A 114,034-nucleotide genomic window follows, 5' to 3' on the forward strand; every position below is an offset into this window, starting at 1 on the left:
TTGCCATCGCGTTCGCTACCAGCCCAGGGGGTGAAGCCTCCTCGCGCCAACCCGCCATTGAACCAATAAAAATCTAAAGGAAGGACAAAAAACTTCATGTTCGCAGTCGAAGTCAGAGACCACATCATGATAGCCCACAGCCTGAAGCGAGAGGTTTTCGGACCCGCGCAGGGCATGCATGGTGCAACCTTCGTGGTGGATGCCGCCTTCTTCACGAGGGATGTCGACGAGGACGGGCTGGCGGTCGATATCGGCCTTGCAACGCAGGTTCTGTCTGAAGTGCTGAAGCCGCTCAACTACCAGAACCTCGATGAACTCGAGGTGTTCAAGGGCCGGATCTCGACGACAGAAGTGATTGCAAAATACATTTTCGACCAGCTGAAACAGGCGGTGGCCGACAAGAAGCTCGGGCCCGGCAGCGCCCGCATCTGCCGGCTTCGTGTGCTGCTCAACGAAAGCCATATGGCACGCGGCTGGTATGAGGCCGATCTTTGAGCGAGCCCCTGGTTTTTGCCTATCCCGGCCGGCTGGAAACCAGCACGGGCGGTTATGCCTATGATCGCCGCCTGATCGAGTGCCTGACGGCGCTCGGGCGGCCTGTCGTGCCGCTTGGCCTTGGCGATGGCTTTCCGACACCTTCAGCCGCACAGCTGGAGGCCGCGGAGGCAAAGCTGGATGCACTTCCGGACAACAGCCTTGTCATGATCGATGGCCTTGCCTTTGGCGTGATGGACCGCTGGGCGGCCCGTTCTGCCGATCGCCTGCGTCTGGTGGCGCTGGTGCATCATCCGCTGGCGCTGGAAACGGGCCTGTCGGAAACGGAGCAGGTGCGGTTCCAACAGGTGGAGCGGAAGGCGCTTTCCCATGTGCGCCACATCGTGGTTACCTCGCCTGCCACGGCCCGCGGCCTTATTGCCCATTATGGCGTGGATGAGGAGAAGATCACGATTGCCGTTCCCGGCACGGAGCGGGCAACTGTCGCCAAGGGCAACAACACGCCGCCGCACATCATCTGCGTGGGCACGCTGACCCGGCGCAAGGGGCATGATGTTCTCCTGCGCGCGCTGGAGCGCATTCGGGATCTCCCCTGGCGCGCCACCATCATCGGCAGCCGGGATCTTGATCCGGTCACCACATCCGAGCTTGAAATGCTGCGCCATCAGCTGAAACTCACCGACCGCGTAACCCTTACCGGCGAGCGGGCAGATGTTCGCCAGGCCATGGCCGGAGCCGATATTTTTGCGCTCGCCAGCCGTTACGAGGGCTACGGCATGGTGTTTGCCGAGGCGCTGTCGCAAGGCCTGCCGATTGTTGCCTGCCATGCGGGCGCCATTCCCGATGTTGTGCCCCCGTCCGCGGGGCTTCTGGTGGCGGTGGATGATGTGGAGGCTTTTGCGGCAGCCTTGCGCCGGCTTCTGGCCTTTCCTCTCGAGCGACGAAAATTTGCCGACGCCGCCTTCGTTGCGGGCTTAAATTTGCCGGGCTGGCCAGATACCGCCGCAATTGTCTCTTCTGCCCTGAACCGCGTTTCCTGAAAGGAACCCCATGAGTGGCTTCGATGCCAAATGGCTTCGCCTGCGCGAGCCTGTTGATGTTTTGGCGCGCGACCCGGTGCTGGTCGACAATTTTGCCCGCTTCGTCGCCAGCCAGTCCTTGCCGGCCACTGTGCTCGACATCGGCTGCGGCACCGGCTCCACCTATCGCAGCCTGTCGGGGCGGCTTCCCGAGGGCACCGCATGGCGGCTGCTGGACTATGATCCCGCGCTGCTGGCGGCGGCGGAAAAACTTCTGGGCTCTGAGGGCATCGGCTTTTTCAGGCACGATCTGAACCAGCCAGCCGGCATGCCGCTGGAGGGCGTGTCCATCGTCACTGCCTCTGCCTTCTTCGATCTCGGCTCGGCCGCCTTCTGCGACCGGCTTCTCGGTGTGCTGGCAGAGCATCGCATCGGGCTTTATGCGGCGCTGAATTATGACGGACGCGTGGAGTGGCAGCGCCCGCATCCGCTGGACGCGCGCGTGGTTGCCGATTTCAACCGCCACCAGCGCACCGACAAAGGGCTGGGGCCGGCCCTTGGGCCGACAGCCACCGACCACCTGAAAGGCGTGCTGGAAGGGCTTGCATACGATGTCGTCGTGGCCCCCAGCGTCTGGCGGATCAGCGCGCAAGAGGCGGATCTGCATATCGCTTTCCTGCGCGGCATGGTCGATCCCGTCCTGGAAGTGGGCGCCCTGCAGCCGGAGGAAATCGGCGAATGGCTGGCCTTCCGGCTAGCCTATGTCAGGGGAGATCGGGGCGGATGCGAGGTCGGCCATAACGACCTTCTGGCGCTGCCGCGAGATTGAGGCATTGAGCGATTGCGGCTTCAGGTCGCAATCGAAGAGGATATCACTGCCAAGGCTGAACACCCGTGCTGCCGGTCGTTGCGCTTGCGAGAGCGCATCGATGGGCGGCAGCGAAATGCCCGTCGGACCCGAGCCGATGATCAGCGGCGCGATGGAGACATGCAGCCGGTCCACCAGCCCCTGATCGATAAATCGCGAGATTGTGCGCGCACCGCCTTCGACCAGAATTCGGTCAAGCCCGCGGGCAGACAGCGCATCGAGGATCGCGTGCGGACAAAGCCCCGACTGTGATTGCGACAGACGGATCACCTGCGCCTTGTAACGCCGCTCCGGTGCCTCCTTCGACTGAATAAGAATGACCGGCGCGCCGCCATCGTGAAACAGGCCTTCCTCGCCGGACAGTTCGGCGCGGCAATCGATTACGACGCGTGCCGGATCTGGACCTTTGACTTCGCGCACGGAGAGGCGGGGATTATCCGCCCTGACGGTGCCGACGCCAACGATCACCGCCTCCACCAGGGCACGACAGCGGTGCAGGTGAGCAAGTCCATCCGGCCCGGAAATATCGCGTGCGTCGCCCGACACGGTGGCCACGCGCCCATCCAGCGACTGACCAACCTGCGCCAGCACGAAGCGGCGGCGTGCGCCGGCAATCGGTCCGTAGAGTTGCAATGCCGGCTCCTCGAACGGGGTTACCCGCAGGTGGCTGCCACTCATGCCGAGCAATCGCGTCCACAGGGTTTCGGTCATCTTGATGCTGCGCATGATCGATCTGTCCGCCGGAATTAAAAGGTCAAAGGATACGGGTGAGCGTATCGTCGCGGCGGATCACGTGATGGAATAAAACCGCCCCGATATGCAACGCAAAGAGGCTTAAAAGGATCCATGCGCTCCAGGTGTGGATGGCGGAAAACCAGGGCGCGATCTCAGGAGATTTGCCCACCGGGCTCCAGATCCGCACGAGGTTGAACCAGTGGAGAGGAAAGCCGTGGGCATTGGTGGCCAGAAAGCCGCTGACCGGCATGACCACCAGAAACAGATAAAGAAGACCATGCACGGTGCGGCTGGCCAGCCCCTCTATGCCGGCTGCGGGCCGGGGCAGGGGGGATGCGGTCAGCCGCTCCCCGGTTCGCACCAGCATCAGCCACAACACGATGAAGCCGAGGCTTTCGTGCAGCATATAGAAATCGAGTTTCACCTCCTCGCGGGTGAACTTGATCATCATGCCGAGCGGCCAGACGGATACAACAAGAACGGCGACCAGCCAGTGCAGCACGCGCATGCGTCCAGGATAGCGGATGTCCCGCTTGGTCACTGTCATCGCTGCCTCCCTTTTATGTCGCCTTGTCGGCTATTGGTCAGGCAGGATACGCCATTTCGAAAGAAACGGTTTGCAAATATGCGATCAACTCACCGCGAGGGGCAGTCGTCAAGGCTGCAAGCCTAGCCATCCACCGGGCGCGGCCGGCCGGCATGATCAAGTGCCACCATCACAAAACTTGCCTCCGTCACCTTCTGGCGCGTTTCGGAAAACTGTCGCCGCACCCAGCATTCCACCGCAAGCGTCATGGACGTGCGCCCGACATGGGTGACGGTCGTATAGATACACAGCGTATCGCCGACCTTTACCGGCTGGCGAAAGATCATCTCGCGAACGGCGGCCGTGACCGTGCGGCCCTTGGCGCGTTCCGATGAGGCGATGCCGGCGGCCGCATCCATCTGCGCCATCACCCAGCCGCCAAAGATATCGCCGGCGGGATTGGCATCGGCGGGCATGGCCAGCGTGCGCAGGGTCAGGTCGCCTTTGGGCAGATCGCTCAAGTCTTCAACATGGTCGCTCATGATCGTCATTCATCTCCATTGTGCAATGCACAACAGATGTACGGCGGATCATTCAGGCTTCAAGCGATGTTCCTGCATGGCCGTATTGCAGGATGTCATAACCTCGTCAGATCCGTCGGGCGGTTCTGCAGGAGCGCTTCCATGGAAAAGAAGCCTGTCACGGTGGAGAAATCGAAATCCGTGATCAGCTTCTGGTAGAAGGCGTCATAACCGCGCATGCCATGGGTGACGACCTTCAGGAGATAGTCCCAGTCACCGCCGATGCGGTAGAAATCCACCACTTCGGGCAGTTTTTCCACATGGCGGCGAAAGCTTTCGGCCCATTCCTTCGAATGGTGGCGGGTGCGGATCATCACGAACACGGTGAGATCAAGCCCGAGCGCCGGCAGGTCCACCGCCGCCTGCGCGCCTTTCAGCACGCCCGCTTCCTCAAGCCGTTGCAGGCGCCGCCAGCACGCATTCTGCGAAAGCCCCACCTTTTCGGCAAGCTCGCGTTGAGACAGGGAGCCATCGCGTTGCAGGAAGGTGAGGATACGACGATCAATCGCGTCGAATTTCAGGGTTTCATCGTTCATTTGACACACAAAATCGTTGTTTGACGCAAAGATAGGGGATGAAACCACACCGGCGCAATGGCTATCCTTCTCCCACATCATAAAGGGGATCAAAAACGATGGCGCAGGCGACGGGACAGATGACGGATATGCTGCAGAAGTTTTGCAACGGACTTCAAGCGGGCGACATCCTGAAGACTCTCGCCGATGGTCTGATCGGTCGCGATGCAGTGATCGACGGACCCTTTGGGCCAAAACCTCTGGTGTACGCCGATTATGTCGCCTCGGGTCGCGCGCTGATGCCGGTGGAGCGCTTCATCCTCGAAGACGTGCTGCCGTTTTACGCCAACAGCCACACGGAAGCCTCCTATTGCGGGGGCATGATGACAAGGCTGCGGCGCGAAGCACGTTCGGTGATTGCCGGTGCCTGCGGTGCAACGGATGCCCATGCGGTGATCTTTGCTGGTTCCGGCGCTACGGCCGGCCTTAACCGGCTGGTCTGCCTATTCGGTGCGACAGCACCCGGCACACGCGTCATCATCGGCCCCTATGAACACCATTCCAACATCCTGCCCTGGCGCGAAAGCGGCGCCGACATCGTGGAACTTGACGAGGCGGCAGAAGGCGGCCCCGATCTTCAGCAACTCGACACGGTGCTTGCAGCCTCCGGCGGCTTCAGCCAGGTGATCTGCTCGTTTTCTGCCGCCTCCAATGTCACCGGCATCGTCACCGATGTCGCCGACGTGACCCGGCGCGTCAAACAGGCAGGCGCAAAGATCATCTGGGATTATGCCGGCGGTGGGCCGTACCTGCCGATTTCCATGACGCCGCAAGAAGGCGCCGAGATCGATGCGATCGTCGTATCGCCGCACAAGTTCATCGGCGGCCCCGGCGCATCCGGCGTGCTGATCGTCATGCGTGATGCCGTCGTGATCGATAAGCCAAGCTGGAGCGGCGGCGGCACGGTGAAATTCGTCTCCTCCACCGCCCATGATTATGCCGATAGCTTGGAGGCGCGCGAGGAGGCCGGCACGCCAAACGTGGTCGGCGATATCCGCGCAGCCCTTGCCTTCCTGGTCAAGGATGCCATCGGCAGCCACCAGATGGCAGCGCGCAACCGCGAACTGACCACCCGCGCGCTCGCCGCCTGGACAGATCATCCGCACATCCAGCTTCTGGGAAATCTCTTGAGTGACCGGCTGCCGATCTTCTCGTTTCGCATCCGTGACGGCAAGGGCGGCTATCTCCACCAGCAGCTCGTCACCCGAATGCTGTCGGACCGTTTCGGCATCCAGGCCCGCGGCGGCTGCGCCTGCGCCGGCCCTTATGTCCATCGCCTGCTCGAGATCGACGACCATGAATCCGCCCGCCTGCGCAGTGCAATCCTTGCCGGCGAAGAAATGGAAAAACCCGGCTTCACACGGCTTAATTTTTCCGTGCTGCTCAGTGAGGACAAGGTCAACTACATCTTGCAGAGCGTCAGCCAGCTGGCAGAAGACGCCGCCGATTTCCGGCAAGGTTACGCCTTCGATCCCGCCCGTGCGATATTCTTCCCGCAAGCGGCGTGAGGGGGCGCGTCCCGATCACACGCCGGATCTGGAAAACGTAAAATGTTTGTGCAGAAAATAGCTCGTGGCGATGGGACTTAAGACACCGATGACATGGGCGATCGTCTCATCGTGAGAATGAACGCCAATCGCGGGCAGCACAAACTGCGCAAGGACCATGCTGACCGCCCATACTTGGACAAACGCAACGGCGTTGACGAGGCAGAAGCGCAGATATTCATGGTGAACGCGCTGACCGCTCTTCTCAAACACGAGCAATTTCATCAGCGTGAAGGCGGTCACCATGCCGAAGAGGAAGGCGATGGCGATGGCAACCGAGTAGGGCAGGATCTGCGAAAGCGCCAGTCGCGACAGGATGTTTACGCCGGCGGCAAAGCCGCCGGAAAACGCAAACCGGATGAACGGGTTCGACAGCAACCTCTTCAGAGCAGCTTTCATGGTGCGACGGCTTCCGCCATCATGCGCCCATAACGGACACTTTCCGATATTCCCCGGTCCTCCGGATAATAATAGCAGGTATCTGCAATCTGAAGGCCGGTGATCGGCGTCTGGATCGGCGGCAGCGTGTCGAGAAAGCCCGGCTCGCAGACCGGCTGCGCGTATTTCAACCGCCCGACCTTTGCGTCGATGAGATCGCTTTCGGTGATCTGCGGATTAACCTTTCGGATGTAGGAAAATGCCTCTTCCACAAATTGGTCGTCGCTCCACTGCCATTTTGCCTGTGTCGTCGGCATGTAATAGGGCACGTAGACGACTGTATCATCGACCGGACGCAGGTTCGAAAACTGGATCAGGCCGGGAATGTCGATCTTATCATCGACGATATTGATCCAGAAATGCTTGCTGATCGATTTCTTGAGACGGAAGATAAGGCAGACGACGCCGATGTTCTGGATGGCATCGTATTGCGCCTTCGACGCTGCCGGCAGGTCTGGTATCATCTTGGAAATAAGGGGCGTGGGCACGGTGGAAATCACCGCGTCCCCCGCATGGAAGCGCCCGCCGGCGATCACGCCAGTGACCTTGCCGCCTTCGGTTTCGACCTTCTCCACCGATGTCGCCAGATGCATGCGCCCTCCCTTTGCGGTATAGGCACAGACGAGGGCATCAACAAGCGTCTGGCTGCCCCCTTCGATATAGCCCAGCTCTTCCTGAAAGATCGACCGGCGCGAATTGCCGATCCGGCGCACGCGTGTTGCAATCCATGAGGCGGAGACATTGTCGGCCAGTTCGTAGAATTTCAGCTCCATCAGGCGCTTCCAGAGCGTCTGGTAGACCTCGCGCCCAGACCCCTTTTCAAGCCACTGGCGGGCGGTCTTGTTCTCAATTGACGCAAAGCTCGACGCTTTTGTGGTGAGGAACATCTGCAGGCCGGTCCGGATCTTTGCGATCAGGCTCAGATGGGGAAAGCGCAGGAGCGAAATCGGGTCGCCCCACGGATGGATCTTGCCCTTCATGAAGTAGCCCATGGAGGTCGGCCGCCAGCGCACCTTGTCGCCAATGCCCAGTTCGCGCATCAGCGCAAAAGTGGGATCGTCGGATCGGCAGACGAAATGGTAGAACCGCTCAATGGAAAGACCGCCGAAATCGAAATGCGCGGCCATGCCGCCTGCAACGCTATCAACTTCGATGAGGTCGACCTCGTGGCCCAATTGCGCGGCACGATGTGCTGCCGCCAGTCCCATCGCACCGGCGCCGATGACAATCACACGACTCATCGTTTTCTCCTAAAAGTCCAGTACGATCTTGCTATAGCGCGGGTCGAGATAACTCTCCGCAATGGCATCTTTCAACGGCGTTGCCTGAACGTTGAAGATGGTCGGCCAGTCGATCACCGGGAAGGTTTCCGGGATCACCAGCGCCTCGAGCTGGCTGGTGGTGAATGGCGGCTTGCTGCTGACTTTTGCATAACAAAACAGCAGCCACCAGAACATCTGGTAGGGAATGTGAACGATGCGGGCCTTCGGCTTGACCGTCTGGTGGATCAGCCGAATGATATCGCCGTAATAGGTTTGCTCAAGGCCTGAAATGTCATAGGCGCCCACCGGCTTCGTGTGCAGCGAGGAGATGATGACATTGGCGAAATCACCAACATAAAGCGGCTGGCGCACGAACCGGCCATCGCCGGGGATGGGGAAGACAGGCACGCGGTCCATGAACCGGCGAAGCCAGCCGAGATGTTTGCGATCAAACCAGCCGAACATCAGTGTCGGGCGCAGGATGACATGCGCAATGTCGTCGACGGTATCGATAAAGCGCTCCTGCGCGGTTTTGGAACGCGTGTAGAAGTCGTCTGCCTTCGAATTGACGACGGACGATGAAATGTGGACGAAATACGGGACGGCGTGGCGGCGCATCGCCTCCACGATTTTTTCGGTTGCCACGACATTGTTATCGGTAAATTCCTGCTCGATCAGCCCGCCGATCTGCGCCTGGTTCAACAGCACGGCGTCAGCGCCTGCAAATACATCCATCCAAGGCCCCTCGGTCGCAAGGTCGGCTTCGATGACCTCGATTTCCGGATGCAACTGGCGCAGCAATGCCGTATTGGTTGGATGCTTGTCGATGCCAACGATTTGCAAGTCAGGCTTGCCCTTCAGCCGGGCAATGACGTTCTGGCCGACAAGTCCTGCGGCTCCGGTAATGACGATCTTCTGCATCAGATGTCCATTCGATTGAATATCACGCCGGGAAGGTTGCGGATAATCAGCATGATGTAGCGCCAGAAGCCGGGTGCATAGACGGTGGAGCCGCCGCGATAGGCACGGGCATGGGTGATGGCGGCGATTTTTTCCGGCGTCGCCCAGAGAAGGCCCTTGCGGTTCATTCCGTCCGTCATCGGTGTGATGGTCGGGCCGGGCTTGATCAGCACGGCGCGCGGCCCCTTGTCGGCGAAGCGGTGGGCAATGCCCTCAATGAGGGTTTCAAGACCGGCCTTGGCCGCGCCGTAGATAAAGTTGGCGCGCCGGCCGCGATCTCCCGCAACCGATCCGATGACCACGAGGCTGCCTCGGCCCTGATGTTCCAGAACAGAGGCGGCGGCAAGGCTCCAGACGGCCGCCGAATTGAAGTTTACCCGCAAGATTTCCTCAGCGCTCGCCAGATCGCGCTCTGCAGCACTCTGGTCGCCGAGAATGCCATAGGCGAGCAGCACATGATCGACGCCGCCCAACTGATCGACGAATGCCGAGAGCCGCGCGATGACATCGGTTTCCGACGCTAAATCGTTGATGGCGGTCTCGACGCGTTCCGCGCCACGCGCCTTCAGGTCGGCGGCCATCTGCGACAACCGGTTCTCATCCCGGCCCACAAGAAGGAGGCTTGCCCCTTCCTTGGCATAGAGCCGGGCCGTGCATGCCGCAATCGCCGAAGTCGCACCCAGGATAATGACGCGCAATTTGTATTCCTTCACATCTGTGACACGCGTTGCCAGAAGAGGGAGCTGAACCCGCTGTCTACGTGTTTCGAAAACGCCTGCCAAGCGGGATAACCCGCCTGAAACATCTGCGCCGGCATGCGACCGTCCTTGGCGGGGTAAAGCCGACCCCCGGCCGCCAGAACGATTGCGTCCAGTCGCGCCATTAATCGCAACGTGTCCTTGCCCCGGTTCGGGAAATCGAGCGCAAGCGTAGTCCCCTCAATAGGAAAAGACAGAAGGCCCGGCGAAACGGCAGCGCCAAACGTCTTGAGGACTGCCAGAAACGATCCCTGGCCGCTTGCGGAGATGGCTGCCAGCATCTCCTTCGTGGCGTCGTGCTGAACGGCCGGCGGCACGACAGACTGATACTGATACATGCCCTTTTTGCCGTAGAGCCTGTTCCAGCGCCCGATTGAATCAAGCGGGTAAAAGAACGGATGCAACCCCACGCGCGCCCCACCGCTCTTGCGCTTTCCATTCCAGAAATAGAGCGCATTAAACGCGTTGATGGCGTGACGGTTCATTGCGATCTGCGGCACGTTTATGGGCATGTTAAAACGTGTATTGCCCCGATCAGGCAGGGGAGAGCCGCTGGCGCAATGGTTGCCGCGCGAAAAGATCCCGCGCCCCAGCGAGGGGCCTGCTGCCAGGCAGTCGATCCAAGACACGGTATAGTCGAAGTTTTCTTCGCTCTTTTTTGCCAGATCGAAAAACGCATCGAGACCTTCGAAGGGGATGTTCTCGACGTCCATCATCGCGCTTTTGATGGGGATCAGTTCGATTTCCACCCAGGTGATCAGGCCGGTCAGCCCAAGGCCGCCGATGGTCGCTGCAAAAAGATCAGGATGTTCAGTCGGCGACAGTTCCAGTTCTTCGCCGGTGGAGCGCAACAGCCCAAGGCGTCGCACCCATCGACCGAAGGTCCCGTTCACATGGTGGTTCTTGCCATGCACGTCATTGGCAACTGCGCCGCCAAGGGTGACATAGCGTGTGCCCGGGGTGACTGGCGGGAAAAAGCCCTGGCGCACGAAGAGGTTCAATAGACCGTCAAGGGGCAGGCCCGCCTCGGCGCGCAGCAGGCGTCGATCCGGATCGAAATGGATGATCCTGTCGAGGCCCGCCATATCGATCATTCCGCCCGCCGGATTGAGAACGCTATCACCGTAGGAGCGTCTCAAGCCTGTTGCCAGGAGAGGCAATCCCTGCTGCCGACCCGTCAAAATGGTATTGGCTAGCTGGTCACGCCAGCTCGGCCGCGCTACCGCATGTGGAACCTGCAGCACGTTGCCCCAGGACCGAAAATCATCGTGGGGGACAAAATGCGTCATAGCGCGGCCAGAAACAGCGCGACGATCGCCATGCCGAGTCCGATGCTGGAGCGGTCGCGAATGGCAAAGCTGACGGGGTCATCGTTCATCTTTCCCCGATGCGATAGGAACCAGATCCTCCCAAGCCAGATGGACAGAAATACAGGGATGCCGTGGAGAAACTCCGGGTGCGCATATGTTCTGCCCAGCATCATCTCCTGAAGAATGAAGATCATCAGGACCACCAGCGATGCAAGTGCTGCTGCAATGCCGAGCGCCAGCGTCAAGTTTGCATCTTCCACTTCGTAACCGCGGCTCTTGATGCTGAAATCACCGCTGGAGGCTGCCCGCACGATCTCCGTATGGCGCTTGGCGGTTGCCAGTGAAAAGAAGAAAAACACGGCGAAGGTCAGCAACCAGGCAGGACGCGAATCGTCGAGCAAAACGGTTCCCATCGTAAGACGGGTGGTAAACAGCACGCCGATGATCAATGTATCCAGAAGCGGGATCCGTTTCAGCCCCAGCGAATAGGCTCCGGTGATGACGAGATAGGCGGCCAAGGCTGCGGTAAAATGGAAGGAGAGCATGAGCGCGGTGAAAAAGCCCCCTGCAAGCAGGCACCCGGCCAGCAGGAATGCTGCGCGGATGGACAGGCGACCGCTTGCGATTGCGCGGTTTCGCTTCGACCAATGCTGCCGATCGGAATTGAGATCGGCGATATCGTTCAGCAGGTAAGTGGCAGAGGTGACCGCCAGAAGGCAGGCGAAGGCAATCAGTGTCTGCAAAACGGCGCCAAGGTTCAGCAATTCATGTGCGAGCGTAATGGGCACGAAAAGCAGCAGGTTCTTTGTCCAGTGATGGACGCGGATAACCTTCATGAATTCCTTCGGCGTCAAGGGAGCTTTGTGAAATTCGACCAGGATGGGTTTACCAAGCGCTCCCGCGCGCTGGCGTACGCTATTGGACACACCAACCAGGACAATGCCTTGCGACGCCTGCCAGACGGGAAGATCCACCTCATGGTCCCCCGCATAGATGAAGCCATCGGGGAACCGTTCTTTGAGGTAGACAGCCTTGGCTGTTCCCTTCAGGTTCGCTTTTGCCGAGCCGGTCGCCGAACAAAAGATGCCGACCCGTTGCGCCACCTTATCGACAATTGTCTGGTCGGCCGCCGAGCACAGATGAAGCTCATGCCCGTCATCGGCCTTCTCACGCAGCCACTGGACAAGATCTTCGCGTAACGGAAGAACTTCGTCCGTGAGGTCGACTTCCTTGGCCAATGCAGCCTTGAGCATGTGGCGGCCTTTGCGGAGCGCAGGCAGCGCGCGGGCAAGGCCGAGAGGATTGCGAAACAGGGCAATCGCTGCTGTTTCATGCAGGGTGTCGGAAAGAACCAGCGTTCCATCCAGATCGACGACAATGGGCAGCTTCGGTTGCAAAGCCATGTCTTCATTGTCGTTTGGAAGCACTGTCTGCATGGAAACCCTGATGTTTGTTTTATGCTGGAGACGTCGTATGAAAGAAATCTTCTATAAGTGGATTGTTATGAATATGCCACTAGGTCGCTGCTTGAAGTCGCATTGTGCTAGTCGTTTCCCAGCCCGTCGACCATGCCAGACACCGCAATTCTCTTCCCCCAACGATGGTCGAACAGTCCCAACTGTTTGAACCGAGCGACCCCGCCGCGGTCGACTGCAGCTTATCCGAATGAGCACGACACCGCATTCTTCATCGCGGGATCGGCAAATATGATCGAGGGAGTAGTGTCCAGTCCCACTGACGTCGGAATGAGAACAGAGTAGCCGGTTACGTCGCTCTCGGACAGTTTCAATGCATCGTTGACATCGGTGCGGGGGACGCGCACCGCAGAGACATAGCGCGATCCATCGACGCTGACGAACAGGACGTAGTCTTTGTTGTCTGGGGCTGCCCGGTTGTAGAGCCAGCCCTTGATGTTGATGTAACGGATGCCGTTTTCCGTAACTTCGGTTTTTTCGTCGATGTTACCTTCGCAACGCTGCGTGGTAGGAACGACATTCTTGAGCTGAACCGGGGCGACAGCCATGAGGCAACCGGCCACTTCCGCTGCGTTCCAATCTCGCTGTTGCGCAAATGTCAGGATCGCTTGTTTGGTCAAACCCTGGGGTGGGCAGGACACGACAGCGCCAAAACGTTCGGCATCCAGATATCTGTCGGGGTTTGACAGAGGCGCGGTCGGGTCCGACATCCAGTGCGGCGCGGTGAGGGATTTCCTCTGCGCCATATAGGCGAATGTTGAACTCCAGTCGTTTCCGTAGGCTATGAACTGATCGCCCTCAGGCATGGTTGTCCGAAGCGCAAGGCCAATCGCATAGTCGCGATCAGAGCTGGTGAAACGCTGCGCCATTGCCGGGTAATACGTAGCCGAAAACATGACATAGTTCGAGATGACCACAGCCGTGGTGAACGCACACATGATCAGAGATCCGCGTGCAGAAGACGAGAAATGCCCCACAGCCACCGAGAGCGCAAATATCAGGAACAGGACGTTGGCGGATTGATAGTAGGTGTGGACGATATGCAGATTGGTAAACATGAAAAACGGCAGCAGACCCATTGCGGTGCTGCTTAAGGCCACGAGAAGCACTGTTTTTCTTTTGGTGTTGAAGGCATGGACAAGGAAAAAGGCCAGCAGCGACAGACCAAGGATGCCACCGAGATTGCCGAGCACGACGCGTTTCCAGATTACCTCCGTGTACAGCTTGGAATCGAACCGCTGGGCGAGTGTTCCCCAGTTCCATGCACTGAGGTTGGCTGAGGTTAGGCGATTTCCGATCTCATTGAGGGCCTTCAGTTGGTCAGTGTAGGAGACCCAGGCAAAGCCGACGGCAATGGGAAACGTCAGCAGAGCGAAAAACAGACAGAAATTTCGCCTGGAGAATATGTCCTCACGGATTTTCCCCTGCAAGACGGTCTGAACCAGAAAGATGCATGCGGTAATCATGAAGATCGGTAGCGTCGTCGTGGACTTCTGGAGCATCCCGAGCGTTGCAAACAGAATGGCATATCCAATCGTGCGCAGGGTGCGGTCACCCTTGGATATCTTCAGGAAATAAACGAGATAGCAGAGCGTGAAGAAGAGAGCCGCGGTCTCTATCATGAACGATCTTCCCCAGTAGAGGTAGATCGGAGACGAAAGGAGCAACGAACAAAAGACGAAAAACGTCGATCCGTTCAACTTGAGTGCATCAATGCTGTACTTTGCCGGAATGACACAGGCGACAAGAAACAGATAGCTCGTGATGCGGCCGCTGACATCCAGGGGAACACCCAGATATTTGGTAAGGAGCGCCACCACGATCTGGTAGACGGGGAATTCAAACGGGATAGACCAGGGCGTACCCAGCACGGGTGTCTGGTAGCCCAACTGAAAGCCATCCTTTAAAAACCAATAGGCTGAAATAGCCGTCTGCGTCTGTCTGAACGCGTACATATCCAGCGGCGGCTGCGCTGCATACCACACTGCAAAAAACACAGTTGCGACGAAAACCACGAAGGCCAGGGCAGCTTGATAGCGGTTTGCAAATGTCATTGTTTTACCGGCATTGTTCGACAGGAATGCTGTTCCTTTCCGCTGTGCCGATTTATGTCAAGTGTCGCTCAGATATATGGGCGACCTCCACGGTAGAATGATGTGTAAACTTCAACATCTCATGGCTGTGTGCCCCCGGTGCAACGCCCGGGGGCACGTTTTGATGTGAACCTCGGCCGATCAGGCAGCCAGATCGAACCGGTCGGCGTTCATCACCTTTACCCACGCGGCGACGAAGTCGCGGACGAATTTTTCGCCGCTGTCGCTCTGGGCGTAGACTTCAGACAGCGCGCGCAGCTGAGAGTTGGAGCCGAAGACGAGATCGACGCGGGTGGCGGTCCATTTCATCTGGCCGGTCTTGCGGTCGCGGGCCTCAAACGCCGTCTCGGCCGGCGAAGTCGGGGTCCAGACGGTGCCCATGTCGAGGAGGTTGACGAAGAAGTCGTTCGTCAGCTGGCCCGGACGGGTGGTGAACACGCCATGCTGCGCGCCTCCATGGTTGGCGCCGAGAACGCGCAAGCCGCCGACGAGAACCGTCATTTCCGGTGCGGTCAGCGTCAGAAGCTGCGCCTTGTCGATCAGCAGTTCCTCGGGCGAGATGGTGAACTCCACCTTCTGGTAGTTGCGGAAGCCATCGGCGACCGGTTCCAGAACCTCGAAGGATTCGATGTCAGTCTGTTCGGCGCTGGCATCGGTGCGGCCCGGTGTGAACGGTACTTCGATGGCATGACCGCCGGCGCGGGCTGCTTCTTCCACGGCGGCTGTGCCGCCGAGCACGATGAGGTCGGCCAGCGAAACCTTCTTGCCGCCATCCTGTGCGGCGTTGAAGGCCGACTGGATGCCTTCGAGCGTGGAAAGAACCCGGGCCAGCTGTTCCGGCTGGTTAACGGCCCAATCCTTCTGCGGGGCAAGGCGGATGCGGGCGCCATTGGCCCCGCCGCGCTTGTCGGAGACGCGGAAGGTGGAGGTGGAGGCCCAGGCGGTCTGGATCAGTTCCTGGTTGGTGAGGCCCGACGACAGGATTTCGGCCTTCAAGGCTGCGATATCGGCCTGATCGACCAGGGCATGGTCAACAGACGGCACCGGATCCTGCCAGAGCAGCTCTTCCGAGGGCACTTCCGGGCCGAGATAAAGGACTTTCGGTCCCATGTCGCGGTGGGTCAGCTTGAACCAGGCGCGGGCGAAGGCGTCGGCAAACTCATCCGGGTTCTGGTGGTAGCGGCGCGAGATCGCCTCATAGGCCGGGTCCATGCGCATCGCCATGTCGGCGGTGGACATCATGATCGGCACTTTCTTCGACGGATTTTCCGCGTCCGGCGCCATGTCCTTTTCGGCAAGGTTGATGGCGTGCCACTGGTGCGCGCCGGCAGGGCTCTTTACCAGCTGCCATTCGTAGCCGAAGAGAACGTCGAAATAACCCATGTCCCATTGCGTCGGGTTGGCGGTCCAGGCGCCTTCGAGGCCGGATGTGATCGTATCTGATCCCTTGCCGCTCTTGTAGGTGCTCATCCAGCCAAGGCCCTGTTCGGCCATGGCAGCGCCTTCAGGCTCGGGGCCGACATGGGCGGCGTCGCCTGCACCATGGGTCTTGCCGAACGTGTGGCCGCCGGCCACCAGTGCCACGGTTTCCTCGTCGTTCATCGCCATGCGGCCAAACGTGTCGCGGATGTCACGGGCGGAGGCCAGCGGATCGGGACGGCCGTCGGGGCCTTCCGGGTTGACGTAGATGAGGCCCATCTGCACGGCGGCCAGCGGGTTTTCCAGCACGCGGTCGCCGGTGTAACGGCTGTGATCCTTGTCGCTGGTCGTCATCCACTCCACTTCGGGACCCCAGTAGATGTCTTCTTCCGGTTCCCAGATATCGACGCGGCCGCCACCGAAACCAAAGGTCTTGAAGCCCATGGATTCCAGCGCGCAATTGCCGGTGAGGATCATCAGGTCGGCCCAGGAGATGGCATTGCCATACTTCTGCTTGATCGGCCACAGCAGGCGGCGGGCCTTGTCGAGGTTGGCGTTATCGGGAAAGCTGTTGAGCGGTGCAAAACGCTGCGTGCCCGAGGTGGAGCCCCCGCGGCCATCGCCCGTGCGGTAGGTGCCAGCGCTGTGCCAGGCCATGCGGATGAAGAATGGGCCATAATGGCCATAATCTGCCGGCCACCAATCCTGGCTGTCGGTCATCAGGGCGTAGAGGTCCTGCTTCAGGGCAGCAAGATCCAGCGCCTTGAACTTTTCGGCATAATTGAAGGCCGGGCCCATCGGGTTCGACAGAGCCGTGTTCTGATGCAGCATCTTCAGGTTCAGCTGGTTCGGCCACCAGTCGCGATTGCTGCGCATGCTCTGGCTGGTCGCGCCATGCGCGACGGGACATTTGCCGCCGGTGCCTGTCTTGGTAACGTCCATTTTCCATCCCTCCGAGAGTGGTTGTTCTGGTCTGTGCGATGATCGATGTCCTGTGCGACACCTTCAAGAAGGCGCGAGCAAAGGGGTCCGTCCCGACCGCTTCATCATCTTCATCAACAACCTTATCAAGGTGGATCGATTAATGTAATTAGGAATAAATGATGGTTTCGATAGGTTAAGGTTATGATCAGCCCAACGCTCCGGCAACTGCGCTATTTTGAGGCTCTGGCCCGTTTTGGCCATTTTGGCCGGGCGGCGGAAGCCTGCGCCATTTCGCAGCCGGCGCTTTCGGTGCAGGTGAAGGAACTGGAGGAAATGTTGGGGGTGACGCTGCTGGAGCGCAGCGCCCGCCAGATCCGGCTCACCAGTTTTGGCGAGGAGTTCGTGCTGAGGGTGCGTGAAATCCTGCGGGCGGTGGATGAACTGGGGGATCTCGCGCGGGCTTCGAAAAGCCAGCTGGCCGGGCGGCTTCGCATCGGCATCATCCCGACAATCGCGCCTTATCTGCTTCCGGCGATGATTTCACGCCTGACGCGCGACAATGCCGGCCTTGATATTCACCTGCGCGAAACCGTCACGCCAAAGCTTCTCCAGGAACTGTCGGAAGGCAGACTCGACACGGCCATCGTGGCGCTGCCGGTCTCTGAACCGTCGCTCACCGAAATTGCGCTGTTTGATGAAAATTTTCTGCTGGTGCGCCCGGCCGAAGATGCCGGAAAGCCGGTGCCGAACCGTGAAAAGCTGCGCGAAATGCGACTTCTGCTGCTGGAGGAGGGGCATTGCTTTCGCGAGCAGGCGCTGTCCTTCTGCAATATCGGCGCCGGATCCCCAAAACCGCGTGAGCTTCTCGACGGCAGTGCGCTCTCGACGCTGGTGCAGATGGTGGGGGCCGGCATCGGCGTGACGCTGATCCCGGAAATTGCCGTGTCGGTCGAAACTCGCTCCGCCTCGGTCTCCATTGCCCGTTTCGAGGACCCGCAGCCATCCCGCACCATCGGCATGGTGTGGCGAAAGACCAGCCCCATCGCCCGCCAGCTGATGCAGGTGGCAGACGTGGTGCGGGATGCAGCCGCGAACCTTCGCGCCCAAACCTCCGACACGTGAGACGTGCAGCGGAGAGGCTTTGCCCCTCACTCGCGGTGCCTTGCATAAATGCGGTCGAGAATATCGGCGACATCCACCAGCCGGTCGGCCTCGGGGTCATAACCTTCGCCGGCGTGAAGGCGTCTTGCCCAGTCGGCGGCGGCCCGTCCGCCCCAGTCTTCCGGCGGCGACGACAGGACCTCGCGCGTCGTGCCGCGAAAACGTTCGGTGCGGAAATCGTAAAAGGAACCATCGACGTTGGAGAGGCTTGCACCGCCGCCGCTGCCATAGAAGCTGGCGGAAATAACGGCGTCCTGTCCCGCCGGCAGCCGCCATGAGCAGGCAAGCCGCACCGTGGCGCCACTTTCCAGATCGAGCGTTGCAATGGCGTAATCCTCGATGCGGTCGCTATCGCCTGATATCAGCTGACCGCCGCTCATGAGCCGGCTCGCGACGCGCGACACCGCCGGAAATCCGAGCGACCAGAGAGCGGCATCAACGAGATGCACGCCGAGATCGATCACGCAGCCGCCGCCGGACAGCGCCTTGTCATAGAACCACGGCTTGTCCGGCCCATAGGCATTGTGAAACACAAGGTCTGCGGCAAACACTGTACCGAGTTCGCCACCCCGGATGAGATCGCGGATCTGGCGCATGCCCTGCGTGAAGCGGTAGGAAAAATCGACCGACAGCAGCCGGTCGGCCGCGCGCGCCGCATCCACAACCGCCTGAACTTCGCTGGCCGTTCGCCCGAGCGGCTTCTGGCAGAACACCGCCTTGCCGGCCTTCAGCGCGTGGATCGATTGCTCCGCATGCTGGGCGCTTGGCGTTGCAATCACCACGCCATCGAGATCATCCATCGCCAGCATGTCGTCCAGCCGGCCCACGCGCTTTGCATCCGGAGCAAGGGCCAGCGCTTCGCCGGCCATCTCGTCCGAGGGATCGGACACGGCTACAGCGTGCGCAAGGCCGGTTTCAAGAACCTTCTGCATGCGGTGGCGGCCAATCCAGCCGGTGCCGAGAAAGCCGAGGCGCAACGGCCGGTTGGCCGCGGCCGGGGCGGCGTCGATGTCTGTGGCTATGGGGTGGGAACGTTCTGCGTCTGTCATCATGTGGTTCATAGATAGGTCACCATGGCCTTCAGGAAACCCTCGGGGCGGTCGCGCGTGGCATCGAGCGCTTCGCCGAGACGGTCCAGCGGATAGCTGTGGGTATAAAGCGGGGAGGGATCGAGCCGTCCCTCGGCGACGGCTGCCACTGCCTCGCGTATCCCCTCGATGTAGATCTTCGGATCGCGCTCATGGGCGTTGATCACGTCGAGGCCGCGCCAGTTCCAGAGCTGCATATTGACCTGACGGGCGCCGTCCTGGTGATAACCGGCAATGATCAGGCGGCCGCGCTCGCGGGTCAGTTCGCCGGCGAGATCGAGCGGCCACTGCTTGCCGACGGCTTCGATTACCTTGTCGCAGAACACGCCATCGGTCAGACGACGCACCTCCTCGATGATCTCCCAGTGGTCGCGCATCTCGATCACCTCGTCCGCGCCCATGCTTGTGGCAAGTTCGAGCGAGAAGGGGCGGCGGGAAATGGCAATCACCCGCGCTCCGGCCTGTTTCGCCAACTGCGTCAGGAGAGCGCCGAGAAACCCGATGCCGATAATGGCAACGGTTTCTCCGGCGCGGATGTCGCTGCGCTTGAAAATATTCATGGCGCAACCGAGCGGCTCGCCGGGAAACGGCTTGCCGGCAAGCGCTGCCGGAAGTTTTACGACCGCATCTGCCTCGGCGACATCATGGGTGGCATAGGCGTGATAGGAGAGGGCAGCGACCCGGTCTCCGACGGCAAGTCCCGTGACCCCGTCGCCCAGCTTGTCGATCACGCCCCAACCCTCGTGGCCAAGGCCGCCCGGCTCGGTCGGAAACTCCATCCAGTCCGGTCCGGCCCAGGGTGTCAGGTTTGACGCGCAGACGCCGCAACCTTCCAGCCGGATGCGGACCTCGCCTTTTTGGGGCTGCGGCAGCGGTGCCGTCTCAACGGTCATTTCGCCGGCTCCGGTCACCACGGCGGCTTTCATCTGCGTTTCGTCGGCGTGCATTTTCGCGGTCAGATTGTCCATCCCGGTCCCTTCTTTTTGTCGTCCCGCACGATCACGAGACCTTCACGCAAGGGCTAACAAGGAAGCGGCATGAGGGTTCCTGAAGAAGATGACATTGATGAAGTCATTGAAGTGACAGCTGAAGATGATGCTGGCTAGCGCCTTCGTACAAAAGGGAAATTGCGGTTGGAACATTCGCAGGTGCTGCTTGTTCAACCCTCGAAAGCCCCATCTTCAACCCCCTAACGATCAGGTGAAAACTCCGTGTCTCAGAAGGTCCTCATCACCGGCGGCTGCGGCTTCATCGGCCGCTACGTTACTCAGGAATTGCTGGCATCCGGCTACCGTGTCCGCATTCTCGATGCCCTCATCGATCAGGTGCATGGCGATGCAACCGTTGCTGTTCCAGATGGCGTAGAGTTCATCGAGGCCAATATCTGCGACAAGGACCGCGTGGTCCAGGCGCTGGATGGTGTCGATGCGGTTCTGCATCTGGCCGCGGAAGTGGGTGTCGGCCAGTCGATGTACGAGATTGCCCGTTATGTCGGCGGCAACGATCTGGGAACGGCCGTGCTTCTGGAGGCAATGATCGGCGGACCCGTGCGCCGCATCGTGGTGGCGTCCTCGATGAGCGTTTATGGCGAGGGGCTTTATCGTACGCCGGATGGGGCAAGACTTGCCCAGGTGCGCCGCAAGGCCGCCCGCATCAAGGCCGGGCAGTGGGAGCCGCAGGGGCCGAACGGCGAAACCCTGACGCCGGCGCCGACCGACGAGGAAAAGCCTGTCGATCTCGCCTCGATCTATGCGCTGACCAAATATTTTCAGGAGCGCGCCGTGCTGATCTGGGGTGAAGCGTATGGTGTGGATGCCGTGGCGCTTCGCCTGTTCAACGTGTTCGGCCCCGGCCAGGCGCTTTCCAATCCCTATACGGGCGTGCTTGCCAATTTTGCCTCGCGTATCGCCAATGGCCAGCCACCGATGATCTTTGAGGATGGGCAGCAAAGGCGCGATTTCGTCCAAGTGCGCGATGTCGCCCGCGCCTTCCGGCTTGCGCTCGAAAAACAGCCTGCCGCCGGCCACGCCATCAATGTCGGCAGCGGTCAGTCCTATTCGGTCGCCGAAGTCGCCTCCATGCTGGCAGACGCCATGGATGCGCCGGAACTTCAGCCCGACATCATGAATAAGGCCCGCTCCGGCGATATCCGCAACTGCTTCTCCGATATCTCCAAGGCTCGCGAACTTCTGGGCTTCGAGCCAGAACACCGGCTGGAAAACACGCTGGGTGAACTGGCTGAATGGGTACGTGCCACCGGCGCCATCGATCGCGGCGCAGAGATGAAGCGTCAGCTCGAACAGCGGGGGCTGGTATCATGACGCCAATAGCAGGCACGTCTGCCAAGGGGCAGTTCGGCTTTGTCGAATGGTTCCGCCCGGGTGAGTTCGAGCGGACCGAACGCCTGCTGCCCGATATCCTGAAAAGTGGTGCCAGCTATCTGCGCACCCATCTGTCCTGGGCTGAATATCTGGCGCCGGGCGGCGAGGAGTGGTTCGATTGGCTGATCCCGAAGCTCGGCCGCGAGATCGATCTTCTCCCGTGCCTCCACTATACGCCGCCGTCTCTGTCGCGCACCGGTCGTGCCAATGGCGCGCCTGTCGTGCTGAAGGATTATGCCGATTTCGTCGATCATGTGCTGACGCGCTACGGCCAGCATTTCCGCCATATCGAGCTGTGGAACGAGCCCAACAACCTGCTCGATTGGGATTGGCGTGAAGATGCCGATTTCAACCTGTTCTGCGAAATGGTCGGTGGTGCCGCCTATTGGGCGAAACAGCGCGGCTGGAAGCCGGTGCTCGGCGGCCCGTGCCCCTTCGATCCGATGTGGCTGAACCTGATGGGCGAGCGCGGTGTGCTTTCCGTGGTCGATGCCGTTGGCTTCCATGGTTTTCCCGGCACCTGGGATAGCGAGGAAGGCAGCTGGGGCGGCTGGGATATGCATCTTGGCGAAATGCGGGGTATCCTCGATCGCCATAACCGGGATGCCGAAATCTGGATCACCGAGACGGGTTATTCCACCTGGCGCAATGACGAGATGGAGCAGGCGCACCGCTTCATGAAAGCGCTGCAGGTGCCCGCAGACCGGCTCTACTGGTATTCCTTCGCCGACGTTCCCCCAGATGTCGCGGTGCAGGAAGGCCTGTGGTTTGATCCGCGCCACTATCATCTGGGCGCTGTTACCCACGAGAACCAGCCAAAGCTTCTCGCCCGCCTGCTGATGGAAGGTGGTGTGGAGCGGTTGGCGGATGTGGCGCGCCTTGCGGCCCCCAATCTTGCCTCTGGTGCCGCCCCCATCGTCATCACCGGCGGCAGCGGCTTCATCGGCTCCAATCTGGCCGAGAGTTTTCTGGCTGACGGCGAGGATGTCATCGTTCTCGACAATCTCGGCCGTCCCGGCGTCGACCAGAACCTGGAATGGCTGAAGGAACGCCATGGCGCACGGGTTCATCCGGTGCTGGCCGACGTGCGCGATCTGCGGGGCATCGAGGCAGCCTTTGCCGATGCCAAATCGGTGTTTCATTTGGCCGCCCAGACGGCGGTAACGACGAGCCTTGTCTCGCCGCTCGATGATTTCGAGGCCAATGCCCGCGGCACGATCAATGTGCTGGAGGCGGTGCGCAAGGCCGGCCACAAGGCGCCTGTCATCTTTGCCAGCACCAACAAGGTCTATGGCGCGCTGGAAGATCTTGGCATGCTGCCGATGGACGACCGATACGTGCCGGAAGACGTTAGCGTGCGCGATTTCGGCATTGGCGAAGACCGACCGCTGTCGTTTTGCACGCCCTACGGTTGCTCCAAGGGCGTGGCCGACCAGTATGTGCTCGATTACGCCAAATCCTTCGATATCCCCACATCGGTTCTGCGCATGAGCTGCATCTATGGCCCGCGCCAGTTCGGCACGGAAGATCAGGGCTGGGTGGCGCATTTCCTCATTCGTGCCCTGAAGGGCGAGGGCATCTCGATCTATGGCGATGGCCGCCAGGTGCGCGATATCCTGCATGTGGACGATGCCGTCGCCGCCTACCGGGCGGTGCATGCGGCCATCGCGGATGTCAGGGGCGAGGTGTTCAACCTCGGCGGCGGGCCGCAGAACTCGGTCAGCATCCTCTCGGTACTGCGCGAGATCGAAAAGCTCACCGGCCGTCCGCTCGATACCGAGTTTGGCGAATGGCGCGCCGGCGACCAGCTGTTTTTCGTCGCCGATACGCGAAAGCTGTCGGATCGGCTGGGCTGGCAGGCGCGGGTGCGCTGGAGAAGCGGACTTCAGCATCTGTCGGACTGGCTGACGCAGCACCGTTTTGGCGGCGCGGCACCGGTTCTTGAGCGGCGGAGAGTGACCGCATGAGCAAAAGCCTGCATCCGAAAAAGATCCTGATGACCGTCGATGCCGTTGGCGGTGTCTGGCGTTATGCCATGGACCTCGCCAAGGGCCTTGCGGGGGAGGGAGCCGCGGTGGTGTTTGCCGGCTTCGGCCCGCGCCCTGGGCCTGACAAGCTGCGGGAAGCCGCTGCCATCGGCGATCTCGTCTGGCTTGATGCGCCGCTCGACTGGATGGCGAAGGACGAGGCGGAGCTTCTGCCCGTGCCGCATCTGATCGGGGAATTGGCAAGCCGCCATGCGGTTGATCTCGTCCACCTCAACCTGCCCTCCCAGGCGGCGGGACTATCGCTTGGCGTGCCCGCGGTTGCCGTGTCGCATTCCTGCGTCACCACCTGGTTTGCCGCCGTGCGCGGCACGGATGTGCCGGACGGATGGGGCTTTCACCGGCGCCTCAACGCCCAAGGTTTTGGCGCTGCCGATGCCGTTGTGGTGCCGAGCCGCGCCCATGGCCACATGCTGGACAAGGCTTATGGCGTGATGGCGAAGCTGTCGGTGGTCTACAATGCCAGCCGCCTTACGCCACAGTCTCCCCCCAAGAACAACATCGTGTTTGCCGCCGGCCGCTGGTGGGATGAGGGCAAGAACGGCCGTGTGCTGGATCAGGCAGCCCAAAGCGTTCAATGGCCGGTGGAGATGGCCGGGCCGACGCAAGCGCCGAACGGCGATGGTATGTCGCTTGTCCACGTCCACCACCTCGGCGAACTCGGCCATGCCGCCACCATGGACCGGATGCGGGCGGCCTCCATCGTCGTGTCCCCCTCGCTGTACGAGCCCTTTGGTCTCGCCGCACTTGAGGCGGCGCGTTTCGGGGCGGCTCTGGTTCTGTCGGATATTCCGACCTATCGCGAGCTGTGGGATGGGGCAGCACTTTTTGCCGATCCGCGCGATCCCAAAAGTTTTGTCGATGCCATCAACCGGCTGATTGCGGAACCGGATCTGCGCGCTGCGCTTTCCCGTCACGCCCGCGATGTGTCGCGTCTTTTCACCCTTGAACGGCAGGTGGAAGCCATGGGCCGCATCTATGGCGATGTGCTCTTGCGATCTTCTGTCCCTGTCGCTGCGGAGTAGACATGAAGTTTCTGTTTTATACCCATTCCCTCCTGTCCGATTGGAACCATGGCAATGCGCATTTTCTGCGCGGCGTGATGCGCGACCTGAAGCGGCGCGGCCATGAGACGCTGGCGCTGGAGCCGGACAATTCGTGGAGCCGCGAAAACCTGCTGAAGGATCAGGGCGAGGCACCGATCGCCGCCTTCCACGAGACGTTCCCGGACCTCGTATCTGAGATCTACAGCGCCGATTTTGACCATGAGGCGGCGCTCGACAATGCCGATGTGGTGGTGGTTCACGAATGGACCGAGCCGGCGCTGGTCGAGCGGATCGGCAAGGCGCGTCGCAATGGCGGCCGTTTCACGCTCATCTTCCACGACACGCATCACCGCGCCGTTTCGGCGACCGGTGATATCGCGGGTTTAAGCCTTGCCGATTACGATCTGGTGCTGGCTTTCGGCGAGACGCTGCGCGAACACTATCTTCAGGCCGGCTGGGGCGAACAGGTGTTCACCTGGCACGAGGCTGCCGACGACACGATCTTTTGCCCCATGCCTGACGTGGAAAAGACCGGCGACCTGATCTGGGTCGGTAACTGGGGCGATGACGAGCGGTCAGCGGAAATCTCGGAATTTCTGATCGCGCCGGCGCGGGACCTGAAACTGTCCGCCACCGTGCGCGGCGTGCGTTACCCCGATCATGCGCTGGCCGAATTAAAGGCGGCCGGCATTGCCTATGGCGGCTGGATTGCCAATGCGGATGCGCCGCAAGCCTTCGCCCGCCACCGCATGACCGTGCATATCCCCCGCCGTCCGTATGTCGAAAACCTGCCGGGCATCCCGACCATCCGGGTGTTCGAGGCGCTTTCCTGCGGCATTCCGCTGATTTCCGCTCCTTGGGATGACGCCGAGAACCTGTTTCGCCCGGGCCGTGATTTCCTCACCGTCAGCAATGGTGAAGAGATGAAAAAGGCGATGCGGGAAGTGCTGTCGGATGCCTCTCTTGTGGAGGAACTGGTTGCTGCCGGATTGGAGACGATTACGGCACGTCACACCTGCCGCCACCGCGTCGATGAACTCCTCACCATCCTTGCCGACCACGGCACGAAGGATATCCGCGCCGCGCTGAAGACCCCGGAGGCTGCCGCATGAAAATCGCCTTTTACGGATCAAGCCTTGTGTCCGCCTACTGGAACGGTGCCGCCACCTATTATCGCGGCCTGCTGCGGGCCCTGGCGCTCAAGGGCTACGACATCACCTTTTACGAACCCGACGTCTACGATCGCCAGAAGAACCGCGACATCGACCCGCCGGACTGGGCCCGCGTCGTCGTCTACGAAGGCACCGTTGAGGCCATGAAGCGGGTGACCGAGGAAGCCGCACGCGCTGATATCGTCGTGAAGGCGAGCGGCGTCGGTTTCGAGGATAACCTTCTGCTGGCCGAAATCCTGCGCCACGCCCGCCCGGATGCGCTCAAAATCTTCTGGGACGTGGATGCGCCGGCAACACTTGGCGAGCTGAGGGCCGATCCCGGACATCCGCTGCATCAGGCGCTGTCACAACTCGACATGGTTTTGACCTATGGCGGCGGCGATCCGGTCGTTTCTGCCTATCGCGGGCTTGGCGCCAAGGACTGCGTCCCGATCTACAATGCACTCGATCCCGTGACCCATCATCCCGTCGCGCCCAATCCGCGTTTTTCCGCCGATCTCGGCTTTCTCGGCAACCGGTTGCCGGACCGTGAGGCGCGCGTGGAACATTTCTTCCTGGAGCCTGCCGCAGGCCTGCCGCAAGAGCGTTTTCTGCTCGGCGGGTCCGGCTGGGAGGGCAAACCGATGGCCGGCAATATTCGCCCCATCGGCCATGTGCCGACCCGCGACCACAACGCTTTCAACGTCACGCCGAAGGCAGTCTTGAACATCTCGCGCGAAAGCATGGCTGAGAACGGCTTTTCGCCGGCCACCCGTGTCTTCGAGGCCGCCGGCGCCGGCGCCTGCCTGATCACCGATCACTGGGAGGGCATTGATCTCTTTCTGAAGCCGGAGGTCGAAATTCTGGTGGCCCGCGACGGCAAGGATGTTGCCGACATCATGGCGGGGCTGACACCCGAACGGGCTGAAGCGATCGGCCGTGCGGCGCTGTCGCGCGTTCTCGCGGAACACACCTATAGCCACCGCGCCGAAGATGCCGACCGCATTTTCAAGCGCCATGCCGCACGACTGGAGGCCGCCGAATGAGCCAGAAACCCCTCGATATCGTCATCCTCGGCCTCTCGCTCTCCTCCTCCTGGGGGAATGGCCACGCAACCACCTACCGGGCGCTGCTGCGCGGGCTTTCGGCTGAAGGGCACAAGGTGCTGTTTCTGGAGCGCGACGTGCCCTGGTATGCAGAGCATCGCGACCTGCCGCAGCCGGATTTCTGCGAACTTCAGTATTACGGCGATATCGATGCCATGCTGGGCCAATACGGCGCGCGCATCCAGAAGGCCGATGCCGTCATCATCGGTTCCTATGTGCCCTCCGGCCGCGAACTGATCGACAAGGTCGCGGCGCTTCAGCCGAAGACGCTCTGCTTCTATGATATCGATACGCCGGTGACACTTGCCATGCTGGAGCGGGACGAGGAGGAGTTTCTGGCAAAACGCCAGATCCCGCTGTTCGACGGCTATTTCTCCTTCACCGGCGGCCCGATCCTCACCCATCTCGAACGACGGTTTGGCGCGCCAAAGGCGCTTGCGCTTTATTGCTCCGTCGATGCGGACAGGTATGCGCCAACCGGCGAGGCGCCCGTCTGGGATCTCGGCTATCTCGGCACCTACAGCCCCGACCGCCAACCGACGCTTGAAAAGCTGCTGATCGAGCCGGCGCGCCGCCTGCCGCAGATGCGGTTTGTCGTCGCCGGCCCGCAATATCCAGACACGATCGATTGGCCGGAAAATGTCGAGCGCATCGACCATCTGCCGCCGACCGAACATGCCTCGTTCTACAGCCGACAGCGGTTCACGCTGAATGTCACCCGCGCCGACATGATTGCGGCCGGATGGTCGCCGAGCGTGCGCCTGTTCGAGGCGGCGGCCTGCGCATCGCCGATCATCAGCGACGAATGGCCGGGACTTTCAGAATTGTTATCGGATGGCGAAGCACTGCTGATTGCCCATGACAGCGAGGATGTGGTGGCAGCCCTTTCCGGCCTGGACGAGGGCCGGCGCCTTGGGATTGCAGAGGCGGCGCGCGCCCGGGTTCTGGAACATCACACCGGTGCAGCGCGCGGTCGCGAACTTGCCGAGGCGCTTCGGGCGCTCCCCGCACGCACCGCATCCGGCGCAGATTTGGCGCGCCAGAAGATTTCGGCTTGAAGCCACAAAAGTTCGGCATGAGGAGAGAGGAAACCAGATGCTGCAAAGAACAGAACGCGGACAATCCAAAACGGTCCCGGTGGCCAAAACGGTCCTGGTGGCTGGAGGTGCCGGCTTTGTCGGCTCCCACCTCTGCGATGCGCTGCTGGCTAGGGGATGCCGGGTAATCGCCGTCGATTGTTATCTGACGGGCTCGGAAGCCAATATCCTGCCGCTGAAAAACCATCCGAATTTCCGCATGGTCGAAAAGGATATCTGCGACCTCAAGACCATGGATGAGCCAGTGGACGAGATCTACAATCTCGCCTGCGCCGCGTCTCCGCCCGCCTACCAGGCCGATCCGGTCCACACGATGATGACCTGCGTGGTCGGCACCGGCAATCTTCTGGCCTTGGCCGAGGCAAACGGCGCCTCCTTCCTGCAGGCCTCGACCAGTGAGGTTTATGGCGATCCGGAAGAACATCCGCAGCGCGAGGATTACCGCGGCAATGTCAGCTGCACCGGCCCGCGCGCCTGTTATGACGAGGGCAAGCGCGCCGCCGAAGCCCTGAGCTTCGACATGCTGCGCGCCGAGCGGGTCGATGCCCGTGTCGTGCGCATCTTCAACACCTACGGCCCACGCATGGCGCCGGACGATGGCCGCATCGTCTCCAATCTCATCGTGCAGGCGCTTTCGGGCGAGCCGCTGACCATCTATGGCACCGGCGAGCAGACGCGGTCCTTCTGCTTCGTGAGCGACCTCGTTGCCGGCCTCATCAAGCTGATGGAGGTCGACCCCAATCCGGGCCAGCCGGTCAATATCGGCAATCCCGGAGAGTTCACCATCAATGAACTGGCCGACATGGTGCTGGCCATGGTGCCGACGCGTTCGCGCATCGTCCACCATCCGCTGCCCATGGACGATCCGCAGCGCCGGCGTCCCGACATCAGCCGCGCAAAAGATCTGCTCGGCTGGGAGCCGCGTGTGGCGCTGGCCGAAGGTCTGCGCCAGACGGTGGACTGGTTTTCATCCACCATGCCGCCAGAAATGCGCCGCCGCGCCGGCCTGCCGCCGGTCGTCAAGCCACGGCCGCTGACGGATGTGCCGCTAAGCCTTGGAGCCTGATCGATGGATGCAAGACGAACACCGTCGGCGGAGATCCGCCGACGCATTGAGCAACTGGGGCCGTGGTTTCACAATATGGACATCGGCGGCATCCAGACTGCCCCTGACCATTTTCTGGGCGATTATCCCGCCTTCAAGTGGAAGGGCTTTTCGCATGTTCTGCCGGAGGACCTGCAGGGCCGAAGCGTGCTTGATGTCGGCTGCAATGCCGGCTTCTACACGCTGGAAATGAAGCGCCGCAATGCCGGCCGCGTCGTCGGCATCGATAGCGATCCGCGTTATCTGGCGCAGGCCCGCTTTGCCGCCGAACAGGCCGGTCTCGATATCGAATTCCGCCAGATGTCCGTCTATGACGTGCCGTTGCTTGGCGAGCGCTTCGATCTGGTGATCTTTATGGGCGTGCTTTATCACCTGCGCCACCCGCTTCTGGCGCTCGATCTGTTGTGGGAGCATGTTGTGGGCAACGAGATGCTGTTCCAGTGCCTGCAGCGCGGCGACGAGCGTATTCCTGACATTGCAGAGAACTACGATTTTTCCGAATGGAGCCTGTTTGACCGACCGGATTATCCAAAGTTGTTCTTCGTTGAGGAACGGTATGCGTCCGATCCGACCAACTGGTTCGTTCCCAACACCGCCGCGATGGAGGCGATGCTGCGCTCGTCGGGATTTGCGATCGTCGAACATCCCGAGCGCGAAGTGTATCTTTTGACGCGTACCGACCGCCATTATGCCGTTGAGCCGGCGCCACGTCTCGGCGGCGGGAGCAGATAAGCCATGCAGGCTGTGCAGGCGGGGCACCCGACGCGGAAATTCACGCTGGGCCTTTTGCGGGGTGCCGCCGGCGCGCTGATATTCGGCATCCCTATGCTGATGACCATGGAACTGTGGTTCCTGGGTTTCAGCATGCCGCGCGAGCGCCTGCTGCTTCTGCTTCTGGTCAACATTCCCCTTCTCGTGCTTCTGGCGCACCGCATCGGGTTCGAGCGCACCTTTACGTTGCGCGAAGCGATCCGGGATGCGGTTATTGCCTACGGCCTCGGCATCGTCACAAGTGGCCTTGTGCTCCTGCTTCTCGGCATCCTCAAGCTGGACATGACGCCGAGCGAGTGGCTTGGCAAAGTGGCGCTGCAATCGGTTCCTGCCAGCATCGGTGCCATGCTCGGCCGCTCACAACTCGGCGGCAAAAGCGACGATGAAGAAGAAGAGGGGGAGCCTCGCGATACGGGTGATGAACTGGCCACCGGCTATTTTGGCGAGTTGTTCATGATGGGTGTCGGCGCGCTGTTCTTAAGCCTCAACGTCGCGCCCACCGAAGAAATCATCCTGATTTCCTACAAGATGACGCCATGGCACAGCCTTGCAGCCATTCTCGTGTCCATCGCGCTCATGCATGGCTTTGTTTATGCGGTGGCCTTTCGAGGCACCCACCAGCTGGATGAGCGCACGCCCAACTGGCATGCGCTGGTGCGCTTCACGCTGCCCGGTTATGTGGTGACCTCGTTGATCAGCCTTTACGTGCTCTGGACCTTCGGCCGTCTTGACGACACGGGCTGGACGCAAGCGATGATGTCGATGGTCGTGCTCAATTTCCCAGGTGCGGTGGGTGCTGCCTCCGCCCGGCTGGTTTTATGAAGGAAGCCAACGCGTGACGATTACCAGTCGCAAGGATCACAGCCACATGGAACAGCAGACGCCGGGTCCGGTCGAATGGTTGTCCGGCCTCATCTCGGCCGTGCTGATCATTTTCCTGATTGCCTGGATGGCGCGCGAAGCGTTTTTGGAGGATACGCCGCCGCCGCAGCTGGAGATTGAAATCAAGGGGATCGAGAAGGCCGGCCGCTATTTCCGCGTGGATTTCGACCTTGAAAACCGCTCGGCCTCCACTGCCGCCGCGGTCCATGTGCAAGGTATGTTGAGGCGTGAAGGAGCCGAGCCGGAAATATCGGAAGTGACGTTCGACTATGCGCCTGCCCAATCGCGCACCGCTGGCGGTCTGCTGTTTGAGGCCGATCCGGCGGCCGGATCACTCACTATCCGGCCGACCGGTTTTACCGAACCCTGATCAGTCGGCCATCTGGCCGAGTTCCGGGAATTTCTGGCGCGCATCATCGATCGACGGGCAGATCGTGTCGCTGGCGTCGAGCGAGACGGAAATGCTGTCATCCACATCCAGCTTGCCGTCGAAGATGATGGGCAGGCGTGCGCCACCCTGGCGCACCAGGGTCGCATCATGCTCAAAACCCTGTTTGAGAAGCCAATCGCGCGGCGCCATCACGGAAATTTTCACCCGCACCGCGTTGTCGTGTTCGCGGGTGGCCGTCAGCTTATAGCCGACATTCGACTGGCCGCCGCCAACCTCGAGCGTTCCGTTGCTGGCAGCTTCCTGGAGGTGTTCGGTCATTGGTGCATTCTCCGTTTCGGTGAAAGGATCTGCAGCTTAAACCGAAGTGTCGTCGTCTTTGTTCCGCAGCCGCAGCCGTTCTTCGTCGCGAAAGCCGCGCGGCGTCTGCCCGGTGCAGCGGCGAAAGCAGCGGGAAAAATAGGCGGGGTCGGAAAAACCCAGGTTTTCGGCGATATGCTGGATGCTGTGGCCGGTAAAGACCAGTGCCCGCCTGGCCTCCTCGATCGAGCGTTCCATCACAAGGTCATGCGCCGTCTTGCCTGTGACCTGGCGTACCGCACGGTTGAGATGGGTCGGGGAAAGGCCGAGCATGCGCGCATAGGCTTGCACCGTCAGCTGCTCGCGGTGATGCCGAAGGATGAGGTCCTTCAGCGCCCGCACGCGCAGGTGAGACAGATCCGGCACCGTGCCGTGGGGGGAGGGCATGATCAGCCGGCCGAGCAGCAGCACCACCGTTGCGACATGCGCCTCCAGAAGTTCATCACGTGCCGGCCGTTGCGCCTCGTATTCGGCGGCGATGCGAAAGAAGGTGGCTTCCAGATAGGCCGTGTCGGGGGTGTCCGCCGCAAGCGCAATCACCAGGGCATCCGACAGCGGCGTCTGCGGACCGCCGAGATTGCCCCCCATCCGCTCCGGCACCAGCGTCAGCACAAGGCCGTCGATGTCAGGCGAAAAGCGAAAGCCATGCACCGGCCCCGGCGGCACCGCAATCACGCAAGGGGGGCGCAGGACAACGGTACCCGAAGGCAAGAGCGCATCGCCGGAGCCGCTTCGAATGTACAGAAACTGCAGAAAGCTCTCATGCCGGTGCAGGCCGATTTCGAAGCGGTATCCGCTGCTGCGCGAGACAATCGTTTCGCAATGCACCCAAAATTCCCTGTCATCGGCGGGTTGTTCGCCATACAATTTGTAAGTCGGTATCGTAGACACGGCATGCACCTCCTCGAGCATGTGCGTTTTGTCCCAGAACTGGCCTGGAATGTCCATTGTTTGACGGCCCTGTGGCGGGCAATTCTCCTGACAAATGTAAATTCGGGAGGATTTGAAATGCGCACACAGGTACTGATCATCGGCTCCGGTCCGTCCGGCCTTCTGCTGGGCCAGCTTCTCACCAAGGCCGGCATCGACAACATCATCGTCGACCGCGTGGGCAAGGATTACATTCTGGGTCGCGTGCGCGCCGGCGTGCTGGAATGGGGCACGGTCGGGCTGCTGGACGAGGCAGGGGCGGGCAAGCGCATGCATGCCGAAGGCCTGCCGCATGACGGTTATTCGCTGGCTTTCGACGGGCGCGACCATCGCATCGATCTCTTTGGCCTCACCGGCAAGAAGGTCATGGTCTACGGCCAGACCGAGGTGACGCGCGATCTCATGGAGGCGCGCGAAGGCTCGGGCGCCATGACCATTTATGATGCCCAGAACGTCGAACCGCACGGCTTTGACGGCAGCGCCCCCTACGTGACCTTCGACAAGAACGGCGTCAAACAGCGGATCGACTGCGATTTCATCGCCGGTTGCGACGGTTTTCATGGCGTCAGCCGCAAATCGGTGCCGGAAAAGGCCATCCAGAATTTCGAGAAAGTTTATCCCTTCGGCTGGCTCGGCGTCCTCGCCGATATTCCGCCGGTCAGCCACGAGCTGATCTATGCCAACCATCCGCGCGGCTTTGCGCTGTGTTCCATGCGCTCGGAAACCCGAAGCCGGTATTATGTGCAATGTGACCTCGATGACAAGGTCGAGAACTGGTCGGACGAACGCTTCTTCGACGAGTTGCGTCGCAGGCTTCCGGCAGAACATGCCGAAGCGATGGTGACGGGTCCGTCGTTTGAAAAGTCCATTGCGCCGCTGCGGTCGTTCGTTGCCGAGCCGATGCGCTTCGGGCGGATGTTCCTCGTTGGCGATGCCGCCCACATCGTGCCGCCGACCGGCGCCAAGGGCCTCAACCTTGCCGCGAGCGACGTGTTCTACCTGTTCGAAGGCTTGCGCGAGCATTATGGTGAAAAATCCAATGCCGGTATCGATGTTTATTCCGAACGCGCGCTGAAGCGGGTGTGGAAATCGGTACGCTTCTCCTGGTCGATGACCACGCTGATGCATCGTTTTCCCGACACCGGCGAATTCGGCCAGAAGATCCAGGAGGCGGAACTGGATTATCTCACCCATTCCAAGGCTGCCTCCACCGCCATGGCCGAAAATTACGTCGGCCTTCCCTACTGACAAGCGGGATTTGCAGCGACTGCCGGAGGATCGTGCAAGAATTCCGGCAGATCGAACAAACCGATTCAGACGCCCCCGCGCTATGAGAAGGAACGGCTCCCGTCTGCGGAGCCGTTTCCAGTTTGAAGTCTGTCACTCCCTGATCAGTCTACTGGTCCACCCCATTGAAAGGTTATCATCATGGCTATTGCACGAGGCTATGCGGCAACCGATGCGTCCAAGCCGCTCGAACCGTTCACCTTTGAGCGCCGCGAGCCGCGCGAGGACGATGTTGTCATTTCCATCAAATATTGCGGCGTCTGCCACTCGGATATCCACCAGGCCCGCAACGAATGGGGCGGTTCGATCTATCCGATGGTACCCGGTCATGAAGTCGCCGGCATCGTCACGGCCGTCGGCCCCAATGTGACGAAATTCAAGGTCGGCGATCACGTCGGTGTTGGCTGCTTCGTGGATTCCTGCGTTCATTGCGCAAGCCGCGACCTCGACACCGAACAGTATCAGCCGGGCCTTGTCGGCACCTACAATGCCTACGAAGCCGATGGCACCACGCCGACCTATGGCGGTTATTCCGACAGCATGGTGGTGAAGGAAGGGTATGTCCTCTCCATCCCGGAAAACCTGCCGCTTGACCGCGCAGCCCCGCTGCTCTGCGCCGGCATCACGCTTTACTCGCCGCTCGCCCACTGGAAGGCCGGTCCCGGCAAGAAGGTCGCCGTCATCGGCATGGGCGGCCTCGGCCACATGGGCGTCAAGATCGGCGCGGCCATGGGTGCTGATGTGACCGTGCTTTCGCAGAGCCTGTCGAAAAAAGACGATGGCCTCGCCTTCGGCGCCACCGCCTATTACGCGACATCGGACGCGGAAACATTCAAGACGCTCGCCGGCACATTCGATCTTATCCTCTGCACCGTCAGCGCCGAGATCGACTGGAACGCCTATCTGTCGCTCCTGAAGGTCGATGGCACGATGGTTCTGCTCGGCGTTCCGGAAAATCCGGTGCCGGTGCATGCTTTCTCGCTGATCGGCGGGCGCCGCACGCTGGCCGGCTCGATGATCGGTTCTATCAAGGAAACGCAGGAGATGCTGGACTTCTGCGGCAAGCACGACATCTTGCCGGAAATCGAACTGCTCGACATCAAGGATATCAACGAAGCCTATGAGCGCGTCATCAAGAGCGACGTGCGCTACCGCTTCGTGATCGACATGGCAACGCTGCCGAAGGCCTGAAACACATGATGGACCAACGCTCCGAAGGTTTGAACGCTCCGCCTCGTTCCGAAACGGTGGAGGCAGAGCCGGAAGCCCCTTCGGCGGCGTTGATCTCCATCATCGGATTGGCGGCGGGTTCGCTCGTCGCCAATATCTATTATGCCCAGCCGCTGGTGAGCGAGATTGCCGCCGACCTCGGCATTAACGCCGATTTTGCCGGTGCGCTCACCTCCGTCACGCAGATCGGCTACGGCATCGGCCTGTTCTTCCTGGTGTCGCTCGCCGATCTCGTGGAAAACAAGCGCCTGGTGCTGATCACGCTCACCATCACCATGCTTGGCCTTGTCGGCATGGGGCTCTCCAGCGCCGTTCTCCCCTTCGTGCTCGCCTCCTTCCTCATCGGCGTCTGCTCCACCGGCGCGCAGGTGCTGATCCCCTTCATCGCCCACCGGGTTCCGATTGCAAAACGCGGTCGCGTCGTCGGCAATGTCATGGCCGCCGTCTTGACCGGCATCATGCTGGCGCGGCCCGTTTCGTTGTTTGTGGCGGCAAGTTTTGGCTGGCGGGCGATCTTTTTCGTGTCTGCGGGGCTGATGGCGGTGATCGGACTTTCACTTGCGAAGATGATGCCGCGTCAGCAGCCGCAGAGCGGCATGACCTATCCGCAGATCCTGGGATCCATGGGCACGCTCATCCGGGAGACGCCGGTGCTGCGCTGGCGCTCGCTTTATCAGGCCATCGTGTTCTGCGCCTTCAACCTGTTCTGGACGGCCATCCCCTTTGCGCTGTCGGAACGTTTTGACCTTGGTCAGCACCAGATCGGCCTTTTTGCGCTGGCCGGTGCCGGCGGCGCGCTTGCCGCACCCATTGTCGGGCGGCTTGCCGATCGCGGGTTTGGGCGACTGCTGTCGGTCACGGCCATGGTGGGGCTTGCGGTGTTTTTTGCAGCGAGCGGTTATGCGGTGGCAGCCGGTGCTCTTGTTCTTCTTGGCCTCTGCGCTGTCCTCATCGATGCGGGCGTGCAGGCAAACCAGATCGTCAGCCAGCGCATCATCTTTGCCATCGCGCCGGAAAAGCGCGGCCGCCTCAACGCCATCTACATGACCTCAGCCTTCATCGGCGGCGCCATCGGCTCGACGCTCGGCACGCTCACCTATCACTATGGCGGCTGGACCGGCACCGCCGCCTTCGGCAGCCTGCTCGGCATTTTGGGCGTGGTGCTGTTCATGATCGAGCAGGCGGGACACCGGCGCGCGGCAGGCTGAGCGGCGCAAGAGGCGCCGTTTCATTCCCTGATCCCGAGGGCGCGCTTGATTTCGGTCAAGGCGCAGCCATGATCGGCCACTAGGTTTGGCGTCGGGAGGACTTTTGATGAAACGCCAGGACGCAAGGCCATGCTTGAAGACCGTATCAGACGCCCCTCCCTTATGGACCGGATCGTAAGCCCTGAAGTGGCTGCAAGCCTCATCCGCGATGGCATGATCATCGGTATGAGCGGGTTTACCCGCGCCGGCGATGCCAAGGCCGTGCCGCTTGCCATGGCGGCGCGGGCAAAGACCGATCCCTTCCAGATCACGCTTCTGACCGGCGCGTCGCTCGGCCATGATATCGACCGGATGCTGACGGAAGCGCATGTGCTGGCGCGTCGCATGCCGTTTCAGACGGATGCGACGCTGCGCGCGGCCATCAATCGCGGCGAGGTGATGTTCATTGACCAGCATCTTTCCGAAACCGTGGAACACCTGCGTTCCAACCAGCTTGGACCCATCGACTACGCGATCATCGAGGCCGCCGCGATCCGCGAAGACGGTGGTATCATTCCCTCCACCTCCATCGGCAATTCCGCAAGCTTTGCGATCCTTGCCAAGAAGATCATCATCGAGATCAACCTGTCGCAGTCGCTCGACCTCGAAGGCCTGCACGACATCTATATCCCGACGAAACGCCCGACGCGCGAGGCCATTCCGGTGGTGGCCTGCGATACGCGCGCCGGCTTGCCCTATATCCCTGTTGATCCCGACAAGATCGCCGCGATCGTCATCACCCACGAGCATGACAGCTTTTCCACCATCGAGGCGCCGGATGCCGAAACGCAGGTGATTGCCGATCACCTGATTGCCTTCTTCGAGGATGAAGTGAGGCTCGGCCGGCTGGACCTGACGCTCAATCCCTTGCAGGCCGGCATCGGCACGATTGCGAATTCCGTTCTGGCGGGGCTGTCGGACGGGCCGTTCCACCACTTACGCCTTTACAGCGAAGTGCTGCAGGACAGCACGTTTGATCTTTTCGATGCCGGCAAGCTCTCCTTCGCGTCGGGCTCGTCCATCACGCTGTCGTCGGCCTGCAGCGCCCGCGTCTACGGCAATTTCGAGCGCTATAAAGACCGGCTGGTGCTGCGCCCGCAGGAGATCAGCAACCATCCGGAAGTCATCCGCCGTCTCGGCGTTATCGGCATCAACACGGCGCTGGAGGTGGATATCTACGGCAATGTGAACTCTACCCATGTCAACGGCACGCAGATGATGAACGGCATCGGCGGCTCCGGCGATTTTGCCCGCAATGCCTACATTTCCATTTTCGTCACGAAGTCGCTCGCCAAGGGCGGACGCATTTCCTCGGTGGTGCCGATGGTCGCCCATGTCGATCATACCGAGCATGACGTCGATATCATCGTGACGGAAAACGGTTTGGCGGATCTGCGCGAACTTGCTCCACGCGAACGGGCTCAAAAGATCATCGCCCATTGCGTGCATCCGAGCTACCGCGCCGAGCTGCAGGATTATTTCGACCGCGCCGTCGCCCGCGGTGGCCATACGCCGCATCTTCTGGAAGAGGCATTTTCCTGGCACCTGCGCAGCCGCGACAGCGGCGACATGCGGAAGCCCATCGCCCGCGCCGCCGCCGAATAGATAAGGCAACGCCCGCGCAAGGCGCCACCGGCACCTGCACGGGCGTTACATCGGTCTGAAGATCAGCCGTGCGACGTGCCGCCCTTGGCGGCCGGATCATGGCTGTGGTGATGGTCACGCTCGCCACCACCGCCGGAGACCTTGGCAGTTGCGCCGTTGTCCGAATCCGCCGGCGGCTTGCGCAGATCGAGTGGCGCCTTGGCGTTCTGGTCGGAGGAACCCGGTCCGCCTTGGCGGATGGTGTTCGGATGTTTGGTGGATGTGCTCATCATCGCGCTCCTATCGGTCCTGCTGATAGCCCTGATGGGTGGTGTTGACCTTTGAATTGCCCTGCTGGCCCTGCTTGTCGAAATTGTTGGCCTTGGGGTCCGCGGCCGCGGCTTCGTTGAGGTCGGCCTGTGCCGGTTCGCCCGGCCCCTTCGGGCTGCGGTTGTCGCCGGGCACGGGGGGAAGCTTGCTGTTCATGGTGAACCTCCTCGGATCGTTCGTCGATAGGGATCGAACAGCCGCCCGGGGGGTGATGTTCCCGAAAACCTCCCTACATGCTGGAGAGGATCAAAGAGGAGACATCCATGCCTGAGGTGACGCATCATCTGCCGCAAGCCGGCGTTCTGCCGCGCAAATGGTGGCACTCCGCCACCGTCTACCAGATCTATCCGCGCAGCTTTGCCGACAGTAACGGCGATGGCATCGGTGATATCCCCGGTATCATTTCGAAGCTGGATTATCTGGAAAAGCTCGGCATCGACGTCATCTGGCTCTCGCCGATCTTCAAGTCACCCATGGATGACAATGGCTACGATATCTCCGACTATCAGGATATCGCACCGGAATTCGGCACGCTTGAGGATTTCGACCGTCTTCTGGCGGCCGCAAAAGAGCGTGGCATCGGCATCCTGCTCGACCTCGTCGTCAATCACACCTCGGATGAACATGCATGGTTTGTTGACGCCCGCAAATCTCGCGACAATCCGTTTCGCGATTTCTACATCTGGCGTGATCCGGCAGAGGATGGCGGCGTGCCGAACCCGCTACAGTCTAATTTCGGTGGTCCTGCCTGGACGCTGGACGAGGCGACGGGCCAATATTACCTGCACCTGTTTTCCCGCCGCCAGCCGGATCTCAACTGGGAGAACCCGAAGGTGCGGGCAGAAGTCTACCGCATGATGAACTGGTGGCTCGATCGCGGCATTGCCGGTTTTCGCATGGATGTGATCGACCTCATCGGCAAGCAAGTGGATGCCGGCATCACCAGCGATGGTGCCCATCTGCACGACTATCTCCAGGAGATGAACCGGGAAACCTTTGGCCATCGCGATGTTCTGACGGTGGGCGAAACCTGGAGCGTGACGCCAGGCTCTGCGCTGCTTTATTCCGGGCGGGATCGCGGCGAGCTTTCCATGGTCTTCCAGTTCGAGCATGTGACGCAGCGCTGGGACGAAACCTTTGGCAAATGGCGCTCGAAACCCTTCGATCTCGTCGGCTTGAAGGCCGCCTTTACAAAATGGCAGCATGCGCTTTCGCAGGATGGTTGGAATTCGCTGTTCTGGGGCAATCACGATCTGCCGCGCGCCGTGTCCCGCTACGGCGACGACCGCAATTTCCCGCTTCACTCGGCAAAGACGCTGGCAACCGTGCTGCACCTGATGAAGGGCACGCCCTATATCTATCAGGGCGAGGAAATCGGCATGACGAATGTGCCGTTCGAGAGTATTTCGCAATACCGGGATATCGAGACGCTGAACATGCATCGGCTGAACATCGAGGCCGGGCTTTCGGAAGAAAACTTCATCAAGGGCGCCAACGAAAACAGCCGCGACAATGCCCGCACGCCCATGCAGTGGAGCGACGGACCGCAGGCGGGCTTTACCAGCGGCACGCCGTGGATTGCGGTAAACGCCAATTACCGGCAGATCAACGCGCACGCCGCGCTTGCCGATGAGAACTCCGTTTTCCATCACCACGCAAAGCTGATTGCGCTTCGCAAGAGCCATGACGTCATCGTCTATGGCAGCTACCAGTCCTTCCTTGACCGGCATCCGGACGTCTTCGTTTATACGCGAACGCTGGAAGGCGAGCGGGTGACGGTGATTGCAAGCTTCAGCGGCAAACCGCTTGAACTTGAAGTCCCCACTGAGCTGGAAACCCGGGGCGAGGCGCTCGTCTGGAACTATGGTCCGGTCTCCGAGGTGAAGGGCAGCATGACGCTGCAGCCTTATGAATCCTTTGCGGTGCTGACGCGCGGTTGAGTGTTTTCGAGCTTTTGAAGGAGAGGGGGAAGCGCACGGCTGCCCGCTCTCCCGGTTCCAGGCACATGCGTCAGTGGCGGCTTTCGTTGTATGCAATCGGATCAAGTATGATTATTATTTAATCAAGTTATAAATAATGATGAATATATAATCAAGACAAAGCAGATGGTGCATTTGCCGCCACACAAATGATTTCAAGTGCTTGGCCGGCATAAAGCGCATGGCATGCCCTTTGCATTGTTCTTTGCGAAGACCCGGACGGGGTTGAAGCAAAAACAAGGGGAGTGCCAATGTCTCGATACGAACTGTCTCGCCGCGCGCTGATCAAGGCTGGCCTTGCCGGTGCTGCTGCAACAACCCTGCCGATGCGCATGGCGAGCGCCGAAGCCGCCGTTACCGTCGGCATCGTTTATGTCGGCCCGCGCGATGATTTCGGCTGGAACCAGGCGCATGCGGTGGCTGCTGCCGCGCTGAAGGGTGTCTCCGGCGTCACCGTCATCGAAGAGGAAAACGTGCCGGAAACGGATGCCGTTTCCAAGTCGATCGAGTCCATGATCAATCTGGATGGCGCAAACCTGATCCTTGCGACGTCCTTCGGGTATTATAATCCCTTCGTCGTCGACATGGCCAAGAAATATCCGGCCGTCGAGTTCCGCCATGCGGCGCCGCTCTGGTCGAAGGACAAGGATCCGAAAAATGCCGGCTCCTATTTCCCCTATCTCAACCAGGCGCATTATGTGAACGGCGTGGCGGCAGGCCTGTCGTCGGCATCAGGCAAGATCGGCTTCGTCGCGGCAAAGCCCATTCCTTCCGTTCTCTCCAACATCAATTCGGTTCTGCTCGGCGCCCGTTCGGTCAATCCGGCCGCCACCGTGCGCGTCATCTTCACCGGCGACTGGTCGCTGCCGGTGCGCGAGGCGGAAGCCACCAACGCGCTGGTTGATGCCGGCTGCGATGTCATCACCTGCCATGTCGATAGCCCGAAGGTGGTGATCGAGACGGCGGAAGCCCGTGGTGTCAAGTCGCTCGGCCACAACGCTTCGCAGGCGCCGCTTGCGCCAAAAGGCTTCATCACCGGCGCCGAATACAAGTGGGAAACGATCTACAAGTCGTTTGCCGCCGATATCGCCGCCAAGAAGACCCTGCCGAACTTTCTGGTTGGCGGTTACGACAAGGACATGCTGCGCTCCACGCCTTACGGCGCCGGTGCCACGGACGCGGCCAAGAAGGCTGCCGATGCCGCCATCGCAGCACTGAAGGGCGGCGCCCCGATCTACAAGGGCACGCTGAAGGACAACCAGGGCAAGGTCGTCGTCGACAAGACCTATGACAATTACGACCCCTATCTCGACGGCATGAACTGGCTGCTGGACGGCGTGCAGGGTTCGATCACCTGATACTCTCAGCGCGTGGACGCAATGGCGATTGGATATAGGTGAAGGCCCTCTCTGGCCTGCCGGCCATCTCCCCCACAAGGGGGGAGAAGACAAGCGGAGCCGCCATGCCCCAATTTTGGGCCGGCGGCGGTGCGGCAGGTTAGCCCCTCCCCCTTGCGGGGAGGGGTTGGGGAGGGGCCTTCCGCCTTGTGCCATCACCGCCAACGTCCGGGAGAAGGGCGCAAAGTCGATCCCTTCTTGACGCAGCGCAAACGGGGTCCCCCTGCGGCAGGGTGGCCCCAGCAGGACCGGCCCTTAAAAGTCGGTTTCACCCATCCTCCGGGCAGATTTCCGGTGAGAGGAGCGTGCAAGTGGCAGACATGACGGTTCAACCTCTTTCGGGGGCGTTCATGAAGCGCCGACCCAGCGTCGGCACGCTGAAATTTGCCGAATCCATCTTTATCCCGGTTGCAGCGCTGCTGGTGTCTGCGGCGCTGTTTTCGCTGTTTCTTCTCAGCCTCGGAAAATCGCCGGCGCTGTTCTTCCAGCTGATCTGGGTCGGCGGTTTCGGCTCCAGCTTTTCCTTCCAGAACTCGCTGCAACGGGCAGCACCATTGATCCTCACCGGCCTTGCCTTTGCCATTCCCGCCCGTATCGGGCTCACCATGATCGGTGGCGAGGGGGCACTGGTGCTGGGCGGGCTTGGGGCGGCAGCGATTGCCATTCCGCTGGTGACAGCCGGCGTGCCGCCGTTCCTCACGCTTCCCGTGATGGCGCTTGCCGCGATGCTCGCCGGCGGCGTCTGGATCGGTCTTGCGGGCTGGCTGCGCTATTATCGGGGCGTCAACGAAACCATCTCGTCGCTGCTTCTGTCTTATATCGCCATTGCCACGATGAATTTTTTCGTGGAGGGCGCGCTGCGGGATCCGGCCTCTGCCAACAAGCCCTCGACCATGCCGATCGGCGATGCCTATCGTATCGGCGCCATTCCGGGCACGCAGGTGCATTGGGGATTGGCCGCCGGCCTCATCCTCGCCATTATCCTGCATGTGCTGATGACGCGCACCACGTTTGGGTTTGCCGCCCGCGTCACCGGCGGCAATGCGCGGGCCGCCCTTGCGCAAGGGCTGCCCGTCGGCAAGCTCATCGTCCTCTGCTGTGTGCTCGCCGGCGGTTGCGCCGGTCTTGCCGGTTTTTATGAAGTGGCGGCCGTTCACGGGCAAGCCAATGCCTCGCTGGTGGCGGGGTATGGCTTTACCGGCATTCTCGTTGCCTTTCTCGCCCGCCAGGTGCCGCTTGCCGTCATTCCGGTCGCCATCCTGTTCGGCGCGCTGGCGGCGGCCGGCGGTGTCATCCAGCGGCGCATGGGCATGCCGGATGCGACCGTTCTCGTGCTGCAGGGCCTCATCTTCGTGGTCCTCCTGACCAGCGAAACCTTTTACGGCCGCATTCCCTTTTTCCAGCCGAAAAGCGTGGAGGAACGCACATGAGCGGAACCATCAGCGACGGCGCCCTTGTCACCGCCCTCATCGCCATGCTCGGCGGTGCCATCCGTGTCTCGACGCCCTTCATGTTCGTGGCGCTCGGGGAATGCCTGACGGAGAAATCCGGCCGCATCAATCTCGGGCTGGAGGGCAGCCTCGTGCTGGGTGCGATGGTGGCCTACGCCGCCTCCTATCTCACGGGAAACCCGTGGGCGGGCGTGTTTTTTGGCGGTTGCGCCGGTCTCGTGCTCGGGGCGCTGCATGGCTTCATCTGCAAGCTGCCGAAGGTCAACGACATCGCCATCGGCATTGCGTTTTTGAGTTTTGGCACCGGTCTCGCCTTCTTTTTCGGCAAGCCGTACATCCAGCCGCAGGCACCGCGGCTCGAAGCCATTGCGCTTGGCGATTGGACCGGCGATCCGCGCCTTGCCCAGGCGCTGGAGGTGAACCCGCTTTTCTTCGTCGGCGTGGCGCTGGCGCTCCTGATGTGGTGGGCGTTTCGCAATACCCGCTTCGGCCTCATCATTCGCATGACCGGCGATAGCGCACCGGCGGCAAAGGCCATGGGCGTTTCGGTCGATCTGGTGCGTTTCATCGCAACGGCGATCGGCGGTTTCATGGCCGGCATCGGCGGGGCCTTCCTGTCGCTTTATTATCCGGGTTCGTGGAACCAGGGCCTGTCATCTGGCCAGGGGTTGATGGCGGTGGCGCTGGTCATTTTTGCCCGCTGGGGGCCGCTGCGCTGCATTCTGGCCGCCCTCCTGTTCGGGGCTGCCGGCGCGCTCGGGCCTTCGCTGCAATCGGTCGGTATTTCCCAAGGCTATTATTTCTTCAACGCCGCCCCTTACATCCTCACGCTCTTCATCATGATTGCGTCCGCCCGTTCGAAGGCTGCCGCGCGTGAGGCGCCGGGCGAACTGTCTATTACCAAGTGAGGCCTTCAGATGAACACGCTCGACGAACGCATCGCCAACGCCCTGGTCCCCGGCGGAAAAACACTCGCCGCCGATCCCTATCCCTGGCCGTTCGATGGGGATTGGGGACCGCACAACACGGCGCTCATCGTCATCGACATGCAGACGGACTTTTGTGCGCCGGGCGGTTATGTCGATAGCATGGGTTATGACATTTCGCTGACTCGTGCCCCGATCGAACCCATTTCCCGCGTTCTCGCCGCCCTCCGCGCCAAAGGTTACCCGATCATCCACACGCGCGAGGGCCACAAGCCGGATCTCTCGGATCTTCCGGCCAACAAGCGCTGGCGCTCGCAGCGCATCGGCGCCGGCATTGGCGATCAGGGGCCGTGCGGGCGCATTCTGGTGCGCGGTGAACCGGGCTGGGAAATCATCCCCGAACTGCAGCCGGAAGCGGGCGAGGCGATCATCGACAAGCCCGGCAAAGGCTCGTTTCTCGCGACCGATCTGGAACTGGTGCTGCAGACGAAACGCATCCGCAACATCGTGCTCACAGGCGTCACCACCGATGTCTGCGTCCACACCACCATGCGCGATGCCAATGACCGCGGTTACGAATGCCTGCTGCTGGAGGATTGCTGCGCGGCCACCAAGCGCGAAAATCATCTCGCCGCCATCGACATGATCAAGATGCAGGGCGGGGTGTTTGGCGCGGTGTCGAACTCTTCCGATTTCATCAAGGCGCTCGCCTGATGGCGGAGGCCCTGATGCGGGAAGCAAAAGTCCATCGGATCGCAACGGCGTCTCCCGACGATGTGAGCGGGCTTACCCATGCCATCGAGACGGGGGAGATCATGCCAGGCGGCATCGTTGCGATCCTCGGCAAGACCGAGGGCAATGGCTGCGTCAACGATTTCACCCGCGCCTTTTCCGTGCAGGCGCTGAAGGCGGAACTCACCCGGCATCTACCCGCAGAGGCGGTGAACACAATCGCCTATGTCATGTCCGGCGGCACGGAAGGGGCGCTGTCGCCGCATCTTCTGGTGCTGGAACGGCGGGAAGGCCACTCTTCGAAGAGCGGCACCTCTTCGCTTGCCATCGGCTCGGCACTCACGGAAAATCTTCGGCCCGAGCATCTGGGCACGCTGAGCCAGGTGGCGATGGTGGCGGAAGGCGTGCGCGCGGCAATGGCCGATGCCGGCATTACCGATCCCGCCGACGTGCATTTCGTCCAGATCAAATGCCCGCTGCTGACGGCCGAACGCATCAGCCGCGCCACGCGGGAAGGGTTGACTGTCACCACCCGCGATACGCTGAAATCCATGGGCTTTTCGCGCGGCGCCTCGGCGCTGGGCGTGGCCGTGGCGCTGGGGGAGTTGTCCATCGATGCCTTCGATGAGGGCCTCATCTGCCGCGACCTGTCCCTCTGGTCGTCACGCGCCAGCACCTCGGCCGGTGTCGAACTGGAAAACCACGAGATCGTCGTTCTCGGCATGAGCCGCGACTGGACCGGGCCGCTCACCGTCGATCATGCGGTGATGGTGGATGCCATCCATGTCGAGCCTTTCCGCGCCATGCTGGAGCGTCTTGGCATCGGCCGCGCGGCGGATTTCGTCGCCCTGCTGGCCAAGGCTGAGCCCGGCACATCAGGCACGCTGCGCGGCGACCGCCATACCATGCTTGACGATAGCGATATTTCCGCCACCCGGCATGCCCGCGCCTTCGTCGCCGGTGTTTTGTCCGGCATGGTCGGCACCGCGCAGATTTTTGTATCTGGTGGCGCCGAACATCAGGGACCCGATGGCGGCGGGCCTGTCGCCGTCATCGCCCGCAGAACCGCTGAGATCCCCGGCCCAAGACATGGAGAGAAAGCATGAGCGCATTGCCTCTCGAATTCCCGTCTGCCCGAAAGGCGCCCTCGCTGTCGGCCACGGGCATGACCAAGACGTTTGGCACCTTCACCGCCCTTGGCGATGTCTCCATTGATGTCGCCGCCGGCTCCTTCCACGCACTGCTCGGCGAAAACGGCGCGGGCAAATCGACGTTGGTCAAATGCATCATGGGATTTTATTCTCCTGACAAAGGCAAGGTGCAGCTTGACGGGCAGGAAGTGATAATCCGTTCGCCACGCGATGCGCGCGCCCACGGTATCGGCATGGTCTACCAGCATTTTACCCTTGTGCCCTGCCTGACGGCGGCGGAAAACCTCGTTATTTCCCGCGCCGATACGCCCTCCGTCATCAACTGGGCGCGGGAGCGCCGGGCGCTCGATGCCTTCATGGAAACCATGCCGTTCCGGGTGACCCTTGATGCGCAGGTGTCATCACTCTCTGCCGGTGAAAAGCAGAAGCTTGAAATTCTCAAACTGCTCTACCTCGACCAGCGTTTCATGATCCTCGACGAGCCGACCTCGGTGCTGACGCCGGGCGAGGCCGACGAGATGCTCGGCCTTCTGCACGGCATGTGCGAGCGTGGCGAGATCACCGTGCTGATGATTTCCCACAAGTTCCGCGAGGTGAAAAGTTTCTGTGACCGTTTCTCCGTGCTGCGGCGCGGGCGTCTGACGGGCGAGGGGGACGCAAAGACGGCAAGCGTCGAAGAGATGAGCCGCATGATGATCGGCGATACGCAGGTGCGCGAGCGCGCCACCCGCGCCACGCTTGCCGAGCAGCCGCTGGTGCTGGAGCTGGCCGGTCTCTGCGCCGAAGACGATGCGGGCCTTCCCGCCATTCAGGGGGTGAACCTCAAGATCCGTGGCGGTGAAATCGTCGGCGTGGCCGGCGTGTCCGGCAACGGGCAGAGCGCGCTGGTGGAAACGCTGGCCGGCCAGCGGCCGCTGACCGATGGCGAAATCACCATTCGCGGCGAGGTGTTTACCCCGAAACGCGGCAATTTCGACCGGTTTCGCGTGTTCGGCCTGCCGGAGGAGCCGCTGAAGAACGCCACCGTGCCGCGCATGAGCGTGGCTGAAAACATCGCCTTCCGCTCCTTCGACAAGCCGCCGATTGCAAGCCTTGGCTGGTGGATGTCGAAAGGGCCGATGCGCTCAAAGGCCGAGGAACTGATTGCCCGTTACCGCGTGAAAACGACATCGCCGGATGCGCCGATCGAGACGCTGTCGGGCGGTAATGTGCAGCGCGCGGTTCTGGCGCGCGAACTCTCGGGCGATGTGGATGTGCTGATCGTTGCCAATCCCTGTTTCGGGCTGGATTTCGCCTCCGTCGCCGATATCCGCAGCCAGATCATGGAAGCGCGCAACCGGGGGGCGGCCGTGTTACTGGTCTCGGAGGATCTCGATGAAATCCTCGAACTGGCAGACCGCGTGGCGGTGATGTCCGGGGGCACGATCACCTATGTCGCCGCAACCGAAGCGACGGACCGCAACACGATTGGCCAGCACATGGCCGGACATTGAGGGCAGACCATCATGACCATGCCGACGACGATCCCCGTTCCCGCCCGGCCTTACGCCTATCCCTTCATTCCCGGCCGCACTGCGCTTGTCGTTATCGACATGCAGCGCGATTTTATCGAGAAGGGCGGTTTCGGCGATGCGCTCGGCAATGATGTGACCCGGCTGGAAGCCATCATTCCCGTCATATCAAAGCTGCTCGAACTCTTCCGCCGCAAGCGCTGGCCGGTTGTCCATACCCGCGAGGCGCATCTGCCTGACCTTTCCGACTGCCCGCCCTCCAAAATCGCGCGCGGCGATGCGCCGCTGAAGATCGGTGAAGCCGGGTCTATGGGCCGGCTTCTGGTGCGAGGTGAGCCGGGAAACCAGATCGTTGATGCTTTAAAGCCGGTGGCCGGCGAGGTGGTGATCGACAAGCCCGGCAAGGGCATGTTCTTCGGCACCGACATCCAGTCGATCCTCGATAATAAGGGCGTCACGCATCTCCTCTTTACCGGCGTCACCACGGAAGTCTGTGTGCAGACCTCGATGCGCGAGGCCAATGATCGCGGTTATGAATGCCTGCTGGTGGAGGATGCGACGGAAAGCTATTTTGCTGATTTCAAGCAGGCCGCCATCGAGATGATGGTGGCGCAGGGCGGCATCGTTGGCTGGGCGACGCCTTCTGCCGCGCTCGAGGCGGCCATCTCGGAGGCGCCTGTCCATGCCTGAGGCGCAAACGACACAGCAAGGCCGCTGGGCGGGGCGCAATACCGGCAAAGACCGTGTGCGCAACCGCATCTGGGCCGCCCTTGAGGAACAGGGCGTGGCCGTCGGTCCCGCCTGGAGCATGATCCCGAATTTCGTCGGCGCCGACCATGCCGCCTATCTCCTGTCGCAGACACCGGAATGGCGGGCGGCGCGCACGGTGAAAACCAATCCGGATGCGCCGCAAATCCCCATCCGCCTTCGCGCACTCTACGAGGGCAAGACCGTTTATGCGCCGGTGCCGTACCTCACGAAGGACTTCCCTTATCTGCGACTTGATCCGAAAAAACTTGTCGAAAAGGGCATATCCTTCGAACTTGCGGCCGTCTCCCAAGGTTTTGTCGAGCATGGCGAGCGCATCGGTTTTGAGGAGATCGAGCCCTTGGATTTCTGCGTGGTCGGCTCCGTGGCCGTCTCGCGGGAGGGCGGGCGCACCGGCAAGGGCGCCGGTTTTGCCGATCTGGAGACGGCGATTTTTCGCGAGATGGGCATCATTACCGACGACACACCGCTGGTGACGACGGTGCATTCCCTGCAGCTGGTGGATGCCACGGACGTGGTGATCGAAAGCCATGATTCCCCGCTTGATTTGGTGGCAACAGAAGGCGAACTGATCGTCACCGGCAATCGCCAGCCCCGCCCACTGGGCGTCGACTGGGACCGCGTGCGCCCCGACCAGTTTGAAAACATCCCGTTTCTCACCGAACTGAAATCACGCATGATGAAAAGCAGGAAGGCCTGACGATGGAGATCAACCATCCCGAAACCCGCGCTGAGGTGGAGGAGATCTTTGCCCTTTACGAAAAAGCCCTTCTGGCCAATGACAACGAGACGCTTCTGTCGCTGTTTCTGATGAGCCCCGTGACGGTGCGCTACGGCGTGTCGGAGGTGCAGCACGGATTTGACGAGGTGAAGGGTTTTCGCGCCGTGCAGGCGCCGTTCACGCGCAAGCTGGAGCGCACGGTGATTACCACCTACGGGCGTGATTTTGCCACCGCCTCGACGCTGTTTCACCGCCCTGATTTTAAAGGCGAAGTGGGCCGGCAGATGCAGACCTGGCTGCGCACGCCAGACGGCTGGAAGGTGGCGGCGGCCCATGTCAGCATGATGCCGGAATGAAGTCCGCAGCTTTTGCGCTGCATTTTTGGCGCGAATCCTGCCAAAAGCCTGTGTGGCACAGCCGGGCGGCACGCCGCGGCGTTTGCGGCGCGTGCCGTCAAAGCTCGCATGACGATAAAGACAGGACAGTGAACAGGCCGTGCTAGAAAAGACACCGCGCACATCGAGCGAGGATATTCGCCGCCAGTTGGCCGAGCGGATCATCACAGCCGAGCTTGCGCCGGGAACCGTGCTCGATGAAACCCAGCTGGCGGCCGAGTTTTGCGTGTCGCGCACGCCGGTGCGCGAGGCGCTGAAGCTTCTGGCGGCAAGCGGGCTGGTGGACCAGCGGCCGCATACGCGAACCGTCGTGGCGCGGCCCGACGAGGAAAAACTTGCCGGCATGTTCGAGCTGATGGGCCATCTGGAGGCGCTGTGCGCCGGCCTCAGCGCCCTTCGCATGACGGCTGGCGAACGCGACCGGCTGGATGTGCTGCATGGCGAAATGGCGATGATCGTGTCTGCCGGCGACCGGGCGGCCTATATTGTCGCCAATGAGCGGTTTCACAGCGCCATCTATCGCGGCAGCCACAATCCTTATCTCGATGAGATCACCCATTCGACGCGCCAGCGCCTGCAGCCGTTTCGCCGCGCCCAGTTTGCAACGCTTGGCCGCCTGGCCCGTTCGCATGCCGAACATGGACTGATCGTCGAGGCCATCATGCGGGGCAACGAGCGGCAGGCCGAAGACATGATGCGCGGGCATATAACCCAGGTGGAAGATGCCTATCACAAGCTGATCGGCGGCTGATGGCCTTTGCCGCCAAGATCTGGCGTCTTATTTGCGGGCGGCCAGAAACGCCCGCCAGCTGCCATAGTCGCTGACGTCGATGGCCGTTTCGACGGCGGCGGCATCGACCAGGCAGCCTTTCACCTCCGTGCCGTCGGCAAGCGCCACGGTGCCGATGGTGCAGGGCTTGGCAAGATTGGCGCACATGGCGCCGAAGGCTGCAGGTTCCAGCGACCACACTTCCGCCTCGACGCCAACCCCTTGCCCGCGCGCCACCGGCAGCAGGCCCGGCCGCGGCGGCACGGTTCCGGGCATGGCGAAAAGCCGGTAATCGGGTCTTGTGCGGGTGGAGCGAAGGAAGCTTGCGCCCATGCCCTTCAGCTCGGCATTGCGCGGCAGGCCGGACAGGAGCGGGCCGATAACCACCAGTTCGATCCGTCCCTCTACCGCGCGCGGGGGATTGACAGGACGCGCATGGCTGGCGGCCATCCGCGCCATGGCCGCCAGCAGTCCATCGCTGCCGGCCGGGCCGATGAAGGTCAGGCTGGAGGGCAGATTGTCAGACCGTACGCCGACGGGAACGGTGATCGCGGCCAGATCCAGCAGGTTGACGAAATTGGTGTAGACACCGAGGTTGGAATTGTAGGTGACCGGCTCGCGCGCAATATCCGACATGGTGTAGAAGCGCGGAATGGTCGGCACCGCCAGGCAATCCAGCTTCTCCAGCACCAGTTCCGCATGACGTTTCAGCTCGGCGCGCTGGTAAAAGGCCTCAAAGGCTTCGATGGCGCCCAGGTTGCGGGCCTCGTTGATAATGCTGAAGGTCACCGGCAGCAGCGCCGAAGGATGTTCCTCGATGAGGGCCTTGATCGCGACATAACGTTCCGCAAGCCAGGGGCCTTCATAGAGCAGGCGGGCTGCCGCATGCAAGGGTTCGAAATCGATCTCCACGATGTCGGCGCCAAGCGCCTCAAGGCTTTCCAGATCCGCCGCATAGGCTCTATCGGACGCCTCATCGCCAAAGAACTGGCGCTGGGTGACGCGCGGCACGCCAATGCGCGGCCGCGGCGGAACCGAGCCGATGGAGGGCTGCGGCAACCGCTTGCTGAATGGGTCCTTCGCATCAAATCCGGAGCAGACGTTCATCACCTGGAAGGCAAAGTCCACGTCGCGGGCAAAGACCGAGACGGTTTCGAGGGTACGGCAGGCCGGCACCACGCCGGTGGAGGGGAGGAGGCCAAGCGTCGGCTTCAGCCCGACAATGCCGTTCATGCCCGCCGGCACGCGCCCGGCACCGGCCGTATCCGTTCCGAGCGCAAAATCGACAAAACCGCGCGCCACGGCAACCGCCGAGCCCGAGCTTGAGCCGCCGGGAATGAGATCGGCCCGCAAGGCATTCTGGGGAATGCCGAAGGGCGAACGCACGCCGACAAGGCCGGTGGCGAACTGGTCCATGTTCGTCTTGCCGACGAGAATGGCGCCAGCCGCTTCCAGCCGTTCCACCACCGCGGCCGACCGCTGCGCGTCATAGGCAAAGGCCGAACAGCCGGCGGTCGTCTGCATGCCGACCACGTCGATATTATCCTTGACGGCAAACAGCATGCCGTAAAGCGGCTTGGCGCTGAAATCGCTGCCCTCCAGGCTTTCCGCCTCGGCCAGTGCCCGCTCGCGTTTCTTCAGCGAGATGAACACGGAACGGTCGCGCAACGTTTCCGCCGAATCATAGAACTCGACAACAGCGTCCCTTGCGGAAAAATACGACGACCGGACGGCTAAACGCATGGAAATTCCCGTTTAATATCTGGCAAATGCTGATTTGCTGAGGACTCTAGCGGATTCCTAAAACAGTTGCAGTTATTTTAGCGCGTTCCAACTGAATTTTGGCCGTCGATACTTCGACTACACATCACTGTGGCGAGCAAGCGCTGCTGAAAATACCTGCGGGTCGACGTTTCCGCCGGAGCAGACGGCAATCACGCTGTCTCCTTCGATCTCGCCCTGCCTGAAAAGGGCCGCTGCCAGCGCCACCGCGCCGCCCGGCTCCACGACGATCTTCAACCGGTTATAGGCGAGCACCATGGCCTCCAGCGCCTCATCGTCGCTGACCACAAGGCCTTGGCCGCAGAGGCGCGCATTGATGGGGAAGGTGATGTTGCCGGGCTGCGGCGTGACGATCGCATCGCAGAGAGAACCGCCGAGACGCGGGTTACGCTCGATCCGGCCGCTTTTCAGCGAACGGGCCGTATCGTCAAACCCTTCCGGCTCGGCGGGGCGCACCGTCAGGCCCGGCGCGCGTGCCTCCAGCGCCAGTGCCACGCCGGCGGTCAACCCGCCACCGCCGCAGCAGACGATGACATCCGCTTTCTTGATGCCTTCGGCCCGTGCCTGTTCGGCAATCTCAAGGCCTACCGTCCCCTGGCCGGCAATCACCTCAGGCTCGTCAAAGGGTCGGATCAGCGTCAGCCCGCGCGCCGCGGCAAGGCGGGCGCCGATCTCGTCGCGATCTTCGTTCTCGCGGTCATAGAGCACCACCTCTGCCCCGAAGGCGCGGGTGTTGTCGATCTTCAGCTTCGGCGCATCCGCCGGCATGACGATCACGGAGGAAATGCCGTGCATGCGCGCTGCAAGCGCCACCCCTTGGGCATGGTTGCCGGAGGAAAAGGCGATGACGCCACGCGCGCGAACCTCCGGCTCGAGCGCGGACACGGCAGACCAGGCGCCGCGAAACTTGAACGAACCGGTGTGCTGCAGGCATTCCGGCTTCACAAACACCCGGCGCCCGGCAATCGCGTCCAGAAACGGCGAAGAGAGCAGCGGCGTCAGCCGCGCCCGGCCGCCGATGCGTTCTGCCGCTGCTTCGATCATGGAAATAGTCGTCATGCCGGTCCCCGCCTCAATACTCAATTCTGTGTCGCCGCCTTGGCGAGCGGGCACGACGCTACAGCATCGGCTGGTAAAGCGGAACCGGTTTTTGCACAGCACAATTGCGCAGATTCAAGAGGTTAAGACGCAGGGAATGAGGAGAGTGTCCGAACGAAATTCGGGAGGAACGCCGAAACATTCCTCCCGTTGCCGCATCTCCCTGGGGAAGGGGGATGATCTGAAACTTTATTGGATTGCTCGCAACGTAATGGTCGAAAACAAGACCTCAAAACTGCTGACTGCTGAGTGCAAGTTCACCTGAAAGTGAAGGTGTGTCACATGGCGCAAAAGGCAACCCGTGCAGGATAAGATTTTTCGACAGTGCTATCCTCGGTGCCTGTGGTTTCACGCATCAAGCGTGCGGCGCGCCAAAAATCGACCAGCCGGTTTTCGCCGCCAGCATTTCGAGCGCAATCGATCCGATCAACGAATTGCCGTTGGCGTTCAATCCCGGAGACCAGACGGCAACCGAGGCGCGGCCGGGGGCAACCGCCAGAATGCCGCCGCCGACGCCGCTTTTGCCGGGCAGGCCGACATGATAGGCGAAATCGCCGGAGCCGTCGTAATGGCCGCAGGTCAGCATCAGCGCATTGATGCGCCGCGCTCGCTGGCTGGAAACCACCGTGTGGCCCGATAGCGGGTTCTTGCCGTTTGCCGCCAGAAACAGGCCGGCGCGGGCAAGCTGCACGCAGCTCATGGCAAGCGCGCACTGGTGGAAATAGACGCCCAGCACATGATCGACGGGGTGGGTGAGCTTGCCGAAGGATTTCATGAAATTGGCGAGCGCAAAATTGCGAAAGCCGGTCGCGGTTTCCGAGCGGGCGACTGCCGGATCGATGGCAATGCCGGCATCGTCGGCCAGATATTGCACGAAACGGACGATTTCGCCGATCGCCTCGCGCGGTGTGTGGCCGGACATCACCAGATCGGAAATGGCAATCGCGCCGGCATTGATGAAGGGATTGCGCGGCTTGCCGTTTTCATGCTCGAGCTGCACGATGGAATTGAAGGCGGAGCCGGAGGGCTCGCGGCCGACGCGGTTCCAGGTGGTTTCGCCGTGTTTGCCGAGCGCAAGCGTCAGCGTGAAAACCTTGGAAATACTCTGGATGGAGAAGGCTTCGTCGCAATCGCCGACCTTGGAGACGCGGCCTTCCAGGTCGATCACCGCGATGCCGAACTTTTTCGGATCGACATTGGCAAGCTCGGGAATGTAATCGGCCGCCTTGCCTTCGCCGGTGCGCGGGGAAAGGGTGTCGTGGATTTCCTCGATGATGGCCTGAAGGTCGGTCGTCACGGTCGGGCATCTCCCTGCGGCAGATCTTTTTGAAAGCCCTTCTTCTATTGTCCATCCGGCTTTGCTTCGCAAGTGCAGCATAGCCGGGTTCGCGAACTACTCGTCAGCGGGGCCGGACAGGTGACTTGCCGCCGATGTCTTGACGCGGCCAATATCGCGCCAGAGGGCGGCTATCATGTCCTCGGACACATCACCCATGAGATCCCGCAGCCAGCCTTCGTGGGCCTCTGCCATGGCGGAAAACGTGGTCATGCCGGCCTCTGTCAGCTTTGCCACGGTCACACGCCGGTCGTCTGTCGGGGTTTCGCGGATGACCAGCCCGTCGGCCTCCAGCCGCTCGACAAGACCGGTAATGTTGCCGTTGGTGACCATGGTGCGCCTTGATAGTTCGCCAAGGCGCAAGCCTTCCTGTTCCCGGTAAAGCTGGGCCATCAGGTCGAACTGGGGAAGCGTCGCGCCAAATTCGGCGCGCAGGCGCTTGCGGATTTCCGTCGAGATGAGCTTGGTGGTGGACAGCATGCGAAGCCACAGCCGCGTTTCCGGTTTGGAGCGGGCATGCGTGGTGATTTCAAGGTCCATGCTGGTTTCATCCGGTTCCGTCATGCGCAGGCGTCCCCTCGGTTCTTCTTTTGCCAAAGCTGTACGAACCGTTATTTGAATTGTCAAAGGATTGGGTGAGCGGGCGGAACGGACGCTTTGCCGGGGGACTGCAAGGATGGCGCGAAAAAGAGAATGAAATTGCCCGGATGGGCGATTTGCCGCAACAGCCTCCCTCGTATCGAAAAGATTTGCGCCTATCTTCAGGGCATCCTGTTTTCAATGTCCTGGAGGAACATCCCTTGTCTCTGCGCATCAACGATATCGCCCCGGATTTTACCGCCGAGACCACGGTCGGGCCGCTCAATTTCCATGAATGGATCGGCAATGGCTGGGCGGTTCTCTTCTCGCATCCGAAGAATTTCACCCCCGTCTGCACGACAGAGCTTGGCGCGATGGCCGGCCTCGAAGGCGAGTTTCAGAAACGCGGCGTCAAGATCATCGGCATTTCCGTCGATCCGGTTGAAAGCCACGGCAAGTGGAAGGACGATATCCGCACGGCAACCGGTTATGACGTGGAATATCCGCTGATCGGCGACAAGGACCTGAAGGTCGCAAAGCTTTATGACATGCTGCCGGCCGGTGCTGGCGAAAGCTCGGAAGGCCGCACGCCTGCTGACAACGCCACCGTGCGCTCTGTTTATGTCATCGGCCCGGACAAGAAGATCAAGCTGATCCTCACCTATCCGATGACAACAGGCCGCAACTTCAACGAGATCCTGCGCGCCATCGATTCGATCCAGCTGACGGCCAAGCACCAGGTGGCAACGCCGGCCAACTGGCAGCCGGGCGAAGACGTTATCATCACCGCTGCCGTCTCCAACGAGGATGCGATCACCCGTTTTGGCGCCTTCGATACGGTTCTGCCGTACCTGCGCAAGACCAAGCAGCCGGCTGCTTAAGTTTTTTGATGTAGCGCCGGGGCAAGCAACAGGCTTGCCCCGGCGTTTTTTTGGGGCGCCGTTGCGTGAGCGAGGTTACCCCTTACTCCGCCGCCATCCGTCTTGCCGGCGCAAAGCGGATGGAGCAAGTGCTGCTTTCGCCGCGCTCTACCACAGCCTCCACGTCAAACACATCGCGGATCAGCCGAGGCGTCAGCACCTCTGCCGGGCGGCCGAGGGCAACGATCCGGCCAGATTTCATCACGGCGATGCGGTCGCAGAACATAGCGGCATGGTTGAGATCGTGCAGCGCTGCAATGACAGTCAGATCGAGATGACGCACCAGATCGAGAAGGCCGATCTGGTGGCCGATGTCGAGATGGTTTGTCGGTTCGTCCAGCACCAGAAGCCTTGGCGCCTGGGCAAGCGCGCGTGCAATGTGCAGGCGCTGGCGCTCGCCACCGGAGAGCGTGTGCCACTGGCGCGCGGAAAGATGCGCCATACCGACATCTTTCAGCGCTGCATCGACAATCGCATCATCGTTTTGCGACCACGGCGACGATAGTCCGAGATAGGGCGTGCGGCCAAGCTCCACCGCCTGGCGCGCCGTCATGCGCTCGGATGTATCGGCCTGCTGTTCCACCAGCGCCAGACGCCTTGCGAGATCGCGCCGGGCAAGTTTTGCAAGCGGTTCCCTGTCCAGGGTGACCGTGCCGGTGCGCGGCTTGCGCAGCCCGCAGAGCATGGAAATCAGGCTCGTCTTGCCCGATCCGTTCGGCCCGATAATGCCGAAAAATTCGCCGGATGCGACGGTGAACGAGACATCACGCACGAGCATGTTGCCGCCGCTGACCAGCGAGAGATTGTCTGCCTCGACCTTCAAAGACTTGCCCTCCGCTGGCTCATGATGAGGGCAAAGGCGGGGGCGCCAAAAAGCGCCGTCACCACGCCGATTGGCAGCACCTGACCCTGGATGAGAATACGCGACAGAACGTCTGCCGCAATCATGAAGATGGCGCCGACGATGGCGGCGGCCGGCAGAAGAACGCCGTGGCGCACGCCGACCAGCATGCGGGTGGCATGCGGAATGACCAGCCCGACAAAACCGATGGAGCCGACCAGCGACACCATGACCGCCGTCATCATCGCCGTCGTTGCAATGAGGATGACGGTAACCCGGCGCACCGGAATGCCAAGCGAGGCGGCCGATTCCTTGCCGAAGGCAAAGGCATCCAGCGCGCGGGCCTGCCCCAGGCAGATGACAAGGCCGACGATTGCCACCGGCAGTGCCAGCGTCACATCCGGCCAGCGCACACCTGAGAGGTTGCCGAGCAGCCAGAACATGATGCCGCGCGCCTGTTCGGCATTGGCAGCTTTCGTCACGACAAAGGAGGTCAGCGCGTGAAAGAGCTGCGAGCCTGCAATACCCGCCAGAATGATGGCGGCCGAGCCGCGCCCGGCACGCATGGCCAAGAGGCTGACCAGCACAAAGGCGATGACGGCGCCGGCAAAGGCGCCGAGCGGCAGGCCGATCATGCCGCCGCCGAGCCCCAAGATCGCAACCGATACCGCGCCGGTGGACGCACCGGCGGAAATGCCGAGCACGTAAGGGTCGGCCAGCGGATTGCGCAGCAGCGACTGCAGCACGACGCCAGACAAGGAGAGCGCCGCCCCGCAGCAGGCGGCCACCACCACACGCGACAGCCGGTAGCTCCACACGATGCCTTCATCGATGGCATCAAGCGGGTAACCGGCGCCGAACAGGCGGTTGGCGGCAGTTTTCGCCACCACCTCGAACGGAATTGCCGTTTCGCCGATGGCGGCTCCAAACCAGAGCGCGAGTAGAAGGGCAGCAAGGGCAGCACAGGCTGCCCCCACCGCCATGCGCGTGCGGCTGTGCTTCAACGCGAAAGGCCCGCCTTGGCAATCGCATCGGCCAGAACCTCGATGCCATCGATGGTGCGGATGGTCGGGTTCATCGTCTGCGCGTCCATTTCCACCACATGACCGGCCTTCACCGTCGGCATCAGGCTGACAACCGGATCCTTCTGCAGGAAGGCCGTCTTGACGGCGATGTCATCGGCGGGATAACGGCGCCGTTCCATGCGGGCGGTGACGATGATCGACGGGTTGGCCCGTGCAATCGTTTCCCAGCCGACGGTTGGCCATTCCTCGTCGCTGTCGATGACGTTTTCTATGCCGAGCGCCTTCATGATGTAGCCCGGCGCACCGTTCTTGCCGGCCACATAAGGGTCTGCGGCAAGCGTTGCGCTGGAAAACCAGAAGACGGCCGATAGTTTTGACGTGGCGCCTGCCACCTTGGCGCGGGCGGCCTTTTCGCGCGCCACAAGATCGGCCACCACCTGCTCGCCGCGATCTTGAACGTTAAAGATCCGGGCGAGGTCGCGGATTTCCTGGTAGATCAGGTCCATGCTGAAGGCTTCTGCCCGCACACCGTCGCCGCCGGAGGAATTGTCCTTGCCGATGCAATCCGACGGCGAGGTGTAGACCGGCACGCCGAGATCCTCAAACTGAGCAATCGAGCCGACGGTGCCCTTTGGCCCGACATGCCACTGGAACTGCACCGTGACGAGATCGGGCTTTGTGGCGATGACGCTTTCAAAGCTCGGGTCGTTATCGGCAAGGCGCGGCACGGCCGCATTGGCCTCCTCATAACCCTTCAGCACCGGCCCCAGCCAGACGGCCGTGCCAACCACTGTCTTGGAGAGACCGAGCATATAGAGAATTTCCGTCGTGCTTTGTCCGAGCGACACGGCCCTTTCCGGCGTTTTTGAAAAGGTAATCTGTCGCCCGCAGTTCTGGAGCGTCAGCGGATAGGTGGTTTCAGTGGCTAAAGCGCCCGAAGCGACAAATGTGGCGGCAAGGCCGGCAAAAAGCTGCAAAGCCGGTACGGCCCGGCGCAGCAACTGCGTCATGCTGGAAATCATTGGTCAAACCCTGTCAGTGTATGGCCGTCAAACGGACCTGCGATAAGGCACCTCGGCTGCAGCCAGCCTCGGTGAACGGATGTCTGGCGTTTGGGGCGCTTGAGGGTTCGACATGCGGTGCTCGCAAAAGCGAGTGTCATTCATTGTCAGCTCCTGTTCCGGGCATCCCCGCCCGTGACGTTGGACTTCAGTGCGATGGCAGGTCTCCTGGCTCACGGTTAGCGCTTCTCATCTGCCTTCCCGCACGCTTTTGTCGTGCAGTGGCATGGCGCCTTTATCAGGCGCCACAAGGATGATCGGCATCCGCTTACAGTTGCGGGGGCAGCCACGGCTTTGGACCCCAGATGGGCTCTGCACCGTGTTCCCTATTAATCCCCTCCACCGGAAAGCCGGCTCGGGGAACCATCAACGACCAGTTAAGCTGCCATACAACACCGCGTCAAGGCGCAGCATAGCCGCAATACGATCTGCCTTCGTTACGTAATGTAATATCGTTACGTTTATGAGGGCGCAAATGTTTTGTCCAGAGGGTTTCCCGGATTTTGCACAGGAGCGGCTTTGCCCGCTTGATGCGTGCTGACAGCGAATCGCCAGCCGGCAGCGTGTTCAAACTGGCGATGCTCATGACGAGCGCCTTCGACCTATCGGAAATTGTGACATGGCGTCCGGTCCCTGCCGCCTGGCGGGTTTGGCGATGGTCGATCCCGGCGGAAGGATGCGGGCATCCCGTCGCTGCTACGGGGATCGTCAGTTGCGGGTTTGCAAGCGCTCTAGGGTGCTCAACTCTTGCCCGCTCCATAATGGATCGGTGATCACGGTAGCGCGGCAAAATCTGCCCCTTTTCGGGACGGGCGCGTCGGAAACGGTTCTTGCGTGTTTTTCTTCCGTCCCGTTTTGGAGCGATACCGGAAAGAAATACTAGCGCCTGCGCCGGATCTTCTGCCATGTTGCGGTGCGACGTTACGGCAAACCGCTGTTTGCCTTGTTCTTGTCTCATTTGCAGGCGAATCTGTCGTCAGATATAGTGTTGCGGTAAAAGCTGAGCGGGTGCTTCGCCGAGCGAAAAGAGCGGCGCGACACTCCTTTTGTTCTTCGCCGTGATGGACTGGAGCCAGGGTGCGGTGCGGCCTTTTGGCCCTGCCTCGGGTCCGTTTATGCGCAGTCATGAATATGTTTTAACTGGCTTTTCATTTAGGGATCAATGCGCTAGATCGCCGCTGACGCTGATTTGCTTCGTCGACCGGCGCCTATCGCTCATTGCTTGATGTGTGAGTTGCGGTGTCGCGCATTGTTCGTCTGCGTCGCTCTTTGCAATCCCGATTGCGGGGTTGGCTGGCAACAAAGTTTCAGGCGGCAGACAAATTCTGCCGTTCTGTGTCGGTATACAGTTTGTGGCTTGAAATATATGATTTTTCCACTTTCGGCGCCGTGCCTATTCAGTGCCCAAGGTACAAAAAATGCGCAGAAAGCTTGATTTCACTATAAGTGTTACCATTGACAATAATGCGATAAATCTTGTAAAAATAACTCGCGTTTTGTTGGAACCCAGAATTCATAAAACACTGAAAAATTAACGACTTCTTAATACAAGACACCGTCGGAAAAAGGGATCCCTTTATGCAGGGTGAAATCAGCTATGATAGCTGTAATCCGGGGTATGGCGATGCGGTAGAATTTCTGCGCAAGCGCTCCTCGGACCGGGATGAGCTCGATATCGTTGGTTCCTCGAACGGTGTATTCAGGCCGTTCATCAACGAAGTGGGTAACGCTTCTTGCTATGCCGGTGGCGTTGCAGGATGCGTGTACATGATCAGCTGGAGGGCGCTTTGATGAATGCGACCGCCGCCATGTGCATTACTATCGATAATCTCGGAGATATTTCCGCGCATTTCGGCGAGGGTGTCGCCGGCCGCGTGCTGGCGGAAGTCGCCCGCCGCCTGGAGCGTTCGATGGACGCGCCGTTCAGCATTGAGAGCTGGGGCGTGGCCGCTCCGCTCGAGTGCTGCAATGGTATGCCGAGCTGGTCGCGCGTCAACGAGGCCATGTGTGCCGCGGCCGCCCTGCCCATATCGGTTGGTTATAACCGTATAGTTGTTGCTCTCAGCTGCCGCAATTCGGCGCCCGAAACCTCGGAAGCCCTGCATACGGCCTCGCAGGTCAGCGCTCAGGAATACCGCATCGACATGAGTGCGGCGGCGATTGCTTATGAAGCGCTGTTCAATGCGCGCTTTGCGCTGGTGGAGCAGCCCGTCTGCAGTGCAACCGACGCTGCAAACCTGCTTTATTCGGAATGCGTCGTGCGCCTGTCGGACGAAGATGGCCGCGTTGTCATGCCTGGCGTTTACGCGCCGGCACTGGAGCGTCTTGGTCTGACGCAGGTGTTTGATCGCCGCATCGCCCAGGCTGTGATCGCGGAACTGTGCCGCCGGCCCGACGCGGTGCTGGGATGCAATATGTCAGCGTTGTCAGCCTCGGAGGATCTGTGGTGGCGGCTGGTTTTCCCGCGCCTGGTGCGCGAGGCCGGCATCGGTCACCGCATGGTCATCGAGATCTCGGAATCGGGGCGTCCCTACAGCTTCGAGGCGGTGGTGGAGTTCGTGTCGCATATTCAGCAAGTGGGTTGCCGTGTCGCACTCGATGATTTCGGCACCGGCTTCAGTTCCATCGGATATGCGCGCCACACGCGCTTCGATGTGATCAAGATCGATGCCGGACGTATCCGCACCCGCGGTTCTGATGCGCCGCAACTGCTTGGCCATCTGATTTCGCTTGCCCGTCATGTGGCAGAAGAGGTCGTGGTCGGGGCGGTCGAAAGCGAGGCGGATCTTGTCGTCGCGCAGGCGGCCGGGGCCAAGTGGGTTCAAGGGTTCCTCTTCGGGCATCCACACAGTCTGGCGCCATTGCTGGAACGCAACCCGCAGGTGGCTTCGCTGGATACGCGCCGGCCCGTTGCCCGCGCAGGCGGTGCCAGATGAAACAGGGCGCGGCCGCAGTTCTTCTGATCGCGGCCGTCTTCGAGGCGGGCCTTGTGGCTTCGCTCGTGACGTCTCTTGTCACCGGGCAATATGATCTCGCATTCGAGATCTTGCTGTTTGTCGGACTTGTGGTCTGGGCGGTGTTTGCTTTTTGTGGCCGCGACCTGTGGACATCGCGAAACGAGCCGCTTGACCCGCTCTTCTCAGAGCGTGTCGCCGAACGTCACGCCCGTTATGGCATCTATGCTTTGCCTGTTGCGTCGGAAGACGGTGACAAACGCGGGGGAAAGCACCTGTTGCAGAGCCCGCTTCCCTTTCTGGTGGCCGTGCTTGCCGCTGCAACAGTGCTCAGCGCCGCCTTCGTTTTCTCGCTTGTCGATAACATGGCCCTCGCCGGAGCCATCGCATGAACCGCCGGTTTGGTCGCACTCGCGCTCTATTGCGGCCACGGCCAACCGGTGCTGCACAAAGACCTGCAAAGGCGGCTGGAGCGGCAGGTCCGCCGACGCTGAGCGGTTGAATGGCAGGTTTTGCATGCCATCGCACACTTCGGCAGCAGCAGGCCGCCTGCAGGCCCGGGCCAGACACACATTTTTCGTCTAAAACCCTGTCAGTTCTCATGGATTTCCAGGGAGTTGCCGTGTTTGGCCGTCGAGAGGAACTTGCCAATTGCAGCGCACCGCCGCAAGTTGGCACCATGAACGATCAGAACCGATATGCACCGCCGATCAATGGCCAGCGCCCGATCAAACGGCGCGGTCTGCTGGATGGCCTGCAACGTTCAGGCCTGCGCCGGTTAACGACGATCGTCGGTTCGGCGGGCTATGGCAAGACATCCTTTGCAGCGCAGTGGCACGAAACGCTGGTTGCGCTGAAGGTTCGTTGCCTTTGGGTGTCACTGGAACCGGAGCATTGCGACCAGCGGCAGTTTCTGTTGACGCTGCTGGATGCTCTGCAGCCGCTCCTCCCGGATGAAGGCGGCGGCCTGGACGCGGCAAGCCTGCCGGTGGCCTCGCTTTTGTCGATCCTTGCCACGCGCCTTCGCCGCATCGGGGAGCCGCTGGTTCTGTTCCTCGACGATTATCATCTGGCGCAGACCGATGCGACGGAAGCGCTGATGGCCAAGATCCTGGCGGATCGCGCGCTCGACCACCTGAAACTGGTGCTGATTTCGCGCAGCCCGCCGCGTTTTCCGCTGTCGGCGCTTCGCTTGCACGGCGAGTTAAAGCAGATCGGCGTCGGCGATCTCGGCTTTTCCGACGATGAGGCGCTGGAATTTTTTGCAGACCGCAATCTCGGGCTGAGCCGCGAGCAGATCGGTGCTCTCAACCGGCGGACCGAAGGCTGGGCGGTGGCGCTCCAGATGGTGCGGCTGCTGGTCCACGACAATCCCGAGGGGGAGGCGGTGCTGGCCTCGTTTGACGGCAGCAATACCGAAATGGGCAATTATCTGTCCGAACAGGTGTTTGTGCAGCTGCCGGGCGATATCCAGCAATTCCTCTTGCAAACGGCGGCGCTGCCGGCCTTCAGCCGGGACCTTGTCTCCGGCCTTTTCGAGGGCGAGGCAAGTGCGCTCCTGATGGATCGTCTGGCCGATCATGCGCTGCCGATCACGCTTCTGGCCGGGGAGGGGGGGTGGATGCGCTCCCACCCGGTGTTTAATGCGTTCCTGCGTCAGAAGGCGCTTCGCCAGGGGTTTGATACGCAGTCGGCGGTCAAGCGTGCGGCGCGCTGGTTTGAGGCACAAGGCGATTTCGACCAGGCGGTGCGCCACGCGCTCTGGGGCGGCAGCGCCGATCTGGCCGCCCGCATCATCGAGACGGCCGGCGGCTGGCGGCGGGTCTATGCCACCACGCGCGGCGGCACCATGCTGTTCCAGATGATTTCCGCGCGCGCTGCCAGCATCGATCTCGATGGCTTTCCCTTGACCACGCTCGGGCTTTCGGTGATGAGCGCCAAGGCCGGCCAGCTGGAGGCGGCCAATCACTATCTGTCGATTGCCGAACGGGCGGTCGGCGGTGCAAAGGCCTTCGCCGCGGATCTGCGTGTGGTGAGGGTGCTTCTGTCTCTCTATCTGGATCATTGGGCAAGTTCCGCAGATCTGGCAGCGCTGGAAGACGATCTGCTTAAACCGGAGGGGATGGAGCTGATCCACCGGGCGCTGGCGCTCAACATGCTCTCCTACAACTACCTGATCCGCAGTGACCTGGAACGCGCCCGCCATTACGGGCATCTGGCCATCCGCACCTTCCGCGATGGCGGGGCGGATTTCGGCGCCATGCATCTTTATACCCATATCGGGCAGGCGGCGTTTTTCAGCGGCGATGCGGCCGGTGCCGAGGAAGCGTATGACCATCTGATTGCGGAGGTGCAGGGCAATATTGGTGCTGGCAGTGATCTCGATGCCGTGGGACAGGTGCTGAAGGCGGAACTGGTGTCCATGCGTGGCGATCTCAAAGCGGCCGCAGAACCTTTGTCCTGGGCGCTGCCACATCTGGAACGCCATGATACCTGGTTCGACCTTCTGGCAGCGGGCTTCATGACGCAGCAGCGCGTTCTGCGCATCGGCGGCGATGCGGTGGGCGCGCATGCCTCCATCGACCGGGTCCGTTCGGCCGCAAAGCGGCGCGGTTTCGACCGACTGATCCGGTTGATCGATGGCGAACGCTGCGTGCTCCTGATCGAAACGGGGGATATTGAACAGGCGATCCGCAATGCCGAGCTTTCCGGCTTCGGGCGCGTCTTCATCCAGGCCGACCGGCTGAACACGCTGGCCATTCACCTGCGCGGCACGACGCCGGCGCTTTTATGGACACGGATCTATCTGGCGCAGGGCGAGGTGGCGCGGGCGCGCGAAACGCTGGACTGGCTGAAGACCTGCCAGGCCGAGCGGCCACACCTCTTGCGCTCCATCGAACTGCAACTGCTGGAGATCCGGCTGCTTTTTGCCGAGGGGCAGAAAGATGCGGCATCCGCCTATCTTTGCGACCTGCTGATGACCACGCCGCTTGCCGATTATTCTGCCCTTCTGCGGCTGGAGGGGCCGGCTGACTTTCCCGATATGCTGCACACGCTGGCTGGCTGCGGCCAGTTTCCGCAGGTGGCGCGCCAGCGGCTGATACAGTGCCTCGAGCAGGTGTATCGAACAGATCCGGTCGCGGCTGTCCCCCTCGTCGAAACAATCCTACCGGGCTCGGACCTGACCGACCGCGAACGCAGCGTGCTGACCTTGTTGAGCGCCGGCCTCAGCAACAAGGAGATTGGCCGCAAGCTCGATCTCAGCGACAACACCATCAAGTTCCACCTACGCAACATCTTTACCAAGCTCAATGTTTCCACCCGCACGGCAGCCGTGACGGCTGCACGTGACCGAGGCCTGGGGCTGCGCTGACCACCTACCCAAACGGGTAGTTCCTTCTTCCTGCCTGCCTACCCTTTTGGCAGGCTATCGCACCTGCCTTGCCCGCCATACTCTCCCCTCAAAGTAGAAATGGCATAAGGGCAGGTTCGAACATGCAGGCAGCAGCCGGTGGTTGGGTGGACCCCGTCACGCAGGAAATCATCGAGGGAAAGCTTCTGGCGACCGTCGATGAGATGGGCATCGTCATGGCCCGCACCAGCATGAGCCCCGTCATCTACGAAGTCCTGGATTTCGCCTGCGGGGTTTTGAGTGCCGAGGGCGAGCTGGTGGCGCAGATGAACGGCATCACGCTGTTTACCGGCACATTCGGCGCGCAGGTGAAGGCGCTGATCGCCCGCTTCGGCACCAATCTCGAGGATGGCGATATCCTCTTGACCAACGACCCCTATGCCGGGGGCACGCATGCCTGCGATTTTGCCATCGTAAAGCCGATCTTCTTTGAGGGCGCCCTGTTTGCCTATGCGATCAACGTTGCGCATTACCTCGATGTCGGCGGTTCCGTGCCGGGAAGCCTTGCACCGAACGCCACCTCTGTTTTCCAGGAGGGGCTTCGCCTTCCCGGCGTAAAAATTGCCCGCCGCGACGTGTTTTCCGACGATATCCTGCATATCATCCGCGAAAACGTTCGCCTGCCCGAGATTGCACTGGGTGATCTGACTGCGCAGGTCGCAACCGTGCGGGTGGCGGCCCGCCGCATGGGCGAGATCGCTGAAAAATACGGGGCCTCCACGGTTCGCGCCGCCTTTGATCATCTTTTGTCGGCCAGCGAACGTTTGAGCCGGGCCGCGATCGCAGCCCTTGCCGATGGCACCTATCATGCGCGTGACGTGATCGATGGCGACGGCGTGAGCGACACGCCGATTGCGGTCGAGGTGACCGTGACCATCGCCGGCGACAGCATCGTTACCGATTTTACCGGCTGCCCTAAAGCCGTTGCAGGCCCGATCAACTGCGCGCGTGGTGCGCTGGAATCGGCCGTGCGCACCATCGTCAAGGCGCTTGTCGGGCCGCAGGCGCCCTCCAACGAGGGCTGGTTTCGGCCGCTTTCAGTGGTTGCACCCTCCGGAACCATCTTTACCGCCGAAAAGCCTTCGCCGACCGGCTGGTATTACGAAGGCTCGGTGCATGCGTCCGAACTGGTGTGGAAGGCGCTGGCGCCACTGATGCCCGCAAGGTTTTCCGCCGGCTCCTATTCCAGCCTCTGCGTTGTCTATATTTCCGGGCACGATTGCGACGGACACCCCTTCATCCATATAGAGCCGCAGCATGGCGGCTGGGGGGCAAGCGAAACACGCGACGGCGCCAATGCGCTCATCGCGCTGACCGACGGCGATACCTACAATTATTCCGTCGAAGCGATCGAGGCGCGTTTTCCGCTGATCGTGAAGCGTTATGGGCTGAACGTGGAAGGTGGCACCGGTGCCGGGCGGCGCCGCGGTGGTTTTGGCATCATCCGCGAATACGAGATCCATGGCAATGGCGCCGAGGCCTATTGCAGTTTCGGGCGCACCGTGACGCAGCCCTGGGGCATGGCGGGCGGATTGGCCGGTACGCTGAACAGCCTGCAGGTGCGCGCAGGGGCAAGTGGCGATAGCCGGCAATACGGCCGAGAGCACCATATCGGGCTCGGAAAAGGCGACGTAGTGCGTATCGTCACCGGCGGCGGTGGCGGCTGGGGCGCGCCGAATGAGCGCGAAAGACATCTTATCGAACAGGACATTGCCGACGGACTGCTGAGCGAAACAGCAGCGCGGGAAACCTATGGCTTTGAAAAGGAACTGCAACAATGATCAGGCTTGCAACCGATGTCGGTGGCACGTTTACCGATCTTGTCGGTTATGACGAGTTGACCGGCGAAGTCTTTACCGCCAAAAGCCTCACCACCGTGGACGATCAGTCGCGCGGCGTGCTGCAGGCGATTGCGGACGCGGAACAGAGCGATGGCCTGCGCCGTCGCGATGTGACCTTCTTTGCCCATGGCGGCACCACCGTGATCAACGCCATTACCGAGCGCAAGGGCGTCAAGACGGCGCTGGTGACGACGTCGGGTTTCCGCGATGTGCTGGAAATCGGGCGCGGCAACCGGCCGGATCTCTATAACCTGCAATTCCATAGCCCTGAACCCTTCGTGCCGCGCCACCTGCGCTTTGAGGTGCGCGAACGCATCGATGCAAAAGGCAATGTCCTGACCCAGCTGGAGCTGGACGACCTGAAGCCGATCATCAAGACATGCCTGGAAGAGGGTGTCGAAGCGGTCGCCATCCTTTTCTTGCACAGCTATGCCAATCCCGAGCATGAGGCGCTCTGCGCTGATATTCTAGCCGATGCGCTGCCCTGCGCCACCATTTGCGCAAGCCATGAAGTCTCGCGCCAATGGCGGGAATACGAGCGTTCCAACACGGTGGTTCTGAACGCTTATGTGCAGCCGATCATCCAGTATTATTTCGAGCGGCTGGAAGAGGCGCTGACCGAGACGGATCTCACCTGCCCCTATTATGCCATGCAGTCGAACGGCGGCATTGCCACGTTCGACCAGGTGGTGAAAAGCCCGCTGACACTGGTAGAATCCGGGCCTGCCGGCGGCGTGGCGGGTGCCGCGCGCATCGGCGCACTTCTCTCCGAAACCGAGGTTCTGTCGCTCGATGTCGGTGGCACCACCGCCAAATGTTCGCTGATCAAGAACAGCCGGCCGACGCTCGACAGCGAATACCGGCTGGAGCGCAGCCGTATCAACCCCGGTTATGCCGTGCAGGTTCCGGTGGTGGATATTGTCGAAATCGGCGCCGGCGGCGGTTCGATTGCGCGCATCGACCAGCGTGGCGCGCTGTCGGTCGGGCCGGAAAGTGCGGGCTCCATGCCAGGCCCGGCCTGTTATGGAAAAGGCGGCAGCCGGCCGACGATTTCCGACGCGCTTTTGACCATCGGCGTGTTTGACCCGACAACCTTTGCCAATGGCACCATGCCGCTCGATGTGGAAAAGGCGCGTGCCGCCATTGAAACGCTTGCCGTGCCGCTTGGCATGTCGATCGAGGATGCGGCGCTTTCGGTCATCGAGATTGCCCATGCCAACATGATCAATGCGTTAAAGCTGGTGACGGTGCAGCGTGGCCATGATCCGCGCGATGCAGCTTTCGTCATCAGCGGCGGCGCCGGCCCCGCCCTTGCCGCCCGTCTTGGCCGCGATCTCAAGGTGAAATCAACAGTGGTGCCGCTCCATCCCGGCATATTTTCCGCCTGGGGCATGCTGGCGGCCGAACCGCGCGCCGATTTCCGCTCCACCTGGTTTTCGGCACTGTCGCCAGAAGCGCTGGCCGCGGCGGGCGAACGCTTTGCGGCACTGGAGCACGATGCGGCGGATTATTTCGGCAAGGGCACTGACGCAGAGATCCGTTTTTCCTACAGCATCGAGGCGCGTTACCGCGGCCAGGAACACGGCGTCTTCACCCGTTTTGAACCCGGCGACACCGAGGAGGCCTTTTCCGAGCGCTTCCACTCAGCCCATGAAAAAGCCTATTCCTTCCGCCTTCCGCATTCGGCCATCGAGATCACCATGCTGCATCTGGAAGCGATCCTGAGCGGCCCGGTGATTGCCATCCCGAAGCTGAAGGGCGAGGTGATATCGGTGGAGGAGGCGCGCTGCGGCACGCGCGATGTCTATTTCGGCGGCACGGAAGGCTGGGTCTCCTGCCCGGTCTACGCGCGCGGCCGGCTCCGCCCGCATATGACGCTTCAGGGCCCATTGATTGTCGAGGAGCCAACCGCCACTACTCTTGTTCTGGCCGGCCAGCAGCTGGCATTGACGCAGGAGGGGATCATGATCATCCGGGAACAGGACCACAACCAGAGCGGAGCTGCCTGAGAATGGCAATCTCCATCCAGCTCGAAAATGTCACGCGTGCGTTCGGCCCCGTGAGGGGCGTGGACGATGTGTCGCTTTCGATCCGGGCCGGCGAATTCTTCACGCTGCTCGGCTCTTCGGGCTGTGGCAAGAGCACGCTTTTGAAGCTGGTGGGCGGCTTTGATGCGCCAACCTTCGGGCGTATTGCCTTTGATGGGCGCGATATGGGCGGCGTGCCGGCCAATGCGCGCCCCGTCAACACCGTCTTCCAGAGCCTCGGGCTTTTTCCGCACATGAGCGTGGCACAGAATGTCGGCTACGGGCTTTCGCTCCGCGGCCTGCGCGGGGCAGCCCTTGCCGCAAAGGTGGAGGGCGCGCTTGATCTGGTGGAGCTTTCCGGATTTGGCCCGCGTGACGTGAACCTTCTCTCCGGAGGCCAGCGGCAGCGCGTGGCACTGGCGCGTGCGCTGGTCATGGAGCCCGGCATTCTTCTTCTCGACGAGCCGCTGACGGGGCTCGACGAGCGGTTGCGCCAGCAGATGCGCGATGAGTTTGCCCGCCTGCACAAGCGCACCGGCGCCACCTTCATTCTGGTGACCCACAACCAGGATGAGGCATTGAGCCTTTCCGACCGGATGGGCGTGATGCACCAGGGCAGGCTGCAGCAGGTCGATGCGCCGGCGCGGTTTTTCGAGGCGCCGGCCAATGCCTTTGTCGCCCGTTTCGTCGGCATCGACATCCAGTTGAAACATGAAGGCGTTACCGCGGCGGGAGAGTTTGGCAGTGCCGTCGTTGCAGGACAGAAAGTGCCGGTCCGGATTGGCGGACCCGTAGTGCCCACGCAAAGTGTCGTGGCGCTGCGACCGGACCGGCTCTTTTTGCAATCTATGGATGAAAGGCCTTTACAGGAGCCCGACGCTCTGCTGATGCTGCGCGTGGTGGAAAGCCGGTTTCGCGGCCTCCATCATGACGTGACACTGGCCTTTGCAGACGGGCAGACGGTGGTGGTTGCGCAAGGGGCGGATCGGCCCTTGCCGGAACCGGGCCGGCATGTGCCTCTGGTTGTGGCGGCAGGAGGTGCGATCCTTATTCCAACGGCATGATTTCCATGCCGTACGCGGGTTTATTTTAGGCTTGGGACGGTCAAGGCCGGCTTTTAAATAAGAGAGGGGAATGAAAACATGGATAAGGGACGCAATTTTGGCAGTAGTGCCAGCAACATCAATCGGCGCCAGCTTCTGCAGCTGATGGGGGCCGGTGGCGCGGCACTTTCGGTCGCTGGCCTTTCGGCGCCGGGGCGGGCATTCGCACAGAGCCCCAAAAGCGTGGCTTTCTGGGCAACCGCCACTCTGGATATCGCAGACAAATGGAGCGACTTTGCAAGCCAGGTCGGCGTTTCCCCGGAATTTACCGATAACGGCAATGATGTCGGGCCCGTCATTGCCCGCCTTGCCGCCGGTAATGCCAACGAGCTTTTCGATGTCGGCGGTTTTCAGGGCGGCGCCGAAAAGGAACTGGCGCGCCAGGGCGTCATCATCCCCTGGGATCTTACCAAGATCCCCAATTACGACAGCATCTGGCAGTGGGCCAAGGACATTCCCTACCTGCGCCAGGACGGCAAGCAATATAGCATCCCGACCGTCGTTAATGCCGATTCGATCATTTATCGTCCCGACAAACTGGGCAAGGTCGACAGCTACGGCGTGATCTTCGACAAGAAGCTCAAGGGCCGGGTGGCCATGGAAGATGCCTGGATCAACAGCGCCATCTTCACCGCCATGTATCTGAAGGAATCGGAAAACCAGCCGATCAAGGATCCGGGCAATCTTTCCGAATCCGAGCTTGGCCTCGTCATGGAATTCCTCATCAAGCACAAGAAGGACGGCCAGTTCCGCACCTTCTGGAACGGCTGGGAACAGGGCGTGCAGCTGGTGGCCGATCAGGAAGTCGATGCCATGACCGGCTGGGAGCCGATTGTCTATGAGGGTCGCAAGCGCGGGCTTCAGGTGGAATATGCGGCCCCCGTCGAGGGTTATGAGGGCTGGGGCAACAATACCGTGCTTCTGAAGGGCGCTGCCGATCGCGGCGTGACCGATGTTGCCCATACCTTCGTCAACGGTCTTCTCGGCGGTCTCTACGGCTGCGAACTGGGCAAGTCGCGCGGCTATCTGGTGCCGACCGACAATAATGTCGCCTATGCCAAAAAGAACCCCGGCGAATACAAGCCGGAAGAGGTGCAGGCGCTGGGCGACCATGTGAAGGCGAAGTTTGCCGGCAAGGTCTACTGGCAGAATTGCCGCCCGGACAATTTCCAGCTTTACGAGGAATGGTGGCAGAAGCTGCGCAACGCTTGAAGGGTAGGGTTGGGCCTTGGGGAGGTGTCGCGTGTACGGTTACCCCCTCTGGCCTGCCGACGATCTCCCCCACAAGGGCAGGGCTATTGCAGATAAGACAAGTCCCCTCCCAAACCCTCCCCACAAGGGGGAGGGCTTAACCCGGCCGCGCCGTCCGTTTCAGGAAAGGGACGTTTACTGCATCGTATCTCCCCCCTTGTGGGGGAGATGGCCGGCAGGCCAGAGGGGGTAAGCCACGGCACACCATTAAACACCCCGCAATCTCCACGCCAAACCAATCCGCAGAAGCCAGGGAACCTCATGAACCGCCGTCTTCCGCCCTCGTTGTTCCTCATGGCGCTGCCGCTTCTGGCCATTCTTGCGCTTGGCTTTCTGCCGTTGATCGTGGTGGTGGTGTGGAGTTTCTGGACCTGGGATCCCGCTACCTATTGGATCCGTCCGGATTTTAACCTTGCCGCCTACGGAGCCATTCTGGAGGCCGGGCGCTGGACGGTCATTGTCTCGACGCTTGCAAAAGCATGTCTGACGGCGCTGATCTGCCTCCTCATCGGCTGGCCGACCGCTTACGCGGTGCATTTTCTCGCCGGACGCCGCCTTTCGCTTCTGCTTCTGGCGCTGATGACCATTCCCTTCTTCACCTCTTATCTCATCCGATCCTTTTCCTGGCGGCTGGTGCTGGGGCGAACCGGTGTCGTCAATGACCTGCTGATCCATCTGGGTCTGACGGATGCGCCGCTCGACTGGCTTTTGTTTTCCAACTTCGCCGTCATCCTCGGCCTTGTCGCCTCCTATCTGCCATTTGCCACCTTTCCGCTGCTTCTCTCCATGCGCCGCGTCGATCCCGTGGTGATGGTTGCCGCGCGAGATCTCGGCGCCGGCTTCTGGACCATGCTGCGCACCATTCTCGTACCGCTGACCTTTTCCGGTATCTTTGCCGGCTTCCTTTTCGTTTTTGTCATGGTGGCGGGCTCGTCCACGGAAGTGCAGATGCTGGGCGGCGCCGGCGCCAGCATCGTCTCCGTCATGATCAACGACGTGATGCGGGTGGCGAATTATCCGCTCGCCTTTGCCATTTCCTCGGTGGTTCTGGCGGTCATCTTTTGCGTGGTGCTGGTCGGCAACGCCCGCTTCGGGCTGGCGCGCCTGTTCGGGGAGGGCACGTCCTGATGAACCAGGATGGTATTCTGTCGCGCGGGATGATCTGGGCGATCACCGCTTTTGGCCTTCTGGTGATCTATGCGCCGCCGCTTTATCTTCTCGGCGTCTCGTTCAACCCGGCGCTGCAGCCGGCGCTGCCGCATGTGTCCGATATCACGCTCAAATGGTATCTGGCGCTTGCCGGCGAAAAACAGCTGATCGCAGCGCTGGAACAATCGCTGATGGTTGCCGTCATCACCGGCGTTCTGGCAACCGGCCTGTCGCTTCTGGCAGCACTTGCCTATGTGGAACTGCATGCGCGGCGCACCGCCTGGTTCCTGACGGTGCTTTTGCCGATGTTCGTGCCTGGGGTCATTCAGGGGCTGGCGCTTTCTGCCGTCTTCCAGCGCGCCGGCATCAAGGCGGGCATGATGACGGTGATCGGCGGGCACCTGCTCTGGGCGCTGCCGTTCGCCTTTATCGTTATCCTCACAAGCTTTGCCGTGGTGCGCCGGTCCTATCTGATGGCGGCAGCCGATCTCGGAGCAAGCCGGTGGCAGCAGTTCAGGGATGTCACGCTGCCGCTCATCCGCCCCGGTCTCGTCAGCGCCTTCATCTTCTCTTTCCTGCTGTCGCTCAACGAGTTTACCCGTGCCTTTTATCTCGCCGGCCGGCAGAACACGCTGCCGGTGGTGCTGTTCGGCAAGATGAATTCCGGCGCTTCCCCCACCATCTACGCCATGTCCGGCGCGATCTTTCTCGTTTCGGTGTTTTGCGTGGCGCTGGTGGCCGGCAATGCGTTGCTCAAACGGCGCAGCGCGGGATAGGCCGGCCGATCAGCGTTCGGCAATGGACGCATCCGGTTCAACCTGCGCCAGATCGATGCGCGCCACGACCGACATGCCGGGCACAAGTCTGTCTGCCAGCGGCTGGTCCGGATCAATGGCGATGCGTACCGGAATGCGCTGGGCGATCTTGGTGAAATTGCCCGTGGCATTATCTGACTTGATGACGCTGAATTCCGAGCCGGTGGCCGGCGCAAAACGCTCGATGCGGCCGGAAAGCGTCTGATGGCCGAGGGCATCCACGGTGAATGTCACGGTCTGGCCTGCCTGCATGCCCGCAAGCTGGGTCTCCTTGAAATTGGCCACCACCCAGATCCGCTCCGGCACCAGCGAGGCAATCTGCGTGCCGACCGAGACATATTGGCCGATGCGCGCTGCCATTTCACCCAGCGTGCCATCCTGCGGCGCAAGAATGCGGGTGTTCTGCAGGTCGATATCGGCCAGCGCCACGGCGGCCCGCGCGCTCTCCACATCGGCTTCCAGCGAGCGGCGCGACACGATCGTGGTGTTGAGGTCCTGTTCGGCCACCAGTTCTGCGGCCTCCGTCTGATGGACGGCGGCGACGGCCTGATCGAGCGCCGCGCGGTTTTTTTCCGATTCGCTCTGTGTCGAGATATTGCGCTCCAGCAGCGCCTGCGTGCGCTCGAAACTGGTGCGGGCAGCCGTCAGGCTGGCATTGGCGCTTTCGATGGCAGCCTTGGCCGAGACGATCTTTGCCTCGTTCGACTTGCGCGTCTGTTCGGAATTGGCAAGGCCGGCCTCGGCGCGTGCAAGCGTTGCCTTGGCCTGTTCGAGCTTCTGCACGTAGATGCGGTCATCGATGCGGGCAATCAGGTCTCCCTGACGCACCTTCTGGTAATCCTTGCGCGGCACCTCGACGATATAGCCGGCAAGCTGCGGGCTGATAAGCGTTACCTGGCCGCGGACATAGGCATCATTGGTGGTTTCGATACTGCCGTGGAAGGGCGGCAGATTGAACACGAAGAGCACGATCAGCACACCGGCAAGGCCGATGGCGAGTGCGATATAGGTGGCAATGGAACGGAAAAACTGGGTCATGGCGGACAATTCCAAAGGGGGCAAAAGGGGTCGAACGAGAGATCAGGCCGTGGCGCTGGCGTCTTTCGGGGCAAGCCGGGCGGGCAGCCACCGATCTCTGTGGCGAACAAGAAGATGGAGAACGAGCACGGCAAGGGCGGCTAAGGCCAGCAGCGCCGTCATCAGGAAGGCATCGTTATAGGCAAGCACATAGGCCTGCTGCTGCACCTGTTTGGAAAACAGGCTGGCGCCCTGCGCATTGCGCAGCAGCGGATCGGTGGTGACCTTCGCATAGGCGCCGACATATTGTTGCAGACGGGCGGCGACCAGTGGATCGGAGCCGGCAAGCCGTGAGACGAGGCGGAACGAATGGAACTGCTCGCGCCATTGCACGAACGTGCCATAAAGCGCGCTGCCCAGATACCCGCCAACCTTCTGGGTGGTGAGGAAAACGATGATGAAGCTCAGGATATAGTTCGGCCCGCGCTTGAGCGCCGCCGAAAAGCCGATGGCGAGCGCCGGCGGCAGGAAAAGGCCGCTGGCAAAGCTGATCAGCATCTGGCTCACATAAACCTGTTCGGGACGTGTCAGCACGGTGGAGCCGCTGTCCATATAACTGCCGGCGGCCAGCATGATGAGAGCTGCCGCGTGAATGGCAGGCTCGCGGCCGGGCTTCATCAAAAGGGCGCAGAGAAGGCCGGAACCGACGCTTGCGGCAAGGATGACGAGATAGAGGCCGTGCATCTGGTCGCTCAGTAGGCCCATGGTGCGAAACATGCCGATCGCCCCGCTCGACTGTTCCGAAAGAATAAGCCGGAAAACGAGAAGCACGCCGGTAAAATGCACGATCTCGCGTGAGGTCAGCCAGCGGATATCGAGAAGCTGGTTTCGCCGGTTCAACTCGATCAGGGCCATGACGGTGAGGCTTGCAAAACCGATGACCAGCAACCAGCCGATCCATGGCGCTTCCACCCACCAGTAGAGCCGCCCGACAGTGAGCACCACGGCGATGGAACCGAGGCCAACGGCCAGAAAGCCATAGCTGATGATATCAAGCGCGCTGATCACCTTGGTGCGCGGCGGCGAATTGAGCGGCAGCCGGTAGATGGCTGCAAGACAGATCAGCGCCAGCCCGAGTTCAAGCAGATAAAAGGCATGCCAGCCGCCCTGATCAAGAAGCACGGGCGACAGCAGGCCGGCGACCGGCGTCGGCAGCGCCAGCGCCGTCAGCGCAAGACAGAGCCCGAGGTTCAGCTTGCGCGCCGGCGGCACGGTTTCGAGCATATAAAGAAAGGCAAGCGACGACATCGGTGCTGCCGCAGCACCCGCAAAAAACCGCAGCGCGAGTGCGCTTTCAAAGCTGTCGACCCAGAGATGGCCAAGGCTGATAACGGCATAGGCGACAATCGAAATTTCGGCGAACTTGCGCAGGCCGAACTGGGCACGCAGCTTGAACAGCATCAGCGTCAGGCTGGCATTGGGGATCATATAGGCGGCAATCAGCCAGGTGGCTTCCACCTGCGTTGCCTCCAGCGGTCCCGCCACCTGCTGGATATTGTTGGATAAAAGGCTGAGGCCGAGGCCTTGCGTCAGTGCAATCAGGGTTGCCGCCAGCATATAGGCGGCCATCATGGCTGGAGGGCGCGCAACGAAGGGCGCCGGCGCCGGCATCTGGCCGGGCGGTGGCGTTTGCGCATCAGCGACAGGGGCGGCGGCTGGGCTTGAGACTGGGCCAGCAACTGGGCCAGCCGTCGGGCCAATCGCCGGATTTTCATCGTCCTTACGGGGTGACATCGAAAATCTCCAGGTCGGCAACCCGCTCGGCAAGCAGTTCCAATACGTCGATCGAGATGCGCAATTGCTGCGGGTCAATGCCCTCAAAAATCCGTCCGCGCAGACGCTCTCCAATGGCCTGCACGAAGGCGGCCTGCTCCTTGCCGTGGGCCGTCAACGCAATCTGCTTGACCCGACGGTCTGAAAGATCCGGTCGTCGTTCGATGATGCCGTTCTCCTCCATGCGGTCCAGCAGGCGAACGAGCGTGGCCTGTTCCAGTTCCAGTTCGTAAGCGAGTTCACTCTGCGGCATGCATTCCCGCCGCGACAGCCTGAGAAGGGCGCGGGCGCGCGGATAGGTCAGCCCGTTGGCCGTCACCTGCTGGTTGAATGCGGTGCGGATCTTGCGGCTGGCTTTGGTGAGCGCTTCGATGAGATCGGCGGTGAGCTTGGGATCGGTTTCCATGGGGCGCTTAAGGTTAGTGTGCTAACTGAATTATTAGTTAGTGCGCTAACGATGGGATTCAAGGGCAGCGAAATGGGTGGCCGGCATTTTGCCGCCCTCGGGCCGAAGATCCACGGCGACGAGGAACCATCGTTCTGCTCTGCCGTTCGCCTGGAACAGTGGACGAGACGGATAAAAAGGACAGGCTCATGGATTTTCAGTCGAAAGTTGCACTGGTCACAGGCGCAGGGTCAGGCATTGGCAAAGCGTCGGCACTTGCACTTTCCAAGGCAGGCGCTCGGGTGGCGCTTCTTGGCCATACAAAAAGCGAGCTGGAAAAGGCAGCGGATGAGTTGCGCGCCGCAGGCGGCGATGCGCTGGCGCTGACCGCGGATGTTTCCAGCGACGAGGAGATGAAGGCTGCCCTCGACAGGCTGATCGACCATTTTGGCCAGTTGGACGTGGTGGTGGCCAATGCCGGCATCAATGGTGTGTGGGCGCCGATCGATGATCTGAAGCCGGAGGAGTTTGACAAGACCATCGCGGTGAACCTGCGCGGCACTTACCTCACCCTGCATCATGCCGTGCCGCACCTGAAGCGAAAAGGCGGGGCGATCGTCGTCGTCTCCTCGATCAATGGCAACCGCACCTTCACATCCCCCGGCGCCACCGCCTATTCCGCAACGAAGGCGGCGCAGGTGGCGATCGTCAAGCAGCTGGCACTGGAACTCGGACGCCACCACATCCGCGTCAACGCCGTCTGCCCCGGCCAGATCGACACTGAAATCGATGACAACACCCACAAACGCGCCGAGGAAGAAACCGCGATCCCGGTCAACTTTCCGGACGGTGAGATCCCTGTCAGCGACGGCAAGCCGGGCACGAGCGCCGATGTCGCCGACGTCATTCTTTTTCTCTCTTCAGACGCTGCTCGCCATGTGACCGGCACGGACGTCTATGTGGATGGCGGGCAGGGGCTGTTGCGGTAATACCTGATCAGTCATCACGGATCGAAAAACTCGCGCCACTGGTTTTCGCCCATCAGGCAATCGGTCTTGTTAGCGGGGGCAGCGATGCGGTGGATTTTCGGGGATGTCAGGCCGCTCACTTCCATCACCAGCTTGCGGCGGATGGCGACGGCAAAGTCTTCGGCCGTGTGGACCGGCAGTACAAAGGAGCCGGGGCCGCCGATGACGCAATCGCCGTAATATTTGTCGAGGCCGCCTGTGGTGCCGGACGGGCGCAGCATGATGGCAAGGCCATTGATGATGATGCCTGCCTCCACCGCCTTGTCACGCGCAAGTTCTACCGGGCCGCCGATATTATTCGGCCCGTCGCCGGAGACGTCGATCACCTGGCGCATACCGCGATAGGGATTGGCGACGATGCTGGTTGCGCCATAGGCGATGGCCGCCGAAATCGAGGTGCGGCGCTGGGTGGCAATTGGGCGGGCGGCAAGCTTTGCGGCAAAGGCTGCGGCATCTTCTGGCGTTTCGATCACCTGCCAGTCGATGACGGACGTCTTGTCCACGTCGCCGGCCCATTCGAAATAGGAAATGGCGATCTTGCCGATCAACCCGCCGCGCACGGCATTGATGAATTCGGCGTGCTGGAGGGCGTTGATATAACCCTCGCGCTGGATGCGCACTTCCTCGTAATCCATGGAGCGCGAGGTATCGACGGCCAGCACCAGTTCTACATCGACATCGCCGCTTGACGATTGGACCGCCGCCGTCTCGACGCCGGCGCCACCTTGCGCGGGTGCTGCGTATGGTAAAGCGCTAAGGCTCATGAGCATGGCAAGTGTGGCAAGCATGGGCAATCCCGTCACAAGCACTCGGTGATGAAGTCTAACACAGGCCCGGCGGCAGGCGAGGGGCGACCTTTTCAGTCACGTCACGTTTCAGTGATTGCTTGAACACGGGAGGCCCACGAAAGCGCGCTGCCCCTCTCCTGCTGTTGCCTAAAAAATAATCATAATGACGCCGATTGTGTGCAGGAGTATTGCCGGACCTCGCGCAAAGGCCGGTTTCCGGCCGCTTCAGATTGGCACGTCGATTGCATCGTAGTTCCCGAGTTAGCCGCTAGGGTTCCGGCATCGAAAGATGTGGCTGGTCCGAGAGCGGCTCCCGGCGGGGAGACATTCCGCCGGGTGCACGGCGGGACAAAAGCCCGGGAGACCTCGTAAGCCAAGGGATTGGCGGCGCGATGGTCCATGCCGATCCCTTTTTGAGATGAGCCAAAAGGGGAATTGCACATGCAGACTTTTTCAAAGCTTCTTTCGATGACGGCGCTTTCCGCCGTACTGGCCTTAACCGGCCTCTCCTCTGCTGAGGCAGCACCAAAGAAGGATTTCAAGGTTGCCTGGTCGATCTATGTCGGCTGGATGCCCTGGGGTTATGCCGCAGACCACGGCATCGTCAAGAAATGGGCCGATAAATACGGCATCAACATCGAGGTCACTCAGTTCAACGATTACGTGGAATCGATGAACCAGTATACGGCCGGCGCCTTCGATGCGGTGACGCTGACCAATATGGACGGGCTCTCCATTCCGGCCGCCGGTGGTGTGGATACGACGGCCGTCATCGTCGGAGATTTTTCCAACGGCAATGATGCGGTGATCCTGAAGGACAAGGCCAGCCTTGCCGATATCAAGGGCCAGAACGTCAATCTCGTCGAGTTCTCCGTTTCGCATTACCTGCTTGCCCGCGCGCTTGAAAGCATCGGCTCGTCCGAGCGTGACGTGAAAGTGGTCAACACATCCGACGCCGACATGGTCGCCGCCTACCAGACGCCTGATGTCACGGCCGTTGTGACCTGGAACCCGCTCGTCTCCACCATTTTGGAGGACAAGTCGGCCAAGGCGGTGTTCGACAGCTCGAAAATCCCCGGCGAGATCATGGACCTGATGGTCGCCAATTCCGAGGTGCTGAAGGACAATCCCGATTTCGGCAAGGCGCTCGCCGGGATCTGGTATGACACGATGAAGGTGATGACCGCCGAGAGCGATGAGGGCAAGGCGGCCCGCACCGCCATGGGCACCGCCTCCGGCACGGACCTCAAGGGTTTCGAGGCGCAGATGGCCGCCACAAAACTGTTCGACAAGCCGGCCGATGCGCTTGCCTTCACCACCTCGCCAAACTTGCCGAAGACCATGAACCTGGTGCGCGCCTTCCTGTTTGAAAAAGGCTTGCTCGGCAATGGTGCGCCGTCTGCAGATGTCATCGGCATCGAGATGCCTGATGGGACGGTGCTCGGCGACAAGGCCAACGTGAAGTTCCGCTTCACCGGCACCTACATGGATGCCGCCGCCAAGGGCGCTCTCTGATCTCCCTGTTGGCGGGCCTCTGCTTCTGGCCCGTCAACAGCATCCCCTAAAGGAGAGACAATGCGCTGGATAAATTCTCATCCCGGAAACGGTGCACGGCTGATGCTGGCGCTGATGCCCTTCGTGCTGCTGATCATCGCCTATATGGCCGGTTCTGCAGAACGTCTCGCGGAAAACCCCAATGACAAGCTTCTGCCGGGGCTCGCCGCCCTTGGTGATGCCATAAACCGTATGGCCTTCGTGGCCGATCCGCGCACCGGCGACTATCTCCTGTGGTCGGATACGGCGGCAAGCCTGACGCGGCTTGCCGCAGGCCTTGGCATCTCCACCGCCATTGCCCTGCTGCTCGGCCTTGTCATCGGCATCCTGCCGTTTGCGCGCGCCGCCTTGTCGCCTTTTGTCGGGGCGATTTCCATGGTGCCGCCGCTGGCGCTTCTGCCCATCCTCTTCATCGTGATGGGGCTTGGGGAAGCCTCCAAGATCGCGCTGATCGTGATTGGCGTTGCGCCCATCATGGTGCGCGACCTTTCCCTGACCGCGCTCTCATTGCCGCGCGAAATGATCGTCAAGGCCGAGACGCTGTCGGCGTCCTCCTGGCAGATTGCGCTGCGCGTCGTGCTGCCGCAGATCCTGCCGCGCCTCATCACCGCCCTTCGCCTGCAGCTTGGCCCGGCCTTCCTGTTTCTGATCGCCGCCGAAGCGATTTCTTCCGATAGCGGGCTCGGTTACCGCATCTTTCTCGTGCGCCGTTATCTCTCGATGGACGTGATCTTCCCTTACGTCATCTGGATCACGCTTCTGGCTGTCGTGGCCGATGTGCTGCTCGATCGGCTGCGCATTGCCGTCTTTCCCTGGTCTGAACTGGAGAAGGGCAAATGAGCGCGCTTTCGGTTCAAAACCTCTGGAAGGAATATGGCGACCAGATCGTCCTGGAAAACGTCTCCATCGAGATCGAATCCCGTGCTTTCGTTGCCCTTGTCGGACCCTCCGGCTGCGGAAAATCGACGTTTTTGCGCATGCTGCTTGGCCAGGAAAGCCAGACGCGGGGCGAGATCCTGCTCGACGGGCAGGCCCTGCCGAAAGAGCCGGGGCCGGATCGCGGTGTCGTATTTCAGCGCTATTCGGTGTTTCCGCATCTGACCGTGCTTGGCAATGTCATGTTCGGCAAGGAGTTGCTGGCCTCGCGGCTGGCGGCGCGCCTGTTCGGTTCGGCTCGCCGCACGGTGGAGGAAGAAGCCCGCGCGATGATTGCAGCCGTTGGCCTGATGGGGTCTGAGGGCAAACATCCGGCGCAGCTTTCCGGTGGCATGCAGCAGCGGCTGGCGCTGGCGCAGGCGCTGATCATGCGCCCCAAGGTTCTGCTTCTGGATGAACCCTTCGGCGCTCTCGATCCCGGCATTCGCGCCGAAATCCATGTGCTGATGAAAAAGCTCTGGCACGAAGCGCCGATGACCGTCGTCATGGTGACGCATGACATGCGCGAGGCTTTTACGCTTGGAACCCGCGTCGTGGCGTTTGAGCGCCCGCGCGACCGGCCGGAGGAAAAGTTGCGTTACGGCGCAACCATTACCCGCGACATCACCATCTGGCCGCCGCGACAGGCGGGTCAGGCCTCAATCTTTCGCCCAGACCGGGACGGCCCGGTCTCTTCACAGGGTCAATAGCCGGGACGACCCGGCCGACATCCACTGGAGATGAACATGCATATCCGCCGTTCTGAAGATGAAATCGCCGCCAACCGGGCGCGTTACGAAGAACACCAGCGCCAAGGGCTGAATGCCACGCCGAAGGCTCTGCCCGGCAAAAGCGAAAAGCCCGCGCCGGCCATTGCAAATGACAGGGTCATTCACCGGGAGATCATCCCCGGCGGCTGGTACTGGGCTACCCGCGTGAAGGCAAACGAGGTGCTGCGCATCTCGCTCGACGAGGGTTTTTCGACGCTGTCGCTGATTGCCTGGAATGCTGAGGACACCACGGAGCGACTGAACCTGCCTGATACGGTGAAGGTGCAGTGGACCACAGGTCTTGCCAAGGGCCGGGTGATTTTTTCCGACATGGGCAAGGTGATGTTTTCCATCATCGAAGACAGCTGCGGGGCTCATGACGTGCTGATGGGGGGCTCGACGGCCTCTTCCAACGCGAAAAAATATCCCGGCGCCAATGGTCCGGCGCTTCGCAACACGCGCGACAATTTCGTGCTGCTCGCCACCAAGGCCGGCCTCGACAAGCGAGACATTCCGGCAGCCCTTGCGCTTTTTGCGCCTGTGCGTGTCGATGCTGATGGCAAATTCCTCTGGAAGCCGGAGCTTGTGAGTGATGGCGACTACGTGGACCTGCGCGCCGAGATGGACATGATCGTCGGCGTTTCCAACTGCCCGCATCCGCTCGATCCGAACCCGGTCTATGCGCCCCACGCGGTGACCGTCACGCGCCTGTCCGCATCCGAACCTGTCGCCGACGATCTCTGCCGCACAGCCACTCCCGAAGCCGTGCGCGGCTTTGAAAACAACGCATTTGCGGCTCTGTGAGAGGAGAGAAACCATGACCCAATTTGTCCAGACCTCTGCCTCCCGCACGCTGAAAAATACCGTTCAGGACCATTATATCGCTGCCGAAGCGCCATTTTCGACCGTGGTGAAAAAGGGCCAGATCCTGCGCATCGAGGACACATTTGGCCAGCAGGCCATCGATACGCTGTTTTACAATGCGCACGATTTTTCCGAGCGTTATTCCAGCCAGGACACGATGCGCGAGCAGGGTGCCGCCTATATCTCCACGGGCACCAAAATCCTCTCGTCCGAAGGCCGGGTCATGGCCACCATGACTGCCGATACCTGCGGTCGCCATGATACATCCGCCGGTGCCTGCTCGTGTGAGAGCAATACCGTGCGCTTCGGCCATTACACGAAATACCTGCATGCCTGCCGCGACAATTTTGTGCTGGAAGTCTCCAAACACGGCATGAGCAAGCGCGATGTCGTCGCCAATATCAATTTCTTCATGAACGTGCCGATCGAACCCTCGGGCGAAATGACCATAGTCGACGGCATTTCTGCGCCGGGCGACTATGTGGAACTGAAGGCGGAGATGGATGTGCTGCTCGTCATTTCCAATTGCCCGCAGATCAACAATCCCTGCAACGGCTTTGATCCGACACCGGTGCGTGTGCTCGTCTGGGAGGGTGAGGACGCCTGATGTTTGAAAAAGTCCTGATCGCCAATCGCGGCGAAATCGCCGTGCGGGTCATCCGCACGCTCAAGAGAATGGGCATTGCCTCGGTTGCCGTCTATTCCGATGCCGACCGGTTTTCCAAAGCCGTTTTGATGGCCGACGAGGCGGTGCGGCTTGGGCCAGCACCGGCGTCCGAAAGCTATTTGAATGTCGATGCGGTGATTGCCGCCTGCCGGCAGACGGGTGCTGAGGCCGTGCATCCCGGCTACGGCTTTCTGTCGGAAAACATCGGTTTTGCCGAACGCTTGAAGGCTGAGGGCATCACCTTCATTGGACCGAGCCCCGAAAACATCGCCGATTTTGGCCTCAAACACACAGCCCGTGCATTGGCGAAAGTGAGCGGCGTGCCGCTGCTGCCAGGTTCAGATCTGCTCGCGGATCGTGAGGCAGCACTGACGGCTGCGCAAGACATCGGTTATCCCGTCATGCTGAAATCCACCGCCGGCGGCGGCGGCATCGGTATGCAGCTTTGCGATACGCCAGAGAGTTTGGCTGCCGCCTTCGACAGCGTGCAGCGCACGGCAAAATCCAGCTTTGGCGATGCCCGCGTTTATCTGGAACGTTTTGTCTCGAAGGCCCGCCATGTGGAAGTGCAGATCTTTGGTGATGGCAAGGGTCGGGTGATTGCGCTCGGCGAGCGCGATTGTTCGCTGCAGCGGCGAAACCAGAAGGTAATTGAGGAGACTCCGGCGCCGGGCCTCTCCGATGCCGTGCGCAAGAGCCTGCATCAGGCGGCGGTCTCGCTTGGGCAGCAGGTGAATTACGCCTCTGCCGGAACCGTTGAGTTCATCTATGATCCCGCGCGTGAGGAATTTTATTTCCTTGAGGTCAACACCCGTCTTCAGGTGGAGCATCCGGTGACGGAAGCGGTGTTCGGCGTTGATCTCGTCGAATGGATGATCCGGCAGGCGGCCGGCGAAGATGTGCTGACGGGCCGCGAAAACCTCGTGCCCAAGGGGGCGGCCATCGAGGCGCGCATCTATGCGGAAATGCCGCATGCCGGTTTTCGCCCGAGCGCCGGGCTGCTGACCGAAGTCAGCTTTCCAGACAACGTGCGTGTCGATGGCTGGATCGAGACGGGAACGGAGGTGACGCCGTTTTACGATCCGATGCTTGCCAAGCTGATCGTTTCGGCAGACACGCGCGATGACGCGATTGCGGCGCTCTCCGATGCGCTGGATAAAACCGCGCTCTCCGGCATCGAAACCAATCTCGACTATCTGAAAGCCATTGCCGCCTCGGATCTTTTCGGCAGCGGTGATGTCGCGACCACGGCGCTGAAGGATTTCGACTTTACCCCTGATGTCATCGAGGTCATTGCACCCGGCGCGCAATCGTCTCTCCAGGAACTGCCGGGCCGGCTCGGCCTCTGGCATGTGGGCGTGCCGCCTTCGGGGCCGATGGATGCGCGCTCGTTTGCCCATGCCAACCGGCTGGTCGGCAATCATGATCATACGGCCGCGCTGGAACTGACCGTCTCCGGCCCTGTGCTGAAATTCTTTTCCGATACGGTCGTGGCGCTGGCCGGTGCCGTGATGCCGATGGCGGTGGATGGCAAGCCGGTGGCCCATGACGAGGCGGTGCTGGTAAAAGCTGGCCAGACGCTGACGATTGGCAGCATTTCAGGCGCTGGCCAACGGGCCTATCTGGCGGTTGCTGGCGGGTTTGCAGCCCCTGTCGTCCTCGGCTCACGCGCCACGTTCGGCCTTGGCCAGTTCGGTGGCAATGCTACCGGCACGCTTCGCGCCGGCCATGTGTTGCGCCTGGCGCGGGCAAAACAAATCGGACAAAAGCCGGCGGATGAGCCGGCAGAACTGACGCGCGAATGGTCTGTCGGCGTTGTTTATGGCCCCCACGGCGCACCGGATTTCTTCCTTGCCGAAGACATAGAGACGTTATTTTCGACCGAATACGAGGTCCACTTCAATTCTGCTCGCACCGGCGTACGCCTCATTGGTCCAGCACCCAAATGGGCGCGTGAGGATGGCGGAGAGGCGGGGCTGCACCCCTCCAACCTGCATGACAACGCTTATGCCATCGGCGCCATTGATTTCACCGGCGACATGCCGATCATTCTGGGGCCTGATGGTCCAAGCCTCGGCGGCTTTGTCTGCCCGGCGGTGATTGCCCGCGATGAGCAGTGGAAGATGGGCCAGTTCAAGCCGGGCGATCGGATCCGGTTTCATGCGGTGGCGCGGGATGCGGATGCTGGCTTGGCAGCACCGACCGTTTCTCCTGCGCACTCCGCCACCGGTTCCCCAATCCTTGCGACCGACATCACCGGCCCGGTCCCCGTCGTTTATCGCCGGCAGGGCGATGACAATCTGCTGGTGGAATATGGCGAGATGCAGCTCGACATCGCCATCCGCATGCGCGTTCACCTGCTGATGCAGGCGGTGCAGGCGGCAGAGCTTCCGGGGCTGATCGACCTCACGCCCGGCATCCGCTCATTGCAGATCCATTATGACGGCGCGACACTGTCCCGTGCAAAGCTGCTCGGCCTGCTCCGGGAGATCGAGCAAAACCTGCCGCCGGTATCGGAGGTGAAGGTGCCAAGCCGCACCGTCTGGCTGCCGCTGTCGTGGAATGATCCTGAAGCCGAGCTTGCCATGCGCAAGTATCAGGAACTGGTGCGTCCCAACGCGCCCTGGTGCCCGTCCAACATCGAGTTCATCCGCCGCATCAATGGGCTTGCGGATGAGCAGGCGGTGAAGGATACCATCTTCAATGCCTCCTATCTGGTGATGGGCCTTGGCGACGTCTATCTCGGCGCGCCGGTGGCGACCCCGCTTGATCCGCGCCACCGGCTGGTGACGACAAAATACAATCCGGCGCGCACCTGGACGCCGGAAAATGCCGTCGGCATCGGCGGCGCCTATATGTGCATTTATGGCATGGAGGGGCCGGGCGGTTACCAGCTGTTCGGGCGCACTATTCAGGTGTGGAACACTTGGCGGCAAACGGATGTCTTTACAAAGGGGAAACCCTGGCTTCTCGATTTCTTCGACCAGATCCGCTTTTTCCCCGTCTCCCATGAGGAATTGATGGAGGCGCGCGCCGCCTTCCCGCATGGCGGTTATCCGATCCGCATCGAGGAGGGTGAATTCTCCTACGCCGATTACGCGGCCGAGCTTGCCCGCAATGCCGACAGCATCAAGGATTTCAAGCAGGGCCAGCAGGCAGCCTTCGAGGCAGAACGCCGGCGCTGGAAGGAAGAGGGGCTCGACAGTTTCATCACCGACGAAGGGGCAGGCCCCGGCCTTGGCGGCGATATTCCCGAAGGCTGCTTCGGGGTGGAAAGTGCCGTGCCCGGCAATGTCTGGAAATTGCTGGTCGAGGAAGGCCAGAGGGTCGAGGCTGGCGAGACGCTCGCCATCATCGAATCCATGAAGATGGAAATCAATATAACCGCCCATGCTAGAGGCACGGTGCGCGATCTGCGCGCCGGACCGGGCCGCAACGTCAAGGCCGGCGACGTGCTGGTTGTTCTGGAGGAAGTTCAATGATCCCCGCCATTCTCGATCTCGCCTCGCTGAAGGCACTTTATGCCGCAGGCCTTTCCCCGCTCGATCTCTTGGAAGAGGTCATTGCCCGCCGCAAGGCCTCGGATGATCCGGCGATCTTTATCACTGAAACGCCGGATGACGACCTTCGAGCTGCCGCCAAAGCGCTGGTGGAGACGGCGCCGGAGCCGAACAGTCTGCCCCTCTGGGGCATTCCCTTTGCGGTGAAGGACAATATCGATGTGGCGGGCCTGCCGACGACGGCTGCCTGCCCGGCCTTTGCTTACTCCCCGGAAAAGGATGCAACCGTGGTTGCGCGCCTGAAGGCGGCCGGCGCCATCGTTATCGGCAAGACCAATCTCGACCAGTTCGCGACGGGCCTCAATGGCACGCGATCTCCTTACGGTGCGCCGCGCTCGGTGTTTGACAAGGCCTATGTCTCGGGCGGTTCCTCTTCCGGTTCCGCGGTTTCTGTGGCAGCGGGTCTGGCAAGCTTTGCGCTTGGCACCGATACCGCTGGCTCCGGCCGCGTGCCGGCCGCCTTCAACAACCTTGTCGGCATCAAGCCGACGCCGGGTCTGGTGCCGAATGTCGGCGTTGTGCCCGCCTGCCGTAGCGTCGATGTCGTGACCATTTTTGCAGCGACGGTTGGCGATGGCGTGGCGGTTCGCAAGGTGATGGACGGTTATGATGCGGGCGATCCCTATTCCCGCAAGGCTACCCCCGCCGCCCTTCCGGCCTCTGGTCTGAGGATCGGCGTGCTTGACAGTGCCGAGCGCGAGTTCTTCGGCAATACCGAGGTGGAAGCGCTGTATGATGCCGCCATCGCGCGGGCAAAATCGCTCGGTGCCACCATCGTGCCCTTCGATTATGCGCCGTTTAGGCAGGCGGCCGAACTGCTCTATAACGGCCCGTGGGTGGCTGAGCGCCTGGCAGCGGTCAAGGATTTTATCGGGACAAATGCCGATGATTTTGACCCGACCGTGCGCACGATTATCGAGGGTGCAAAGGCCTATGATGCGGTCGATGCCTTCGAGGGGCAATACAAGCTCGGGCATCTGCGCCAGAAGGCGATTGCCGAATGGCAAGGCCTCGACATGCTGATGCTGCCGACCTCGCCCACCACCTATACGGTGGAGGCGATGCTGAACGATCCGATCGTCAAGAACAGCCATTTCGGCCGTTATACGAACTTCGCCAATCTCTTTGGTTATGCGGCGATTGCAGTTCCCGGTGGTTTCGGCGCCGATGGTCTGCCAAGCGGCGTCACCCTGTTTGGCCCGTCCTTTTCCGACGATGCACTGGCGCCCTTTGCCGATGCCCTGCACCGCGCCTGCGCCCCCGGCATGGGCAAGGACAGAGCGGCCAGCCTGCCGGACGTCTCGAAAGTGGCAGAAGCCGATGACGGGCTCGTCACCATCATGGTCGTTGGTGCCCACCTGACCGGCATGCCCTTGAACCACGAACTGACCGGACCCGGCGGCACGCTGCTCAAAACCTGCCGCACGGCCGGTGATTACCGGCTTTACGTTCTGCCCAATACCACACCGCCAAAGCCCGGCCTGATCCGCGAGCCCGGTTTTGACGGCAAGGGGCTCGAGGTTGAGGTGTGGAAGGTAACGCCATCAGCCTTCGGGCGTTTCGTGCAGAACATTCCAGCCCCGCTCGGCATCGGCAAGGTCACGCTGGACGATGGCTCCCAGGTGTCCGGTTTCCTCTGCGAGCCCTATGCCATCAAGGGCGCGCAGGAAGTGACGGAGCTTGGCGGCTGGCGCGCCTATATCGCGTCCCGCAAGCCGTCGTAGTGTCTGATCGGCGAAAGGGTGGAAGCCGGCCTGCCTTGGCGGGCCTGCTCACCCTTCGTTCCAATCGTTCTCAGGCGGCCTGTTCGGCAAATTGCACCGTGGCATGAAACACATGGTCGTTGCCGTTGCGGGTCTTGCAGGACAGGATCAGGCTTGCGCCCATCTGCGTCACCATCCGGTCTGCAATGGCAAGGCCAAGGCCGGAGCCGGGGGCGCGGTCATTGCCGCGGGCAAAGCGCTGGCGCAGGTGCGAAAGCTCAACATCGGAGAGCGCCGGCGAGGCATTGGTGACGCGCACCGACTGCCCGTCCTCGACGAAAATGTCGATTGGCGCCTGGCCAATCCCATGCAGGCCGGCGTTTTCGATGAGATTGCGCAGGACGATGGCAAACGCGTCCGGATCTGCCGGCCAGCGCAGGTGATCCCTTGTGCCGCGGTGATAGCGGATGCGGCCCTGCAGCGGCCCGGACCGGTTGAACTCGTCCACCAGCATGTCGACGATCGGCACGAGGTCATTTGTCTCGCGACCAGCGCCGATGCCCGCTTCCGCGCGGGACAGCTGCAGCAGCTTTTCATTGAGGGCCGCCAGCCGGCGAAGCGCGCCATCGGCCCGCTTGGCATGTTCGCGGGCGCTGCCTTCGGGCAATTCCTCCAGCAGCACCTCCACCTGGGCGCGTGCGCCGGCAATCGGTGTGCGAAGCTCGTGGGCGCTGTTGGCCGTCAGTTCCCGTTCGGCCTCCAGCGCCGCCGTGAGGCGTGACAGAAGAACGTTGACCGACTGGCTGATCGGCAGGATTTCCTTCGGCAGGCCATCCAGTTCGACGGGGGACAGGTTGCCGCTGTCCTTCATGGCAATCTCGGCGCGCAGCCGGTCCACCGGCAGAAGGGCGCGCCGGACGATCCACCAGATCGCCGCGATGGTGATCGGCAGCAGCACCAGGATCGGCATCAGAAGCGCCGTCATGCCTTCCAGTGCCGCCTCCCGGCGATGATCGAGCGAATCGGCCACCTGCACGAAAAGCGAACTGCTCACGGCCGAAACCGTGAAGATGCGCTTGGTTTCGTCGTTCCAGAAGCCCGGCGTCAGCGGGGCCGGATAGGGATCGGACGTCACGTTGTGGGAATGCATGAGGACGCGGCCATCCGCATCGCGCACCTGATAGGTGAGATATTCGTCCGGCACGCTGCCGCGCAGCGCCGTCAGCTTGCGTGGCGTCGTTGCATCCTCGCGCAGGTAAAGATCGTCCACCACCAGCGGCACCAGCCGCTCGGCGGTTTCCTGCAGCGAGCTGTCGAAGATTTCGCCAAATTCTTCGCGCATCACGGAAACGCCAAGCCCGACTGCCAAAAGCCAGAACAGGAAGAGTGCGGCCGAAAGCCAGATGATCAGCTGTTTTGCAATGCTGCCGCTCTTAGCGTTCATCGCTCACCATCCGGTAGCCGATGCCGCGCACCGTTTCGATTGTGGCGCGCCCCAGCTTGCGGCGCAGGCGGCTCACATAGACTTCCACCGTATTGCTTTCGATTTCGGCGCCGAAGGAATAGAGGGCCTCCTCGATCTGGTTTTTCCCGACGATTGCGTTGCGCCGGGCAGACAGCATTTCCAGAACTGCCCATTCACGCGCTGAAAGCGCCAGTTGCTCGCCGTTTGTGCGTGCCACCCGTCGCTCGGAGAGAAAGATCTGCAGGTCGCCGATCTCGATCATCGGCACCTGATGGGCTCCGTAACGGCGGGCAACGGCGTGGATGCGGGCCTCCAACTCGCCAAGGTCGAAAGGTTTGACGAGATAATCGTCGGCGCCGGCATTGAGGCCCTCGATCCGGTCGGACACCTGGTCATGGGCGGTCAGGATGATCACGGGCGTCTTGTCGCGCTTGGCCCTCAGCGCTTTCAGGATGTTCAGCCCGTGGCCATCGGGAAGGCGCAGATCCAGGAGGATGAGGCCGTATTCCGCGGCATGAAGGCAAGCCTCAGCGTTTTCCTGGTCCTTTGCCCAGTCGACGGCATGGCCCTGGCGGGACGCATGCGTTTTGACCGCATCGCCCAGCGTTACATCGTCTTCCACAAGTAGAATTCTCAAAGATTGCGTCCCCTCATTCCGACATGGCTTCAGCCATGACCCGCCAGGCTGACAGGGGCCTGAAGGTTTGCGACATGTCTTCTTCCGCCGCCTTCAGGTCCATGTCAGCAACCGCCCCCAACTTCCAGAGTGTCACCAACTCATGGAGAAACCAATGCGATTTTTGATCACCCTCACCACTGCCACCCTTGGCGTTACACTTGGCCTTGCAGGCATTGCTGCCGCCAAGGATAAATGCAACGTGCCCGTGGCCGACTGGCAGCCGCGTGCCACGCTTCAGGCAAAGCTTGAGGCGGAAGGCTGGAAGGTGCGTTCGATCAAGACGGAGGATGGCTGTTACGAGGCCTATGCCATCAATGCTAAGGGAGAAAAGGTGGAAGCCTATTTCGACCCCAAGAGCCTTGCCTCTGTCGGCATGAAGATCGAGAACTGATCATGCCGGCGGTGGTCAAGGTCTGGGATCCTTACGTGCGCGTCTTTCACTGGGGCCTGGTTTTGAGCTTTGCCATTGCCTGGGCATCGGCAGACGAGATGCGTGAACTGCATGAATTTGCCGGTTATACCGCCGGAACGCTGGTGGTCGCGCGTCTCCTGCTCGGGGTGGCCGGATCGCGCTACGCGCGCTTTTCGCAATTTGTGCGCCGACCCTCCCGCATCATTGCCTATGCGGGCGATGTGGTGGTGCATCGGGAGCGGCGTTATCTCGGACACAATCCGCTGGGGGGGCTGATGGTGCTGGCGCTGATCGCCCTCATCGCCGCGATTGCCACCACCGGCTGGCTGCAGACAACGGATGCCTATTGGGGCATTGAATGGGTGGAAGACCTGCATCGGCGCCTGGTCAATGTGCTGATCGGCTGCGTTTTGCTGCATCTTATCGGCGTCCTCGTCGCAAGCCTGCGCCACGGAGAAAATCTCGTGCGCGCCATGGTGACGGGCCTGAAACGTGCGCCGGAACCCGGCGATGTGATCTGAGCAGCACACGTTTTAATGGAAAATGCCGGTGCTCTGGATAGATCCACGGCGCCGGCTTTTTCGTCAAGACGGGTTTGACGGCTTATCATTCGCCGACATCGCGACGGGCAGCGCTATCTCCGCTGCAACAGGGCTTCCGCTTCCAGGCGGGTCGGGGCACCCAGCCGTCCGCCGAAAACGGTGCATTTGAGGGCGGCAGCGGCCGAGGAGAGGCGGATGGCCTGCCGGGCAGGCATTCCCTCGGCAATCGCCAGCGCAAAAGTGCCATGAAAAATATCGCCTGCGGCCAGCGTATCAACAGCCGTGACGCCAAATGCCGGCTCGAAGAAAAGCGTGTCCTTGCCGGGCTCGCTCCAGTAACAGCCTGCCGGTCCGGCCGTAACGGCAATGAAGATGTCCGGATAACGCGCCTGCAACAGGGGCACCATGGAGGCAACCTCGCCGGCGCCGGTGAGGCTGCGGGCGGCCGGTTCCGAAAAGATGATGTGACTGGCAGCCGGCGCCAGCCTCTCCAGCGTGTCCACCGGGGCAACGTCGCCGTCGAGAATGGCCGGCTTGCCCATTTGACGCGCCATGGTCAAAACATCGAGCGCCATGTCGGGCCAGCGCACATCCACAAGCACGGCATCGAAGGCTGCAAGGTCACCGGCCGTGCAGGAGCGTTTGGTCTCGTGCAGCTTGTGATCGTAAAAGGGCACGATCAGCCGTTCCCCCGCGGGATCGATGAGGATTGTCGACAGAGCCGAGCGGGCATCTTGGACGATCACCATGCCATCGGTCTCGATGCCGCTCTGGCCGAGATCCCGCACAATGCGTTGACCCGTCTCGTCATCCCCAACCGCACCCCAGAGGCTTGCGCGGCCACCCATGCGGACAACGGCATAGGCGGCACTGGCCGCCATTCCCTCAGCAATCTGCTCCATGGCATAGGGCAGAACCTTGCCCTCGCCACGCGGCATTTCATGCACGCGAAACAGTGTGTCGAGCACGGCCGCGCCCACGCACAGCACGTGCCTGGGCGGGTTTGCCGGCAGGATACCGGCGGGTTTCAAACCCTTTGCCATGGTCAGAGACGCTTGCCGGTCTCGGCGTCGAACAGATGCATGGAGTTGGGATCGATGGCGATCTGGATCGTATCGCCAAACCGCACATCCAGCCGCTCGCGAAACAGGCAGGCGATCTCGTCGCCCTTGCAGGTGAGCTTGGCATAGATTTCAGACCCGGTGCCCTCCACCAGTCCCACCCGTCCCTCGATGCCGCCGGTTGCCACAGCGCGGATATGCTCCGGGCGAATACCGCAGACGAGATTTCTGCCGCCGAGCGATGCAGGGTTTGCCGTTGACGGCAGCGGCAGCGTCAGGCCGTTGACCGTGCGGAACACACCCTCTTCCACCCGGCCTTGGACGAAGTTCATCGCAGGCGAGCCGATGAAACCGGCGACAAAAAGGTTTGCCGGGCGATCGTAAAGGTCGAGCGGTGCGCCGATCTGCTCGATGACGCCGTCATGCAGCACCACGATCTTGTCGGCCATGGTCATGGCTTCCACCTGATCGTGGGTCACATAGATGGTGGTGGTGCCGATGCGCTGGTGCAGCGCCTTGATTTCGCCGCGCATCTGCACACGAAGCTTTGCGTCCAGGTTGGACAGCGGCTCGTCGAAGAGAAAGACCTGCGGATCGCGCACCAGAGCGCGGCCCATGGCGACGCGCTGGCGCTGGCCGCCGGAGAGCTGCCGCGGATAACGCTCCATCAGGCTTTCAAGGCCGAGAATGGAGGCGGCCCGGTCGACCTTGGCCTTGGTTTCCTCTACGCTCACCTTCTTCAGCTTCAGCGCAAAGCCCATATTGTCCTTGACGGTCATGTGCGGATAAAGCGCGTAGTTCTGGAAGACCATGGCGATATCGCGGTCGCGGGCCGGCAGGTTGGATACCTCCCGGGTGCCGATGCGGATTTCACCCTCGGTCAATTCCTCAAGGCCTGCAATCATCCGCAGAAGCGTGGATTTTCCGCAGCCGGAGGGGCCGACAAGGGCGACAAACTCGCCATCCTTGATGTCGATATCGATGCCGTGGATGACGTGGACCGCGCCGAAACGCTTCTGGACATTTAGAATATTGACTGGTGCCATTTTAATGATCCCGTAATGAGCCTTGATTGGGCTATGCCTCAGCCGCCCTTGACGGCGCCGGCGGTCAAGCCCGCAACAATCTGTTTCTGCGCAAACATGGTGAGCAAGAGCACCGGCAGCGTGACGATCAGCGCAGCCGCCGCCAGCGGCCCCCAGCTGACCTGCTCGAAGGACAGCATGTTGTAGACGGCAACCGGCAGCGTGCGCGTTTCGCGGCTGGCCAGCACAATGCCGAAGACAAAGTTGTTCCAGGAGAAGATCACCGCCAGGATGAAGGACACGACGATGCCGGGCTTGGCAATCGGCAGCGCGACGAGGCGAAACACCTGCCAGGACGAGGCGCCATCGATGCTGGCTGCTTCCTCCAATTCCTTCGGCGTCGTTTCAAAATAACCGATCATGATCCAGACGACGATCGGGACCGTGACCACGAGATGGATGATGATCTGCGGCCAGAGCGTGCCGAGCATGTTCAGCCATTGGAACAGCAGGAACAGCGGAATGAGGAAGGAAAGGCCGGGTGTCATGCGGGCGATCATGATGATCACCGCCGATTTTTCAGCCTTCAGCCGTGCGATGCCATAGCCGGCCGGCACGCCGATCAAGAGCGCCAGAAGCGTGGCTGCGCCGGTGACCAAGATCGAATTCCAGAAATAGAGGAAGAAATTGTTCTCCTCGAAAACCTTCACATAATTCGACCAGGCAAACCGTTCCGGGATGAAGATCGGCGGATAGGCGCCGTTGTCGATCTCGTATTTCAAGGACAGCGAGATCATCCAGAGGAAGAACAGGATAACCGGCGAAATCATCACCAGGGCCACGAAGAACAGGCCGATCCGGTCGAGTGTCTTGCGTTTCATCAGCGTTCCTCCATCTCGGACCAGTTGGCCCGCTGGCGCACCATCAACAGCACGAAGGAGAGTGCCACGATGGCCATGAAGAAGACGACGGCCATGGCAGAGCCGTAACCGATGTCGTAATAGGCAAAGGACGTGTTGTAGAGGTAGATGTTGATCGTCTCCGAGGCCGTGCCCGGGCCGCCTTGTGTCATCGCATAGATGATGTCGAAGCTTTTGACGGCATCAATGGAGCGGATGATCACCGCTATCATCAGGAAGGGCGCAATCATCGGCATGGTGAGATAACGGAATTTCTGCCAGGCATTGGCGCCATCGATCTCGGCGCTCTCATACGGCTCGCGCGGCACGGCGGCGAGACCGCCAAGCACGATCAGCATGACCAGCGGCGTCCACTGCCACGTCTCCACCAGTACCAGCGAGGGAATGACGGTCGACTGGTTGTAGATCCATTCGAGCGGCCCGATGCCGATGAAGGACAGGAGATAGTTGAGCACGCCGAGCTGGGGATGAAACATCATCGTCCACACAAGCGCGATGGCAACCGGGGTTGCCATCATCGGCATGACGAACACGCCGCGCAGGAAACCGCGCATGGGAAACTCGGCATCGAACACCAGGGCCGCGAGCGTTCCCAGAAACAGCGGCGCCACCACAGACAAGACGGTGTAAAGCAGCGTGTGCCAGAGAGAATCCCAGAAGCGGCTATCCCCCGCCAGTCGGATATAGTTCTCGAAACCGATGAAGCTTTGCTCCTGGCCGAGCGTCCAGCGATGCGCGCTCATCCACAAGGTAAACACCCAGGGGAAGACGATCACGGCCGAGATGACGACCAGCGCCGGAATGACGAAGGGCCAGTAGTTGGGAGCAAGCCGCGTGGGCTTGCTCCTCTTGGCGCCGCGCGTACCGGCGGATGTGTTTTCCATGCTCACGGAGGCCATTATCCCTCGCTTCGCGCCAGGACAGGTGCGAACTGTTCCGTCGCCTTTTTCAGTTCGGTTGCCGGATCGGCACCGCCAATCATGTTGGTGAGACCGACGCCAAACGTGTCGCGGAATTCCGTGACCGGAATGATGACCGGAAGCGCCAGCTGCGACACCTTGCCGGAGCCAACCACCGCATCGAGCCAAGCGGCCGGCATTTTCACGCCTTCGCGCACCTTCTGGTCTTCCAGGATCGACTGGCGGAAGGGAACGCCGGCACCGGCCTGCAGCAGGCGGGCGCCCATCTCGTGCGAGATTGCCCACTGGCAGAACAGGTAGGCTGCTTCCTTCTTGGTGCTGGCTTCCACAACGCCGAGGCCATCGCCGAATGTGCCAGCTGCCTGTGCGGCCGGCCCCTTCGGCATCACGCCATAACCGACCTTGCCGACGACGCGGGATTTTTCCGGATTTTCGATCGGCGGGGCAAAACCGACGCCATCAAACCACATGCCGATCTTGCCCTGCAGGAAGGCCGATTGCGCTTCTGCCCAGTTGAAACCGGAAACGCCGGGAGGGGCCGCCTTCGTCATCAGGCGCTGATAGAGCTTGGCGGCTTCTACGGCTTCCTTGGTATCCGTTGACAATTTCCCATCGGCACCGATCGGCTTTGCGCCATAGCCCAGCATCAGCGATGTCCAGACCGGCGTATTGGCGTTTTTCAGGCCGCGCGCGACGAAACCATAGGTATTGGTGGAGGGATCGGTGATCTTTTCGGCCGCCGTGACCATTTCCTCGAAAGTCTGAGGGTATTTGAGGCCCTTTGCGTCAAAAAGATCCTTGTTCCAGTAGACGATCCAGTAATCCACCGAGAAGGGAAGCGAGCGCAGCACGCCGGCCTGATCCTTGGCAAACTGCATGCCGGCTTCGGCAAAATCGCTTTCGACGAGCGACGGATCGGTCAGCGACGGGTCTTTCAGGAAGCCGCTGATATCGGCCAGCCACTTGCCTTTTTCGAACTGGCGCTTCTGCACATGGTAGCTCAGATGCACCACGTCGAAGCTCGGCTTGCCCGACGATAGCTCGATCACGACCTTCTGGCGCTGCTGCTGCTCAGGCGTTGCCTCGGCATTGACCTTGATGCCGGTCAGCGCCTCGAATTCCGAGAGATACTTGATCAACGTTTCGCTGCGCGGGCTTTTGACCAGATTGACTTCCAGCGTGGTGCCGGCATGTTTTTTCCAGTTGACCGCAGCCGATGCCGGGCGGATGCCCAGAAGGGCGCTGCCGCCGATGGCGGTGGTGCCGGCCAGGAACCCACGGCGCGTGGGGTTGAGCCATGAATGCGTCATTCGTTTCTCCTCCATTGAACCGGGATCTCCTCACCCCGGCTTTGTTTCCTATACGGCCAGCGCCCTGTCCCTCGCGTTGCGGATATGGGCAGACAGCCGCTCCACAGCCTCGTCCACCGAGCGTCGCTCGACGGCTTCGAGAATGGCCAGATGCTCTTTCATGACAGAGGCCACGTGGCCCGCAATGCGAAAGCGCTCCTGGTTGATGAGGCGCATCTTGATCGAATTGACCCGGTAGGCATTCGAGATGATCGAATTGCCGAGCCGGTCGATAAAGGCGTCGTGCATGCCCCAGTCAACCGCTTGGGCATGCTGATCGAGTTCGCTCGAAACCTTGCCATTGGCTGCGGCTTCGGCAATCTCGCGATGGTCCTTCAACAGCTTGGCGATTTCCTCGTCCGACACCGACAGCGTGAAAAGCGCCAGCGCTTCCTTTTCGAGAAACATGCGGAACTGGAAAGCCTCGCGGATCAGGTTGAGGTCGATATGGGCAACCTGCAGGCCCCGCTGCGGCACGGTCTTGATCAGCCCGTCCGCCTCGAGCCGCGGAATGGCCTCGCGGATTGCGCCGAGAGGCAGTCCCGTCAGTTCGACAAGGCGACGCTGCGAGATGAACTGGCCCGGACGAACATCGCGCAACAGAAGGTGCTGCGTAAAACTTTCATACGCACGCTCCCGAAGGCTTGTCTGTTCGCCGTTCTCGTCCATGCCCACTCCCTTTTGAGGCGGCCTCAGGCTGCCTTTTGGTGAAACAGCCTGTCGAAGGCCCCTTCGATCCTCGCACGATCTTCAGCCGAGAGGGCAATCAGCGGCGCGCGCACGTCAAGCCAGACATTTTCTCCCGTCGTATGAGATAACAGCACCTTGACCGCCGGTGTTACCGGAAACTTCAGAAGCTCCACAACAAGATCCTCGATGCGCTTGTCGTCGCGCCCGTCGACGGCCATGGCTCTCACGTCCTGCGTCAGGAAATTGGCCACACCGGAAATTGCGCCCTGGCCACCAAGACGCACGCCGCGCGCCAGATCGCGCTCGTCACCGATGAGGATGATGAGGTCGCCGTGTTCTTTCAGCAGCTGCTCGGTATAGGACCAGGTGCCCGACGAATCCTTGACGCCGGTGACGATGCCGGGGAAGGCAGCGCGCAGACGCCCGACCAGCTCGACAGACAGCGCAACTATGGTGACGGACGGAATATTGTAGACAAGAATATCGCGGGCGCCGGCTCCGATCTTGGCAAAAACGGCCGAGAACCAGGCAAACAGCCCGTCATCGCTGACATTCTTGAAATAGGAGGGCGGGGCAAGAAGAATGTTGCGCACCCCGGCAGACAGCGCTTGTGCTGCCTGGTCTGCAGCGTCCTCAATGGAATCCACCAGCACGCCGACAACGATGTTCGATGGCGAGATCCCGGCTTCGAGAAAGGCGCCAAGCACTGCCTCGCGTTCGCGGCTGCCGATGGAGCAGCCTTCGCCGGTGGTGCCAAACAGGGTGACACTGTTGCAGCCCTGCGCGAGGCAACGGCGTGCATGCGCGATCATGTGTTCAATATCTATCGTCCCGTCCGTACTGAACGGGCTTGTGAGTGCAGCCGAAAGGCCGAATTTCTGGGTCACCTGCAAGGCTCCTCCTCCAACGTGAGTAAGCTTTGATAACGCACTAACATGTTAGCTGTAAATGGCTAATCGCAATAAAATTTACGCTGTCGATCCTGCGCGGTGGACAACAGGAAACCGGCCATGTCTGACGGCCGCCGCAGCTGAACATGTGCGGTTGGGAAGGGGGCAATCGGATAGAAGGGGGGCGGATCAAGACATCACACGGTCACAACCGCGCCCAACGAGCGTTCGACAGCAAGCGCCGCGCAAGACTTTGAAGAAAAACGACTTCCGGCGTGAAGGCGCAGGCCGAGCAAGGGTGGCCGGCATCTCCTGCGCACCCGGTTGAAGGGGCCGCACCCGGCACGTCCTCTTTATCAGCAGGCGGCAGCCGGTTCGAGACTGTATTGCCTGACGATCTCGATGAAAGCCTCCGCGCTCCAGGACAGCGGTGCACCGGCAGGCGTGATGATACCGTAATCGGCCTTCTTGTCCGGCAGGAATGGCCGCATGACAAGGTGTTCGCTGCGGAAGAAGGCAGCAATCAGAGAGGGGACGATCGCAATGCCCAGTCCCTGTGCGGCACAGACGCAGGCCGTCTCGACGGAATGTACCTCCAGGCTGCAGCGATAGGTCGGCACCATGCGCCGGAGTTCATGCTCCAGTTCATTGCGATTGATCCGCTGCCGCCCGAGCAGGATGAGGTCGTTGCGCGCGAGGTCATGGACTTCGATGGCGGCTTTCTGGGAGAGCGGATGTCCGGCGGGCATGACGCAGGTCGTGCCGCTGGAGAAGAGGCTGCGTGTATCGAAGGAATGTTCTTCCGGTGGCAGGCGCACGAAACCGATATCGGCTATCCGGCCCCGCACCATGCGCTCGATTGCGTCGTAAGGCCCACTCATGATCTCGACGGTGACGCGCGGATGGCTTTGCTTGAACCGCGCCACCAGCGGCGGCAGCATGGTCGTGGTGAGGCTATGCGGAAAAGCGACCCGCACCAGCGCCTCACCGAAGATGCCCGTGCGCAGATCACCGATCTTGGTGCGCAGTTTGGCGACGCTTTGCGATACCTCCTCCACCTCGCCGGCCAGGAGATGCGCCTCCGGCCGCGGCACAAGCCGGCCCTTGTCGCGCAGGAAGAGTTCCCGGCCGATCTCCTCTTCCAGCGCCGAGAGCTGGCGGCTGATGGCCGATTGCGAAAGACCAAGCTGGGCTGCCGCCGCAATGGTCGATCCGGTATCCATGATGGTCTTGAAAATTTCGAGCTGCCTGAGGTTCATGGGCGCCGATCCTAAGGCAGTCGGAAGCGAAGGCAAGCGGCCAGCGGAGCAAACCTGACAGGTCGCGCAAAATGCATAACATGATGCGTACAACTCATATGATTGCGCCTGTCGACGCGGGCGTTATCGTCCTTCCCATAAAACGAAAAACAAGGGGTCCTACCGATGCAACACCTGTGTCCGCCCGCAATTGCGCGGGAGCGGCAACCGTGACCGTCTTCGTCATCCGCCGCCTGATGCAGAGCATGGCCGTCTTGCTGGTGACGGCGTTTGTCGTCTTCCTCGGCGTCTATGCCATCGGCGATCCCGTGGAGATGTTGATCTCTCCGGACGCAAGCCCTGCCGAACGTGCGCAGGTGATTGCCTCGCTCGGCCTCGACCAGCCCTTGTGGCAGCAGTTCTTCACCTTTGCCTGGAACGCCATACACGGCGATCTCGGCCGCTCTTTCGTCTTCAACCGGCCGACCATTTCCCTGATCTTCGAGCGCCTGCCGGCCACGCTGGAACTGACGTTTACGGCTCTCGTGATCGCGCTTGCCATCGGCATTCCTCTGGGGTTGATTTCCGGGTTGAAGCCGAACAGCAAGACTGACGAAGCGATCATGACCGGTTCCATCCTCGGCTTTTCCCTGCCGAGCTTCTGGCAGGGCATGATGCTGATCATGATCTTTTCGGTCTGGCTCGGCTGGCTTCCCTCAACCGGGCGCGGGGAACTTGGCTCGTTTCTCGGGCTCCAGTCCAGCCTGTTTTCCATCGATGGATTGACCCACCTCATCCTGCCGGCGGTCAATCTCTGTCTTTTCAAGCTGGCACTGGTCATCCGCCTGACGCGCACCGGCGTGCGCGAAACCATGCCGCTCGATTTCGTCAAGTTCGCCCGCGCCAAGGGCATTTCCGAGCGGCGGATCGTGTTCGTTCACGTCCTGAAAAACATCCTCATCCCGCTGATCACCGTGATCGGCATGGAGCTTGGCAGCATGCTGGCCTTTGCCGTGGTGACGGAAACCATCTTCGCCTGGCCGGGCATCGGCAAGCTGCTGATCGATTCCATCATGCGGCTCGATCGCCCGGTGGTGGTGGCCTACCTGCTGGTGATCGTCAGCCTGTTCATTCTCATCAATTTCGTGGTCGATATTCTCTACTCGCTGATCGATCCGCGCGTGCGCCTTGGAGATGCCCAATGAGCATTCTTGCCTCTTTGCGACGCGAGGACACACTGACCGGACGCCTCACCATGGGCATCCTGCGCAGCCCCAAGGCGCTTGTCGCCACGCTTATCTGTCTTCTTCTGTTTGCAACGGCGCTGGCCGGCCCGTGGCTCACGCCGCAAAATCCTTACGACCTGGCCACGCTCGACATTCTCGATGCCAAGCTGCCGCCGGGTGAACAGAGCATGTCGGGGCTTACTTTCTGGCTCGGCACGGACGGGCAGGGGCGCGACATGCTGTCGGCCATGGTCTATGGCCTGCGCACCTCGCTGGGCGTCGGTGTCTTTTCGGGGCTTGTCGCGCTGATGGTGGGCACTGTTCTCGGCCTTGTCGCCGCCTATTTCGGCGGACGTATCGACACGATCATCATGCGCATCGTCGATCTGATGCTCGGCCTGCCGACCATTCTGGTGGCGCTGATGCTGCTGGCGCTTCTCGGGCAGGGCGTCTGGAAGGTGATCTTTGCGCTCATCCTCGTTCAATGGGCAACCTTTGCCCGCGCCGTGCGCAGCGCCGCACTTGTCGAGAAGAACAAGGATTATGTCGAGGCTGCCGTAACACTTGGCATCGGAACGCCTCGCATCCTGTTCGGCCATCTTTTGCCCAATTGCCTGCCGCCGCTCATCGTCATCGGCATGCTGCAGGTGGCCAACGCGATCTCCGCTGAGGCGACGCTCTCCTTCCTCGGCATCGGCCTGCCGATTACAGAACCTTCGCTCGGGCTTCTCATCGCCAATGGTTATCAGGTGCTGATGTCGGGCGAATACTGGATCAGCGTCTATCCGGGCCTGCTTCTGCTGCTGCTGGTCTTTTCCATCAACATGACCGGGGATCGCTGTCGCGAGATCCTCAATCCACGCCTGGGCGAGAGGTAATCACAATGACCGATCCCGTCCTCGAGGTCTCCAACCTCTCCACCCATTTTCCCACCCGCGCCGGTGTCATCAAGGCCGTCGATGGTGTGAGCTTCACCGTCGCACGTCGCCAGATCGTCGGCCTTGTCGGCGAGTCCGGCTCCGGAAAATCCATTACCGGCTTCTCCATTCTTGGTCTCGTCGATCCGCCGGGCCATGTGGCAAGCGGCAGCATCCGCTTCAACGGCGAAGAGCTGACGACAAAATCGGCAAAAGACATGCGCATGATCCGCGGCCGGCGGATTGCCATGATCTTCCAGGATCCGATGATGACGCTCAATCCGGTGCTCTCCATCGGCACACAGATGATCGAGACGGTCCGGTCGCACGAAAAGGTGTCGTATGCGGAGGCGCGCGCCCGTTCCCGTGACACGCTGGGACTGGTTGGAATTGCCTCGCCGGAGGAGCGGCTGGATGCCTACCCGCACCAGTTCTCGGGTGGTATGCGTCAGCGCGTGGCAATCGCCATTTCGCTCCTGCATCGCCCCGATCTCATCATCGCCGATGAGCCGACCACCGCGCTTGATGTGACGATCCAGTCGCAGATCCTCTTCGAGATCAAGCGTCTGGCACAGGAATTCGGCATGTCGCTGATCTGGATCAGCCATGATCTCGGCGTCGTTGCCACGCTCGCCGAACGGGTGATGGTCATGTATGCCGGCCGCATCGTCGAGGCCGGGCCGGTCGAGGACGTGCTGACATATCCCGCCCATCCTTACACGGTTGGCCTGATGAACGCCGTGCCGGCCGCCGTTCCGCGCGGTGAGCCGCTGCGTCCCATTCCCGGCATGGCGCCGTCTCCGCTCTCGCGTCCGCTCGGCTGCGCGTTTCGCGACCGTTGCGCCCGCGCCACCGAAATCTGCGCCACGGAACCGGCCATTGCGCTTGCCAATGCCCGGGAATGGCGTTGCTTCCACCCCCATTCCTGGAGGGCCGCGTGATGACGACCCCGCTCATCGAAGGCATCGACGTCAGCCGCCGCTTCTCGCGCAAGCTGGATTATGCCGAAAAACTGGCGCGCGCTTTCGGCGCCAATCTGCAGGAAAAGACGGTGCATGCCGTCGATACGGTCAATATCGCTGTTCATCCCGGCGAGGTCGTCGGGCTGGTCGGGGAATCCGGCTGCGGCAAGTCGACGCTCGGGCGCATGATGGCCGGCATCATGCCGGTCAGCGATGGTGAGGTGCGCTGGAAGGGCCGGCCTCTGGCCGATCTGAAGGGCAATGACAAGCGCCAGGCCCGGCTTGCCGCGCAGATGATCTTCCAGGACCCGATGTCGACGCTCAATCCGCGCAAGCGCGTTATCGATCTGATCGGGGAGGCGCCGCGCGTTCACGGCATCGTGCCGCGGGCAGATATCCGCGATTATGTCGCGGCGCTGGCGGCCCGTGTCGGGCTCGATCCCTCCTATCTCGATCGTTACCCGCACCAGTTTTCCGGCGGCCAGCGCCAGCGCATCGGCATTGCCCGGGCGCTGGCCGTGAAGCCGGAACTGATCGTCTGCGACGAATCGGTGGCAGCCCTCGACGTGTCGATCCAGGCGCAGATCCTCAACCTGTTCATGGACCTCAAGCGCGAATACGGACTGACCTACCTGTTCATCAGCCATGATCTGGGCGTGGTGAAGCATATCTGCGACAGGGTCGTGGTCATGTATCTCGGCCGTGTGGTGGAAACCGGAACGCCGGATGAACTGTTTTCCGCGCCAAGGCACCCCTACACGCAGGCGCTGATCCGCGAACTGCCAAGCATCCGCGACCGCGGCCGCGTGTTCACGCCGATCAAGGGCGAGATCCCTTCGCCGCTCAACCCGCCGTCAGGATGCCATTTCCATCCTCGCTGTCCCCTGGCCTTTGAGCGTTGCCGTGTGGAGCGGCCGCTTCTTCAGGCAACGTCGTCGGGCCAGATGAGTGCCTGCCATCTCAATGAAATACCTGCTGCATCAAACACTGCTGCTGCAGCGCAACCGGTCATATAACCAAGAAGGGAACAACACGACCATGGTACGCAAATCCTTTTTCCTTGCCACCGCCGCGAGCCTGCTGCTGGCTGTCACCGCCGCCAATGCCGCCAACCTGATCGTCGGGAGTTCGACCGAACCGTCCTCCATCGACCCGCAGTTTTCGCGCACCGGCAACAACCAGAACATTGCCATGCAGGTCTTCGACCGGCTGTTGGAAACCGATACGACGATCGGTATCCATCCGGCGCTGGCCGTCTCCTGGACGAATATCGATCCGTTGACCTGGCACGTGAAGCTGCGCGAGGGCGTGAAATTTCATGATGGTTCGCCGCTCAAGGCCGAAGACGTCATGTTTTCCCTGACGCGCGCCAAGAACATCCCCAACAGCCCGGCGCCATTTTCCGGTAATGTCGCCTCCATCGACAGCATGAAGGCGCTCGACGATCTGACGATCGAGTTCAAGACCAAGAAGCCGACGCCGGATTTCATCGAGCAGGTCGGTTTCGTTTATATCGTCAGCAAAAAGGCGGCCGAGACCGCAACAATCGAGGATTTCAACAGCGGCAAGGCGGCAATCGGCACCGGCGCCTACAAGTTCACGTCCTGGACGCCGGGCGACAACGTGACCTTGACCCGCAATGACGCCTTCTGGGGCAAGGCGCAGGATTTCGATAAGGTCACCATCAAATTTATCTCCAACGATGCCTCGCGCGTGGCAGCCCTTCGCTCGGGCTCCGTCGATCTGATCGATGCGGTTCCCCCCGGCGACGTCAAGACGATTACCGCAACGTCAGGCCTTCAGGTTTATTCCATCCCATCGGCGCGGCTTATCTATCTGGCGCTCGATACGGCGCGCGATCAGAGCCCGTTCGTGACCGACAAGGCTGGAAAGCCGCTCGAGAAGAACCCGCTGAAGGACAAGAAAGTGCGCGTGGCACTGTCGCAGCTGATCAATCGCCAGCTGATCATCGACCGCATCCTGGATGGATCGGGGGAGGCAGCCGGGCAGCTGGTGCCGGGTGGCGTAGCCGGCAATGACGAAAGCATCGAGGCTGCCGCCTACAAGCCGGAAGAAGCGAAGAAAGCGCTTGCGGATGCCGGGTATCCGGATGGCTTCGGCATAACGCTCCACACCTCCAACGACCGGTTCCCGGGCGATTCGGAAGTGGCGCAGGCCCTTGGCCAGATGTTTGCACGGGGCGGACTGAAGGTGAATGGCGTCGTGGCGCAGCCCTATAACGTCTATACCAAGGCCGCGTCCGCCCAGGAGTTCAGCGCCTTCATCTTCTCGCTCGGCAATTCCACGCCCACCTCGGCAACCGGCCTTCGCAACCTCCTGATGACCAATAACAAGGAGGCCGGCACCGGCTCGTTCAACCGCACGCGATACAGCGACCCGGTGTTCGATGGCATGATGAACGAGGCCATGGCCGAGTTCGATCCCGAGAAGCGCATCCAGCTGCTGCAGCAGGCAACGAAATATGTCTTCGCCGACATGCCGGTCCTGCCGCTCTACTGGCAGAAGGTGCATTGGGCCGGCAAGGCCAACATCACCTATGACGCCAACATGACCGAAGACACCAGTGCAACGCTTGCCAAGCTGGTGAAATAAACCGGACGAACAGGGGGCGGTTAAGCGTTGCGGCCCCCTGTCTTGCCGCATGAATTCCAAAGGACCTTGATGATGATGGATAGTCTGGCGCCTGCCCGCCTGGACACGATTGCCGATGACGTGATCGTGGAACGTGATGTGATGGTGACCATGCGTGACGGGATCAAGCTCGCCACGGATGTGTACCGACCGGCCCGCGGCGGAAAAGCCGTTGCCGGCGCCTATCCGGTCATCATGGAGCGCACGCCGTATGGCAAGGCGGAGAGGTCGCGCTCGGAGATCGAAGTGGGCATGGCTTCGCCAATGAAACGCGAAGACGTCGCCTGCTTTTTTGTGCGCGCCGGTTATGTGGTCATCTACCAGGATTGCCGCGGTCGCTACAATTCCGAGGGCGAGTTCTCGAAATACATTTCCGAGGCCGAGGATGGCTTCGACACGGCGGCTTGGCTTGTCCAGCAGGACTGGTGCAATGGCCGCTTCGGCACCATGGGCCTCTCCTATGCCGCCCACACGCAGGCAGCGCTTGCCTGCCTCAACCCGCAAGGCCTTGCCTGCATGGTGATGGATTCGGGTGGTTTTTCGAATGCCTATCAGTGCGGTATTCGGCAGGGAGGCGCCTTTGAGCTGAAGCAGGCGACCTGGGCCTACAACAATGCCAAGGAGGCCGTGGATGCGCGCGCACGTGCCGCCATCGAGGCGGAGGACCTGAAGGCATGGTTCAAGGCCATGCCGTGGCGCGAAGGCGTGTCGCCGGTGCGCGCAGCGCCCGACTATGAGAGCTACCTGCTCGAACAATGGCGCAGCGGCACATTCGACGATAGCTGGCGGCGCGTCGGGCTCTATATGGAAGGCTATTACAAGACCTTCCCGCAGGTGCCCATCGTCCTGATGTCCAGCTGGTATGACGCCTATGTCAAATCCACGCTCGACAACTATGGCGGCCTTTCCGGAAATCCTGACCGTCCCCTGCGGCTGATCATGGGGCCCTGGCTGCATGGCAACCGCAACACGACTTTTGCCGGTGATGTCTCCTTCGGGGACAAGGCGCCGCTCGGCGGCAATGTGATGGAGAGCTGGCTTCAGTTTCGCCGCAACTGGTTTGACAGCTGCCTGAAGAACGAAACGACGCTTGCGGACAGTGATCCTGTCGTGCGCTTCTTCCTCATGGGCGGCGGTACCGGCACGCGCAACGCCGAGGGACGCCTCGATCACGGCGGGAACTGGTTCCAGGCGCAACACTGGCCGCTTCCCGAGACGATGTATCGAAAATTTCACCTGCATCAGAATGGGCACCTCAACGAGAGCCTGCCGGCTGCCGACAGTCCGCCGTTCGTTTATGATTTCGACCCGGCCCATCCAGTGCCCACCATCGGTGGCTCTCTGACCAGTGGCCAGCCGATCTTTGAAGGCGGCGGTTTTGATCAGCGGGAGGCTGAGAGCTTCTTCGGCTGTGACAGGCCCGGCCTGCCGCTGTCTGCAAGGCCCGACGTTTTGTCCTTCGAGACTGAGCCGCTTGAGGAGGATCTGGCCGTGGCGGGTCCCATCACCATCACGCTTCACGTGTCATCGGATGCACCGGACACGGATTTCACAGCCAAGCTGATTGACGTCTATCCGCCGAGCGCCGATTATCCGGCGGGTTATGCGCTGAACATCACCGACGGTATCTTCCGCTGCCGTTATCGCAAGTCCTTCGAGGCGCCGGAGCCGATCGAGCCCGGAGAGGTCTTCTCCATCACCATCGAACCTTTCGCCAGCGCCAATCTTTTCCAGAAGGGCCACCGGATCCGGCTCGACATCTCCTCATCGAATTTCCCGAAATACGATGTGAACCCCAACACATACGCGCCGATCGGTACAGGCCGAACGCGCCAGGTGGCAAGGAATAGTGTTTTCAGTGACGCGGTGCGCACCTCCTGCCTCACGCTTCCCGTGGTCTCGAAGGATACGTTGCGCCCCCTTCTTTGCCCCGCCGATTGACCGCCGACAGGACCTTGCCATGACCGTTACGCTGGCCGTTACCGGACAGACCCTGATCCACCAGCCTCTTGATCTTGACGGGCAAAGGGATGGCAGCATGCTCTCCTTCCTCAAGGCGGATGCAACCATTGCCAATTTCGAGGGCGTGGTGGAGGCAGAGGGCGCCTGGCCAACGAAGACGAAGACGGTTCATGCGGTGGCCGGCTCGGTGCTGGAAAGCCTGAAACATCTGGGCTTCACCGTGATGGGCCATGCCAATAACCATGCCTTCGACCTTGGCCCGCCCGGGATCGCTGCGACCCGGCATGCCATGGAGGCACACGCCATTGCCACCTGCGGCAGCGGCGAAAACGTCGGCGACGCCATGGCGCCGGCCCGGCTTCACCTCAACGGGCGGAAACTCGCCGTCTATAGCCTTGATCTGGGACCGCAGGCCGACATCGTTTATGCAGACACCAGCCGTCCCGGCATTGCGCCGCTTCGCATGAAAAGGAGCGTCAGCCTGCCCGCTGGTGAATACGCAAGCCTTCTGTCCGTTCACCAGGCGCTGGGCGATGACAGGCGGCTCGCCGCGCGCCGTTCGGTTGGCTATACGCCACCGGCGGAAGGTGACGGTTTTGAAGCCTTCGGGACGCAATTTGTTTGCGGGAAAGCCGTCGAACCTGTTTGGACGGCGGCCGCCGAAGACTTTGCGCGGGTCACCACCGCGATTGGCCGCTCCAAGGACGAAGGCGACCTTGTCGTGATCCTGCTGCACAATCATCACTGGGAGCCGGAGTGGAGCCGGACGCCGGTCTGGTTCGACCAGCTGGCGGACCGTCTGGTCGACGCCGGATGCGACCTCATCATCGGCACCGGTGCGCCTGTCCTGCAACCCCTCCGGTTTCACCGGGAGAGGGCGATCATCTCGGGCCTCGGCAACTTCATCTTCCACACAGGCCGGGCGCAAACCTATGACGATACGGGCGTCGATGTCTGGCGAAGCGCCGCCCTTCGCCTGACGCTGGACGACGAGGGGCGGTGCCGGCAGGTCAACCTTCTGCCGGTTTCCGTCGGTCGCCCCAGCCACACCGCAACGGCGCCTGCTCCGTCCCTGCTTGCCGAACCAGATGCAGCAGACATCTTTGCGCGCATGGTCTCGCGCCTGAGCCCGGACGAACGTCTACGCGTCGCACGCCATCAGCCGTGACAGAGGCGGCGGCTATGGGCGCAGGCATTGGTCAACCGAAGGCAGTCACGGATGTGCCAGACCGGCAAGCCCTGGCACGACAAAGGCTGAAGCCGCCGCATAGGCCAAAAGCAGCGCCCAGGCGACAAGACCGCAATAGACAGCAAACGATCCAAGATCTTTTGCGTGACGCCCGGTCGAGGAAAGTTCGGGCGAGATGCGGTCGATGATTTCCTCGATGGCGGTGTTGACCGCTTCCAATGCCGATACGATCAGGAACAGCATGAGGAGAAGCACGTAGCTGAGCGGTGAAGCCCCGATCAGCGCGAAAAACACCAGCGAGGCGGCAAGGGCCGCCACCTCGTGGCGAAAGGCCGTTTCCTGCCAGAGCCTCGACAGGCCACTGAGCGAATACCGTTGTGCTGCGGCCAGATGCTGCAGGCCGTTGATCTTGTGCGGCATGTTCTGGCTCAACTGATGCCCGCCTGACAGATGGCCATCAGGTCGAGCGCCGGATTGCGCACGCTCGTTTCCACATTCATCATGCCGAGAACCGTGTGGAACAGGTTGTCATGGGAGTGCGGCTCCGACACCTGTTTTGCCCAGCAGGCGGGGTTTGTCCGGCGTTTCGCCTCGTCTCCCAGCCACAGCACGAAGGGAATGTGGGTCTGTTGCGACGGGGCCACCACCCAGGGTGCGCCGTGCAGGAAGAGGCCCTTTTCCCCCAGCGATTCGCCGTGGTCGGACATGTAGATCATCGAGGGCGCCAATCGGTTTTCATGGGCCTTCAGCATATCGATGGTCGTCGCCAGGATATGATCGGTATAGGCAATGGAATTGTCATAGGCGTTGACGATTTCGTCGCGGTGGCATTTGGAAAATTCCGACGAGCGGCAATCGGGCTGGAAGCGGCGATAGTCGTCGGGATAACGCGCGTAATAGGCAGGCCCGTGGCTCCCAAGCTGGTGCAGCACCAGCACGCTGTCTTCAGTCACCGAGTTCAGCCAGTTGTCCAGCTGGTCGAGAAGGATGGCATCCTTGCATTCGCCATCCTGGCAGAAGCGCGGATCGTTGGAGCGGTAAAGCTCCTTGTAGGGAATGCGCTCAGCCATGCCCTTGCTGCCGGTATTGTTGTCCCACCATTCGGTGCGGATGCCGGCATGAACCAGCACGTCCGTCAGGTTTTCGCGCGCAAGCCCCTTGCCATGGGAATAGCTGCCGCGCCCGAGGCCTGAAAACATGCAAGGTACCGAAACGGCGGTTGCCGTGCCGCAGGAGGACGTGTCGGTGAAATAAAGGATGTCGCGTTCGGAGAGTTCCGGGTTGGTGGGGCGGGCATAACCACCGAGCTGAAAACTGTCGGCACGCGCCGTTTCGCCCACCATCACGATGGTGACACGCGGCTTGCGGTTTTGAGCGGTCGCAGCATCGCGCACTTTCGCATCGGTGCCGATTGGTTGCGCCACGATATCGCGCTCCTTTGCGGAGCCTGCGAGATAACGCCCGGCGCTGACCATGGGGAAGATCGGGTTGAGGCTGTCGAACCAGTCGCGATGCTGGCGGGTGGCAAAGGCAAAAATGCCCGCCTGCGCAAGCCCGGCGCCTATCAGGAGAGCAAGGCTCGGGATGATGACGGCCATGTTATAGACGAATTTTCTCGGGAAGTTCCGGTGCTCGACGCGCACCCAGGCAATCAGCGCCGAGGGAATGAGGCCATAGGCCAGCATATGCAGCGCAAGGCCTGTCGTCAGCAGGTGGTTGGCCTCCGGCCCGGAGGTTTCCGCCGCATTGCGGATCATCTCCAGGTCGATGATGACGCCGAACTGGTCCATGAACCAGGACGTGCCGGCAGACGCCAGGATGAACACGATCAGCATCGGCTTGATCATGTATTTGACCGAAACGGTGACGAAGAGCGCGATATAGCCGCCGGCAAGCCCTGCCATCATGCAGGCGAGCGCCAGGTGCTGCCCGGAGAGATAGTCGAAGGTCTTACCCCAGAAGCTCTGGTTCAGCACGATCAGCACATAAAAAGCGGTCGCTATGGCCAGCGTGATGCTGCCAATGCGCGGCCGGTTGGCCCACGGCGCCCTGAGTTTCAATGCAATGTCCTTCCCTGCGCATTGGCTGGACCGGGGTCCAGAAAGATGTCTGTTGATAAGGCAGTGGGAAAAATTCCTGACAGCAGCCTGAACGTCTCGGAGGCGCCTGGCGCATCAGGCTCCCGTCATCCGCCGGCAAGGCACTTGGCCGTGGCGCAATACAGGGTCCCGGAACTTCCATCCGTTTCGCTCATTAAGAGATGGCTGACGGAAGAAACATCGCGATAGGTGAAATCCCGCGCGAATACAACTACTGTATAGGCGTAATTTTTTTCTGCATACGCGAACTGATAGTCTGTCATTTTTTCGTCTTCTAAAATAAGAACGCGGAGATATGCAGCAAAATGTCCCGGCGATACTTGGGCGTCATGGAACCGGAGTAAGGCAATGGCGAGGCAGACATTCTGGAAAGGCCACCTGCGGCTTTCGCTGGTAACGGCGGCCGTCTCGCTGACGCCGGCGGTGTCGCAAAGTGGCAAGATCCGCTTTCATGTGCTGAACCGGAAGACCGGCAACCGGGTGGAAAGCCGCTACGTCGACAGCGTCACGCACAAGCCGGTATCGAACCGCAATCAGGTGCATGGATTTGCCAAGGACGACGGCGAATTTGTTCTTCTGACGGATGATGAAATCGATGCGGTGGCGCTGGAAAGCACGCGCATCATCGATATCCAGACCTTTGTCCCGGCAGGCTCCATCGACTGGATCTGGTATGACCGCCCGCATTTCCTCAAACCCGAGGACAAGCTCGGCGCGGAGGCCTTTGGCGTCATTCGCGAGGCGATGAAGGCAAACAAGGTCGTCGGCATTGCCCGGCTGGTGCTTTACCGGCGCGAACATGCCGTGCTGCTGGAGCCATCAGGAAAAGGCATCATCCTGTGGACGTTGCATTACGGCGAGGAAATGCGCGAGCCGGTGGAGACGCTGGACCTTGATCGCAAGTTCGACAAGACGCTGATCGGTGCGATGGAAAAGCGCATCGACAAGGCAAAGGCCGCGTGGAAACCGTCTCTGGTTCAGGATCCGATTGAGAAGGGTCTGAAGCGGCTGCTGACGAAAAAGACAAAAGATCAGCCAGCGGCCAACTCCAAGAAAGCGCAAGGCCCGGCAAAGACCGGCGGCAATGTCGTCAACATCATGGATGCGCTGAAGAAGAGCCTGCAGGCGGAGCGGAAGTGATTACCGCGCCGTCTTTTTTGGCAAAGGCCGGGCACTGGCGAAAAAGCCGTCCCAAGGCTCGGCTGACAGAGACGAGAGCCGGGCGGAGAGATTGTTCACTGTGAAATAATCCGGGCCGATAGCGGGCGTCAGTTCGCTCCACTCGAGCGGCGTGGAGACGGCAGCGCCGGGGCGCGCGCGGGTGGAATAGGCAGCGACCGCGGTGTTGCCGCGTCCGTTGCGCAGGTAATCGACAAAGATCCGGCCTTTCCGTTTGGCCTTGGTGGCAACCGCCAGATATTTGTCCGGCTCTGATTTTGCCATATCGCCGGCAAGGTCCTTGGTGAATGCTTTCACCTCTGCCCAGCCGGCTTGCGGCTTCAGCGGCGTCACCACATGTAGCCCTTTGCCGCCAGAGGTTTTGACGAAGGCTGAAAGGCCCAGATCTTCCAGCCGGCGTTTCAGCTCAAACGCGGCCCCGATCACGGCGGGCCAGCCGACATCATCGGCAGGATCGAGATCCATGGTGATTATGTCGGGCTTTTCCCAGGCGCGGGTCGTTGCGCCCCAGGGATGGATTTCGAGCGTTGCCGATTGCACCAGCGCCATCAGCCCGTCGAAATCGGTGATGCGGATCAGCGGCTCGCCGCCCTTGTCCTTGGGGTCGGCGATCTGTCCGATGGACTTGCTGATACCGCGCCATGCATGTTTCTGGAAAAACGTCTGGCCATCGATGCCAGACGGGCAGCGCAGCAAAGACAGCGGCCTGTCGACGATGAAGGGCGCGATCTGGCGCCAGACGCACGCGTAATAATCGGCAAGACCCTCTTTCGTCACGCCATCCCTCGGCCAGTAGAGCCGGTCCGGATGGGTGAAGCGGATGGTGCTCGTCACCGGCTTTTGCACCACGGTCGTGTCGTCCTCGCGGCGGATCTCTTCCACCGGCTTATCCTCGCGCAACCCGCGAAAGGCGGCGTGGCGCAGGTTTCCATCGCCAGACCAGCCGCGAAACTCCACTTCCGCCACGTGGGTTGGCGTAACGTAAGAGAGGTCACGTCGGGCAAGGGCGGTCAGCTTTTCTGAAAACGGACTTTCCTTGGTGGTCGCCGGCTGCAGGCGCTGGAACAGCATTTCCGCGACCTTTGCCGTAAAGCCGGTGCCGACGCGCCCGACATGGCGTAGCTTGCCCGCCTCATAAACCCCGAGCGCCAGCGAGCCGATCGCCTGATCGGAGGTGGAGGAGAGTGTATAACCGCCAATGACAAATTCCTGCCGTAGCGAGCATTTCGACTTGATCCATTGGCCGCCGCGCCCGGAGGCATAACGGCTGGAGCGGAGCTTGGAGATCACCCCTTCAAGGCTGAGGCGACAGGCATGATCGAGCACCAGATCGCCGTTCTCATCAAAATGTTCGCTGTAGCGGAGCGCCTCCTGGCCTGAGGGCAGAAGCTTTTCCAAAAGCGCCTTTCGCTCGATGAGCGGGGCGTTTCGAAGGTCCATGCCGTCGAGATGCAAAAGATCGAAGGCGTAATAGACAAAACGGTCGGCGCGGCCTTCGCTCAGATCCTGTTGCAGGGCGGAGAAATCCGACGCGCCATTATCCTTCTGCACGACGATTTCGCCGTCGACCAGCGCAGCCTTGGCAGAGAGGGCGGCAAAGGCTGCCGGCACGGCCTGGCCAAATTTTTCCGTCCAGTCGAGCCCGCTGCGGGTCAAAAGCTTCACATTGCCATCTTCGAGGCGCGCCTGCAGGCGGTATCCGTCGAACTTGATCTCGTGCAACCAGCGCTCGCCGCGCGGCGGCTTCGGCTTCAGTGTGGCAAGCGCGGGGGGCACGAAGTCCGGCAGTTTCTCTTTCCTTGCCCCTTTGGGAAAGGCATGTGCCTGCTGTTCTCCGGCGGACGCCTTGCGGGCCTTTGCCGAAAGCGGCTTGGAATTCCAGGTGTCATCTGGCTTTTCCGCCACCTCGTTTATGCTTCTGCCGGTCTTCACCGAAAGCGGCAGTTCTTCCAGAAGCTCTTCGCCAGACCCTTTGCGCGCCACGTCGTCATCGCCCTTGATCAGCAGCCAGTTCTCGCGCTTTTCCTCCGGCTTTCCATGCATGCGCACCAGATGCCAGCGACCGGAGAGCTTTTCGCCCTCCAGCGCAAATTCCAGATGGCCCTTGCGGTAGCCCGCCTTGGCATCGCCAATCGGTTGCCATGTGCCGCGATCCCAGACAATCACGGTTCCGCCGCCATATTGGCCCTTCGGAATGACGCCCTCGAAATCGCCGTAGGTCAAGGGATGGTCTTCCACATGCACGGCCAGGCGTTTTTCGTCCGGGTCGAGGCTTGGGCCGCGCGTCACCGCCCAGCTTTTGAGAACACCATCCATTTCGAGCCGCAAATCGTAATGCAATCGGCGGGCAGCGTGTTTCTGGATGACGAAGCTTGCGCCCGAGGAGGCTGATGTTTCGGCCGGTT

104 protein-coding genes and 2 riboswitches (2 of these 106 cut by a window edge) are annotated in these 114,034 nt (G+C 61.2%); of the genes, 60 read left to right on the top strand and 44 right to left on the bottom strand.

All coding sequences use genetic code 11. The features are described 5' to 3' along the window. The 4 genes from AC4CWH_RS19125 to AC4CWH_RS19140 all read left to right on the top strand — a co-directional run. On the top strand, nucleotides 1-34 hold the end of the coding sequence (locus tag AC4CWH_RS19125) for a zinc-dependent alcohol dehydrogenase (RefSeq protein WP_491321930.1). 980 nt of this gene lie to the left of the window's left edge; the window shows 34 of its 1,014 coding nt (coding positions 981-1,014); its start codon lies beyond the left edge, outside the window; the stop codon is at nucleotides 32-34. Nucleotides 35-96: 62 nt separating this feature from the next. Then, a complete protein-coding gene (locus tag AC4CWH_RS19130; protein WP_491287503.1) occupies nucleotides 97-495 on the top strand; it encodes a 6-pyruvoyl trahydropterin synthase family protein in 399 nt (132 codons plus the stop codon). Further along, entirely contained in the window at nucleotides 492-1,535 is a 1,044-nt protein-coding gene (locus AC4CWH_RS19135; protein ID WP_491287501.1) for a glycosyltransferase, read from the top strand. Before AC4CWH_RS19130 ends, AC4CWH_RS19135 begins: the two co-directional genes overlap by 4 nt. 10 nt (nucleotides 1,536-1,545) lie before the next feature. After that, a complete protein-coding gene (locus tag AC4CWH_RS19140) occupies nucleotides 1,546-2,343 on the top strand; it encodes a class I SAM-dependent methyltransferase (protein WP_491321931.1) in 798 nt (265 codons plus the stop codon). Here the strand turns inward: AC4CWH_RS19140 and AC4CWH_RS19145 are convergent. From AC4CWH_RS19145 to AC4CWH_RS19160, 4 genes are all read right to left on the bottom strand, one after another. Continuing rightward, entirely contained in the window at nucleotides 2,269-3,108 is an 840-nt protein-coding gene (locus AC4CWH_RS19145; RefSeq protein WP_491321932.1) for a RibD family protein, read from the bottom strand. The two genes, AC4CWH_RS19140 and AC4CWH_RS19145, sit on opposite strands and share 75 nt — an antisense overlap. A gap of 28 nt (nucleotides 3,109-3,136) precedes the next feature. Continuing rightward, complete coding sequence (locus AC4CWH_RS19150) at nucleotides 3,137-3,664, bottom strand: cytochrome b (protein ID WP_491287495.1); 528 nt, start codon at nucleotides 3,662-3,664, stop codon at nucleotides 3,137-3,139. A gap of 122 nt (nucleotides 3,665-3,786) precedes the next feature. Further along, entirely contained in the window at nucleotides 3,787-4,185 is a 399-nt protein-coding gene (locus tag AC4CWH_RS19155) for an acyl-CoA thioesterase (protein ID WP_491321933.1), read from the bottom strand. A 95-nt stretch (nucleotides 4,186-4,280) separates the two neighbouring features. Next, the gene (locus tag AC4CWH_RS19160; RefSeq protein WP_491321934.1) at nucleotides 4,281-4,760 is read right to left on the bottom strand and encodes an Lrp/AsnC family transcriptional regulator; all 480 of its coding nucleotides are present in this window, start codon (nucleotides 4,758-4,760) and stop codon (nucleotides 4,281-4,283) included. Nucleotides 4,761-4,858: 98 nt separating this feature from the next. Here AC4CWH_RS19160 and AC4CWH_RS19165 point away from each other — a divergent pair, with 98 nt between their 5' ends. After that, nucleotides 4,859-6,307, top strand: coding sequence for an aminotransferase class V-fold PLP-dependent enzyme (locus AC4CWH_RS19165; RefSeq protein ID WP_491321935.1), 1,449 nt, complete (start codon nucleotides 4,859-4,861; stop codon nucleotides 6,305-6,307). A gap of 15 nt (nucleotides 6,308-6,322) precedes the next feature. Here AC4CWH_RS19165 and AC4CWH_RS19170 read toward each other — a convergent pair whose 3' ends face one another. From AC4CWH_RS19170 to katG, 8 genes are all read right to left on the bottom strand, one after another. After that, nucleotides 6,323-6,745: a GtrA family protein gene (locus AC4CWH_RS19170; protein ID WP_491321936.1), complete on the bottom strand. Its 423-nt coding sequence runs from the start codon at nucleotides 6,743-6,745 to the stop codon at nucleotides 6,323-6,325. Continuing rightward, on the bottom strand, nucleotides 6,742-8,025 hold the full coding sequence (locus tag AC4CWH_RS19175) for an NAD(P)/FAD-dependent oxidoreductase (protein ID WP_491321937.1): 1,284 nt from the start codon (nucleotides 8,023-8,025) through the stop codon (nucleotides 6,742-6,744). Before AC4CWH_RS19175 ends, AC4CWH_RS19170 begins: the two co-directional genes overlap by 4 nt. A 9-nt stretch (nucleotides 8,026-8,034) precedes the next feature. Beyond that, on the bottom strand, nucleotides 8,035-8,967 hold the full coding sequence (locus AC4CWH_RS19180) for an NAD-dependent epimerase/dehydratase family protein (protein WP_491321938.1): 933 nt from the start codon (nucleotides 8,965-8,967) through the stop codon (nucleotides 8,035-8,037). Continuing rightward, a complete protein-coding gene (locus tag AC4CWH_RS19185; protein ID WP_491321939.1) occupies nucleotides 8,967-9,704 on the bottom strand; it encodes an SDR family NAD(P)-dependent oxidoreductase in 738 nt (245 codons plus the stop codon). Before AC4CWH_RS19185 ends, AC4CWH_RS19180 begins: the two co-directional genes overlap by 1 nt. 11 nt (nucleotides 9,705-9,715) lie before the next feature. Further along, on the bottom strand, nucleotides 9,716-11,053 hold the full coding sequence (locus tag AC4CWH_RS19190; protein WP_491321940.1) for an FAD-binding protein: 1,338 nt from the start codon (nucleotides 11,051-11,053) through the stop codon (nucleotides 9,716-9,718). Next, the gene (locus AC4CWH_RS19195) at nucleotides 11,050-12,510 is read right to left on the bottom strand and encodes a UbiA family prenyltransferase (protein WP_491321941.1); all 1,461 of its coding nucleotides are present in this window, start codon (nucleotides 12,508-12,510) and stop codon (nucleotides 11,050-11,052) included. The genes AC4CWH_RS19190 and AC4CWH_RS19195 overlap by 4 nt, the downstream gene beginning before the upstream one ends. Nucleotides 12,511-12,731: 221 nt before the next feature. Further along, nucleotides 12,732-14,603, bottom strand: coding sequence for a hypothetical protein (locus tag AC4CWH_RS19200; RefSeq protein WP_491321942.1), 1,872 nt, complete (start codon nucleotides 14,601-14,603; stop codon nucleotides 12,732-12,734). Nucleotides 14,604-14,783: 180 nt separating this feature from the next. After that, nucleotides 14,784-17,003, bottom strand: a complete 2,220-nt coding sequence (gene katG, locus AC4CWH_RS19205; RefSeq protein WP_491321943.1) for a catalase/peroxidase HPI — start codon at nucleotides 17,001-17,003, stop codon at nucleotides 14,784-14,786. Nucleotides 17,004-17,186: 183 nt separating this feature from the next. Between katG and AC4CWH_RS19210 the strand changes: the two genes are divergently transcribed. Continuing rightward, on the top strand, nucleotides 17,187-18,107 hold the full coding sequence (locus AC4CWH_RS19210; RefSeq protein ID WP_491321944.1) for a LysR substrate-binding domain-containing protein: 921 nt from the start codon (nucleotides 17,187-17,189) through the stop codon (nucleotides 18,105-18,107). A gap of 26 nt (nucleotides 18,108-18,133) precedes the next feature. On the opposite strand, the gene AC4CWH_RS19215 is transcribed toward AC4CWH_RS19210, so the two are convergent. Both AC4CWH_RS19215 and AC4CWH_RS19220 read right to left on the bottom strand, forming a co-directional pair. Next, nucleotides 18,134-19,078 (bottom strand): Gfo/Idh/MocA family protein, encoded by a 945-nt coding sequence (locus AC4CWH_RS19215; protein ID WP_491322337.1) that lies wholly within the window; start codon nucleotides 19,076-19,078, stop codon nucleotides 18,134-18,136. Nucleotides 19,079-19,203: 125 nt separating this feature from the next. After that, nucleotides 19,204-20,202, bottom strand: coding sequence for an MDR/zinc-dependent alcohol dehydrogenase-like family protein (locus AC4CWH_RS19220; RefSeq protein WP_491321945.1), 999 nt, complete (start codon nucleotides 20,200-20,202; stop codon nucleotides 19,204-19,206). 243 nt (nucleotides 20,203-20,445) lie between these two features. On the opposite strand from AC4CWH_RS19220, the gene AC4CWH_RS19225 reads away from it, so the two are divergent. From AC4CWH_RS19225 to AC4CWH_RS19270, 10 genes are read left to right on the top strand one after another with little or no spacing between them, the layout of a single operon-like run. After that, nucleotides 20,446-21,555: an NAD-dependent epimerase/dehydratase family protein gene (locus tag AC4CWH_RS19225; RefSeq protein WP_491321946.1), complete on the top strand. Its 1,110-nt coding sequence runs from the start codon at nucleotides 20,446-20,448 to the stop codon at nucleotides 21,553-21,555. Next, nucleotides 21,552-23,582: an NAD-dependent epimerase/dehydratase family protein gene (locus tag AC4CWH_RS19230; protein ID WP_491321947.1), complete on the top strand. Its 2,031-nt coding sequence runs from the start codon at nucleotides 21,552-21,554 to the stop codon at nucleotides 23,580-23,582. Before AC4CWH_RS19225 ends, AC4CWH_RS19230 begins: the two co-directional genes overlap by 4 nt. After that, nucleotides 23,579-24,685: a glycosyltransferase family 4 protein gene (locus AC4CWH_RS19235; RefSeq protein WP_491321948.1), complete on the top strand. Its 1,107-nt coding sequence runs from the start codon at nucleotides 23,579-23,581 to the stop codon at nucleotides 24,683-24,685. The genes AC4CWH_RS19230 and AC4CWH_RS19235 overlap by 4 nt, the downstream gene beginning before the upstream one ends. Before the next feature lie 2 nt (nucleotides 24,686-24,687). Beyond that, on the top strand, nucleotides 24,688-25,818 hold the full coding sequence (locus AC4CWH_RS19240; RefSeq protein WP_491321949.1) for a CgeB family protein: 1,131 nt from the start codon (nucleotides 24,688-24,690) through the stop codon (nucleotides 25,816-25,818). Continuing rightward, complete coding sequence (locus AC4CWH_RS19245; protein WP_491321950.1) at nucleotides 25,815-26,903, top strand: CgeB family protein; 1,089 nt, start codon at nucleotides 25,815-25,817, stop codon at nucleotides 26,901-26,903. The genes AC4CWH_RS19240 and AC4CWH_RS19245 overlap by 4 nt, the downstream gene beginning before the upstream one ends. Then, nucleotides 26,900-28,021 carry a CgeB family protein gene (locus tag AC4CWH_RS19250; RefSeq protein ID WP_491321951.1) on the top strand — a complete coding sequence of 374 codons (1,122 nt, stop codon included), beginning with the start codon at nucleotides 26,900-26,902 and terminating at the stop codon, nucleotides 28,019-28,021. Before AC4CWH_RS19245 ends, AC4CWH_RS19250 begins: the two co-directional genes overlap by 4 nt. 37 nt (nucleotides 28,022-28,058) lie before the next feature. After that, nucleotides 28,059-29,126, top strand: coding sequence for a UDP-glucuronic acid decarboxylase family protein (locus tag AC4CWH_RS19255; RefSeq protein ID WP_491321952.1), 1,068 nt, complete (start codon nucleotides 28,059-28,061; stop codon nucleotides 29,124-29,126). 3 nt (nucleotides 29,127-29,129) lie between these two features. Next, nucleotides 29,130-29,897 (top strand): TIGR04290 family methyltransferase, encoded by a 768-nt coding sequence (locus tag AC4CWH_RS19260; RefSeq protein WP_491321953.1) that lies wholly within the window; start codon nucleotides 29,130-29,132, stop codon nucleotides 29,895-29,897. Nucleotides 29,898-29,900: 3 nt separating this feature from the next. Then, a complete protein-coding gene (locus tag AC4CWH_RS19265) occupies nucleotides 29,901-30,758 on the top strand; it encodes a TIGR02587 family membrane protein (protein WP_491321954.1) in 858 nt (285 codons plus the stop codon). A 46-nt stretch (nucleotides 30,759-30,804) separates the two neighbouring features. Continuing rightward, nucleotides 30,805-31,188, top strand: a complete 384-nt coding sequence (locus AC4CWH_RS19270; protein ID WP_491321955.1) for a hypothetical protein — start codon at nucleotides 30,805-30,807, stop codon at nucleotides 31,186-31,188. Here the strand turns inward: AC4CWH_RS19270 and AC4CWH_RS19275 are convergent, their stop codons facing one another. Next, on the bottom strand, nucleotides 31,189-31,527 hold the full coding sequence (locus AC4CWH_RS19275; RefSeq protein ID WP_491321956.1) for a hypothetical protein: 339 nt from the start codon (nucleotides 31,525-31,527) through the stop codon (nucleotides 31,189-31,191). Between the two features lie 36 nt (nucleotides 31,528-31,563). Beyond that, a complete protein-coding gene (locus AC4CWH_RS19280) occupies nucleotides 31,564-32,457 on the bottom strand; it encodes a helix-turn-helix domain-containing protein (protein WP_491321957.1) in 894 nt (297 codons plus the stop codon). A 117-nt stretch (nucleotides 32,458-32,574) separates the two neighbouring features. On the opposite strand from AC4CWH_RS19280, the gene pobA reads away from it, so the two are divergent. The 4 genes from pobA (at nucleotide 32,575) to scpC (ending at nucleotide 37,865) form a co-directional block, all read left to right on the top strand. Further along, complete coding sequence (pobA, locus tag AC4CWH_RS19285) at nucleotides 32,575-33,744, top strand: 4-hydroxybenzoate 3-monooxygenase (RefSeq protein ID WP_491287447.1); 1,170 nt, start codon at nucleotides 32,575-32,577, stop codon at nucleotides 33,742-33,744. A 180-nt stretch (nucleotides 33,745-33,924) separates the two neighbouring features. Further along, nucleotides 33,925-34,974 (top strand): NAD(P)-dependent alcohol dehydrogenase, encoded by a 1,050-nt coding sequence (locus tag AC4CWH_RS19290; RefSeq protein WP_491287445.1) that lies wholly within the window; start codon nucleotides 33,925-33,927, stop codon nucleotides 34,972-34,974. A 5-nt stretch (nucleotides 34,975-34,979) separates the two neighbouring features. Then, a complete protein-coding gene (locus AC4CWH_RS19295) occupies nucleotides 34,980-36,221 on the top strand; it encodes an MFS transporter (RefSeq protein ID WP_491287444.1) in 1,242 nt (413 codons plus the stop codon). Between the two features lie 129 nt (nucleotides 36,222-36,350). Then, nucleotides 36,351-37,865 (top strand): succinyl-CoA:acetate CoA-transferase ScpC, encoded by a 1,515-nt coding sequence (scpC, locus tag AC4CWH_RS19300; protein WP_491321958.1) that lies wholly within the window; start codon nucleotides 36,351-36,353, stop codon nucleotides 37,863-37,865. Between the two features lie 62 nt (nucleotides 37,866-37,927). Here the strand turns inward: scpC and AC4CWH_RS19305 are convergent, their stop codons facing one another. Continuing rightward, complete coding sequence (locus AC4CWH_RS19305) at nucleotides 37,928-38,134, bottom strand: hypothetical protein (RefSeq protein ID WP_491321959.1); 207 nt, start codon at nucleotides 38,132-38,134, stop codon at nucleotides 37,928-37,930. A 10-nt stretch (nucleotides 38,135-38,144) separates the two neighbouring features. Beyond that, entirely contained in the window at nucleotides 38,145-38,330 is a 186-nt protein-coding gene (locus AC4CWH_RS19310) for a hypothetical protein (protein ID WP_491287439.1), read from the bottom strand. 107 nt (nucleotides 38,331-38,437) lie between these two features. Between AC4CWH_RS19310 and AC4CWH_RS19315 the strand changes: the two genes are divergently transcribed. The 11 genes from AC4CWH_RS19315 (at nucleotide 38,438) to AC4CWH_RS19365 (ending at nucleotide 49,956) form a co-directional block, all read left to right on the top strand. Next, on the top strand, nucleotides 38,438-40,114 hold the full coding sequence (locus AC4CWH_RS19315) for a glycoside hydrolase family 13 protein (RefSeq protein WP_491321960.1): 1,677 nt from the start codon (nucleotides 38,438-38,440) through the stop codon (nucleotides 40,112-40,114). Between the two features lie 290 nt (nucleotides 40,115-40,404). After that, a complete protein-coding gene (locus AC4CWH_RS19320) occupies nucleotides 40,405-41,511 on the top strand; it encodes a BMP family ABC transporter substrate-binding protein (RefSeq protein WP_491321961.1) in 1,107 nt (368 codons plus the stop codon). 389 nt (nucleotides 41,512-41,900) lie between these two features. Continuing rightward, nucleotides 41,901-42,980 (top strand): ABC transporter permease, encoded by a 1,080-nt coding sequence (locus AC4CWH_RS19325; protein WP_491321962.1) that lies wholly within the window; start codon nucleotides 41,901-41,903, stop codon nucleotides 42,978-42,980. Next, nucleotides 42,977-43,909: an ABC transporter permease gene (locus AC4CWH_RS19330; protein WP_491321963.1), complete on the top strand. Its 933-nt coding sequence runs from the start codon at nucleotides 42,977-42,979 to the stop codon at nucleotides 43,907-43,909. Before AC4CWH_RS19325 ends, AC4CWH_RS19330 begins: the two co-directional genes overlap by 4 nt. Nucleotides 43,910-43,918: 9 nt before the next feature. Then, nucleotides 43,919-44,641 carry a biuret amidohydrolase gene (gene biuH, locus AC4CWH_RS19335; protein ID WP_491321964.1) on the top strand — a complete coding sequence of 241 codons (723 nt, stop codon included), beginning with the start codon at nucleotides 43,919-43,921 and terminating at the stop codon, nucleotides 44,639-44,641. A 14-nt stretch (nucleotides 44,642-44,655) separates the two neighbouring features. Beyond that, complete coding sequence (atzD, locus tag AC4CWH_RS19340) at nucleotides 44,656-45,765, top strand: cyanuric acid amidohydrolase (RefSeq protein WP_491321965.1); 1,110 nt, start codon at nucleotides 44,656-44,658, stop codon at nucleotides 45,763-45,765. Next, nucleotides 45,762-47,303, top strand: coding sequence for an ABC transporter ATP-binding protein (locus AC4CWH_RS19345; protein ID WP_491321966.1), 1,542 nt, complete (start codon nucleotides 45,762-45,764; stop codon nucleotides 47,301-47,303). Before atzD ends, AC4CWH_RS19345 begins: the two co-directional genes overlap by 4 nt. Before the next feature lie 12 nt (nucleotides 47,304-47,315). Continuing rightward, entirely contained in the window at nucleotides 47,316-48,011 is a 696-nt protein-coding gene (locus tag AC4CWH_RS19350; protein ID WP_491287425.1) for a cysteine hydrolase family protein, read from the top strand. After that, complete coding sequence (locus tag AC4CWH_RS19355; RefSeq protein WP_491321967.1) at nucleotides 48,004-48,789, top strand: 5-formyltetrahydrofolate cyclo-ligase; 786 nt, start codon at nucleotides 48,004-48,006, stop codon at nucleotides 48,787-48,789. The genes AC4CWH_RS19350 and AC4CWH_RS19355 overlap by 8 nt, the downstream gene beginning before the upstream one ends. A gap of 2 nt (nucleotides 48,790-48,791) precedes the next feature. Then, nucleotides 48,792-49,166, top strand: a complete 375-nt coding sequence (gene hpxZ, locus AC4CWH_RS19360) for an oxalurate catabolism protein HpxZ (RefSeq protein WP_491287422.1) — start codon at nucleotides 48,792-48,794, stop codon at nucleotides 49,164-49,166. A gap of 139 nt (nucleotides 49,167-49,305) precedes the next feature. Further along, nucleotides 49,306-49,956, top strand: a complete 651-nt coding sequence (locus tag AC4CWH_RS19365; RefSeq protein WP_491287420.1) for a GntR family transcriptional regulator — start codon at nucleotides 49,306-49,308, stop codon at nucleotides 49,954-49,956. A gap of 27 nt (nucleotides 49,957-49,983) precedes the next feature. Here the strand turns inward: AC4CWH_RS19365 and atzF (AC4CWH_RS19370) are convergent, their stop codons facing one another. From atzF (AC4CWH_RS19370) to AC4CWH_RS19385, 4 genes are all read right to left on the bottom strand, one after another. Beyond that, nucleotides 49,984-51,717 carry an allophanate hydrolase gene (atzF, locus tag AC4CWH_RS19370; RefSeq protein ID WP_491321968.1) on the bottom strand — a complete coding sequence of 578 codons (1,734 nt, stop codon included), beginning with the start codon at nucleotides 51,715-51,717 and terminating at the stop codon, nucleotides 49,984-49,986. A 117-nt stretch (nucleotides 51,718-51,834) separates the two neighbouring features. Next, a complete protein-coding gene (locus AC4CWH_RS19375; RefSeq protein ID WP_491321969.1) occupies nucleotides 51,835-52,815 on the bottom strand; it encodes a threonine ammonia-lyase in 981 nt (326 codons plus the stop codon). Nucleotides 52,816-53,209: 394 nt separating this feature from the next. Beyond that, nucleotides 53,210-54,151, bottom strand: a complete 942-nt coding sequence (locus AC4CWH_RS19380) for a glutaminase (protein WP_491321970.1) — start codon at nucleotides 54,149-54,151, stop codon at nucleotides 53,210-53,212. Nucleotides 54,152-54,247: 96 nt separating this feature from the next. Further along, on the bottom strand, nucleotides 54,248-54,754 hold the full coding sequence (locus tag AC4CWH_RS19385; RefSeq protein ID WP_491287414.1) for a MarR family winged helix-turn-helix transcriptional regulator: 507 nt from the start codon (nucleotides 54,752-54,754) through the stop codon (nucleotides 54,248-54,250). A 236-nt stretch (nucleotides 54,755-54,990) separates the two neighbouring features. On the opposite strand from AC4CWH_RS19385, the gene AC4CWH_RS19390 reads away from it, so the two are divergent. Further along, a complete protein-coding gene (locus AC4CWH_RS19390) occupies nucleotides 54,991-55,650 on the top strand; it encodes a peroxiredoxin (protein WP_491321971.1) in 660 nt (219 codons plus the stop codon). Nucleotides 55,651-55,732: 82 nt separating this feature from the next. On the opposite strand, the gene AC4CWH_RS19395 is transcribed toward AC4CWH_RS19390, so the two are convergent. The 4 genes from AC4CWH_RS19395 to AC4CWH_RS19410 all read right to left on the bottom strand — a co-directional run bounded on the left by AC4CWH_RS19395 (nucleotide 55,733) and on the right by AC4CWH_RS19410 (nucleotide 59,574). After that, on the bottom strand, nucleotides 55,733-56,512 hold the full coding sequence (locus tag AC4CWH_RS19395) for an ABC transporter ATP-binding protein (protein WP_491287410.1): 780 nt from the start codon (nucleotides 56,510-56,512) through the stop codon (nucleotides 55,733-55,735). Continuing rightward, a complete protein-coding gene (locus tag AC4CWH_RS19400) occupies nucleotides 56,509-57,513 on the bottom strand; it encodes a FecCD family ABC transporter permease (protein WP_491287742.1) in 1,005 nt (334 codons plus the stop codon). The genes AC4CWH_RS19395 and AC4CWH_RS19400 overlap by 4 nt, the downstream gene beginning before the upstream one ends. Nucleotides 57,514-57,530: 17 nt before the next feature. Beyond that, nucleotides 57,531-58,565, bottom strand: coding sequence for an ABC transporter substrate-binding protein (locus AC4CWH_RS19405; protein ID WP_491321972.1), 1,035 nt, complete (start codon nucleotides 58,563-58,565; stop codon nucleotides 57,531-57,533). Between the two features lie 192 nt (nucleotides 58,566-58,757). Further along, nucleotides 58,758-58,999, bottom strand: a riboswitch (cobalamin riboswitch). Between the two features lie 17 nt (nucleotides 59,000-59,016). Beyond that, nucleotides 59,017-59,574 carry a hypothetical protein gene (locus tag AC4CWH_RS19410; protein WP_491321973.1) on the bottom strand — a complete coding sequence of 186 codons (558 nt, stop codon included), beginning with the start codon at nucleotides 59,572-59,574 and terminating at the stop codon, nucleotides 59,017-59,019. A 620-nt stretch (nucleotides 59,575-60,194) separates the two neighbouring features. Between AC4CWH_RS19410 and AC4CWH_RS19415 the strand changes: the two genes are divergently transcribed. From AC4CWH_RS19415 to AC4CWH_RS19460, 10 genes are all read left to right on the top strand, one after another. After that, a complete protein-coding gene (locus AC4CWH_RS19415) occupies nucleotides 60,195-60,407 on the top strand; it encodes a hypothetical protein (protein ID WP_491287406.1) in 213 nt (70 codons plus the stop codon). Then, nucleotides 60,407-61,552 (top strand): EAL domain-containing protein, encoded by a 1,146-nt coding sequence (locus AC4CWH_RS19420; RefSeq protein WP_491287404.1) that lies wholly within the window; start codon nucleotides 60,407-60,409, stop codon nucleotides 61,550-61,552. The genes AC4CWH_RS19415 and AC4CWH_RS19420 overlap by 1 nt, the downstream gene beginning before the upstream one ends. Continuing rightward, nucleotides 61,549-61,962: a hypothetical protein gene (locus tag AC4CWH_RS19425; RefSeq protein ID WP_491321974.1), complete on the top strand. Its 414-nt coding sequence runs from the start codon at nucleotides 61,549-61,551 to the stop codon at nucleotides 61,960-61,962. The genes AC4CWH_RS19420 and AC4CWH_RS19425 overlap by 4 nt, the downstream gene beginning before the upstream one ends. 230 nt (nucleotides 61,963-62,192) lie before the next feature. Then, nucleotides 62,193-64,943, top strand: a complete 2,751-nt coding sequence (locus AC4CWH_RS19430) for a LuxR C-terminal-related transcriptional regulator (RefSeq protein WP_491321975.1) — start codon at nucleotides 62,193-62,195, stop codon at nucleotides 64,941-64,943. Nucleotides 64,944-65,065: 122 nt separating this feature from the next. Then, nucleotides 65,066-66,763: a hydantoinase B/oxoprolinase family protein gene (locus AC4CWH_RS19435; protein ID WP_491287399.1), complete on the top strand. Its 1,698-nt coding sequence runs from the start codon at nucleotides 65,066-65,068 to the stop codon at nucleotides 66,761-66,763. Then, on the top strand, nucleotides 66,760-68,832 hold the full coding sequence (locus tag AC4CWH_RS19440) for a hydantoinase/oxoprolinase family protein (RefSeq protein WP_491287397.1): 2,073 nt from the start codon (nucleotides 66,760-66,762) through the stop codon (nucleotides 68,830-68,832). The genes AC4CWH_RS19435 and AC4CWH_RS19440 overlap by 4 nt, the downstream gene beginning before the upstream one ends. A gap of 2 nt (nucleotides 68,833-68,834) precedes the next feature. Next, on the top strand, nucleotides 68,835-69,914 hold the full coding sequence (locus tag AC4CWH_RS19445) for an ABC transporter ATP-binding protein (RefSeq protein WP_491321976.1): 1,080 nt from the start codon (nucleotides 68,835-68,837) through the stop codon (nucleotides 69,912-69,914). A 78-nt stretch (nucleotides 69,915-69,992) separates the two neighbouring features. Beyond that, complete coding sequence (locus tag AC4CWH_RS19450) at nucleotides 69,993-71,165, top strand: ABC transporter substrate-binding protein (protein WP_491287394.1); 1,173 nt, start codon at nucleotides 69,993-69,995, stop codon at nucleotides 71,163-71,165. A gap of 300 nt (nucleotides 71,166-71,465) precedes the next feature. Further along, the gene (locus AC4CWH_RS19455) at nucleotides 71,466-72,332 is read left to right on the top strand and encodes an ABC transporter permease (protein ID WP_491321977.1); all 867 of its coding nucleotides are present in this window, start codon (nucleotides 71,466-71,468) and stop codon (nucleotides 72,330-72,332) included. Continuing rightward, nucleotides 72,332-73,129, top strand: a complete 798-nt coding sequence (locus tag AC4CWH_RS19460) for an ABC transporter permease (RefSeq protein ID WP_491321978.1) — start codon at nucleotides 72,332-72,334, stop codon at nucleotides 73,127-73,129. Before AC4CWH_RS19455 ends, AC4CWH_RS19460 begins: the two co-directional genes overlap by 1 nt. A 9-nt stretch (nucleotides 73,130-73,138) precedes the next feature. Here the strand turns inward: AC4CWH_RS19460 and AC4CWH_RS19465 are convergent, their stop codons facing one another. The 3 genes from AC4CWH_RS19465 to AC4CWH_RS19475 form a co-directional block, all read right to left on the bottom strand. Next, nucleotides 73,139-74,206: an HlyD family secretion protein gene (locus tag AC4CWH_RS19465; protein ID WP_491321979.1), complete on the bottom strand. Its 1,068-nt coding sequence runs from the start codon at nucleotides 74,204-74,206 to the stop codon at nucleotides 73,139-73,141. Between the two features lie 42 nt (nucleotides 74,207-74,248). Further along, nucleotides 74,249-75,856: an MFS transporter gene (locus AC4CWH_RS19470; protein WP_491322291.1), complete on the bottom strand. Its 1,608-nt coding sequence runs from the start codon at nucleotides 75,854-75,856 to the stop codon at nucleotides 74,249-74,251. A 109-nt stretch (nucleotides 75,857-75,965) separates the two neighbouring features. Beyond that, complete coding sequence (locus tag AC4CWH_RS19475; RefSeq protein WP_491287384.1) at nucleotides 75,966-76,424, bottom strand: MarR family winged helix-turn-helix transcriptional regulator; 459 nt, start codon at nucleotides 76,422-76,424, stop codon at nucleotides 75,966-75,968. Between the two features lie 188 nt (nucleotides 76,425-76,612). On the opposite strand from AC4CWH_RS19475, the gene AC4CWH_RS19480 reads away from it, so the two are divergent. Then, the gene (locus AC4CWH_RS19480; protein ID WP_491321980.1) at nucleotides 76,613-77,392 is read left to right on the top strand and encodes an SDR family oxidoreductase; all 780 of its coding nucleotides are present in this window, start codon (nucleotides 76,613-76,615) and stop codon (nucleotides 77,390-77,392) included. A gap of 14 nt (nucleotides 77,393-77,406) precedes the next feature. Here AC4CWH_RS19480 and AC4CWH_RS19485 read toward each other — a convergent pair whose 3' ends face one another. After that, a complete protein-coding gene (locus AC4CWH_RS19485) occupies nucleotides 77,407-78,219 on the bottom strand; it encodes a DUF1194 domain-containing protein (protein ID WP_491321981.1) in 813 nt (270 codons plus the stop codon). A 257-nt stretch (nucleotides 78,220-78,476) separates the two neighbouring features. Further along, a riboswitch (guanidine-I (ykkC/yxkD leader) is annotated at nucleotides 78,477-78,584 on the top strand. 76 nt (nucleotides 78,585-78,660) lie between these two features. Between AC4CWH_RS19485 and AC4CWH_RS19490 the strand changes: the two genes are divergently transcribed. From AC4CWH_RS19490 to atzF (AC4CWH_RS19520), 7 genes are read left to right on the top strand one after another with little or no spacing between them, the layout of a single operon-like run. Beyond that, nucleotides 78,661-79,734 carry a putative urea ABC transporter substrate-binding protein gene (locus AC4CWH_RS19490; RefSeq protein WP_491321982.1) on the top strand — a complete coding sequence of 358 codons (1,074 nt, stop codon included), beginning with the start codon at nucleotides 78,661-78,663 and terminating at the stop codon, nucleotides 79,732-79,734. Nucleotides 79,735-79,794: 60 nt separating this feature from the next. After that, a complete protein-coding gene (locus AC4CWH_RS19495; protein WP_491321983.1) occupies nucleotides 79,795-80,613 on the top strand; it encodes an ABC transporter permease in 819 nt (272 codons plus the stop codon). Then, nucleotides 80,610-81,398, top strand: coding sequence for an ABC transporter ATP-binding protein (locus AC4CWH_RS19500; protein WP_491321984.1), 789 nt, complete (start codon nucleotides 80,610-80,612; stop codon nucleotides 81,396-81,398). The genes AC4CWH_RS19495 and AC4CWH_RS19500 overlap by 4 nt, the downstream gene beginning before the upstream one ends. A 36-nt stretch (nucleotides 81,399-81,434) precedes the next feature. Continuing rightward, nucleotides 81,435-82,262: an urea amidolyase associated protein UAAP1 gene (locus tag AC4CWH_RS19505; RefSeq protein ID WP_491321985.1), complete on the top strand. Its 828-nt coding sequence runs from the start codon at nucleotides 81,435-81,437 to the stop codon at nucleotides 82,260-82,262. A 13-nt stretch (nucleotides 82,263-82,275) separates the two neighbouring features. Next, entirely contained in the window at nucleotides 82,276-82,929 is a 654-nt protein-coding gene (locus AC4CWH_RS19510) for an urea amidolyase associated protein UAAP2 (RefSeq protein ID WP_491321986.1), read from the top strand. After that, nucleotides 82,929-86,471: an urea carboxylase gene (gene uca / locus AC4CWH_RS19515; protein ID WP_491321987.1), complete on the top strand. Its 3,543-nt coding sequence runs from the start codon at nucleotides 82,929-82,931 to the stop codon at nucleotides 86,469-86,471. The genes AC4CWH_RS19510 and uca overlap by 1 nt, the downstream gene beginning before the upstream one ends. After that, nucleotides 86,468-88,273 (top strand): allophanate hydrolase, encoded by a 1,806-nt coding sequence (gene atzF / locus AC4CWH_RS19520; protein ID WP_491321988.1) that lies wholly within the window; start codon nucleotides 86,468-86,470, stop codon nucleotides 88,271-88,273. The genes uca and atzF (AC4CWH_RS19520) overlap by 4 nt, the downstream gene beginning before the upstream one ends. Before the next feature lie 70 nt (nucleotides 88,274-88,343). Here atzF (AC4CWH_RS19520) and AC4CWH_RS19525 read toward each other — a convergent pair whose 3' ends face one another. After that, nucleotides 88,344-89,696, bottom strand: coding sequence for a histidine kinase dimerization/phospho-acceptor domain-containing protein (locus AC4CWH_RS19525; RefSeq protein ID WP_491321989.1), 1,353 nt, complete (start codon nucleotides 89,694-89,696; stop codon nucleotides 88,344-88,346). Further along, complete coding sequence (locus AC4CWH_RS19530; protein WP_491321990.1) at nucleotides 89,686-90,354, bottom strand: response regulator transcription factor; 669 nt, start codon at nucleotides 90,352-90,354, stop codon at nucleotides 89,686-89,688. The genes AC4CWH_RS19525 and AC4CWH_RS19530 overlap by 11 nt, the downstream gene beginning before the upstream one ends. 154 nt (nucleotides 90,355-90,508) lie before the next feature. Here AC4CWH_RS19530 and AC4CWH_RS19535 point away from each other — a divergent pair, with 154 nt between their 5' ends. Together AC4CWH_RS19535 and AC4CWH_RS19540 are read left to right on the top strand one after the other, a co-directional pair. After that, complete coding sequence (locus tag AC4CWH_RS19535; protein ID WP_491321991.1) at nucleotides 90,509-90,787, top strand: PepSY domain-containing protein; 279 nt, start codon at nucleotides 90,509-90,511, stop codon at nucleotides 90,785-90,787. A gap of 2 nt (nucleotides 90,788-90,789) precedes the next feature. Continuing rightward, nucleotides 90,790-91,329 carry a cytochrome b/b6 domain-containing protein gene (locus AC4CWH_RS19540; RefSeq protein ID WP_491321992.1) on the top strand — a complete coding sequence of 180 codons (540 nt, stop codon included), beginning with the start codon at nucleotides 90,790-90,792 and terminating at the stop codon, nucleotides 91,327-91,329. A 113-nt stretch (nucleotides 91,330-91,442) separates the two neighbouring features. On the opposite strand, the gene AC4CWH_RS19545 is transcribed toward AC4CWH_RS19540, so the two are convergent. The 8 genes from AC4CWH_RS19545 to AC4CWH_RS19580 all read right to left on the bottom strand — a co-directional run bounded on the left by AC4CWH_RS19545 (nucleotide 91,443) and on the right by AC4CWH_RS19580 (nucleotide 99,464). Further along, nucleotides 91,443-92,393 carry a sugar kinase gene (locus AC4CWH_RS19545; RefSeq protein WP_491321993.1) on the bottom strand — a complete coding sequence of 317 codons (951 nt, stop codon included), beginning with the start codon at nucleotides 92,391-92,393 and terminating at the stop codon, nucleotides 91,443-91,445. Nucleotides 92,394-92,395: 2 nt separating this feature from the next. Continuing rightward, nucleotides 92,396-93,457 carry an ABC transporter ATP-binding protein gene (locus AC4CWH_RS19550; protein ID WP_491321994.1) on the bottom strand — a complete coding sequence of 354 codons (1,062 nt, stop codon included), beginning with the start codon at nucleotides 93,455-93,457 and terminating at the stop codon, nucleotides 92,396-92,398. A 38-nt stretch (nucleotides 93,458-93,495) separates the two neighbouring features. Further along, nucleotides 93,496-94,317 carry a carbohydrate ABC transporter permease gene (locus AC4CWH_RS19555; RefSeq protein WP_491321995.1) on the bottom strand — a complete coding sequence of 274 codons (822 nt, stop codon included), beginning with the start codon at nucleotides 94,315-94,317 and terminating at the stop codon, nucleotides 93,496-93,498. Continuing rightward, nucleotides 94,317-95,255, bottom strand: a complete 939-nt coding sequence (locus tag AC4CWH_RS19560; protein ID WP_491287353.1) for a carbohydrate ABC transporter permease — start codon at nucleotides 95,253-95,255, stop codon at nucleotides 94,317-94,319. Before AC4CWH_RS19560 ends, AC4CWH_RS19555 begins: the two co-directional genes overlap by 1 nt. Then, nucleotides 95,255-96,586, bottom strand: coding sequence for an ABC transporter substrate-binding protein (locus tag AC4CWH_RS19565; protein WP_491287351.1), 1,332 nt, complete (start codon nucleotides 96,584-96,586; stop codon nucleotides 95,255-95,257). Before AC4CWH_RS19565 ends, AC4CWH_RS19560 begins: the two co-directional genes overlap by 1 nt. 48 nt (nucleotides 96,587-96,634) lie before the next feature. After that, nucleotides 96,635-97,294, bottom strand: coding sequence for a GntR family transcriptional regulator (locus tag AC4CWH_RS19570; RefSeq protein ID WP_491287349.1), 660 nt, complete (start codon nucleotides 97,292-97,294; stop codon nucleotides 96,635-96,637). Between the two features lie 23 nt (nucleotides 97,295-97,317). Then, the gene (locus AC4CWH_RS19575) at nucleotides 97,318-98,202 is read right to left on the bottom strand and encodes a dihydrodipicolinate synthase family protein (RefSeq protein WP_491321996.1); all 885 of its coding nucleotides are present in this window, start codon (nucleotides 98,200-98,202) and stop codon (nucleotides 97,318-97,320) included. Nucleotides 98,203-98,561: 359 nt separating this feature from the next. Further along, nucleotides 98,562-99,464 carry a LysR family transcriptional regulator gene (locus AC4CWH_RS19580; protein ID WP_491287345.1) on the bottom strand — a complete coding sequence of 301 codons (903 nt, stop codon included), beginning with the start codon at nucleotides 99,462-99,464 and terminating at the stop codon, nucleotides 98,562-98,564. Between the two features lie 209 nt (nucleotides 99,465-99,673). On the opposite strand from AC4CWH_RS19580, the gene AC4CWH_RS19585 reads away from it, so the two are divergent. The 7 genes from AC4CWH_RS19585 (at nucleotide 99,674) to AC4CWH_RS19615 (ending at nucleotide 108,330) form a co-directional block, all read left to right on the top strand. Next, nucleotides 99,674-100,648, top strand: a complete 975-nt coding sequence (locus AC4CWH_RS19585) for an ABC transporter permease (protein ID WP_491287343.1) — start codon at nucleotides 99,674-99,676, stop codon at nucleotides 100,646-100,648. Further along, nucleotides 100,645-101,547 carry an ABC transporter permease gene (locus AC4CWH_RS19590; RefSeq protein ID WP_491321997.1) on the top strand — a complete coding sequence of 301 codons (903 nt, stop codon included), beginning with the start codon at nucleotides 100,645-100,647 and terminating at the stop codon, nucleotides 101,545-101,547. The genes AC4CWH_RS19585 and AC4CWH_RS19590 overlap by 4 nt, the downstream gene beginning before the upstream one ends. Before the next feature lie 5 nt (nucleotides 101,548-101,552). Next, complete coding sequence (locus tag AC4CWH_RS19595; protein ID WP_491321998.1) at nucleotides 101,553-102,527, top strand: ABC transporter ATP-binding protein; 975 nt, start codon at nucleotides 101,553-101,555, stop codon at nucleotides 102,525-102,527. Beyond that, the gene (locus tag AC4CWH_RS19600) at nucleotides 102,527-103,564 is read left to right on the top strand and encodes an ABC transporter ATP-binding protein (protein ID WP_491287739.1); all 1,038 of its coding nucleotides are present in this window, start codon (nucleotides 102,527-102,529) and stop codon (nucleotides 103,562-103,564) included. Before AC4CWH_RS19595 ends, AC4CWH_RS19600 begins: the two co-directional genes overlap by 1 nt. 22 nt (nucleotides 103,565-103,586) lie before the next feature. Next, entirely contained in the window at nucleotides 103,587-105,161 is a 1,575-nt protein-coding gene (locus AC4CWH_RS19605) for an ABC transporter substrate-binding protein (protein ID WP_491321999.1), read from the top strand. A 75-nt stretch (nucleotides 105,162-105,236) separates the two neighbouring features. Beyond that, entirely contained in the window at nucleotides 105,237-107,141 is a 1,905-nt protein-coding gene (locus tag AC4CWH_RS19610; RefSeq protein WP_491322292.1) for a CocE/NonD family hydrolase, read from the top strand. 19 nt (nucleotides 107,142-107,160) lie between these two features. Beyond that, nucleotides 107,161-108,330 carry a CapA family protein gene (locus AC4CWH_RS19615; RefSeq protein ID WP_491322000.1) on the top strand — a complete coding sequence of 390 codons (1,170 nt, stop codon included), beginning with the start codon at nucleotides 107,161-107,163 and terminating at the stop codon, nucleotides 108,328-108,330. 45 nt (nucleotides 108,331-108,375) lie between these two features. Here the strand turns inward: AC4CWH_RS19615 and AC4CWH_RS19620 are convergent, their stop codons facing one another. The 3 genes from AC4CWH_RS19620 to AC4CWH_RS19630 form a co-directional block, all read right to left on the bottom strand. Beyond that, on the bottom strand, nucleotides 108,376-108,771 hold the full coding sequence (locus AC4CWH_RS19620) for a diacylglycerol kinase (protein ID WP_491322293.1): 396 nt from the start codon (nucleotides 108,769-108,771) through the stop codon (nucleotides 108,376-108,378). 8 nt (nucleotides 108,772-108,779) lie between these two features. Next, complete coding sequence (locus AC4CWH_RS19625; protein WP_491322001.1) at nucleotides 108,780-110,411, bottom strand: phosphoethanolamine transferase; 1,632 nt, start codon at nucleotides 110,409-110,411, stop codon at nucleotides 108,780-108,782. Nucleotides 110,412-110,536: 125 nt separating this feature from the next. Beyond that, nucleotides 110,537-110,713, bottom strand: coding sequence for a hypothetical protein (locus AC4CWH_RS19630; RefSeq protein ID WP_491322002.1), 177 nt, complete (start codon nucleotides 110,711-110,713; stop codon nucleotides 110,537-110,539). An 85-nt stretch (nucleotides 110,714-110,798) separates the two neighbouring features. On the opposite strand from AC4CWH_RS19630, the gene ku reads away from it, so the two are divergent. After that, on the top strand, nucleotides 110,799-111,590 hold the full coding sequence (gene ku / locus AC4CWH_RS19635; RefSeq protein ID WP_491322003.1) for a non-homologous end joining protein Ku: 792 nt from the start codon (nucleotides 110,799-110,801) through the stop codon (nucleotides 111,588-111,590). Here the strand turns inward: ku and ligD are convergent, their stop codons facing one another. Beyond that, nucleotides 111,591-114,034: the 3' portion of a DNA ligase D gene (ligD, locus tag AC4CWH_RS19640; protein WP_491322004.1), read on the bottom strand. Its footprint extends 67 nt past the window's final position; only the last 2,444 of its 2,511 coding nucleotides appear in the window; the start codon falls outside the window, past its right edge; its stop codon occupies nucleotides 111,591-111,593. It lies immediately after the preceding gene.

The sequence above is a fragment of the Neorhizobium sp. PAMB6716 genome, from assembly GCF_058242805.1.

Bases quoted from the DNA above. Each gene is read 5' to 3' on its own strand.
- AC4CWH_RS19505 (WP_491321985.1), top strand. From the start codon at position 81,435: ATGCATATCCGCCGTTCTGAAGATGAAATCGCCGCCAACCGGGCGCGT.
- AC4CWH_RS19210 (WP_491321944.1), top strand. From the start codon at position 17,187: ATGATCAGCCCAACGCTCCGGCAACTGCGCTATTTTGAGGCTCTGGCC.
- AC4CWH_RS19200 (WP_491321942.1), bottom strand. From the start codon at position 14,603: ATGACATTTGCAAACCGCTATCAAGCTGCCCTGGCCTTCGTGGTTTTC.
- AC4CWH_RS19480 (WP_491321980.1), top strand. From the start codon at position 76,613: ATGGATTTTCAGTCGAAAGTTGCACTGGTCACAGGCGCAGGGTCAGGC.
- AC4CWH_RS19570 (WP_491287349.1), bottom strand. From the start codon at position 97,294: ATGGACGAGAACGGCGAACAGACAAGCCTTCGGGAGCGTGCGTATGAA.
- AC4CWH_RS19445 (WP_491321976.1), top strand. From the start codon at position 68,835: ATGGCAATCTCCATCCAGCTCGAAAATGTCACGCGTGCGTTCGGCCCC.
- AC4CWH_RS19400 (WP_491287742.1), bottom strand. From the start codon at position 57,513: ATGGCGGTGGGGGCAGCCTGTGCTGCCCTTGCTGCCCTTCTACTCGCG.
- AC4CWH_RS19630 (WP_491322002.1), bottom strand. From the start codon at position 110,713: ATGACAGACTATCAGTTCGCGTATGCAGAAAAAAATTACGCCTATACA.
- AC4CWH_RS19165 (WP_491321935.1), top strand. From the start codon at position 4,859: ATGGCGCAGGCGACGGGACAGATGACGGATATGCTGCAGAAGTTTTGC.
- uca (WP_491321987.1), top strand. From the start codon at position 82,929: ATGTTTGAAAAAGTCCTGATCGCCAATCGCGGCGAAATCGCCGTGCGG.
- AC4CWH_RS19240 (WP_491321949.1), top strand. From the start codon at position 24,688: ATGAAGTTTCTGTTTTATACCCATTCCCTCCTGTCCGATTGGAACCAT.
- AC4CWH_RS19525 (WP_491321989.1), bottom strand. From the start codon at position 89,696: ATGAACGCTAAGAGCGGCAGCATTGCAAAACAGCTGATCATCTGGCTT.
- AC4CWH_RS19260 (WP_491321953.1), top strand. From the start codon at position 29,130: ATGGATGCAAGACGAACACCGTCGGCGGAGATCCGCCGACGCATTGAG.
- AC4CWH_RS19305 (WP_491321959.1), bottom strand. From the start codon at position 38,134: ATGAGCACATCCACCAAACATCCGAACACCATCCGCCAAGGCGGACCG.
- AC4CWH_RS19550 (WP_491321994.1), bottom strand. From the start codon at position 93,457: ATGGCACCAGTCAATATTCTAAATGTCCAGAAGCGTTTCGGCGCGGTC.
- AC4CWH_RS19560 (WP_491287353.1), bottom strand. From the start codon at position 95,255: ATGGCCTCCGTGAGCATGGAAAACACATCCGCCGGTACGCGCGGCGCC.
- AC4CWH_RS19460 (WP_491321978.1), top strand. From the start codon at position 72,332: ATGAACCAGGATGGTATTCTGTCGCGCGGGATGATCTGGGCGATCACC.
- AC4CWH_RS19220 (WP_491321945.1), bottom strand. From the start codon at position 20,202: ATGGACAATCTGACCGCGAAAATGCACGCCGACGAAACGCAGATGAAA.
- AC4CWH_RS19255 (WP_491321952.1), top strand. From the start codon at position 28,059: ATGCTGCAAAGAACAGAACGCGGACAATCCAAAACGGTCCCGGTGGCC.
- AC4CWH_RS19145 (WP_491321932.1), bottom strand. From the start codon at position 3,108: ATGCGCAGCATCAAGATGACCGAAACCCTGTGGACGCGATTGCTCGGC.
- pobA (WP_491287447.1), top strand. From the start codon at position 32,575: ATGCGCACACAGGTACTGATCATCGGCTCCGGTCCGTCCGGCCTTCTG.
- AC4CWH_RS19315 (WP_491321960.1), top strand. From the start codon at position 38,438: ATGCCTGAGGTGACGCATCATCTGCCGCAAGCCGGCGTTCTGCCGCGC.
- AC4CWH_RS19320 (WP_491321961.1), top strand. From the start codon at position 40,405: ATGTCTCGATACGAACTGTCTCGCCGCGCGCTGATCAAGGCTGGCCTT.
- AC4CWH_RS19150 (WP_491287495.1), bottom strand. From the start codon at position 3,664: ATGACAGTGACCAAGCGGGACATCCGCTATCCTGGACGCATGCGCGTG.
- AC4CWH_RS19295 (WP_491287444.1), top strand. From the start codon at position 34,980: ATGATGGACCAACGCTCCGAAGGTTTGAACGCTCCGCCTCGTTCCGAA.
- AC4CWH_RS19265 (WP_491321954.1), top strand. From the start codon at position 29,901: ATGCAGGCTGTGCAGGCGGGGCACCCGACGCGGAAATTCACGCTGGGC.
- AC4CWH_RS19490 (WP_491321982.1), top strand. From the start codon at position 78,661: ATGCAGACTTTTTCAAAGCTTCTTTCGATGACGGCGCTTTCCGCCGTA.
- AC4CWH_RS19535 (WP_491321991.1), top strand. From the start codon at position 90,509: ATGCGATTTTTGATCACCCTCACCACTGCCACCCTTGGCGTTACACTT.
- AC4CWH_RS19355 (WP_491321967.1), top strand. From the start codon at position 48,004: ATGCCTGAGGCGCAAACGACACAGCAAGGCCGCTGGGCGGGGCGCAAT.
- AC4CWH_RS19620 (WP_491322293.1), bottom strand. From the start codon at position 108,771: ATGCCGCACAAGATCAACGGCCTGCAGCATCTGGCCGCAGCACAACGG.
- ku (WP_491322003.1), top strand. From the start codon at position 110,799: ATGGCGAGGCAGACATTCTGGAAAGGCCACCTGCGGCTTTCGCTGGTA.
- AC4CWH_RS19600 (WP_491287739.1), top strand. From the start codon at position 102,527: ATGACGACCCCGCTCATCGAAGGCATCGACGTCAGCCGCCGCTTCTCG.
- AC4CWH_RS19565 (WP_491287351.1), bottom strand. From the start codon at position 96,586: ATGACGCATTCATGGCTCAACCCCACGCGCCGTGGGTTCCTGGCCGGC.
- AC4CWH_RS19250 (WP_491321951.1), top strand. From the start codon at position 26,900: ATGAGCCAGAAACCCCTCGATATCGTCATCCTCGGCCTCTCGCTCTCC.
- AC4CWH_RS19375 (WP_491321969.1), bottom strand. From the start codon at position 52,815: ATGACGACTATTTCCATGATCGAAGCAGCGGCAGAACGCATCGGCGGC.
- AC4CWH_RS19545 (WP_491321993.1), bottom strand. From the start codon at position 92,393: ATGGCAAAGGGTTTGAAACCCGCCGGTATCCTGCCGGCAAACCCGCCC.
- AC4CWH_RS19275 (WP_491321956.1), bottom strand. From the start codon at position 31,527: ATGACCGAACACCTCCAGGAAGCTGCCAGCAACGGAACGCTCGAGGTT.
- AC4CWH_RS19130 (WP_491287503.1), top strand. From the start codon at position 97: ATGTTCGCAGTCGAAGTCAGAGACCACATCATGATAGCCCACAGCCTG.
- AC4CWH_RS19455 (WP_491321977.1), top strand. From the start codon at position 71,466: ATGAACCGCCGTCTTCCGCCCTCGTTGTTCCTCATGGCGCTGCCGCTT.
- AC4CWH_RS19435 (WP_491287399.1), top strand. From the start codon at position 65,066: ATGCAGGCAGCAGCCGGTGGTTGGGTGGACCCCGTCACGCAGGAAATC.
- AC4CWH_RS19605 (WP_491321999.1), top strand. From the start codon at position 103,587: ATGGTACGCAAATCCTTTTTCCTTGCCACCGCCGCGAGCCTGCTGCTG.
- AC4CWH_RS19510 (WP_491321986.1), top strand. From the start codon at position 82,276: ATGACCCAATTTGTCCAGACCTCTGCCTCCCGCACGCTGAAAAATACC.
- AC4CWH_RS19310 (WP_491287439.1), bottom strand. From the start codon at position 38,330: ATGAACAGCAAGCTTCCCCCCGTGCCCGGCGACAACCGCAGCCCGAAG.
- hpxZ (WP_491287422.1), top strand. From the start codon at position 48,792: ATGGAGATCAACCATCCCGAAACCCGCGCTGAGGTGGAGGAGATCTTT.
- AC4CWH_RS19595 (WP_491321998.1), top strand. From the start codon at position 101,553: ATGACCGATCCCGTCCTCGAGGTCTCCAACCTCTCCACCCATTTTCCC.
- AC4CWH_RS19180 (WP_491321938.1), bottom strand. From the start codon at position 8,967: ATGCAGAAGATCGTCATTACCGGAGCCGCAGGACTTGTCGGCCAGAAC.
- AC4CWH_RS19195 (WP_491321941.1), bottom strand. From the start codon at position 12,510: ATGCAGACAGTGCTTCCAAACGACAATGAAGACATGGCTTTGCAACCG.
- AC4CWH_RS19500 (WP_491321984.1), top strand. From the start codon at position 80,610: ATGAGCGCGCTTTCGGTTCAAAACCTCTGGAAGGAATATGGCGACCAG.
- katG (WP_491321943.1), bottom strand. From the start codon at position 17,003: ATGGACGTTACCAAGACAGGCACCGGCGGCAAATGTCCCGTCGCGCAT.
- AC4CWH_RS19465 (WP_491321979.1), bottom strand. From the start codon at position 74,206: ATGACCCAGTTTTTCCGTTCCATTGCCACCTATATCGCACTCGCCATC.
- AC4CWH_RS19580 (WP_491287345.1), bottom strand. From the start codon at position 99,464: ATGAACCTCAGGCAGCTCGAAATTTTCAAGACCATCATGGATACCGGA.
- AC4CWH_RS19420 (WP_491287404.1), top strand. From the start codon at position 60,407: ATGAATGCGACCGCCGCCATGTGCATTACTATCGATAATCTCGGAGAT.
- AC4CWH_RS19330 (WP_491321963.1), top strand. From the start codon at position 42,977: ATGAGCGGAACCATCAGCGACGGCGCCCTTGTCACCGCCCTCATCGCC.
- AC4CWH_RS19140 (WP_491321931.1), top strand. From the start codon at position 1,546: ATGAGTGGCTTCGATGCCAAATGGCTTCGCCTGCGCGAGCCTGTTGAT.
- AC4CWH_RS19245 (WP_491321950.1), top strand. From the start codon at position 25,815: ATGAAAATCGCCTTTTACGGATCAAGCCTTGTGTCCGCCTACTGGAAC.
- AC4CWH_RS19410 (WP_491321973.1), bottom strand. From the start codon at position 59,574: ATGAGACAAGAACAAGGCAAACAGCGGTTTGCCGTAACGTCGCACCGC.
- AC4CWH_RS19350 (WP_491287425.1), top strand. From the start codon at position 47,316: ATGACCATGCCGACGACGATCCCCGTTCCCGCCCGGCCTTACGCCTAT.
- AC4CWH_RS19615 (WP_491322000.1), top strand. From the start codon at position 107,161: ATGACCGTTACGCTGGCCGTTACCGGACAGACCCTGATCCACCAGCCT.
- AC4CWH_RS19475 (WP_491287384.1), bottom strand. From the start codon at position 76,424: ATGGAAACCGATCCCAAGCTCACCGCCGATCTCATCGAAGCGCTCACC.
- AC4CWH_RS19590 (WP_491321997.1), top strand. From the start codon at position 100,645: ATGAGCATTCTTGCCTCTTTGCGACGCGAGGACACACTGACCGGACGC.
- atzD (WP_491321965.1), top strand. From the start codon at position 44,656: ATGCGGGAAGCAAAAGTCCATCGGATCGCAACGGCGTCTCCCGACGAT.
- AC4CWH_RS19215 (WP_491322337.1), bottom strand. From the start codon at position 19,078: ATGCAGAAGGTTCTTGAAACCGGCCTTGCGCACGCTGTAGCCGTGTCC.
- AC4CWH_RS19385 (WP_491287414.1), bottom strand. From the start codon at position 54,754: ATGACGGAACCGGATGAAACCAGCATGGACCTTGAAATCACCACGCAT.
- AC4CWH_RS19440 (WP_491287397.1), top strand. From the start codon at position 66,760: ATGATCAGGCTTGCAACCGATGTCGGTGGCACGTTTACCGATCTTGTC.
- AC4CWH_RS19290 (WP_491287445.1), top strand. From the start codon at position 33,925: ATGGCTATTGCACGAGGCTATGCGGCAACCGATGCGTCCAAGCCGCTC.
- scpC (WP_491321958.1), top strand. From the start codon at position 36,351: ATGCTTGAAGACCGTATCAGACGCCCCTCCCTTATGGACCGGATCGTA.
- AC4CWH_RS19555 (WP_491321995.1), bottom strand. From the start codon at position 94,317: ATGAAACGCAAGACACTCGACCGGATCGGCCTGTTCTTCGTGGCCCTG.
- AC4CWH_RS19405 (WP_491321972.1), bottom strand. From the start codon at position 58,565: ATGACGCAGTTGCTGCGCCGGGCCGTACCGGCTTTGCAGCTTTTTGCC.
- AC4CWH_RS19425 (WP_491321974.1), top strand. From the start codon at position 61,549: ATGAAACAGGGCGCGGCCGCAGTTCTTCTGATCGCGGCCGTCTTCGAG.
- AC4CWH_RS19325 (WP_491321962.1), top strand. From the start codon at position 41,901: ATGAAGCGCCGACCCAGCGTCGGCACGCTGAAATTTGCCGAATCCATC.
- atzF (WP_491321968.1), bottom strand. From the start codon at position 51,717: ATGCGTTTAGCCGTCCGGTCGTCGTATTTTTCCGCAAGGGACGCTGTT.
- AC4CWH_RS19175 (WP_491321937.1), bottom strand. From the start codon at position 8,025: ATGAGTCGTGTGATTGTCATCGGCGCCGGTGCGATGGGACTGGCGGCA.
- AC4CWH_RS19345 (WP_491321966.1), top strand. From the start codon at position 45,762: ATGAGCGCATTGCCTCTCGAATTCCCGTCTGCCCGAAAGGCGCCCTCG.
- AC4CWH_RS19610 (WP_491322292.1), top strand. From the start codon at position 105,237: ATGGATAGTCTGGCGCCTGCCCGCCTGGACACGATTGCCGATGACGTG.
- AC4CWH_RS19450 (WP_491287394.1), top strand. From the start codon at position 69,993: ATGGATAAGGGACGCAATTTTGGCAGTAGTGCCAGCAACATCAATCGG.
- atzF (WP_491321988.1), top strand. From the start codon at position 86,468: ATGATCCCCGCCATTCTCGATCTCGCCTCGCTGAAGGCACTTTATGCC.
- AC4CWH_RS19415 (WP_491287406.1), top strand. From the start codon at position 60,195: ATGCAGGGTGAAATCAGCTATGATAGCTGTAATCCGGGGTATGGCGAT.
- AC4CWH_RS19495 (WP_491321983.1), top strand. From the start codon at position 79,795: ATGCGCTGGATAAATTCTCATCCCGGAAACGGTGCACGGCTGATGCTG.
- AC4CWH_RS19485 (WP_491321981.1), bottom strand. From the start codon at position 78,219: ATGCTTGCCACACTTGCCATGCTCATGAGCCTTAGCGCTTTACCATAC.
- AC4CWH_RS19160 (WP_491321934.1), bottom strand. From the start codon at position 4,760: ATGAACGATGAAACCCTGAAATTCGACGCGATTGATCGTCGTATCCTC.
- AC4CWH_RS19235 (WP_491321948.1), top strand. From the start codon at position 23,579: ATGAGCAAAAGCCTGCATCCGAAAAAGATCCTGATGACCGTCGATGCC.
- AC4CWH_RS19190 (WP_491321940.1), bottom strand. From the start codon at position 11,053: ATGACGCATTTTGTCCCCCACGATGATTTTCGGTCCTGGGGCAACGTG.
- biuH (WP_491321964.1), top strand. From the start codon at position 43,919: ATGAACACGCTCGACGAACGCATCGCCAACGCCCTGGTCCCCGGCGGA.
- AC4CWH_RS19540 (WP_491321992.1), top strand. From the start codon at position 90,790: ATGCCGGCGGTGGTCAAGGTCTGGGATCCTTACGTGCGCGTCTTTCAC.
- AC4CWH_RS19230 (WP_491321947.1), top strand. From the start codon at position 21,552: ATGACGCCAATAGCAGGCACGTCTGCCAAGGGGCAGTTCGGCTTTGTC.
- AC4CWH_RS19470 (WP_491322291.1), bottom strand. From the start codon at position 75,856: ATGCCGGCGCCGGCGCCCTTCGTTGCGCGCCCTCCAGCCATGATGGCC.
- AC4CWH_RS19270 (WP_491321955.1), top strand. From the start codon at position 30,805: ATGGAACAGCAGACGCCGGGTCCGGTCGAATGGTTGTCCGGCCTCATC.
- AC4CWH_RS19170 (WP_491321936.1), bottom strand. From the start codon at position 6,745: ATGAAAGCTGCTCTGAAGAGGTTGCTGTCGAACCCGTTCATCCGGTTT.
- AC4CWH_RS19155 (WP_491321933.1), bottom strand. From the start codon at position 4,185: ATGAGCGACCATGTTGAAGACTTGAGCGATCTGCCCAAAGGCGACCTG.